This is a genomic window from Naumannella huperziae, from assembly GCF_054073625.1.
In genome coordinates, this window is sequence record NZ_JBSXPH010000001.1 from 341568 (window position 1) to 452782 (window position 111215).

The window sequence follows — 111215 nt, forward strand, 5'->3', positions numbered from 1 at the left end:
CACGATGATCTCCATCGTGGCCCAGCCGATGTTCTGGAAGATGTTCAGGGCCGTGGGCACGGTGGAGGCGCGGCGACCGAGCAGGCCACGCAGCGAGACCATCGACGGGGCGCCCGTGACGGCGCCGAAACAGGCAGATCCCGCGAGCAGCAGTCCCCCGATCAGGCAGCCGACGATGATCGCGCCGACGGCGCCCCACAGCGACCCGACGGTCATCGCGACCAGGGCGCCGGTGAGCGGACCGAAGAGCGACACCCCGAGGTTGCCCCACATCGCGAGCTGGCTCCACAGGCCGAGCGGGCGAGGTGGTTCGGTAGTGAGGACGAGCGGGGCCTCCGCGGCCCGCGTGACGGGAGAACTGGTGGCAGAACCACCTTGGGCAAGCTTCGACATGATGTCCTTCCTGCGCCGGCATTATCCGATCAGGTTCATCCGGTCGGCGGACCGGGCGGTGATCATCTCCCGCCACTCCGCCCTCTCAGCCCGCCACATCGGCGCGAGCTCCCGGGGTTTGGGGTGGACGCTACTACGCGGCGAGCCGCGTTCCAACCTGTCCGCCCGTCGAGCCGCTAGCCTGTTGGGCGAGCGGTGGTTCCGCAGAGAGGGGATCGCGATGGCCGGGCTGACCTTGGATCAGATCGTCAATGACGGCGCGCTGTGGGGGCTGCTGGCCCAACACAGCCTGAGCACCGAGATTGCCGGACGGCTCGGCGACCGTCGGGAGCACGACGTTGATCTTGCCGCCCCGAAGCTGACCATCAGCGGGGACGGCGCCAGCATCGAGGCCGTCCCGCACCTGATCGCCTCCGTCGCGCCCGGGCCGCGCACGGTCCGGTGGGCCTGGGCGCTGCCCGAGCTCGCCGAGCTGCCCGCGGCGGCGCTCGCCCGGCGCCTGCGCGACTTCGGCCAGAGCCAGGGGGTCGAGCCGTTGACCAGGGCCGAGGTGGGCTTCGACGAGTTCTCGCCGAGCCCGGAGGGATCGGACGAGACGGATTCCGTCGCCGGGCAGGTCGCCATGATCGCCAGTCAGGTGATCGGCGAGGTGCCGTGGTTCATCGCCCAGGCGGGCGAGACGAAGGTGGTGACGCTGCTGCAGGGCGGCCCTGCGCTGCCGCGGCCGGAGATCGGCGACCTGATGGCGGCGCTCCCGGAGGGGCTGATGGCCGGTCAGATCACCGACGCGCCGCGCGCGATCCGGAGCCTGTTGAACCGCATGCCCGCCTGGCGGGGCGAGTGGGGTCCGGCGGGGGTACGCATCTCCGACGGCCGCGGCAATGTCGACGTGCACCTCGACGGGGACGGCCAGGTGACCGAGATCGAGGCCAATTCCTGAGCCGGCTCAGCCGGCGCCGACAACGGGCCGGCCCTGCTCGACCCAGCCGGTGATCCCACCCTCGAGATTGATCACGTCGCGGCCCGCGGATCGCAGGTACGCCGTGGCGCGCGCCGACCGGCCGCCGCCCTTGCACATCGCGACCACCCGGTCGCCGACCTCGTCGGCGCGCTCGACCAACTGATCGAGCGGGATGTGCGTGGCGCCGTCGACGTGGGCCTCGTCCCACTCCTCCTGGGTACGCACATCGAGCAACTGGTAGCCCTCGTCGATCAGCCGCTGCGCGCCGGCCGGGTCGGTGCCGGGGATCTCGGTGTGGTTCATCGGGGGTCCTTTCGATTCCATGATCGGTGAGTAAGGGATCGGTGTGTACGGGATCGGACGATCATGATCGGGTCGACCATGATCACTTCAGCAGACGTGACATCCGCCGATCGGCCAGGGGTTTGCCGCCGGTCTGACAGGTCGGGCAGTACTGCAGCGAGGAGTCGGCGAAGCTCACCTCGGCGATCGTGTCACCGCAGGTCGCACACGCCTGCCCGGTACGCCCGTGCACCCGCATGCCCGACTTCTTCTCGCCCTTCAGGTCCTTGGCGGCGAGGCCGGCCGACCGGCGTACCGCCTCGGCGAGCTCGCCACGCAGGGCGGCGTACAGCCGATCGTGCTCGTCGTCGGTGAGCGCGCTCGCCGCCTTGAACGGCGACAGCCTCGCCGCGTGCAGGATCTCGTCGGAATAGGCATTGCCGACGCCGGCGAGCTGGCGCTGGTCGCGCAGCACGCCCTTGAGCTGGGCGCGGCCGGCCGCGTCGAGAATCTCGCGCAGGCGATCGGGCCCGAAGTCGTCGGCCAGCGGATCGGGGCCGAGCGTGGCGATCCCGGGCACCTGTTGCGGGTCGGTCACCACGTGGATGGCGAGCTTGCGCTGGGTACCGGCCTCGGTCAGGTCGAAGCCGGAGTCGTCGTCGAGCCGGACCCGCGCGGCCAGCGGCCCCTTGCCCGGCTTGGGCGGCGCGGCGGGCAGCTCGTCGGACCAGCGCAGCCAGCCCGCGCGGGCGAGGTGGAAGATCAGGTGTACGCCCTGGGCGTCGAGGTCGAGCCATTTGCCGTGCCGGCTGACCCCGGAGATCGCCAGACCCTGCAGCGCCGCCGGCGGCGGGTCATAGGTCTTCAGCGCCGAGAATGCGGCGAGGTCGAGGCGCGCGATCGAACGGCCGGCGGTCTTCTCGGCCAGGAAGCCGCGCAGCGACTCCACCTCGGGCAGCTCCGGCATGTCACACCTCCCAGTGCGGGCCCCATGCTAGTCGGCGCGATCCCCGGCCGGGGTCGCCGTCAGGGCCAGGCGGGGGCCGGCAGTTCGAGGGCGACGGCCAGCCGCTGCAGATACTCCGCCCGGGGGATCTCGATCACCCCGAGGCTGCCCAGGTGATCGGTACGCCATTGCACGTCGAGCAACCGGGGCCGGCCGTCGCCGCCGAGGATCCCGACCAGCGCCAGCAGCGCTGCCTTCGATGCGTCCCGGCCGTGCTCGGGGTCGTGGAACATCGACTCGCCGGCGAACAGGCCGCCGAGCCCGACGCCGTACAGCCCCCCGACCAGCCGGCCGCCCGGCCCCCAGGCCTCGACCGAGTGCGCCAGCCCGCGCCGGAACAGGGCGCGGTAGGTCCGCCGGATGTCGTCGTCGATCCAGCCCCCCTCGCGGCGCTCGTCGGCGCAGCCGTCCAGCACCTGCTCGAAGGCGGTGTCGGTGGTGATGGCGTACCGCTTCGCGCTCTTGCGCAAGGAGCGGGTGACCCGCATCCCGTCCAGCGGCAGGATGCCGCGGCGGACGGGCGAGTACCAGGCGATCAACGGCTCGCCGTCGTGCGGACCCACCCCGCCGAGCGGCATCGGAAAGGCGCCCGTGGCATAGCCCTCCACGACCAGCGACTCGTCGAGGCCGGTGGAGAAGGAGACGAGATCCTGGTCGGGCCAGGAGCTCGGGTGCAGAAAGACGCCCACCAGACCATTGTGCGTACCCGCTCCGACACGCCCGGACCTCAGGGTCCGCCCCGGGTCGCGCGCCGGCCGGGTGTGCCGTCGCCGCGCGTAAGCTGACCACCGAACCCCTCGCGCAGAGCCAGGAGGAGACATGGCATCAGTGGGCCGCACGCTCGCGCAGAACCTGACCGCCGAGCGGACCACCGAGGTCGCCGGAGGAGCGCTGCGGCGCGTCCTCGAACTGGCGATCGACGGCATCGGCGTGCTCCCGGGGGCGCGCACCGCCGCCGGCCGCCACCTCGAGCGGGTCGGCCAGGCCGAGGGCGCGATCGACGGGGTGATCTCCCAGCACGTCGCGCTCGCCGGCGCCCAGGGCTTCGCCACCAATGTCGGCGGCATGCTGACCCTGCCGATCTCCATCCCGACCAATCTCACCGGCCTTGCCGTGCTGCAGACGCGAATGGTTGCCGGTGTCGCGCACCTGCGTGGGTACGACCTGGAGAAGGGACAGGTACGCACGGCGCTGCTGATGTGTCTGCTCGGTGCCGACAGCCTGGAGCGGGCCGAGGAGTCGATCCCTCGGCGCCCGATGATCGTTGCGACCGCCCCGGTCTTCGACCCGCGCCTCGACCGCAAGATCGCCACGCTCGTCGTCGGCCACCTGAGCACCCGGGTGACGGGCAAGCAGGCGGCGCTGATGTTCACCAAGCGGGTGCCGGTGCTCGGCGGCGGGGTCGGTGCCGCGGTCGACGGCTGGGAGACGCGCGCGACCGGTCTGTTCGCCAAGCAGGAGCTGGTCGCCCGCCGCGCGATCCCGAGCTGACGCGCTGGCCAACTCGACAGCGGCGCGGATTCCGGTTTAGGTTAGGTTGTCCTTAACCTAGAAAGCGGTTCATGCTCGCCAACTACCTGATCGGTCTGCGCGAGGGCCTGGAGGCCTGCCTGATCGTCAGCATCCTGATCGCCTACCTGGTCAAGACCGGCCGGCGCGAACTGCTGTCCCGGATCTGGCTCGGCGTGGGCATCGCCGTCGTCATCTCGCTCGCCTTCGGCGCCGTACTGACCTTTGGCCCGCGCGGCCTGACCTTCGAGGCCCAGGAGGCCATCGGCGGCGCCCTGTCGATCATCGCGGTCGGCTTCGTCACCTGGATGATCTTGTGGATGGCCACCGCTGCCAAGTCGCTCGGGCGGGTGCTGCGCGAGAAGGTCGACCGGTCCGGCGGCGGCTGGTCGCTCGTGGTGATCGCGATGTTGGCGGTCGGTCGCGAGGGGCTGGAGACCGCGTTGATCCTGTGGGCGGCGACCCAGGGCGCCACTGGCGGCAGCGGCGCGATCCCGCTGCTCGGCGCCGTGCTCGGCATCGCCACCGCAATCGTGCTCGGCTTCTTGTTCTACTCAGGCGCCCTGCGAATCGACCTCGGCAAGTTCTTCGCGATCACCGGGGCGTTCCTGATCATCGTCGCCGCGGGCGTGCTGGCCTACGGGGTGCACGATCTGCAGGAGGCAGGCATCCTGCCCGGCCTGCACTCGCTGGCCTTCGACGTCAGCGCGATCATCCCGCCGGCATCGTGGTACGGCACGCTGCTGAAGGGCATCTTCAACTTCTCTCCCGCCACGACCTGGCTGGAGTTCGCCGCCTGGTGGGCCTATCTGCTCATCGTCGGTTTCCTGTTCCTGCGCGCGCTTCGGCGTACCTCCGCCGCGGCCGCGCCCGTCCCTACCGGAGAACCTGCATGATCAAGTCCCACCGCTGCGCGGGAGCTGCCTGCCTCGTCGCGGCTCTCGCCGTCGCGCTCGCCGGCTGCACCGACAACACCTCCGGCGCCGCGCCGGGCGATCCGCGCGCGCTGACCGTGCAGTCCACCGACGACGCCTGCACGGTCTCCGGCGGCGGCGCACCGGCCGGCACCCTGACCTTCTCGGTGACCAACGGCGGCAGCCAGGTGACCGAGTTCTACCTGCTCGGATCCGACGGGTTGCGGATCCTCGGCGAGGTGGAGAACATCGGGCCCGGCCTGTCCCGTGACCTGGTCGTCAACGCGCCGGCCGGCGACTACTTCACCGCCTGCAAGCCGGGCATGATCGGCGACGGCATCCGCAACCCGTTCTCGGTCGCGCCGTCCGATGATCAACCGGCGGTCTCGGCCGATGATCAGCAGCTCGCCGAGCAGGCCGACCAGCAGTACGGCTCCTACGTCAAGGACCAGACCGAGCAGCTTCTCGCACAGACCCGCGCCTTCGCCGAGGCCTACACCGCGGGCTCCGACGACGAGGCCCGCCGGCTCTACCCCCGCGCCCGGATGCACTGGGAGCGGATCGAGCCGGTCGCGGAGTCCTTCGGCGACCTCGACCCGAAGATGGACGCGCGCGAGGCCGACCTGCAGCCAGGCGAGGAGTGGACCGGCTGGCACGTGATGGAGAAGGACCTGTGGCCGCAGCGGGCCGAGAACTACACCGCGCTGACCACGCAGGAGCGCAAGCGGTACGCCGACGACCTGGTCGCCAACACCGAGGACCTCTACAACCGCACCCGCGACCTGACCTTCAGCACCGACCAGATCGGCAACGGTGCGACCGGGCTGATGGAGGAGGTGGCCTCGGGCAAGGTCACCGGCGAGGAGGAGTACTGGTCGCGCACCGACCTGTGGGACTTCCAGGGCAATCTCGAGGGCGCGCGGATCGCCTGGCAGGGGCTGCGGCCGATCCTGCAGAAGAAGGATCCCGATCTGGACGCCACCTTGGAAGAAGAGTTCGCCGCCACCCAGGCCGAGCTGGACTCCCACCGCAGCGGGGACGGCTGGAAGAGCTACGACAAGCTCACCGAGGACGACATCAAGGCCCTCTCCGACCGGGTCAATGCGCTCGGCGAGCCGCTCTCCCGGCTGACCGCGGCCGTCTTGTCCTGACCCGGGGACGACATGACATCGAGCACGACGGGCGCACCGGCATGACCCTGTCGCGGCGCGGCCTGATCGGCGCCGCCGGGGGCGCTGCGGCCGTGGGCGCCGCCGGCCTGGCGGGCGGCCTGGCGCTCGGTCGCACCGCCGAGCCGCCGCCCGACCCGCTTGCCCGGACGTATCCGTTCCACGGCGCCCACCAGGCGGGCATCGCCACGCCCGCCCAGGATCGACTGCACTTCGCCGCCTTCGACGTGCTGACCGACGACCGGGCCAAGCTGGCGCGGCTGCTGCGCGCCTGGACCACCGCGGCCGCCCGGCTCACCCAGGGCCTGGCAGCCGGCGAACAGGGCCCGACCGGTGGTTCCTACCAGGCCCCGCCGGATGACACCGGCGAGGCCATCGGCCTGCCCCCGTCGGGCCTGACGCTGACCTTCGGCGTCGGACCGGCGCTGTTCGACCGGTTCGGCCTGGGACAGCGGCGACCGGAGGCGCTGACGCCGCTGCCCGCGTTTCCCGGCGACGCCCTCGATCCCGATCGCTCCGACGGCGAGCTGTGCGTCCAGGCCTGCGCGGACGACCCGCAGGTCGCCGTGCACGCGATCCGCAATCTCGCCCGGATCGGCATGGGCACGGTGTCGGTACGCTGGAGCCAGCTCGGCTTCGGGCGTACCTCCTCCACGTCGACGGCGCAGCCGACCCCGCGGAACATGTTCGGCTTCAAGGACGGCACCGCCAACCTGAAGGCAGAGGAGCCCGACCTGCTCGACCGGCACGTCTGGGTGCCCGCCGGCCGCGATCCCCGGGAGGACTGGCTGGTCGGCGGCAGCTACCTCGTGGCGCGCCGGATCAACATGACGATCGAGACCTGGGACCGGACCTCGCTCGCCGAACAGGAGCGGGTGATCGGCCGCAGCAAGGCCGAAGGGGCACCGCTCAGCGGCGGCGACGAATTCGCGGCGCCGGACTTCGCGGCCGCGGGTCGCGGCGGGCTCCCGCTGATCGATCCGCGAAGCCATGTCGCGCTCGCCCACCCCGATGCCAATGACGGCGTGCAGTTGCTGCGCCGCGGCTACAACTTCGTGGACGGCAGCACGCGGCTCGGCCGACTCGATGCCGGGCTGTTCTTCCTCGCCTTCGTGACCGACCCGCGGACCCACTTCATCCCGATGCAGACCCGGCTGGCGAGCCGGGATGCACTGCAGGAGTACCTGCGCCACACCGGCTCCGGCCTGTGGGCCGTGCTGCCCGGGGTCAACGAGGGCGGCTGGCTCGGCGAGACCCTGCTCGCCTGACCGGCCGATCAGCCTCGGGCGTAGGCCGCGACCAATGTCCGCTCGGAGCGGGTGAAGTAGGCATCGAGGGCATCGGCCGCCTCGGCCATCCGCCCCTCGGCGAGCAGCGCGGCAATCGATGCATTGGCGTCCACGAAGGGCGCGTGCAGGTACTCGGCATCGGCAATCGTGCGAAACGCCAGCCGCAGCTCAGCGGCCAGGCGCGCGAACCACTGGTCGAGCCGCTCGCTGTCGGCCAGGGCGACCAGGCCCGCGTGGAAGGCCATGTTCATCGACCCGACCTGGCGCCAGCGGCCCGCGCGGCGATGCTCCTGCGCGGCGGCGACCGCCTCGCGGACGGCGCCGAGCGCGGGGTGCCGGGGCACGGCATGGCGTACCGCCTGTTCCTCGATCATCCGCCGCACCCGGTAGATGTCGAGCAGCGAGGCGAGGCTCGGCACCCGGACGAAGACGCCGCGATGGTTGTGCCGCTCCAGCAGGCCGTCGTGGATTCCGATCCGGTACGCCTCCCGCAGCGAGTTGCGCGAGACCCCCAGGCTCTGGGCGAGCGCCGCCTCGTGCAACTGCTGGCCCGGCGCGAGCGCACCATCGATGATCATCGAACGCAGCTCGGCGGCGGTGCGCTCGGCCAGATCTAGTCGCGCACCGGGCACCCGGCTCGGCGCGTCATTGGTCCGCACCGACTCATCGTAGGGGCGGCCGCGGCCGGATCCGGCCAGTTTCCTCAACGATCTGGTCATTTTGTTCAACAACTTCTAGGGTGACGCCCATTCGTCGGCGCGTTGCGCCGCCCGGGCCCGAGGAGCGTGCGCGATGGCAGCCACTGGTGAGGAATCCACCGCCGAACAGGCGAAGTCCTTCGCATCGGCCCGCCGGATCTCGCTGATCGGGGCGATCTTCATGATGGCGACCAGCGCCATCGGACCCGGCTTCATCACCCAGACGGCCACCTTCACCGCCCAGCTCGGCGCAGCGTTCGCCTTTGGCATCTTGTTGTCGATCCTGATCGACTTCGCGATCCAGTTGAACGTCTGGCGAATGGTCACCGTGTCCGGGATGTTCGCACCGCAACTGGCGAACCGGGCGATCCCCGGGTCGGGGTACCTGCTCGCCGTGTTGATCATCATCGGCGGCCTGGCCTTCAACATCGGCAACATCGCCGGCGCAGGCCTGGGCCTGAAGGTGCTGTTCGGGCTCGACCCCAAGATCGGCGGTGCGATCAGCGCCGCCATCGCGATCGCGATCTTCCTCTCCCGGCGCGCGTTGGCCGCGGTCGATCGGGTGCTGATCGTGCTCGGGCTGGTGATGATCGCGCTGACGGTCTATGTCGCCGTGGTCTCGGGCCCACCCGTCGCCGACGCCCTGCGCCAGACGGTGCTGCCGGATACGCTCAACTTCGCCGCGATCACCACCATCGTCGGCGGCACCGTCGGCGGCTACATCACCTACTCCGGCGCGCACAAGCTGCTCGACTCCGGCACCACCGGCCCCGAGCACGTCAAGGAGGTGAACCGGGCGGCCGTCAACGGCATCCTGGTCACCGGCGTGATGCGCTACGTGCTCTTCCTGGCCATCCTCGGCGTGGTGGCCAGCGGCGTCGTGCTCGACACCTCGGGCAATCCCGGCGCACAGGCCTTCCAGGCCGCCGCCGGCGAGGTCGGTTTCAAGGTCTTCGGCGTGGTGTTCTGGGCGGCGGCAATCTCGTCGGTGATCGGCGCCGCGTACACCTCGAGCTCGTTCTTCTCCGCATTCAGCGACCGGCTCACCCAGCGCACCCGCAGCTTCATCACGATCGGCTTCATCGCGGTCTCGCTGGTGCTGTTCCTGCTCTGGGGCGCGGCCCCCGCGGCGATCCTCGTCTTCGTCGGCGGATTCAACGGCCTGGTGCTGCCGATCGGCCTGACCATCTTCATGATCATCGGCTGGTTCCGGCCCGGCCTGCTCGGCGACTACCGCTATCCCCGGTGGCTGCTGGTCGTCGGCACCGCGGCCACGGCCCTGAGCTACTACATGGGCGCGGTGTCGATCGGCCCGATCTTCGCCATGGTGTCGGGATCGTGATCATTCCCGACGCCGACAGCACTCCGGCCCGCGCCCGGTCGGCGTACCGCGCCGGCCTGGTCGCACCGACCGCCGGCATCGCCCGCGGGTACGCCCAGGCCAACCTGATCGCCCTGCCCGCGGACCAGGCCGATGACTTCCGCGCCTTCGCCCGGGCCAATCCCCGGCCGTGCCCGCTGCTCGACGAGACCGCGCCCGGGGCCGTGACCAGCGCCCTGGCGGGTGATGATCTCGACCTGCGCACCGACCTGCCCGGCTATCGGATCTGGCGCGACGGCGAGCTGGTGGCCGAGATGGGCGACGCCAGCGCGGCGTGGTCGGAACGCGATGATCTTGTCGCTTTCCTGATCGGCTGCTCGTTCACCTTCGAGTTCGCGCTGCTGGCGGCCGGCGTACCCGTCCGACACATCACCGCGGGCCGGAACGTGCCGATGTATGCGACGACCGTGCCCTGCAGACCGGCCGGCCGGTTCCACGGCCCGCTGGTGGTTTCGCTGCGCGGCATCCCGGCCGATCGGGTCGATGACGCGATCGCGATCAGCGGCCGCTATCCGGCGGTGCACGGCGCCCCGATGCATGTCGGCGACCCGGGGGCGCTCGGCATCGCCGACCTGGATCATCCCGATTTCGGCGATGCCCCGATCCTCGAGCCCGGGGACGTTCCGGTGTTCTGGGGCTGCGGGGTGACGCCGCAGGCGGCGGTGCTGGCCAGCCGCCCGGCGTTCGCGATCACCCACTCCCCCGGTCACATGCTGATCACCGACACCCCCGACTCCGCCTACCTCGAACCGCCCCTGCAGCAGGAGGTCCGATGACCGCGATCGATCTGAACAGCGACATCGGCGAGGGCTTCGGCCGATGGAACCTCGGCGACGACGAGGCCGTCCTCGGCATCGTCTCCAGCGCCAACATCGCCTGCGGCTTCCATGCCGGCGACCCGCGCGTGATGGCGAAGACCTGCCGGATCGCCGTCGACAACGACGTCGCGATCGGCGCACATGTCGCCTATCGCGATCTGGCGGGTTTCGGCCGCCGCGCGATGGATGTGGCGAGCGAGGACCTGGTCCCGGAGATCATCTACCAGATCGGTGCGCTGTCCGCGCTGGCCGGCGCGGCGGGCGGGCGGGTGAGCTATGTGAAACCGCACGGCGCGCTCTACAACACCATCGCGGTCGACGAGCGACAGGCGCGCGACGCGGTCGCGGCGATCCGCGAGGCCGACGACTCGCTGGTGCTGCTCGGACTGGCCGGCAGCGTCGTGCTGCGGATCGCCGAGGAGGCGGGACTGACGACGGCGAGCGAGGCCTTCGCCGACCGTGCGTACCACGCCGACGGCACGCTGGTCTCGCGCCGCGAGCCCGACGCGGTGTTGCACGATCCGGCGGAGGTGGCCGAGCGGATGGCGCGGCTGGTCGCGGAGGGCGAGTTGATCTCCGTGGAGGGTACGCCGGTGCGGCTGCGCGCCGATTCGATCTGCGTGCACGGCGACAGCGCGGGCGCGGTCGAGATGGCCCGCGCGGTCCGCGATCGACTGCTCACGGACGATATCTCGGTGCGGCCGTTCGTCGGCCGATGAGCGAGCGGCGCCACCTGTCCGCCGGGGACCGGGCCGTACTGGTCGAGCTGGTCGACCTCGAACACACCCTCGGGCTGCTCGCGAGCCTCCGGCAACGCCAGCGCGTCGATCCCATCCCGGGGCTGGGCGAGCCGCTGCCCGCGGCCCGGACCATCATGATCGATTTCTGTCCCGAGGTGATCACTCGCGCCGAGTTGATCACCGAGCTGGCCGCACTGTCGGATGAGCCGCGGCCGGCCGGCGACGGCCCGCCGATCGAGATCGATGTCGTCTACGACGGCGAGGATCTCGACGAGGTCGCCGGGCTGCTCGGTCTGACTCGTGACGACTTGATCGCCCGGCACACCGGCGGCGAATGGGTGGCGGCCTTCGCCGGTTTCGCGCCGGGATTCGCCTACCTGGCCGGCGGAGACCCGATCTTCGACGTCCCGCGCCGGTCCTCGCCGCGGACCCGCATCCCCGCCGGCTCGGTCGGACTCGCCGGCCGTTTCTCCGGCGTCTACCCGCGGGAGAGCCCGGGCGGCTGGCAATTGATCGGGCGTACCGCGGCCACCATGTGGGAGGCCGACCGCGACCCGCCGGCGCTGCTCGCACCCGGCACCCGGGTCCGCTTCCGGGCGGTCGCGCAGCTCGCGACGACAGCCCCGGCTCCGGATCCGGCCGCCGAACCCGATCATGACCGGGGCCTCGAGGTGATCATCCCCGGGTTGCAGAGCACGCTGCAGGATGCGGGACGGCCGGGCAACCTGGCGATGGGCGTCGCCGTTTCCGGCGCGTTGGACATCCGGGCGATGCGACTGGCGAACGGACTGGTCGGGAACGTCCCCGACGAGGCGATCCTGGAGATTCCCTACGGCGCGTTGACGTTGCGGGCGCGCGGTCGCTGCGTCGTCGCCGTCACCGGGGCCCGCGTCGGTGTGATCATCACCCGGTCGGGCGGCGAACAGGTCGTCGTCGATGATCAACGCCCGTTGGCGCTGGACGACGGCGACGAGCTGGCGCTGGGCGTTCCGGCCGGCGGTGTCCGGGCGATGCTCGCCGCGCGCGGCGGATTCGCCGTCGATGCCGTGCTGGGCAGCCGTTCCACCGACACCCTGGGCGGGATCGGCCCGCCTCCGCTGCGCGCCGGGCAGGTACTGGGTCTGCGAGACATCGTGCCCCCGGCCCGCGCGGTCGGCGACCCGGTGCCGTGGCCGGACGAGCCCTCGGGATCGCTCGAGGTGCCGATCATGCTCGGCCCGCGCGACGACTGGTTCGACGCCGATTCCGTGCAGCGGCTGGTCACCGAGCCGTGGCTGGTGACCGAGCGCTCCGACCGAGTCGGGCTCCGGCTCGGCGGCGGACGCCCGCTCGTGCGTACCGAGCAACGCGAGCTGCCGAGCGAGGGCGTGGCCACCGGATCGCTGCAGGTGCCCCCGTCGGGCGAGCCGATCCTGTTCCTCGCCGACCACCCGATCACCGGCGGATACCCGGTGATCGCGGTCGTCGACTCCACCGCGCTGGGCGCGCTCGGCCAGGCGCCACCGGGGACCGAGCTGCGGTTCCGGCTGTCCGACCGGGAAGGATGATCGGGTGCGACGAGTCCTGATCGCCGACCGGGGCCCGATCGCGGCCCGGATCGCTCGCGCCTGCGCCGACTCCGGTCTCACCTCGATCGCGGTGTACGCCGATGCCGACTTCGACGCCCGGCACGTCCGGCTCGCCGACGAGGCGTACGCCGTGCCGGGCGCGACCCCCGCCCGGAGCTACCTGTCCGGGGACGGGATCATCGCCGCGGCAGGTGCCGCACGCGCCGATGCCGTGCATCCGGGGTCGGGCGGCCTGGCCGACAGCGCGGACTTCGCCCGCGCCGTGCGGGCCGCGGGGTTCACCTGGCTCGGCCGCCCCCCGGAGTTCGTCGACCGCGCACCGACGCCCGGCCGCGGATCGCCGCGGTCGCGCCGGATCGAGGTGCCCGTGCTCGCCGACGCCTACGGCACGGTCGTCGCGCTCGGCACCCGGGACGCTTCGGTGCAGCGTCGCGGCGGGTCGCTGATCGACGAGGCGCCGGCTCCCGCGCTCGGCGCGGAGCTGGAGCGCGAGCTGCGGGCCGCCGCCGTCGCGGCGTACACCGCCCGCGGCCCGGTCGGCCGGGGCCTGAGCGGCCCGGGTTTGATCAACGGGGCGAGCGTCGCGTTCCGGCTGGACGCGGACGGTACGCCGTCCCTGCTCGACGTCAGCTTCCGGCTGACGCCGGCGCACGCCGCGACCGAGGAGACCACGGACATCGATCTGGTCGTGGCCGGATTGCGGGTGGGCTCCGGAGCGCGGCTCGACCCCGCACTGGCCGAGCAGCGACCGCGCGGGCACGCCATCGCCTTCCGGATCAGCGCCGAGGACCCGGGACGAGGGTTCCTCCCCGCCGCCGGTGTCGTCCGGGGGGTGGCGCCGGCCGGCGGGCCCGGCGTCCGGCTCGACTCCGGGATCGAGGCCGGGTCGGCCGTCCCCGGCGGGTTCGACCCGCTGCTCGCCACGCTGACCGTCTGGGGCCCGGATCGGCCGGCCGCGCTGGCCCGGGCCCGGCGTGCGCTCGGCGAGTTCGATGTGGCCGGCGTACCCACCGTGTTGTCGTTCCATCGCGCCGTGCTCGACCAGCCCGCCTTCGCCGAATCCGAGCGGTATCGGGTGCACGAGAGCTGGCTGGAGACCGAGTTCGCGGCGCCACTGCCCGACTTCCCGGCCGGGCGCGAGCCCGACGCCGACATCGGGCGTACCCCGATCCTGATCGACAGGCGGCCGGGAACTCTCGGGTTGCCGGGCCCACGGTGAATGCATGCGACGCGGCCGCCGGAGCCGGGCTGCTGCGCCGACGCCGCGGGTGACAGGCGACGCGGGCGGTCACTTTTTCCCCAGATGCGTTCGCGCAGCGCCACTGACTTGTGTATGGTGCCGAGGGTCTGCACGCCCCGCGCTTTGACGCCGGGTGTGGGATCACAATCGAGAAACTCGATATCGGGGGATATTGATGAAGACACGGTCTTCCGTGCGCGCTGTTTTGGCCGCACTCACCACAGCTCTGCTCGCGCTGGGCGCGCTCGTCCTGACGAGCCCCGGCACCGCCAAGGCCGACGAGATCTCCGGCGCCATCACGCAGGTGACGACCGAGCGGACCAGCGGGTTCGACGGACCACTTCGCCAGTGGGAGAACTTCGACGTTCGAGCCAACTGGGCGGTGGACAGCACGGCCAAGGCCGGGGACACCTTCCGCTTGACGATCCCCGAGGGCGGCCCGGAGATCCAACTCTTCGCCAAGGATTTCCCGCTGAAGACGGCGGACGGGCAAACGGTCGGCAATTGCGCCGCGACCCCGAAGGAGATCGTCTGCACCCTGACCGATTTCGTCGAGAGCCACGACAATGTCGAGGGCACCTTGTGGTTCACCGCGCGGGCGACCAAGGCCTACGACGGTTCGGAGACGGTGTGGACGTCCGGTGATCACGAGGTCACCATCCAACTGCCGGGCAGCGGCGGTGTGATCGGCGAGCCCTGGCCGCGACCGACCGAGCCGCAGAAGGCCGGCTGGCAGGTCCTGGAGAACGGTGACCTCGTCGAGTACCGGATCGCCGTGCCCGCCAGCTACATCCAGGCCGGGACCCGGGTGACCGACCAATATGACTCGCGGCTCAAGTTCCTGCCCGACGAGTTCAACGTCGCGGAGTTCCCCGAAGGCGCCTGGAACGAGAGCGGTCCCGACTGGGAGGCCGGTGGTCGTAGCCTCGAGCCCAACGTCGACTACGTCCTCACCGAGGGCCCCGACAACAGCTTCACGGTGACCTTCGCCAACGCCGGACTGGCCGGCGCAACCTACCTGATCCAGTATCGGATGGACTCGACCGGCGTCCCGGTCGGCACCGAGTTCAGCAACACCGCCGGCATCGATGACGTCGAGGTCACCACGCGGGTACGCAAGGTCGACGCCGGCGGCGACGGCTCCGGCGACCTCCCGCCGACGCCGACCCCGTCGGAGACGCCTACCCCCAGCCCGTCGGAGACCCCCACCCCGACCCCGTCGGAGACGCCGACCCCGTCGGAGACGCCTACCCCCACCCCGTCGGAGACCCCCACCCCGTCGGAGACGCCTACCCCCACCCCGTCGGAGACCCCCACCCCGACCCCGTCGGAGACCCCCACCCCGACCCCGTCGGAGACGGCGACGCCTTCTCCCACCCCGTCGGAGACGCCCACCCCGAGCCCGTCGGAGACCCCGTGCGTCCCGCCGACCGGCCCGAGTGGCTCGCCGAGCCAGGGTCCCGGCCCGTCGGAATCGCCCTGTGTGCCGCAGCCTCCGGCGCCGAGCGACACGCCCGACACGCCGACCGGTCCTGACACGCCGAGCAGCCCGAACACGCCGCTGGCTGACACCGGTGGCCAGGTCGGCCCGCTGGCCGTCGGCGCCGCGGCGCTGGCCGCGCTCGCCGGAGCCGGTCTGCTGACCCGGCGTCGCCGGGGCTGACCTGCAACGACAAAAGCCCCCGCACCCACCTCGGGTGCGGGGGCTTTTGCGCGTCAGGTTCCACTCAAGTCACCGCACCCGCGGCCGAACCGCGGCGCCGCGGGGTCAGGTGCCCGACGCGCCCGATCGAGTGGCACACCAGTCGCGCGCTGCCCCGGCTTCCTCGCCCGCCCGGCATTCCGTGCCCGAGTTGCGTGCGCCTCACCGAGCCCGGCCGCTAGGTCGCGTGCCGCTCCCGCTCCAGGTTCACCGGCACCGGATCGGGCCGCTTCGGCTCGCGCCCCTGCCGATACTGCGGGCCGCGGATCCCCGAGACCACCCAGGGGCCGAGGTGCCGCATCGTCCAGTGCAGATGATCACCGATCCGGGGCCGGGGATGCGCGGCCAGTCGCAGGTCCAGGTCCGTCGCCCAGTCCCGGTCGCTGCCCGGCAGCCCGACCAGCCAGGCGAGCGCCGCCCCGACCAGCGTGTGGCCGAGGGTGTTGATGTGCAACCGGTCCTCGCCCCACAGGCGGGGATCCGATGCCATCGCGACATACTCGAAGTCGATCATGGAGACGTCGTGCAACAAGGCGGCCTCCCGGACGATCCGGTTCAGCGCCAGCAACCGCTCGCGGACCACGGTGGCGAGCGGGTTGGCGCGGGCCAGGTCCGGATTGGTGAAGGTCAGCACGCGGATGCCGGCGGCCCGGGAGCGCGCGAACATGTCGTTCAGGTCGTCGGCGATGGCGCCGAAATCGGGTCGCAGGCCGATCACATCGTTGATCCCGCCCACGATCGTCATCACATCGGGGCGCAGCGCAAGTGCCGCGTCGAACTGCCGTGCCCGGATGTCGGCCAGCCGCAGCCCGCTGACGGCGAGATTGGCGTACTCCAGTCCGGGCGAACCGTTGCTCGCCAGGTGGGCGGCGAACCGGTCCGCCCAGCCGCGCCAACCGCCCGTGCCGTCGCCATCGACGAGACCCTCCGTGCTGGAGTCCCCGATCGCGACATAGCGGCGAAACCTCGGGGCATCGGGCCCCGGCAGTTCGACCGTCGGGTCGACCAGGAGCGCGATCTCGTTGCCGTCCGGATCGGCCACCCCCTCGCCGATCAGGTGGCCGCCGAGCCGCAGCACATGATCCGCGCCCCGCTCGACGGACGGTACGCGAAGAGCCAGGCGCGAGGAGGCTCCGGGGCCGGACTCGAAGGCCAGCCGCTGACCGCCGGGTGCCAGCACCATCGCGCGATCGGCAGCGGGCTCGGCGATCCGTCCGCCCAGCAGCCGCGCCCAGAAGAAGGCCAGCGGCAGCGGGCCCGGGCTGCGTACCACCACGTGGTCCAGCACACCCGACATGCGCTCATTCTGCCCGCCCGAGCCGCCGCCCGGCACGCGGGTCAGCGCCGGTCGATGCTCGCGATGCCGGGCACGACGGCCATCAGCGCGATGATCGCGACTCCGAGAATGCTGCCGGCGGTGATCAGTAGGTTCATCATGTGCCAACCGTGCCGCGCAGACCCCGGGCTCACCATCCGCTCGGGGTCTGCGGGCACCCCGACCACGGGCCCGCCGGCCGCCATCGGCAACCCGACCCCGGGCGCAGCGGCGTACCCGCGATATCGCCCTATCGCTTGGGCCTGGACCCGATTTCGGGCAGGATTCGCCTGTGGAATTCACCCCCGACCTGATCGTCGTGTTCCTGACGCTGTTCGTCCTCGAACTCGTCCTCGGCATCGACAACGTCATCTTCATCTCGATCCTGGCCGGCCGACTTCCGGCCGAGCAGCGCACCCGCGCCCGGATCATCGGGCTCGCGCTGGCGATGGTGCTGCGGATCATCCTGCTGTTCTTCGCGGCCTGGATCGTCAGCCTGACCCAACCGCTGTTCTCGATCGGCACCTGGGAGGCGTTGCAGTTCAGCGGCCGAGACCTGATCCTGATAGCCGGCGGCGCATTCCTGATCTACAAGGCCGTCACCGAGATCCACCACAAGCTCGAGGGCCACGACGGCGAGCGCGATGCCGGCAAGGGCAAGACGTCGTCCTTCGGCGCCGTGCTGGTGCAGATCGTGCTGGTCGACATGGTCTTCTCCCTGGATTCGGTGATCACGGCCGTCGGCATGACCAACAACCTGCCGGTGATGATCGCCGCGGTCGTGTTGTCGATCGGCCTGATGATGATCTTCTCCGGCCCGATCAGCGCCTTCGTCAACAAGCACCCGACGGTGAAGATGCTGGCGCTCACCTTCTTGGTGCTGATCGGCGCCACCCTGCTCGCCGAGGGCTTCAACGTCCATGTCGAGAAGGCAATGATCTACGGCCCGATCGCCTTCGCCATCGCCGTGGAGGTGCTCAACCTGATCTACCGGTCCCGGCAGGAGAAGCGCCGCAACCAGCAGCCCGAGCCGGTCCGCCTGCACACGCAGTACGTCGAGGACACCGGCGTACCTGGAACCGACGTCAAGGAGCGCTGACCCGGTCGTTATCGTCGGGGTCATGAATCTCGAACGACCGACCGCACCGGATCCCTACGAGCTGCTGCCGCAGGTCCCCGCCTTCGAGGTAACCAGCTCGACCTTCGCCGACGGCGACACCCTCGCCGCCGAGCAGACCGCCGCGGGCGGCAGTGTTGCGCCGCAACTGGCCTGGTCCGGCGCGCCCGAGGGAACGGCGTCGTATGTGGTCAGTTGCTTCGATCCCGATGCCCCGACCCCGAGCGGGTTCTGGCACTGGACCGTGGTCGGCGTACCCGCAACCGTCACCGAACTGCCCGAGGGCGGGGCGCTGCCGGACGGGGCCTTCGCGGTACGCAATGACGCCGGCAGCGACAGTTTCGCCGGCGCCGCCCCGCCGCCCGGCGACCGGCCCCACCGCTACATCTTTGCGGTCAACGCGCTGGACACCGACGACCTCGGCGTCGATGCCTCGGCGTCGCCGGCGGTGGTGCACTTCAAGATGCTCGGACACGTCCTCGGCCGGGGTACGCTCACCGGGCGCTACGCCACCCCCGCGCAGTGAGCTCGGCCGAGCCGCTGAGCGCGCGGCTGTGGCGCTCGGGCGAGCACGCCTACGCGCGGATCCTGCAGCATCCGTTCCTCATCGGGCTGGCCGACGGCAGCCTGCCGCGCGAACAGTTCGCCCACTACATCGTGCAGGATGCCCACTATCTGCGGGCCTACTCGCGCGCGCTGTCGACGCTGTCCGCCCGGGCTCCCACCGAGGATGCGGTGCGGATGTTCGCGCTGCACTCGGCCGAGGCGATCGACGTCGAGCGGGCCCTGCACGAGAGCCTGCTCGGTGACCTCGGGCTGACCCCCGCCGATCTCGACCGGATAGGCCCCGGCCCGACCACCACGGCGTACATGTCCTACCTACTCGCGACCACCGCGAGCGGATCGTTCGCCGAGGGCGTGGCCGCCGTCCTGCCGTGTTACTGGATCTATCGCGAGGTCGGCCGGGTGCTGGTCCGCGACGGCAGCCCCGACGAGCTGTATGCGCGCTGGATCGCGACCTACGGCGGGGACGAGTTCGACGCCGTCGTGGACCAGGTGCTCGCGCTCACCGACACCCTGCAGGTCAGCCCTGCAGAGTTCGCTGCCTGCGAGCGGCACTTCGCGATGGCCGCGCGCTATGAGTGGATGTTCTGGGACGCCGCGTGGCAACGCCTCCAGTGGCCGTTCTGAGCTGAGCCGGCTCGCGCGGTGGTCGGTCCGGGGCCGATCGGCCATGATGGGACGATGGTGATCGGAGAGCCGGCCCCGCAGCAGGCGCAGCGCCAGCCGCACCCGCCGCTGCCAAAGGCACCTCCGCACAAGGAACTGCCGGTCTACCAGCACCCGCCGACCAAGGTCACCTCCGACCAGGTACGCCCGCGCTACTTCTCCACGATGCTGGACATCGGCTTCTTCGTCCTCGCCGGCATCGCCTCGCTGTATCTGGCCTGGATCCTGGCGGCCGACGGGTTGAACGTCGACCGCCTGTGGTACTGGATCCCGTTCTGGGGCGTGCTCGCCTACCTCGCGCTGCCGCGGCTGCACCGGGTGCTGACCTGGATCTATGTGCCGGACTACTTCATCGGGCGGACCCGGACCAGCGACGGCCTGCTCGGCGACCCGGTCAATCTCGGCTTCCTCGGCCGTGAGAAACAGTTGCACCAGGTGATGGAGGACTCCGGCTGGACGCTGGCGCAGCCGATCACCGCGCGTACCGCATGGAAGATGATCGTCTCGTCGTTGTTCAAGCGGTCCTATCCGCAGGCCCCGGTCAGCCCGCTGTTCCTGTTCGGCCACCAGCAGGATTTCGCCTATCAGCAAGAGGTCGACGGGAATCCGCACAAGCGCCACCATGTGCGGTTCTGGAAGACACCGGAAGGCTGGCTGCTGCCCGGTGGGCATCGGGCCGACTGGTTGGCCGCCGGCACCTATGACCGGTCGGTCGGCCTCTCCCTGTTCACGTTGCAGGTCACCCACAAGATCGACGCGAACATCGACATCGAACGCAACTACATCGTGTCCACGATCGAGCACCATCATCCGGAGGTGCCGGTCGGCATCATCGAGGACTTCTCCACGGGCTATCACAGCCGCAACGGCGGCGGCGACGTGATCCAGACCGACGGCGACCTGCCGATCGTCGACGTGTCCGTCGTGCCGACCTCCGGATCGCAGCCGGTGCCGAAGAAGCCGCGGCGCCCGTCCTCGCTGATCCTCGGCTGCGTCCTGATCCTGCTGATGAGCATCTTCCCGACCGCCACGACGGTGCTCAACCTGCTGCGGCCGGACCTGTTCGCCGACGTCCCCGAACTGGGCGAATCGGAGGCCGGCGTCGCTCGCGCGGTGTCGATCGGCTTCGTCGTCCTGGTCGTGGCCCTGCTCACCGTGCTGGCGATTGCCACCGCGGCCGGGGTGGTGTGGACCCGCACGATCACGCTGTTGCTGCTCAGCGGTTTGATCATCGCGATCGCCTTCGCCGGGCCGGCGATGGGCTTCGGCCAGCCCGGCCGGTCGTTGAGCTTCGGTGACCTCAGCACGCTGTCGTTCGCGATCCTCGCGCTGCTGGCACTGTCGTCGACCTCGGTCCGCAATTTCGTCGAGGCCAAGCGACAGTTGCGTCGCGAGAACCGCAAGCGTCCCGCGCCGGAGTGACCGGCGGCCAGGACTGGGGATCCCCCCAGTGCGGGGCCGGGTTCGGCGCAGTAGCGTGATTGCGCGTCGCGGGTCCGCGGCGCCCGTTCGAGGGAAGGAACCCGACCATGGCGAAACCGACCGTGATCCTGGTACACGGCTTCTGGGGTGGCGCGGCCCACTGGGCCGGCGTGATCACCGAGCTGGACAAGCGTGGCTACGACTCGATCAAGGCGGTGGAGAATCCACTCACGTCGCTGGCCGACGACGCGGAGCGTACCCGCAAGATGATCAAGCAGGTGGACGGCCCGGTGCTGCTCGTCGGACACTCCTACGGCGGCGCAGTGATCACCGAGGCCGGCAATGAGGACAATGTCGTCGGGCTGGTCTATGTGGCGGCCTTCGCGCCGGATGCCGGCGAGAGCCCGGGCGCGATCAGCGAGCAGGCACCGCCGGAGGCCTTCCCCAACCTGGAGCCGGATTCCGACGGCTACCTGTGGGTGAAGGCCGACAAGTTCGGGGAGAGCTTCGCCCAGGACCTGCCCGCCGACCAGCAGCTCGTGATGGCCGTGACGCAGAAGGCGCCGTTGGCCTCGACCTTCGGCGACCCGATCACCGATCCGGCCTGGAAGTACAAGCCGAGCTGGTACCAGGTCTCGACCGCCGACCGCATGATCAACCCGGACAACGAACGCCGGATGGCCGAGCGGATGGGCCCGCGGAAGACGATCGAGCTGGACGCCAGCCACGCCTCCCTCGCCTCCCACCCGAGCGAGATCGCCGACCTGATCGACGAGGCGGTCGCCGACCTCGATCGCTAGGCCCGGCCGGCGATCTCGACAAGCCGTTCGAAGTCCTCGGCACGCGCCGCGCCTCGACCGACGAACAGTCCGTCGCAGCCGGGTACGCCGAGGAGTTCGGCGGCATTGTCGACGTCGACCGAGCCTCCGTAGAGCACGCCGGCGATCGCCTCGCCGACCGGCCACCGGCGTGCCACGGCATCGAACACGTCGACCAGCTCGCCCGGTTCCGGCCTCCGGCCCTCGGCACCGATGGCCCACACCGGCTCATAGGCGATCACCGCCTCGGCCGGTGTGGGCGCATCGGCGAGGGCCGCGGCGATCTGGTCGATGACGAAATCGGTCGACCGGCCCGCCGCGCGCACCTCGGCGGGCTCGCCCACGCAGATCACCGGGATCAGGCCGTGCCGCTGCGCACTCGTCACCTTCAACGCCACCGTGTGATCGGTCTCGCCGAACCATGCCCGGCGCTCGGCGTGGCCGATCTCGACCATCGACACGCCCGCCTCGACAAGCATGGGCATCGCGACCTCACCGGTCCACGGACCGGCATCGGCCCAGTGCCCGTTCTGGGCGCCGAGGCGTACCGCGGTACCGGTCCCCAGGGCGTCGCGAACCAGGTCGAGCATCGTGAAGCCCGGCATCACGAAGGGGACCACCCCGACTGGCGGCTCGACCGGGCCGACCCGCCGGGCCCAGGCCTCGGCCTCCGCCCGGGACTTGGTCATCTTCCACGAGGTGCCGACCCAGCGGCGCGTGGGTCCGGACACGGGCCGCTCAGTCCTCCAGCTTCTTGATCGCCTCGACCTTCGGCGCCGAACGCGACGTCGGGTCGAAGGTGTAGCCGAGCCACTCCTTGGCCAGACGCCGGGCCAGTTCGAGGCCGATCACGCGCTCGCCCATCGCGAGCACCTGCGCGTCATTGGACAGCACCGATCGCTCCACGGAGAAGGAGTCATGTGCGGTCGCTGCCCGGATGCCCTTGATCTTGTTCGCGGCGATGGCCATCCCCAGACCGGTACCGCAGACCAGGATGGCGCGGTCGGCCTCGCCGTCGCTGATCATGGTCGCGGCCTGTGCGGCGACGCCCGGGTAGTCCTCGGCCCGGCCATCCTGCGGCCCGAGCACGACGACCTCGTCCACCCGATCATCCGCGCGCAGGTCCTCGGCCAGCCGGTCGCGGTAGCGTACGCCGGCATCGTCGGCTCCGATGATGATCTTCACTGTTGCTCCTCGCTGTCGTCGCTGCTGGTCGGCTCGCCCGGCAGGTGCGGCGCCAGTGTCGCCACCACCAGGGCGAAGGAGACGGCGCCGGGGTCGGGGGTGCCGACCGAGCGTTCGCCGTGGGTACGCGATCGCCCGCGCCGGGCGACCAGATCGGAGGTGGCGACTGCCGCGTCCCGGGCCGCGTCCGCGGCGACGTTCCAGCGCCCGCGTGGCGTACCCGTGGCTGCGGCGAAGGCCTCGGCGAACGGGACCACGGCGTCGAGCATGGTCTTGTCGCCGGGTCGCGCACCACCGATCCGCCCGAGCGCGTCGGCCGCGGCCGCGACCGCGGCGTCGAGCGCCCCGGGATCCGCGCCGACCTCGTCGTCGAGCCGCGCTGCGGCGGCGCCGAGCATCGCGCCCCAGAGCGCGCCCGACGTCCCGCCGGCCTCCCTGGCCCACCCGGCGGCGGCGAGCCGCGCCAGCGTTTGCGCGCCGGCCCCGGCGTCCGCGGCGTCCTCGGCGGCAGTGAGGGCGGCCCGCACGCCGCGCCGCATCCCGATGCCGTGGTCCCCGTCGCCCGCGACGGCGTCGAGCTCGCCCAGCCGGGATTCGGCGTCCGCGAGCGCGCGCTCGGCGTCGCGCAGCGCGTCCAGCAGCCGCGCGGCCAGGGCCCGCGACTCCTGCCCGCCGCGCTCGATGGCGGGGCGGGTCGGGACCCGACGGGCGGAGGGCCGGTGGTCGGGATGGGATTCGCCGGAACGGGTGAACGCGGCACTGGTGCAGGGGGCGAACCAACCGGCCTCGAGCTCGTCGTCCAGCCAGAGCACGGTGATCGAGAACCCGCTCATGTCGAGCGAGGTGCACTGCTCACCCACCACCAGGTCGCGGACGGTGAGGCCGGCCGCGGCCAGCGGCGAGCCGAGCGCGCGCGCCGCGACGAACAGTTCCTCGTGCGTCGTGGCACCGAGCCCGTTGACCATGATCACCACGCGGCCGTCGGCGTCGGCGGGCCGCTCGGCGGCGAGTCGGTCCCACATCAGCGCGACCAGCTCGTCGGCGCTCGGCGTGGGCAGCTCCTCCAACCCGGGTTCGCCGTGGATGCCGAGCCCGAGCGCGACCGTGCCGTCGGCAACGGTGAAGAGCGGTTCGGCGGCGCCCGGCAGGGTGCACCCGGAGAAGGCGGCACCGATCGTGAAGGTGCGCGCATTCGCCGCGCGGGCGGCAGCGGCGACGCCATCGAGATCGGCACCGGCTGCCGCCGCCGCAGCGGCGATCTTGATCACGGCCAGGTCGCCCGCGATCCCGCGGCGGCGTGCCTCCTCCGCGGGTGGCGCCGAGGCGATGTCGTCGGTGACGGCGACGATCGCCGTGTCGCTGCCCTCCGCGCGCAGCAGCTCGCCGGCCAGGCCGAAGTTCAACACATCGCCGGCGTAGTTGCCGAAGCAGAGCAGGGCGCCGGCGCCGGAGTCGGCGGCACGGACCACGTCGGCGACCTCTTCGGCAGACGGTGAGGCGAAGATGTTGCCGCAGACCGCACCGTGGGCCAGGCCGGGGCCGACCCACCCGGCGAAGGCCGGATAGTGGCCGCTGCCGCCGCCGGTGATCACGGCGACCTGGCCGGGCGGCGTGGCACCACAGCGGACCACGCCGCCCGGCACCGGGCGCACCAGGTGCGGGTGCGCGTCGGCGAAGCCGGCAACGGCCTGCGCGGCGAAGTCCGCCGGATCGTTCAGCAGTTGACTCACGGTTGTCCCACCTTGTCGCGTTCGGGGTCCTCGGCCGGTGCCCGGGTGCCGCGCCGCGGCAGCAGGTGCCGCAGCGCCGGCAGCAGCGCGAGCAGTGCCGCGACGACGAGGACCCCCGTCGCGATCGGCGAGCCCAGCACGATCCCGAAGTTACCCTGCCCGAGCGCCGAGGTCTGCACCATCGCGCGCTCCAGCAACGGCCCGAGCACCAGGCCCAGCACGAGCGGCGCGATGGGCAGGTCGAGCTCCTTCATCACCAGGCCGATCAGGCCGAAGACCAGCACGATCCAGACGCTGAAGATGTTGTTGCTGATCGAGTAGGCGCCGACGAGCGAGGTGATCAGGATGATGGGATACAGGTAGCGGTAGGGAATCCGCAGCATCTGGGCGAAGACCGGCGCGAGCGGCAGGTTCAGCACCAACAGGACCAGGTTGCCGATGAAGAACGACACCAGCAGGCCCCAAACCAGATCGGGCTGCTGCTCGAAGAGCAGCGGTCCCGGCTGCAGACCGTAGATGGTGAAGGCGCCCAACAGCACCGCGGTCGTGGCGCCGCCGGGGATGCCGAGCGCCAGCGTCGGGATGAAGTTCGCATTCGCGGCGGCATTGTTCGCCGACTCGGGGGCCGCGACGCCCTGGATCGCCCCCTTGCCGAACTGCCGGCGATTCGGGTTGATCTTGGACTCCAACCCGTAGGCCATGAAGGAGGCGAGAGTGGATCCGGCGCCGGGCAGCGTACCGAGCGCGAAGCCGATTCCCGTTCCGCGCGCGATGGCCGGGCCCGAGGAGAGCAGGTCCTTGCGGGAGATCATCATGTCGCGGAAGCGCGCGCGGATCGGTTCGGCCGCGCCGATCCGCAGTTGCCGGAGCACCTCGCCGACGGCGAAGAGGCCGATCATCACCTCCACGAACGGGATGCCGCCGAGCAGATCGACCGAGCCGAAGGTGAAGCGGGCGGTACTGAATCCGGAGGCGACGCCCACCGTGGAGATCAGCACGCCGAGGATCGCCATCGCCGCGCCGCGCAGGAACGCTCCGCCCTGGAAGGTCACGACGATCACCAGACCGAGCAGCATGATCGCGAGATTCTCAACGGGCCCGAAGTTCAGCGCGGCCTTGGCCAGCGCCGGCGCGACGGTGAGCAGGGCGAGCAGCGAGACGATGGCGGCGAAGAAGCTGCCGATCGCGGCGATCGCCAGTGCCGGGCCGGCGCGGCCCTGGCGGGCCATCTGGTACCCGTCGATCGTCGTCACCACACTGGATGCCTCGCCCGGGGTGGAGATCAACACCGAGGTGATCGTGCCGCCGTACTGGGCACCGTAGTAGATGCCGGCGAGCATGATCAGTGCGGTCACCGGGTCGAGCGCGAAGGTGAGCGGCAACAACACGGCGACACCGGTCGAGGAGCCGAGTCCCGGCAGCAGGCCGATCACGGTGCCCAACAAGACACCGATCACGCACCAGAGCAGATTCTGCGGCGTCAGGGCCGTCGACAGGCCCAACATCAGATTGTCGAGCATCTCAGCTCCCCCACAAGATTCCGGTCGGGAACGGCACCCCGAGGAACTTCTCGAAGACCGCCCAGACGGCGGCCATCACCACGACGGCGACCAGCGCTGCCTGCCACCAGCGACGCCGCTCGACGAGCAGCAGTACGGCGAAGATGAACAGCGTGAAGGCGATCATGAAACCGATGAAGTAGCCGACGATCACCGTGCCGAAGAGCAGTCCGACGACCGCGGCGAGCTGGCGGTTGCGTCGGGCCTGGCTGCGCCCTTCGGAGTCGATGTCGGGTACGCCGCCGCCGGCCGCGGCGCCGGCGCGGCTCGTGACGACGAAGTCGGCGACGGCGAGCACGGCCACCAGGGCGCCGGCGAGCGCCGGCAGCAGGCCGGGACCCACGCGCCCCTCGTCGTCGGTCAGGCCGTAACCGAGCCCGGCGATCACTGCGTACCCGCCGATGATCACCAGCAGTGCGGTCACCGCGCCGCGGGCGCGGTGCTGGATCGCGTTCATCGGGCCAACACCTCGCTCAGCGTGGCGTTGGAATCGTCGAGGAAGGCGCGGAAGTCGTCGCCGTAGGAGACATTCGGCTGCATCAGGTTCTCGTCGATGTAGGCCCGGTAGCCCGGGGTCTGTTCGTACTTGCGTGCCGCGTCGATCCAGTAGGTGCGGGCCTCCTCGGAGATGCCGCCGGGAGCGATCACGCTGCGGAACTGGGCGAATGCCACGTCGATGCCCTGCTCCTTCGCGGTCGGCACGTCCTTCAGCCGGTCGTCGGTGTAGCGCTCCTCCGAGGTCGCGCAGAGCGCCTTCAGGTCGCCGGACTCGAGTTGTCCGATCACCTCGCTGGGGCTGAGATTGGCGATCTGGATCTGGCCGCCGAGCAGCGCCGCGATCAGCTCGCCGCCGGACTCGAACGGCACCCGGTCGAACGTGACACCCTGGTCCTGTTCGATCAGCCGGAAGATCACCTCGTCGTGGCTGGTCGCGCCCGAGACACCGGCGAACATGTCCCGCTGGCGTACCGCATCGATCACGTCCGGACAGGTCTGGTACGGCGCATCGGCGGGGACGACGAGAAGGGTGTAGTCATCGCCGAGCTTCATGATCGGTGTGAACTTGGTGTAGTCGAACTGCACGTCCTGGGTCAGCGGCAGCGCCAGCAGCGCGGTCTCCGCGGGTAGCAGGACATTGCCGTTTCCGCGCTTGCCGAGGAAATAGGAGTACCCGACCGCGCCGGAGCCGCCCTCGCGATTCTCGACGGTGATCGTCGAGCCGGTGATCTCCTCCAGTCCGGAGGCGATCGCGCGGCCGGACGCGTCGCTGCCGCCGCCCGCGCCGAAGGGGACGAGCATGGTCACCGGTCCGCCGGGTATGAAGCGGCCGGTGGCGCCGCCGGCGCTGCCGCTGCAGGCGGCCAGCGCGATGGTCGTCAGTGCTGCCGCGGCCGCGACCGCCAGACGTCGTGCGATGGTGGACATCGTTGTCTCCCTGAGGCTTCTGCGGAGGTGTGGGTCAGGTGCGGGCGGCGGCGCGGGGGCGGCTGGCAACCGCGCGGGCGACCTCAAGGGCCCGCAGGTAGGCGCCGGGGTTCGCCTCGCCGCGACCGACGATGTTGAACGCCGTGCCGTGCGCGGGGGTGCAGACCGGGACGCTGAGCCCGCCGGCCATGGTCACACCGCGGTCGAAGCCGGTCAGCTTCATCGCGATCTGGCCCTGATCGTGATACATGGTCAGGACACCGTCGAACTCGCGGTGCTGCAGGGCCCGGATGAAGATGGTGTCGCTCGGGATGGGCCCTTCGACACGGATTCCGGCCTCTCGCAGCGCGGCGACGGCGGGCGCGATCAGGTCGCCCTCCTCGCTACCGTAGTTGCCGTTGTCGCCGGCGTGCGGGTTCAGGGCGCACACGCCGATCCGCGGGTCCGCGGTGCCGTCCGCGACCAGGACGTCACGCAGCAGCGTGGCCCGCTCGATGATCAACTGCTCGGTGATCGCGGCGGCCACCTTCGAGAGCGGGATGTGCGAGGTGACCCGGGCGGTGGTCAGCTCGGGCAGGATGTTCAGCTCGGTCGCGCGCGTGCCGTCGTCGAGAACGGTCTCGAACCAGTCCATCTCGTCGCGGCCGGGCATCTCGGCCAGGTGCAGCGAGGTCTTGTTCAGCGGCGCGAAGACCACGGCATCCGCGAGACCCTCCCGGACGAGCTCGAAGGCACGACGGAAGTTGGCGAGCACCCACTCGCCACCCTCCCGGCTCGCCTGCGCCCGGGGAAACCCCTGCTCGGGACGGGACGCGCCGTTGTCGATGAGCAGTGGGACCCCGGGCTGCGGTGAACGCGACCACGGGAACTCGACACCGGCGTCGGCCTGGGCCTGGGCAAGCTCGGCCTCGTCGGAGACCAGCAGATGGTCGGCGGCGCCCCGGACCCGCTCGTCGGCGAGCGCCTTGGCGACCAGTTCGGGGCCGACGCCGGCGGGGTCGCCGAGGATCAGCGCGATGCGCGGCTTGGTGGTGGTCATGCGTCCTCCCGGGTCGTGGGCAACGTGGCGATCAGGGATGCCAGGTATTCGCGATTGGCGGCCGCGACGCCGAGGCTGTCGCCGCCGTAGTGTTCGCAGGCGATCGGCCCTCGGTAGCCGGCCGCGTCGGCCATCGCGATCACGTCGCGGTAGTTGATCAGGCCGTCGCGCAGGGTGCTGGGCATCGAGGTGGCCCACGAGCCGTCACCGGCCTCGTCGCGCTGGTAGTTCTTGGCGTGCCAGTAGACGGCGTGCGGCAGGGTACGCCGGTAGGCCTCCCGCCAGTCCTCCACCGGCCGGTGCAGCCGGATCAGGTTGCCGACATCGGGATTCAGGCCGATCCCGTCGTGGTCCAGATCCTCGATCAGGCGTACCGCGTCCTCGGCGGTGCCGAGCAGGGTGTCCTCGTACAGCTCGAGCGCGAGTTTCATCCCCAGCTCGACGCAGTGATCGGCCAGCTCGCGCAGCCGCCGCACGGCGAGCGCCCGGGTCTGCGGGTCGGTCGGGTCCACCGGTCCCGGAGCGGTCCAGAACCACAGGGCGCGCTGCTGCGCGGGGGTCAGCGGGCGGTGCAGGCCGGTGGAGTAGATCGGCACCCCGAGCGCGGCCGCCGCGTCGATCGCGCGGTGGTGGTAGGCGAGATTGTCGGCCGAGCTCTCGGGATCGATGACGCTGCGACGCTGGATGTGCACCGCGCAGGCGTCGAGATGAGCCTCCTTGACCGCTTGGCCGAGCGCCGTGACCGCAGCGGGGTCGAGGTCGCCGATCGGCAACCAGATGTCGCCGAGTTCGAGGTGGTCGAAGCCGAGACCGCGGACCTTGGCCAGCTCGGCGAGCCAGAAGTCGGGGCCCGCATCGGCGACCGGGCGGCCGTGCCCGTCGACGGTCGCGAGCCCGAGCGAGCAGGCGGCCAGTGGCCACGGTGGCGTCTTCGGCATCGCGTTGGTCCCTTCGTCGGAATACACCGAGCATATTTCCTATAGGATCTGTGATTGTCAAGAGGCCGTGATCCCGATCCGCCGACTCAGTCGCTCTCCCGCCGCGCCCGCCGGCGTACCCCTTCCATGTGTGCACGCATCGCGTCGGCGGCGCCATCGCCACCGGCCTCGAATGCCGCCAGGATCGCGGCGTGCTCGGCAAGCGCCTCGGCGAGGTCGTAGTGCTCGGTGATGATCGTCTGCCGCATCCGGTGTACGTGGGCACCCAGATCGTCGGCCATCTGGGAGAGGAACCGGTTGGCCGCATGATCGAGAATCACCCGGTGGAATGCCCAATCGGCCTCGAAGATCTTGCGATGACCGGAATGATCATCCGCGACCGGTTCGGCGAGCAGCGCCGCGTGCTGCTCGTGGACCTCGCGCAGGGCTGGGGCGAGATCGACGGCTCCGCGCGCGGCCCGCTCAGCCGCGGCCACCTCCAGCAGCTCGCGCATCTCCAGCAGTTCGTCCATCTGGGCGCGGGTCAGTTGCTCCGCGACGCGATAGCCCTTCAGCGCGACGCGCTCGACGAGCCCCGTCCGCTCCAGCAGCACGAGGGCCTCGCGGACCGGTGTCTGCGAGACGTCGAGGTCTCGCGCCAGGCCGTCGATGCTCAGTCGCATACCGGGCGCCAACCGGGTCTCCAGCAGCATCGTCAGCAGACGCTCGTGCACCGCATCGCGCAATCCGCGCCGCTCGATCCCCGGCTCAGCCATGCCCGGAACGATAGCGAGCCGACCGGGCCGACGCCGGGTCCATGATCGAAACACCGACCCGGCGCCGTGCTCGGTCAGCGATTCGCGCCGCCCCGGCGACGGCCGTCGTCGGCGCCAGGATTCCAGTTGAGCACGCTGGCGCGCTCCAGGAACTCGTCGGACGAGATGTCGCCGCGGGCGAACCGCTCGGCGAGGATGGTGCGGGCATCGGCCTCCGGGCGGGCGGCCCAGGGCGGCGCCCCGAGCTTGCCGTTGCGGGCCAGGAAGAAGATCACCAGCGCGGCGGCGATCAGCAGCAGACAGAACATGAGTCCTCCAACGATGGGAAAGATGGGCGGGCCGGGAAAGTGACCCAGGCCGTCGAAACCGTGCGGTGTGTGTCGCATGCCAGAAGCGTCGCGCGGCGCGGGCGAGGAATCGTCAGCCCGGCGACGACACCTGCGCTACGTCCGGTGACGTAGCCGCGGCTACGCCCCTGCTCCGACGCGCGGCCCGGCGTGGCGAAATAGGCTCGGCGACGTGCACAGCGACCCAGCGGCCATGTCCGCCCCGGCCGGGCCGCGCGAGAACCGGGCCGTCCTCGTCGATGTCGCGCTCGCGCTGGTCATCGGCTGGATCCTCGGCGCCGCCGCCCAGGTGGCCCACTGGTCCGGACAGCTCGCGCCCGGGCGGCGCCACGGGCCAGACCAGACAGGGCCGGGTCCCACCGGCAACGAGGCTGGCCACGACTGGCCGCGCTGGGCCGAGGGCATGGGCCAACCGCCGCCCGGGGTGCCCTGGCCCGCGTTGATCGCCGCGGTGGTGATCCTGCTGGCCGTGGCGCTGCGCCGGGCGTACCCGCGTGCCGCGTTCGCCGGTGCGCTGGTCGGCGCGATCGGCTATGTCGCCGCCGGCGCCCCGTTCCCGGTGACCTTGATCCCGCTGGCGCTGTGCGGGTACGCCGTCGCGGGGCGCGAGCCGTTGCTGCGTTGGCTGCCGATCGGGGTGCTGGTGCTGCCGCTGGCAGTCGCCGGCTGGTGGCAGGAGGCGGCGGTCGGGCTCACCGAGCCCGGTCCGTACGGGGTGTTGTTGATCACCGCCGCCGTGCTCGCCAGCGCGACGATGCTGGCGCTGCTCCGGCGAGCGCGACGCGATGCGCACGACCGCGAGCGCCGCGAGGAGCTTCGCCAGGCGGCCCTCGGCGAGCGGCTGCGAGTCGCCCGCGAGGTGCACGACATCGTCGGGCACAGCCTGTCGGTGATCTCGCTGCAGGCGGGCGTCGCGCTGCGAGTGCTGGAGCGCCGGCCCGACGAGGCGGCCGCGGCGCTGCGCGCCATCCGCGGATCCAGCACCAGCGCGCTGACCGAGCTGCGGCAGACGATCGCCGCCTTCCGCGACGACCCCGGCCGCGGGCCGACCGCGCCGCCGCCCGGCCTGGACCGGGTGGACGAGCTGGCCGCCGCGCTGCGGGCCGCCGGCCGCGAGGTGACCGTCGAGCGGTGGCCGGACCCACTCGGTCCGCTGCCTGCCAGCATCGAACTGGCCGCCTTCCGGATCGTGCAGGAGTCGCTGACCAATGTGGTCCGGCACACCGACCGGGCCGGGGCGGCGGTGCTGCTGCGGCGTACCGGCGACGAACTGCTTGTCGAGGTGGCCGATGACGGGCCGCCGTTGGCCGCCGAACCGACGCCGGGCGGCGGCCTGCACGGGATGCGCGAGCGCGCCGAGGGCGCCGGCGGGACGTTCGCGGCGCGCCGCGGCGAGCGCGGCGGCTGGGTGGTCTCCGCGCGGCTGCCGATCGGGGAGGCCCCATGATCCAGATCGTGGTGGTCGATGATCAGCCGCTGATCCGGATGGGCCTGCGGGTACTGATCGACAGCGAGGACGACCTGGCACTCGCCGGCGAGGCCGGGGACGGCCGCGCGGCACTGGAAGTCGTCCGCCGGGTACGCCCGGATGTGATCTTGATGGACATCCGGATGCCCGGGATGGACGGTCTCGCCGCGCTCCGCGAGATCACGGCCGACCCCGCGCTGGCCACCACCCGGGTGATCATCCTGACCACCTTCGAGCTGGACGAGTACGTCTTCGCCGCCCTGCAGGCCGGGGCCGCGGGATTCTGCATCAAGGACGACGATCCCGAGGAACTGCTGCGCGCGGTACGCACGGTCGCCGCGGGCGAGTCGCTGCTCTCGCCGTCGGTGACCCGCCGGGTGATCGCCACCTTCGCGGGCCGGCCGAGCGCGCCGGTCGCGCGGAGTCCTCAGCTCGCCGAACTGACCGATCGCGAGCGGGAGGTGCTCGGACTGATCGGCGAGGGCTGCAACAACGACGAGATCGCCGAACGGCTCGTGATCAGCAAGGCGACGGCCCGCACGCATGTCAGCCGGGCCATGATCAAGCTCGGCGCGCGCGACCGGGCCCAGATGGTGATCATTGCCTACCAGGCGGGGCTGGTCGGCTAGAGCTCACGCCCGCCCGGCGACCAGTCCAGCGAGGTGCCGGCCGATCTGCACGCTCGCGGTGGCCGCGGGCGAGGGGGCATTGACGACGTGGGTGATCCGGGGGCGGGAGATGATCACGAAGTCATCGCTCGGCGTACCGTCGCGCAGCACGAGCTGTGCCCGGACCCCGGCCGGGCTGCGAACGAGGTCCCCCGGCGCGACCTCGGGCAGCATTCGGCGTACCCCGGCCAGGAACGCGGGCGGGACCAGCGAGCGGGTGGTCTCGGCGATGCCGTAGCGCAGGTGCCGGCGGGCGAGCCGCCAGAACCCGGGGAAGCGCAACGTGTCGGCGAGCTCGCGCGGCGCCAGATCACGCCGGCGATAGCCCTCGCGGGCCAGGGCGAGCACGGCGTTCGGACCGACGTGGACGTGCCCGTCGAAGCCGCGGGTCAGGTGGATGCCGAGGAACGGCAGATCCGGATCGGGCACCGGATAGACGAGGCCGTTGACGAGTTCTGGCCGGCGCAGCGTCCAGTACTCGCCCCGGAACGGCACGATCCGCAGCCGGCGGCGCTCGTCGTCGGGCAGCAGGCGGTCGCTGTACAGGCCGGAGCAGTTGATCACGTGATCGACGGCGATCTCGCCGCGGGTGGTCTGCAGCATCACGCCGCGGTCGGTCTCCAGCAGGCCGGTGACGGTTTCACCGAGGCGCAGGGTCGCGCCGCGATCGGTCAGTTCGGCGGCGAAGGCGCGGGCCAGGCCGGCGAAGTCGGCGACGCCGGTGGAGTCGACCAGCAGTGCACCGACGCAGACCAGGTGGGGTTCTCGCTCCCGGGCCTCGCCCGGGGTGATCTCGCGGACGGGTACGCCGTTGGCTCGCCCGCGTTCGGCCAATGCGCGCATCCGGGGCAGCTCGTCCGGGCGGGTGGCGACGACGAGCTTGCCGGTACGCCGGGCGGTCACCCCGAGCTCGGCGCAGAGCTCGAGCAGTGTCTGCGCGGCCTCGGTCGCGAAGCGGGCCTTCAGGCTGCCGGGTCGGTAGTACAGGCCGCTGTGGATGACCCCGGAGTTGTGGCCGGTCTGGTGCCGGGCCCAGCCGTCCTCCTTCTCCACGAGCACCACGCGATGGCCGCGGTCGGCGAGGGCCCGGGCGGTGCTCAGGCCGACGATGCCGCCGCCGATGATGCCGATCCTCGACGATTCCGGTTGCGCCACGGGGGCAAGAATAGGGCCCGGAATCAGCGGGGCAGGTGCCGCTTCGCGATGCGGGCCAGGGTGACGGCGCCGACCGCGCGCAACGGGTGCAGCGGATCCGGGTCGGCGGACCCGGTCGGACCCCCGAGCTCGGTGTGGGCGAGCGCGCTCATGATCACGTAGGCGTCGTTCCGGTCGAGCCCGTGCTCGGTGGTCAGCACGTCGAACAGCGACTCATAGGCCATCGTGATCGAGTCCTGGACCGGATCGCCCAGGCCAACGCAGACGATCTCGTCGCCGGTGTCCACCCGGGCCGCGCGGAGCGGAGCGAGACCGGCCCCGTCCTTGATCAGGTCGATCGTCACGCTGGCCCGGCCGGCGGCCTCGATGGCGATGAAGGACGACTCGCCCCTGCTCATCACCGCGTGCAGGTCGCCGATCGACAGCAGCGCGCCCGGCACCTGCACCGGCAGGTAGACCGTCGAGCCCGGGCGGGCGTCGGTGAGGTCCATGTTGCCCCCGGACGGGTAGCTCGGCATCACCGTCGACATCTCGCCATCGGCCGGCGCCACGCCGATGCAGCCGATCATCGGCGCGAACTCACAGGCCACCGCGTCGGTCAGTTGGACCCGGCCGTCGACGAGCGGCACCCGGCGTACCATCCACTCCTCGCCCATCGGGCCGGCCAGGGCGCCCACCCCCGGGATGTAGATCGACCAGCCGTATTCACCGAAGGTGATCTCCTCGATCTTCACGGCCAGCACGTCGCCGGGCTCGGCACCGGTCACGAACACGGGGCCGGTCACCGGATTCAGCGGCGCGTCGACCGCGGCGAGGTCGCGACGCTCCTCCATCTGGGCATATGCCGCATCATCGGTCTCGAAGGTGACGGTCTCGCCGGTCCCGGGCGCCACGGTCAGCACCGGTTCGCGGTCGGCGCGGAAGCCGGGGTAGGAACGGTCGCGGGTGATCAACAGGTCAGGCACTGGAGTCCTCCGTGGTTGCGGCGTGCTCGGGCAGGATCGAGGTTCCGTTGCGACGGTAGTAGAACATCACGACGACGCCGATCGCGAGCCAGACCAGGCCGCCGATCTTGGCCATCGGATCGGCGTTGATCAACACGAACCCGATGATGCAGAAGCCGACGATCGGCACCAACCAGTGCAACACGACGTTGCGCGAGTGCTTCCGCACGCCGTAGTAGGCGATCACCGAGACGTGCAGCAGCAAGAAGGCGGTCAGCGCGCCGAAGTTGACCAGCGCGGAGATCAGGTCGATCTGGCCGACGAAGAACAACCCGGCCACCAGGGTGATCCCGGCGATCAGGAAAATCGCTCGTTGGGGCACCTTGGTACGCGGGTTCACCTTGGCCAGGCCGGAGGGGAGCTGGCCGTCGCGGGCCATCGAGAACAGCAGTCGCGAGGTCGCGCTCTGGGCGGCGATGCAGTTGGCGATGCCGACCGCGAGCGCGTTCATGGCCAGGAAGGCGATCTCCCAGCCGGGGCTGGAGATGGACCCGACGATGCCGAAGAACGCGTTGTTGGTCTCGTCCTCGCTGAACTGGGTACGCCCGGGCACCAGAAGCGCCGCCAGCCAGGTCTGGGTGACGAAGAAGGTCGCGACGAGGATCAGGCCGCTGATCATGGCGATGCCGGCGGAGCGGCGCCCGCCCTTGGCCTCCTCGGAGAGGGTGGCGATCCCGTCGAAGCCGAGGAAACTGAGGACGGCGATGGACAGTGCGGCCGCGGCGAGCGCCGGGCTGAACTCGGCCGGGTTGAACAGCGGGGTGGTGGTGAAGCTGGCCCCGTTGACGCCGCGAGAGATGGCGGCGACGGCCATCACGACGAAGATCACCACGAAGATCAGTTCGGCGGCGAGGAAGATCCGGTTCACCACGGCGGTGAACGAGATGCCGAGATAGTTGATCACGGTGTTGATGCCCAGGAAGACGACGATCCACAGCGGCTTGGGCACTGCCGGGAAGATGCCCGACATCGACTCGGCGGCGAAGACGTAGAGCAGGGTCGGCACCAGCAGGTAGTCGAGCAGGATCGTCCAGCCGGCCAGGAATCCCAGCCGTGGGTCGAGGCCGCGGCCGACATAGGAGTAGACGGAGCCGGCGATCGGGAAGGCCCGAGACATCTGGGCGTACGAGATCGCGGTGAAGATCATCGCCGCCAGGCCGATCAGATAGACCAGCGGGACCATGCCCCTGGACTCGTTGAAGACGACGCCGAAGATGGCCCACGGCGCGATCGGCACCATGAAGACGAGGCCGTAGACGATCAGGTCCGCGGTCGACAGCGTGCGGTTCAGTTCCTGTCGATAGCCGAACTCGGCCAGTTCGGAGCCGTTCCTGCTCATTCCGCCTCCATCGAAAATGGTCTGCCAAGTAGTCCTATTGCGCGTAAAGGTATGGCATCTGGGCCATTTTGAGAAGAGCGACTAGAGTCACCGCGTGATGGAGCTCGGGAAGCCGGCCGTGTCGGGCGAGATCGCGCGCCGGTTGATCACGGCGATCAGCGTGGGCGCCTACTCGCCGGGCGAGCGGTTGCCGGCCGAGCGGGAGTTCGCCCAGCGGCTGGGGATCGCCCGGGACACCCTGCGCCAGGCGTTGCGCGAGGTCGCGGCGCTCGGGCTGGTCGAGGTACGCCGGGGTCGCGCGGGCGGCACCTATGTGACGATGCTCGACTGGGCCACGATCGCACCCCAGGTCGCCAAACACACCCTGGAGAACGAGTTGCCGACGATGCGGCAACTGTTCGACTTCCGTTGCCTGATCGAGGGCACCATCGCCCGGGCCGCGGCGCAGCGGCGCACGGCCCGCGACCTGACCAAGATCAATCGACTGTTGGCAGAGTTCCGCGCGTCGGATTCGATGATCACCGCGCGCACCCTGGACCGCCGACTGCACGGCGCGATCACCGCCGCGGCGCGCAATGAGCACCTGACCGACCTCAGCGCCCGACTGACGGCCCGCGTGACCCTTGGATTCGGCGCGGAACCCTACGAGCAGGGGTTCTTCGACCGGGCGCTGGCCGATCACGTGCGGCTGGTGGAGCTGATCAGCGCCGGCGACGCCGATGCGGCCGATCGCTGCGCGACCGAGCACTTCCGGATCACGTTGGAAACCATGCAGGCCGCGTTGCGCCGGGCGGTCCGCGCGTCGAACACCGGATCGTGAGACCGGTGCCGCCCGTGCGAGTCTGGGAGGGTGGCGTACCGGTACCAGAACCTGACGTCGGCGATCGCCGACCGGTCCTCGCCCCTGCGCCAGTATCTGGACGCGGAGTTCCCGCATGTGGCGCCGGTGCAGCGGGCGTACCGGGAATCCTCGGGCCCATTGCTCGTGGACGGTACGCCGGGCGTCGACCCCGCAACGCTCGGCGCGGCATTCGACCTGCGGCTGCGCTTCGTGCTGGCGCCCGATCAGGTGCCGGTCCAGGCGATGCAGGCCTTCCAGCGCAGCGCCGCGGCCGTCGAGGTGATCGGCGAGGTGGCCGACGCGGCCGCCGCCGCGCGCTCGGGCGATGAGGAGCTGCTGAGCCGCGCGACCTGGGCGCTGGCGCTGTGCGTGGAGGTGTACCGGTCGGGGCTGCGGCGCGGGTCGGTGCTGGAGCGGGTGATCGCGGGCGGCCGGTTCACCCCCGAGGTCCTGCTGGAGCTGGCGCCGCCGGGAGCGCTGCGGCAGCAGGCGAGGCTCGGTGAGGTCGCCGGGCAGGAACTGCTGCCGCAGCTGTCCGGGCGGGTGGCGGTTGGCCCGACCTTCGACGGGTCGGCGTACTGCCCCGCCGATGCCGACCTGATCAGCGGCGACCTGCTGCTCGAGATCAAGACGCGGCTTGGCGTACCGGACCGCAGGAGCGGGCAGCGCCACGACCGGCTGAGCGCGGCGGACCTGTATCAACTGCTGGGGTACGCGCTGTTCGATCACTCCGATGCCTACGCGATCCGGCGGCTCGGGCTCTACTCCGCGCGCTACGGGCACCTGGCCGAGTGGGGGCTCGGCGCGCTGGCGAACGAGTTGGCCGGGCGACCGGTGGACCTCGCCGCCGAGCGGGCCCGGGTCTGGGAAATGCTGGGGTCCCCGCAGGGCGGCGCATCGGAGCCTCGCGGCCGTGGCGCCTGATGTTCCACTCGGGAGGGCCCGTTCCGCGGCCGACGGCGCAATCGCGCGGCGCGGACCGGCCGGTCCGCGCCGAGTGGAGCATCTCAGGCGCCGCCGGGATGCCCGGGGAGCTCCACCCCGGCCCGCAGCAGGACGCCCCGCCCGTCGCGACGCCACTGCCGCTCGCTCGCGTCGGTGTAGGTCATCGCAGACACCTGCCAGGTGGGCTTCTTCATGATCGGGCGGATGAGCCAGTCCTGTCGCAACTGCTCGATGTCATCGGGAAATCCCCAGTGATAGCGGTCGGCTTCGCGGCGCTCCACGTAGAAGGTGCCCGGAGGCAGGATCGTCAGGCGCAACCGCGGTTCGGGCTGTCCGTCCTGACGCGTGGCGAAAATCTCCACCGAGTAGACCGGGGCATCGGACAGGTTGACGATGACCATCCCGCGGCCGACCACCTCCCCGGAGGCGGGATCCACCGCAACGGCCACCCAGCCGAAGACACGGGTGGCCTGCGCGCGCTCGGCCTGCTCCCTGGCCTTGTCATCCCGGGCCTGCTCGATCCGGTAGACACCGCGCGCCGTCAACGCCGCCCAGAAGGCCGCGCCGAGCGCGAACACGGACGTCACCGCGGTCAGCCACTCCATCAATCGCCCCAATCGATTCCGATTCGAGCCCCTGCGTCAGGATGCCAGAGCGGCCGGAGACAGAACGCAAAACTCCCGACCGGATCGTTCCCGGTCGGGAGTGACTGAAGCCCCGTTGTTGCTTCTTTGTCTGCTTGTTTGTTTGTGCGCGAGAGAGGATTTGAACCTCCACGCCCTTTCGGACACTGCCACCTGAAGACAGCGCGTCTGCCGTTCCGCCACTCGCGCGTGCTCATCCCTGAGCGAGGACACACGTTAGCAGACCGCGCGCGCCTCCCCAATTCTCGCCGGGGATCTCACACCCCGCGGTAGGCGCAGCCGAGCAGTTCGGCGGCCGCGCGCAGCGTTGCCGCGTGGTGCCCGGTGGTCAGCACCCAGTGGTGTCCCGTGCCCGTGGCCGACCAGTCGTCGACCCACTCACCCGGGTCGCGGCCGAAGTGGACCCGCGAGGTGGTGTTGCCGATCCGCATCAGCGGCCCGGGAACCACCTCGCCCTGCGCCGCAATGAAGGTCAGCGAGCCGTCGCGCTCCTGGCCGAGGGAGAAGGTGGTCACGGGCCCGGCCGTCACGTCGAACTCGACCGAGACCCCGTAGCCGCGCTTGCCGTGGTAGACGCCGAGCCCGCGCAGCAGCGGCTGCCGCGAGGCGACCCGCAGGTGTGCCGGACCGTCGTGGCCCATCTCGACGACATCGTCGTCGAAGTTCAGCGCCTGCAGCTCGGTGAAGGAGCCACCGGCGCCGAGAGCCTCGGCGATCAGCATGGCGACGCTGGTCCGCAGTTCGTACTCCCCCGCTGCCGGTACGCCGCGCGCGGTGAGCAGCGATGCACCAAGAATCATCCCCGCCCCGAGCCGCTCGTGCAGCTCGCCGGCCAGGCCGCGGTGGTAGTAGGCCAGCGAGTCCAGCGAGAAGTCGTCGACCAGCCGGTCGAGGCCCAGCGAGACACGCGCCGCCCAGTCCAGATCGCCCGGGTCGACCGAGCCGTCCAGCTCGAAGATCGACGAGGCCGCGGCAACCCGCTCGGCGGCGGCCGCGTCGTCGACCTCCGCGACCCGTTCGCGTAGGTCGTCGAACTCCAGCACCTCGACATGGCTGCCGAAGGTCGCCGGGAGCCGGGTCAGATCGGTCGACACGTCGAGCATCCCCGGATACAGGTGCCCCATCAGGCCGTGCCGGGCCCGGCGCAGCGCGGCGCGCGCCTTCGCTGCCCGCAGCCAGGCGTCGATCCGGGCCCACGCCCGATCCGACCCGAGGTGGCCGGTGACCGAGCGGAAGTCGATGCCGGCCCGCCGGAAGACGCTCGCCACCTCGGGCACCGAGCACTGACCGCAGTAGGCCAGCCACTCCCCCGTGCCGAACCGCGCGTGATCCATCCGCGGCCCGGGCTGCAGGTCGATGATCAACACCGGCGCGCCCGCCTGCTGCGCGATCGGCAGGACCATGTCGCTGGTCAGGTAGGTGGCGAGATTGATCACCACCAGATCGCAGTCCGCGGCCCGCAGGCGCGCGGCCGCCGCCCGGCCCTCGGTCGCGTCGGAGATGAACCCCGCGTCCACGACGCGGGCATCGGCCTCGGTGAACCGGCGGACGATCTCGGTCTGGGCACGCTGCAGCTCGGGCAGCAACTCCGGGAACTGCGGCCAGTACGCCCCGAGCCCGCCGCCGACGATGCCGATCACCGGCTGCGGGAAGTCGCGGCGGCGTACCAGCGGATCGCCCGATTCCGGCACGTCGAGCCGCTCGGTGGCCGTCATCGGGCCGCACCCGCGGTGTTGCCCCGAGCCTCGAGATTCTCCCCGTACCGTTCGAACTCGATCTGCTCCAGGCTCTTGCCTTGAGTGTTCGGCGCGAACAGCACGCCGATCAGCAACGCCACGACGAGCAGCGCGATCATGATCACACCGACGAACGGTACGCCGCGGGTGGCGAGCAGCGTCGGGAACCAGTAGCTCAACAGGCCGACCACGATGCGGGCCAGGCAGAACAGCACGCCCTGCGCGCTGGCCCGGTAGCGGGTGGCGAACAGCTCGGCCGTCCACAGGCCGTAGAACGCCTGCGCGCCGATGCCCGCGGAGACGCCCCAGAGCACGGCGAAGGCGATCAGCATCGGGCCGGTGACGTGGGCGAAGACGAGGATCAACCAGGCCGCAACACCGAGTGCCGCGCCGATGCCGTAGAGCAGGCGGCGGCTCATCCGGTCGGCGAGCAGCATGAAGCCGAAGTAGGTCGCGGCGACGGTGCAGCCCCACAGCAGCACCTGCAACAGATTCTGGGTGGTGGGGCTCTCCACTCCCGCGGTCTCGTAGACCCGAGGCATGAAGATGCCCATCTGGCCCGCCACCGCGCCCCAGATGGCGTACACGCCGAACAGGAAGATCAACGCGGTGATGTTCTGTTTGCGGCTGAGCAGCGCCTTCAGGCCGGCGAGCGGCGACATGGACACGCCGGGCCGGCGGCTCTCGGACCAGATCCGCGATTCCGCAAGCCCGCGGCGCACCCACCAGGTGATGAACGCGACCACGAACAGGTGCGCGAAGATCAACCGGCTGCCGAACAGACCGAGCGGAACCAGCACGGTCGCGATGGCGAAGACCAGGAACGGTCCGAGCGACCAGGCGAGCTGGGCCATCCCGACATGACGAGCGCGCTGCTCGGCCGGCGCTTCCTCGGCGATGTAGGTCCACGCGACCGGTACGCCGGCGCCGACCGCGATGCCGGTCAGCAGCACGCCGACGATCAGCATCCATGGCGCAACCGCGAAGATCACAAAGGCCGTGCCGATCATGTAGAGCACAAGATCATAGGTGTAGATGAACTTACGTCCGAACCGATCGCCGAGCGGCCCGCCGATCAGCGCGCCGATCGCCGAACCGAACGCGTTCGCGCTGATCGCCGCGATGAATCCCACCGCGAGGTTGTCGAAGCCGAAGTACTCCTGCCAGAAGGTCAGGCTGGTCGCCAACGCGATGATCGAACCGGCCTCGATGTAGTTCGACATCGCGACCGCGATCGTCGCGCGCCAGCCGCGCAGCCTGGCCTTCGCAGGTTGGTTTGTGCTCATCTCGACACGTCCTTGTGTTTCGACCAGAGGTTCTGGTGTTGGGGCTGATTCAGGCGAGGTGGAAGTAGATCGGCAAGAACTCGGGACCGGTGCCCGGCACGAAGTACCTACCCATCGACTCCTGCCATCGGGCATTGATCTGTGAGCCGGCCATCGCCGCGACCGCGGCCTCGGCGTCGTCGGCCTCGAAGTAGCCGACGACGAGACCGTCGGCCTCGCGGATGAACAACGAGTAGTTGCGCCAGCCGGCCGCGCTGAGCGCCTCGAGCATCTCCGGCCAGACCCGTTGGTGCTCGGCGACGTAGTCCTCGATGGCCTCCGGGCGGATCCGCAACAGCAGGCAGGCCCGCCCCCGAGCGGTCTCCGACGAGACGGCCGTCCGCGCGTTCGCCACGGTCCAGGACCGCGTCATCGCAGCCTCCCTCCCTCGGATGCGCCGACGCTAACGGAAATATTGAGTCGTTTCAATAGGCGATCCGGAGCCGCCGTCCGCGGCGGTGGTGAGACCCCTCAGCCGGGCGGTGCGGCCGAGGCGCGCACCACGAGCTCGGGGGTGAACAGGATCTGCCGGGGACGCCCGCGCTCCAGCAACAGGCCGGCCGCCTCGGCTCCCATCCGGTAAGTCGGTTGGCGTACCGAGGTGAGCGGCACGGCGAGCTCGCCGGCGAAGGCGACGTCGTCGTAGCCGACCACCGAGAGGTCCGCGGGAACGGACACCGCCCGCTCGCGGGCGGCTCGCATCACGCCCAACGCGAGCAGGTCGTTGACACAGAACACGGCGGTCAGCTCGGGATGATCATCGAACAACTGGAGCATCGCGCCGTAGCCGTTGGCGGCATCCATCGCGGCCACCTCGATCTCGACCAGGTCGGCATCAGGGTCGCCGCCGGCCGCCGCGATCGCCTCCCGCGCGCCGTCGTGGCGATCGCGGCACTGCTTGATGTCGAGCGAGCCGTTGAGGAAGCCGATCCGCCGATGCCCGAGCCCCAGCAGGTGATCCAGCGCGATACGCCCGCCCGCGACGTCGTCGGAGGCGACCGCGTCCAGGCCCAGACCGGACGGCCGATGATCAAGGAGGACAACCCGCGTCCCCTGGTCGAGCAGGATGCCCAGATTGTCACCGGTGCCGCGCGACGGCGTGACCAGTACGCCCCGCAGGCGCTGCTGCGCGAACTGCTCCAGGACCCGGCGCTCGCGATCGGGATCGGCATCGGAGGAGCTCAGCGCCATCGTCAGTCCGGCCTCGATCAACCGGTCCTCCACGCCCCGAGCCATCTCGGTGAAGAAGGGGTTCGCGATGTCCAGTACGAGCATGCCGGCCGTCCTCGACGCTCCCTCGCGCAGTTGTCGGGCCGACGCATTCGGCACGAAGCCGAGCTCGACGATCGCCTCGTGCACCCGCTCCCGCGTTCCGGCGGAGACGATCTCGGGCCGGTTGAGCACATTGGAGACCGTGCCGACCGAGACGCCGGCAACGCGCGCCACGTCACCGATACGTGCCTTCGTCGCGTCGCCCATCACCCTCCGCTCCGGATCTTGCGGGGCCCAATCAAATCTGATTGAATCGTTTCACACCAAGTGGGCCACGCCCCACCGAGGACGACGAAGGAGCCGTCATGGCATACGCCGCCCCGGAGCTCGCCGACCTGGACCGCGCCGCGCGGGCCGCGCTGGACGCCCAGACCATCGAGCTGCCCTCGTGGGCGTTCGGCAATTCCGGTACGCGGTTCAAGGTCTTCACCAGCCCCGGCACGCCGCGCGACCCGTTCGAGAAGATCGCCGACGCCGGCCAGGTGCACGCCCACACCGGGATCGCGCCGCGGGTCTCCCTGCACATCCCGTGGGACCTGGTCGACGACTTCGGCGCGCTCGCCGCACACGCGACCGAGCACGGCGTCGCGATCGGTGCGATCAACTCCAATGTCTTCCAAGACGATGACTACAAGCTGGGTTCGCTGTGCAATCCGTCGGCCCGGGTACGCCGCAAGGCCGTCGATCACCACCTGCGCTGCATCGAGGTGATGCGGGCCACCGGCTCGACCGACCTGAAGATCTGGCTCGCCGACGGGCTCAACTACCCGGGCCAGGATGATCTTCGTCAGCGCCAGGACCGTCTCGCCGAGGGCCTCGCCGAGATCTATGCCGGGCTGGACGACGGGATGCGGCTGATCCTTGAGTACAAATTCTTCGAGCCGGCCTTCTATGCCACCGACATCCCGGACTGGGGCACCGCCCTGCTGCACTGCAGCGCGCTCGGCGAGCGCGCGAAGGTCGTGCTCGACACCGGCCACCACGCCCCCGGCACCAATATCGAGTTCATCGTCGCCCAGTTGCTGCGGGTCGACCGCCTCGGCGCCTTCGACTTCAACTCCCGCTTCTACGCCGACGACGACCTGATGGCCGGAGCCGCCGACCCGTTCCAGTTGTTCCGGATCATGCACGAGCTCGCCCGCGCCGGGGCCCTGGCGCCGGGCTCGATGATCAACTTCATGCTCGACGAGTGCCACAACATCGAGGACAAGATCCCCGGGCAGATCCGGTCCGTGCTGAACGTGCAGGAGGCCACGGCGAAGGCGCTCCTGGTCGACGCCGCCGCGCTCGCCGCCGCACAGCGCGACGGCGACGTGCTGGGCGCCAATGCCGTACTGATGGACGCCTACAACGCCGATGTGCGGGGACTGCTCGCCGACTGGCGCACCGACCGCGGGCTGCCCGCCGACCCCATGCGGGCCTTCGCCGAGTCCGGCCACCTCGCCAAGATCGCGGCCGAACGCACCGGCGGCACCCAGGCCGGCTGGGGCGCCTGAGCGCCCGGCGTACCCACCGATTCCTCCCACCGAACCGATCCGGAAGGACCCACCCGACCATGACCAACCAGGCCGTCACCGACCTGCTCGCGCGCTCCAACCGGCTCGGCTCCGACCCGCGCAACACCAACTATGCCGGCGGGAACGCGTCGGCCAAGGGCACCGAGACCGATCCCGCCACCGGCGCCGACGTCGAACTGATGTGGGTGAAGGGCTCCGGCGGCGACCTGGGTACGCTCACCGAGCCCGGCCTGGCGGTGCTGCGCCTGGACCGGCTCCGGGCCCTGACCGGCGTCTACTCCGGCGTCGAGCGCGAGGACGAGATGGTCGCCGCCTTCGACTACTGCCTGCACGGCAGGGGCGGCGCGGCGCCGTCGATCGACACGGCCATGCACGGGCTGGTGGACGCGGCCCATGTCGATCACCTGCACCCCGATGCCGGCATCGCGATCGCCACGGCCGCCGACGGTGAGCGGCTGACCGCCGAGATCTTCGGCGACAAGGTGGCGTGGGTGCCGTGGCGGCGGCCGGGATTCCAACTGGGGCTGGACATCGCCAAGATCAAGTCCGAGAATCCCCAGGCGGTCGGCGTGATCCTCGGCGGCCACGGGATCACCGCCTGGGGAGACACCTCCGCCGAGGCCGAGGCGAACTCCCTGTGGATCATCCGCACCGCCCAGGCCTATCTCGACGAGAACGGCTCCGATCAGCCCTTCGGCGCCCCCCGCGACGGGTTCGGCGCCCTGCCCGAGGATCGCCGCCGGGCCAAGGCCGCGGCCCTGGCTCCCCACCTGCGCGCGGTCGCGTCCGCCGATCGGCGGATGGTCGGCCACTTCACCGACAGCCCCGAGGTGTTGGACTTCCTCGCCGGGGAGAAGCTCGGGGCGCTGGCCGAGCTCGGCACCTCCTGCCCCGACCATTTCCTGCGGACCAAGATCAAACCGCTCGTCCTCGACCTGCCCGCCGATGCGCCGATCGAGGAATGCGTGGCGCGCCTGGCGGAGCTGCACGAGGCGTACCGGGCCGACTACCGCGCCTACTACGAGCGGCACGCGACGGCGGACTCCCCGGCCATGCGCGGCGCCGATCCGGCGATCATCCTCGTCCCCGGCGTCGGCATGTTCTCCTACGGCAAGGACAAGCAGACCGCGCGGGTGGCCGGCGAGTTCTATGTCAACGCGATCAACGTGATGCGCGGCGCCGAGTCGGTCTCGACCTACGCGCCGATCGACGAGGCGGAGAAGTTCCGGATCGAGTACTGGGCACTGGAGGAGGCCAAGCTCGCGCGGATGCCGAAGCCGCGCAGCCATGCCGGCCGGATCGCCCTGGTCACCGGAGCCGCGTCCGGGATCGGCAAGGCGATCGCCGCCCGGCTCGCCGCCGAGGGCGCATGTGTCGTGATCGCCGACCTCGATCCCGCGCAGGCGCGCGAGGCCGCTGCCGAGCTGGGCGGCCCCGACACCGCCGTCGGCGTGGCCGCCGACGTGGCCGACGCCGAGGCCGTCCGCGCCGCGGTCAACACCGCACTGCTCGCCTTCGGTGGGCTCGACCTGGTGATCAACAACGCCGGCCTGTCGATCTCCAAGCCGCTGCTGGAGACCACCGAGTCCGACTGGGACATCCAGCACGAGGTGATGGCCAAGGGCGCCTTCCTGGTCTCTCAGGCCGCGGCCCGGGCCATGATCGAACAGCGCCTCGGCGGCGACCTCGTCTACATCTCGTCGAAGAACTCGGTCTTCGCCGGCCCGAACAACATCGCCTACAGCGCCGTCAAGGCCGACCAGGCCCATCAGGTACGCCTGCTCGCCGCCGAGCTCGGCGAGCACGGCATCCGCGTCAACGGGATCAACCCCGATGGCGTCGTCCGCGGTTCGGGCATCTTCGCCGGGGGGTGGGGCGCCCAGCGCGCGGCCGTCTACGGCGTACCCGAGGACGAGCTCGGCGCGTTCTATGCCCAGCGCACGTTGCTCAAGCGAGAGGTGTTGCCCGAGCACGTGGCCAATGCCGCGGCCGCGCTCACCTCCGACGAGTTCAGCCACACCACGGGCCTGCACGTGCCGGTCGACGCCGGCGTCGCCGCGGCCTTCCTGCGCTGATCGGAGCCTGTGGTGATCAATCCCCGGGTCTTCGGCGCGATCGACATCGGGGCCTCCGGCGGCCGCGTGATGGCGGGGATCGTCGACGCCCGGCGGGTCGAGCTCGTCGCGGTGCACCGCTTCGCCAACGGGGCGGTACGCCGCGACGGCCACCTGCGCTGGGAGCTCGGCCGCCTGCTCACCGAGGTCGAGCGCGGATTGGCTGCGCTGGCCCGCGACTTCCCGCAGACCGAGTCGATCGGGATCGACACCTGGGCCGTCGACTACGGGCTGCTGGACGCGGCGGGCCGGCCGCTGGCCGATCCGATCGCCTATCGCGACGAGCGCACGGCGACCGCCGTGCCGCGCGTCGATGCCGCCGTGGACCGGGCCCGCCAGTACGCGATCAACGGCCTGCAGCACCTGCCGTTCACCACCCTCTACCAACTCGATGCCGAACGTGACGGGCCGCTGTGGGACCGCGCCGCGCACATCGTCCTGCTGCCCGATCTGATCGCCCACCACCTGACCGGGGCGCTGTCCACGGAGGCCACGAACGCCTCCACCACCGGCCTGGTCGACGTGCGCACCGGCGACTGGTCGGGCGAACTGCTCGCCGCGCTCGGGATCGATCCGGGATTGCTGCCGGCGATCGAGCAGCCCGGCACAGTGCGCGGGCGGTTGCGCCCGGAGCTGGCCCGCCGGCTGGGTCTGGGCGCCGCGGTGACCACCGTCGGCTCCCACGACACGGCCTCGGCCGTCGTGGGCGTACCGGCCGCGGATCACGATATCGCCTTCGTGTCGTCCGGTACCTGGTCGCTGGTGGGTGTCGAGTTGGACGCGCCGGTGCTGGACGAGGCCAGCCGCGCTGCCAACTTCACCAACGAGCGCGGCGTGGACGATCGGATCCGCTACCTGCGCAATGTCGGCGGGTTGTGGCTGCTGCAGGAATGCCTGCGCGCGTGGGGCGTCTCGGGTACGCCGGCCGCGCTGCTCGCCGAGGCCGGGGCGCTGCCCACGGGCGGCGGGGTGATCGACGTCGACGACGCGGAGTTCATCGCGCCGGGCGAGATGCCCGAGCGGATCGCCGCGGCGCTGCGACGCGATGGTTGGCCCGAGCCCCGCACGCGGGCCGAGACGGTGCGGGTGATCCTCGACTCCCTCGCCGGGGCCTATGCCCGGACCATCGAGCAGGCCTCGGCGCTGTCCGGGCGCCGCGTCGCGACCGTGCACGTGGTCGGCGGGGGCGCCCAGAACGAGGCGCTGTGCCGGCTCACCGCCGCGGCGACCGGCCGGGAGGTGGTGGCGGGCCCGACCGAGGCGACCGCGCTCGGCAATGTGCTCGTCCAGGCCCGCGCCCACGGCGCCGCGCCGGCGACCCTGGAGGAGATGCGCGCGGGCCTGGCGGCCGGCCAGGAGCTGCGCCGCTACGCGCCCGCCTGAGCCATCATCCCGACTGGGCCACGATCCCGACTGGCCCACGATGATGGTGGGCCACAATGATCCGGTGACCGAACTGCCCCAGCTCGACGCGGCGGAACAGCGCATCCTCGGCAGCCTGTTGGAGAAGGAGCTCACGGTCCCGGGCTCCTACCCGCTGACGCTGAACGCCGTGCGTACCGCCGCCAACCAGACCTCCAGCCGCGAACCCGTCACCGACTACGACGAGCGCACCGTCAACGAGACCCTGAAGCGGCTGCGCGATGCCGACCTCGTCACCACCACCTGGGCCGGCGCCGGCCAGCGGGCGGTGAAGTTCGCCCAGACCATCGCCCACCGTGCTGGCTGGACGCCGGCCCAGCGGGCGCTGCTGACCGTGCTGTTGCTCCGCGGCCCGCAGCCGGCAGGCGCGCTGAAGACCCGCACCGAGCGCCTGTACGCCTTCGACGACCGCGCCGCCGTCGAGACCGAGCTCGCCGCGATGGCCGCCGCCGAGCAGCCGCTGGTACGCCAACTGCCACGCCAGGCCGGGCAGCACGACCCCCGCTGGATCCACCTGCTCGGGCCGGTCGAGCACGCCGACGGCGCCGCCCCGGCCGAGCCCGCGGCCGACCTGGACACCGTGCTCGCCGCCGGCGGGCCGGCCCGCGATGACCGGGTCCGGGCCGCCTACGGCACGGTAGCCCGTTCCTATGCCGACAACTTCGACGACGAGCTCGCCGACGGCGAGCAGAGCCTGCCGTTCGAGCGTTGGCTGCTGGACCGGATCGCGGCCCTGGCCGGCGACGCGCCGATCGCCGACGCCGGCTGCGGACCGGGCCACGTCACGGCGTACCTGAATCGCCGCGGCGCGCACGCGACCGGCATCGACCTGACCGAGGAGATGGTCGAACAGGCCCGGGAGCGCCACCCCGAGGGCGACTATGCCGTCGGTGACCTGCGCCAACTGCTCCGCCCGACCGGCGCGGACGGCTGGGGCGCGGTACTCGCCTGGTACTCCCTGATCCACCTCGCCGGCTCCGAGCTCGCGCCCGCGATCGCCGCGCTGGCCCGCCCGCTGCGGCCGGGCGGTTGGCTGCTGGTCGCCCTGCACGCGGGCGCGGAGGTGATCGGCCTCGACCGCTGGTTCGGCCACGCCATCGACCTGGACTTCGTCCTGCACCCGCCGGATTCCGTCCGCGCCGCGGCCGAGGCGGCCGGGCTGACCGACATCGAGTGGTACCTGCGCGGCCCGCAGGCCGGCGAGACGACCACGCGCTACTACCTGCTCGGCCGCCGAGCGCCCGAACCCGGCGCCTGATCCGCCGCGCGGGTAGCGGCAACTGTGCCGTTCACTGCGGCCCCATTAGTATCGACGCCGGTGGGTACGCTCGTCGGGTGTCCGCGCGTCGCGCCGGCCGGCCGTAGCGCGGCCGACCCGGGGGTTTTCCGCAGCCATCGAGAAGGAGAGGAGGAGAGATGAGCGTGTTCGACCGCTTCGAGAAGCGGATCGAGGGAGCGGTCAACGGCGTCTTCGCGCGCGCCTTCAAGGGCGACGTGCAGCCCGTCGAGATCGCCGCCCGCCTGCAGAAAGAACTCGACTCCAAGGCCCAGATCCTCTCCCGCCACCGCCGGCTCGTGCCCAACGAGTTCGTCATCGAACTGTCCCAGCACGACTACGACCGGCTCACCCCCTACGGCAAGAAGCTGACCGCGGAGATCATCCCGGAGTTGCGCGGCCACGCCGGCAACATGGGCTATGAGTTCAACGGCCCGATCATGTTGCACTTCGATCTCGACGAGGACCTGCCGACGGGCCGGTTCAACGTCTCCTCCGAGGCCGTGGCCGAGGTGGACGGCAATGCCGGTGTCGCGGCCGAGCCGGTGACCACCGGCAGTCTGCGCCGCACCCGGCTGGTGCTCGAGGTGAACGGCATGCGGCACCCGCTGAACCCGCCCGGCTTCACGATCGGCCGCGGCTCGGATGCCGACCTGCGGATCAACGACCCGGGCATCTCGCGCCGCCATGCGCGGGTCCAGGTCGGCGGCTCCGGGCTGGACCTGACCTACACGATCACCGACCTCGGTTCGACCAACGGCATCAGCGTGAACGGCGAACGGGTGCGCTCCGCGGAGCTACGCGACGGCACCCGGATCGAGATCGGCAACACCCGGATGCTCGTTCACGCGCCCTCGGGGCAGTAGATGGGTTCGGCGATCGCCGTCACCGTGATCAAGGTGGCCTTCCTCGCGCTGCTGTGGATCTTCATCCTGATCTGCGCATCGATCATCCGGACCGACATCTTCGGCCGCAAGGTCGCCACCGCTGACCTGCCGCACGCCGACCTCGACGAGCCCCGCCGCGGCCGGCGCCGCCAGCGCGGTGCACCGCGCCGGGTGGTGATCACCAACGGCCCGCAGGCGGGCATCGAGGCCGACCTCGCGGGCGGCGTGGTACGCATCGGCCGCAGCTCGGACTGCCAACTGATCCTCGACGACGACTACGTCTCGACCCGGCACGGCCAGGTGACGGTACGCCCGGACGGCATCATCGTCGCCGAGGACCTCGGCTCCACCAATGGCACCTATGTCAACGGGCAGCGGATCACCCAGCCGACGCAGCTCACCCCCGCCGACACCTTGCGGATCGGGCGTACCCAACTGAAGCTGGACAGCTGATGAAGCTCAGTTTCATCGCGCACTCCGAGACGGGCCCAGTCCGCAAGAACAACCAGGACTCGGGGTACGCCTCACCGCGGCTGCTGGTGGTGGCCGACGGGATGGGCGGCGCGGCGGCGGGTGATCTTGCCTCCGCGGTCGCCATCGACCAGTTCCGCCGGGTGGACGAGCGTGCCGCCGCCGATCGTGATCACACCCTGCGCGGCGAGGACATGTTGGCGCTGCTGGCGGGCGCGATCACCCGCGCCAACGACAAGATCGCCGATCTGGTCGCCGACGACCCCGAGCTCGAAGGGATGGGCACGACCGTCTCGGCGTACCTCTTCGACGGCGACCGGCTGGCGCTCGCCCACATCGGCGACTCCCGCGCCTATCTGATGCGCGACGGCGAGCTGCGGCGTACCACTCATGATCATTCCTGGGTGCAGTCGCTGATCGACGAGGGCAAGATCACCGAGGAGGAGGCGGCCACCCATCCGCACCGGAATCTGTTGCTGAAGGTGCTGAACGGCCAGGCCGCGACCGAGCCCGACCTGGAGTTGGTCGACATCGAGCCCGGGGACCGGTTGCTGATCTGCTCCGACGGGCTGTCCGGGCTGACCGATGACGAGTCGATCACCCGCGCGATGCGCCGGCCGGAGCTGACCGACGCGCTGGACGAGCTGATCGACCTCGCCCACGCCGGCGGCGGCATCGACAACATCACCATCGTGCTCGCCGACGTCCAGGGCGATGAGGAGCGGCCAGCGGCGACCGGCACCGGCGAGGCCGCGGTAGCGCCGCTGGGCGAGCCCGTGACCAATGACGACGGCACCGAGGACACCCTGGTCCGCACGCCCCCCGCCGTGGGCGCCGGCTCCGACGCGCCCGCCGAGGCGCTCGAACCGATCGTGCTCGGCGCGGCGACCGAGCGCGCGATCCCGGCCGTCCGGCACCGCACGGCGGCCGAGCGCGCGGCTGCCGAGTCCGACGAACAGTTGCTGGTCGAGTCCGAGCGCGACGACGAACACGAGCGCTATGCACCGACCAGCCCCCCGCGGCGGCGCTGGCTGCGGATCGCCCTCGGCGTGCTCGCCGCGGTCGTCCTGCTCGGCATCGGCGCGCTGGCCGGCAATGCCTGGATCGGTACGCAGTACTACGTCGGGGTGGCCGGCGAGAACGTCGCCATCTACCGCGGCCTGCCCGATGACGTGGCCGGCGTACCGCTGTCCCAGGTCTCGGAGGTGACCGAGACCCGGGTCAGTGACCTGCCCCGCTACTTCCGCGACCGGGTCGCGGAGAACATCCGCGCGAGCGACCTGCCCGGTGCCCGGAACACGGTCGCGGAGCTGCGCGCGGCCGCCGAACTGTGCATCGCCCAGCGCAACACCGAACCACCGCTCAATCCGCAACCGACCCCGACCGCGCCGCCCGGCCCGACGCCCGGGACCGGCGAGTCGGTGGCGCCGGGCGCATCGCCGAGCGCCGGCGCGACGCCGGCCCCCCGGGACACGGGCAGCGCCAACCCGAGTCCGACCACCACCAGCCCGACCCCGGGCGTCACGCAGGAATGCGGATGAGCGCCGCGACCGCCGAGGCGGGCACCACCGTCGTCTACCACAAGCGCCGCAATGTCGAACTCGCGATGCTGCTGCTGGCCTGCGGGATCGGCATCGCCGGCTACTGGATCACCTCGGTGAACCTGCTCGAGGAGGCACCGCCGAACCTGCCGGTGGTCGCCGGCATCTGGGTCGGGCTGGCGCTCGCCGCCCATGCCGTGATCCGCTGGCGGCTGCCCTATGCCGACCCGCTGATCCTGCCCTGTGTCGTCGCGCTGAACGGGCTCGGACTGGTGATGATCCACCGCCTGGACCTCGCCACCCGGTTCAGCGACCGGCCGACCGATGACGCCACCACCCAACTGATGTGGAGCGTGCTCGCCGTCGCGGTGTTGATCTTCGGCATGATCGTGGTCCGCGACTATCGGCCGCTGCAGCGGTTCACCTATACGCTCGGCCTGGCCAGCATCGTGTTGTTGCTGTTACCGATGCTTCCCGGCATCGGCCGGGAGATCAACGGGGCCCGGATCTGGATCGGGGTCGGGCCGTTCTCCTTCCAGCCCTCGGAGATCGCCAAGATCGCGCTGTCGATCGCCTTTGCCGGCTATCTGGTCGAGAAGCGCGATGTGCTCGCCCTGGCCGGCGCCCGGGTGCTCGGCATCGACCTGCCCCGGCCGCGCGACCTCGGCCCGATCATGATCGTCTGGGGCGTCGCGATGGCGATCTTGGTCTTCCAGCGCGATCTCGGCACCTCGCTGCTGTTCTTCGGGCTGTTCGTGATGATGCTCTACGTCGCCACCGAACGGCCGGGCTGGCCGATCCTCGGCACCCTGCTGTTCGTGGGCGGCGCGATCGGCGGCTACTTCGCGTTCAGCCACGTGCGGGTGCGGGTGCAGGCCTGGCTCGACCCGTTCGCCAACTTCGATCGCAACTTCCAGATCATCCAGGGCCAGTTCGGGATGGCGTGGGGCGGGCTGTCGGGCACCGGTCTCGGCGAGGGGCAGCCCTGGCGTACCCCGCTGGCGAAGTCGGACTTCATCTCCGCCAGCATCGGCGAGGAGCTGGGTACCGCCGGCCTGATGGCCGTGATCATGATCTATGCGCTGCTGGTGGCGCGCGGTTTGCGTACCGCCCTCGCCTCCCGGGATCCGTTCGGCAAGCTGTTGGCCGCCGGCCTTTCCTTCGTGCTGGCGCTGCAGGTGTTCGCGATCATCGGCGGGGTGACGCGGCTGTTGCCGCTGACCGGTCTGACCACGCCGTTCATGTCGCAGGGCGGCTCCTCGCTGCTCGCCAACTGGACCGTCGCCGGCCTGCTGCTGATCATCTCCAACCAGGTACGCCGTCCCGTCGTGGCCCGTCCGGCGATCCCCGACGAGGAGCGCACCCAGGTCGTGTCCGGTGGTGGTGAGCGATGAACCGCCCGATCCGCCGCGTCTCCGTCGTCGCGATGATCATGTTCGCGCTGCTGCTGGCCAATGCCACCTACACCGTGCTGGTCCGCGAGGGCACGCTGAATGCCGACCCGGCGAATCGACGGGCCCGCGACTCCGAGTTCGGCCAGGACCGCGGACCGATCCTCGCTGTCGGCCCGACCGAGCTCGCGATCACCGAGCCGGTCGACGACCAGTACGGCTACCAGCGGGTCTATCCCGACGACCCCGAGATCTACGCGCCGGTCACCGGCTACTACTCCTACGACCATGCCCGCACCGCCCTGGAGAACTCCTACAACACCGAGCTGGCCGGCACCGACGACTCGCTGTTCATCCGTCGGCTGATGGACACCATCACCGGGCAGAAGCCGACCGGCGCCACCGTGGAGACCACGATCAACCCGGCCGCCCAGCGGGCCGCGTGGGAGGGCCTGGACGGCCGCAAGGGCGCCGTCGTGGCGATGAATCCGCAGACCGGGGAGGTGCTGGCGATGGTTTCCTCGCCGAGTTATGACCCGAACGAGATCGCCAGTCATGACATCGCCGACGCCAACGCGGCCTGGACCCGGCTGAACGACGATCCCGACCGTCCGCTGGCCAATCGCGGGGCCCGGGAGATCTACCCGCCCGGCTCGACGTTCAAGCTGGTCACCGCGGCCGCCGCCCTGGAGGACGGGATGAACCCCGACACGCAGGTCGACTCCCCCGACAAGCTGACGCTGCCGCAGACCAACACCCAGCTCGGCAACGACACCAACTGCGGCGGCACCAGGATCACCATCGACCAGGCGCTGCGGGTCTCGTGCAATACCGCGTTCGCCAATCTCGGGCTGCAGCTCGGCGACGACAAACTGCGCGACCAGGCCAGCCGGTTCGGCTTCGGCTCCCGGCCGCTGCCCGAGCTGGCGGCGGCGGCGAGCCGCTACCCCGACGACCCGAATGCGCCGCAGACCGCGCTCAGCGCGATCGGGCAGGGCGATGTGGCGGCCAGCCCGCTGCAGATGACGATGGTCACCGCCGGCATCGCGAACGGCGGCAAGGTGATGGACCCCTATCTGGTCAGCACCGTCCGCGGTGAGGACCTGTCGGTGATCAGTCAGAAGCGGCCGAGCGTGCGGTCCACCGCGATGAGCGAGGACAATGCCCGGGCCCTGCGCGAGATGATGGTCAATGTCGTGGAGGACGGCACGGGCTCCAATGCGCAGATCAGCGGGATCGGCGTGGGCGGCAAGACCGGTACGGCGCAGACCACGCCGGAGCGGCCGCCGTATGCCTGGTTCACCGCCTTCGCACCCGCCGACAACCCGACCGTTGCCGTGACGGTCTTCATCGAGGAGGCCGACATCCCGCGCAATGACATCGCCGGCGGACGCCTGGCGGCGCCGATCGCGAAGGACGTGATGGAGGCGGTACTGCGATGACCTCGAAGCTTTCCCGGGCGATGGGCCCATCCCCGGCGATGTCCCCCGGCTGTGCGGACTCAGTGGAGTGAACATGGACGAGACGAACAATTTCGACGAGCAACCGACCCGCCCGATCGGCGGCACGGGCCCGGACGATGCGACGACCCCGCGCCGGGCCGCCGCCTCCGGCCCGCTGCTCGGGGGTCGCTACGAGGTCGGCGGGTTGCTCGGTCGCGGAGGCATGGCGGAGGTACGCCAGGCCTACGACACCCGCCTCGGCCGGCCGGTGGCGGTGAAGCAGTTGCGCAGCGATCTCGCCACGGACCCGACCTTCCAGGCGCGGTTCCGGCGCGAGGCGCAGTCGGCGGCCGGGCTCAACCACCCCAACATCGTGTCGGTCTACGACACCGGGGAGGAGCTGAACGCCGACGGCGTCGCCGTGCCCTACATCGTGATGGAGCTGGTCGAGGGACAGACCCTGCGCGACATCCTGCGCGACGACCGCAAGATCTTGCCCGAGCGCGCGCTGGAGATCACCCAGGGCGTGCTGGATGCCTTGGCGTACTCCCACAAGAACGGGATCGTGCACCGCGACATCAAGCCGGCCAATGTGATGCTGACGCCGACCGGCCAGGTCAAGGTGATGGACTTCGGCATCGCGCGGGCGGTCGCCGACACCTCGGCGACGATGACGCAGACCGCGGCGGTGATCGGCACGGCGCAGTACCTGTCGCCGGAGCAGGCGCGCGGCGAGACCGTCGACAACCGCTCCGACATCTACTCGGCCGGCTGCGTGCTGTACGAGTTGTTGACCGGGCGGCCGCCGTTCATCGGTGACTCGCCGGTCTCCGTGGCGTACCAGCACGTGCGGGAGCAGCCGGTGCCGCCGAGCCAGTTCGATCCGCTGGTGACCCCCGATGTGGACACGATCACGCTGAAGGCGCTGTCGAAGGACCCGGCGGACCGCTACCAGGACGCGCGGGAGATGCGCGACGACATCAGCCGGGTGCTGGCCGGGGAGGGTGCGACGGCAGTGCTGCCGGCGCCGAGCCCGGCCCCCGACGCCGACGCGACCCGACTGAACCCGGCGGTTGTCGAGACCGAGACCGTGGAGGACGAGGAGGAGCCGAAGAAGTCGCGCCGGGTGCCGATCATCATCGGCATCCTCGCCGCCCTGGTCCTGGCCGGGCTGGTCGCTGGCTATTTCCTGCTGCGGCCGGCGCCGGCTCCGGCCCAGGTCGAAGTGCCCGCGCTGAACGACTTCACCCCGCAGGCCGCGGAGGCCCAACTGCGCAATGTCGGCCTGAACTCGCGGATCGAGACCGAACGAGGGGCCGATGACAACACCGTCGGCCGGGTGATCGGCCAGGATCCGCCCGAGGGCACGATGGTGAACCCGGGCAGCACCGTCACGCTGACCGTGAACGAGGGCCCGGAGAAGGCCGAGATCCCTGCCGGCCTGGTCGGCTCCAGCCGCGACGAGGCCCGCAAGGCGCTGGAGGACGCCGGTTTCAGCAACATCAGCGAGGAGGCCGACGACTCCAGCGATGCCCCGGAGAACGAGGTGCTCAGCGTCTCCCCGGCCTCCGGCCAGTCGGTACCGGTCTCGGACTCGGTCACGCTGCGCTACTCCAGCGGCTCGGTCGAGATCCCGAACTGGGTGGGCAGCACGCGCGAGCGGGTCGAGGCCGATGCTCGCGATCTCGACCTGCGGATCGATTGGCAGACGGAGACGACGAGTGATCAGCCCCCGGGCCTGGTCACCCGCAGCGACCCCGGGGCGGGCAAGTCCGCCAAGCGCGGGGACACCGTCACCGTCTGGCGGGCCGAGGCGCCGCAGCCGACCCAGCCGACCGACCAGGCCCCGGACCCCTCGCCCAGCGAGTCCGACGAACCGAGCGAGCCGCAACCGACCGGTTCCGCCGGCCCGCCCACCTCCGAGCCGACCGAGTAGTCGGAGCGAATAGCCGGCAGGGGATAGGCCGGGGAAAGGTGCGTCGGGAGGGGTACGCCGGAAGCGGATTCCCGTCCGGTGCCCTGACCTACCCCCAATCGCCCTGACCCACCCCCAACCGCGAACCCAACTGGCACCCGCGAGCGGAGCAACGCCCGCGGCTGCCGGTTCACCTCGCGGCTGCCCCGAGGAACCCTGATCCGCGAACCCAATCGGCACCCGCGAACCGAGTAACCTTCGCGGCTGCCGGTTCACCTCGCGGCTGTGCGTCCGGTTGTCAAAGTTGCTTGACACTAAGACAAGGACGCTTTACGTTAGCCGTATGTCAAGCAGCCTTTCCATCGGTCCTCGCACCACCGCCCGGCACGCCGGCCCCCTCTCGGCGCTGGACCACTTGCCCCTGTGGCCGCTCGGCCTGATTGCCGCGCTGCTGTTCGTGCGTACGGCACTCTTCCTGCTCCTCGACGTCGGCCTGTTCGCGGCACTGCCGCAGGCCTGGCCGGGCAGCCAGATCTACCTGAACGCGCTGTTGATCATTCCGGACCTGGTGACCATCGGCGCGGTGGCGTACCTGCTGCACCGGCGCGGCGGGTCGATCCGCGAGGTACTCGGCCGGTTCCGGCCAGCCGATCTGGGTTGGGGCCTGCTGCTCGGGCTGATCATGTTGGCGGGCTTCCTCGCGGCAACCTTCGCCGGCAACCTGATCGTCTACGGCGGAGCACCGCCCGCACCGACCGGCGGGCTGCCCCAGGTCCCGCTGTGGGTCGGAATCGGCGCCATGATCGCGCCGCTGACCATCGCCACCGCCGAGCGCCTGACCTATGGAATCGGTCAGGACCAGCTCACGCGTCGATTCGGTACGCCGGCCGCGCTGATCGTCGTGGCGGCCTTCTTCGCCCTGCAGCATGCTCCGCTCGTGCTGGGCGGCGGCGCGGACGCGGTCGCGTCGAAGTTGATCGCCACCTTCGGCGCCGGCCTGCTGTTCGGGGGCCTGCTGTTGTGGCGGCGCCGGGTGTGGCCGTTGATCATCGCGCACTGGTTGCTGGACATCCTCGGCCTGGGTCTGCCGACGCTGGCGTTGGCGCTGTCCTGAGCCGGTAGCCTCGGCGATCATGACACGGCGCTACGTTCGGCATCTGGTCCTGGGCCTGCTGGCCTATGCCGTCCTGCTGGCAACGGCGATGGCGCTGCTCGGCCAGACCTCCGGCGTCCTGCGCTGGGTCGTGATGCTGCTCCCGCTGCCGGCGCTGGTCGCCGTCGCCTGGGCTGTCATCCGTTGGATCCGCGAGGCCGACGAACTTCAGGGCCGGATCGCGGTGGAGGGGATGGCGATCGGGTTCGCGATCGGATCGCTGGTCACCTTCGGCTACGGGTTGTTGCAGATCGCCGGAGCCCCGCAGGTCTCGTGGCTTCTCGTCTGGCCGGTCTATGCCGCTGGCTGGCTGATCGGTCGGTTCGTCGCTGGCCGGCGCTACTAGGCCGCCACGATGGAAAATTCGATCAAGGACCTGCGGGCCGAACGCGGCTGGACCCAGGCCGATCTGGCCGCCGCCCTCGGCGTCTCGCGGCAGACGGTCAACTCCCTGGAGAAGGGCCGCTATGACCCCAGCCTGCCGCTCGCTTTCGCCATCAGCCGCGTCTTCGCCCGACCCATCGAGCAGATATTCACCGATCCCGGCGCCGCCGGTTGAGCCGACCCGGCTCCCGGCGCCGCCCAATCCGCGAACCCAACCGGCACCCGCGAACCAAGTAACGCCCGCGGCTGCCGATTCAGCCCGCGGCTGAACCCAGCCACCCCAATCCGCGAACGCAACCGGCACCCGCGAACCAAGTAACGCCCGCGGCTGCCGGTTCAGCTTGCGGGTGCCGACTGACCTCGCGGGTGCCGATTGACCTCGCGGGTGCCGGTTCGGCTCGCGGCTGGAGGGGGACGCGGCACCCGCATGTCGGCACCGGGTGCGAAGCTGACGGGCATGGAGCAATACATCACCGTGATCACCCTCGCGGTCGAGGATCGCGCGGCGATGCGCCGATTCTTCGTCGACGGGCTCGGCTGGGCGGCGGCCCTGGACGTGGAGGATGTCCTCTTCCTGCGCGTCGGGCCGTCGCTCGTGCTGTCGCTGTGGGACCGGGAGTCCTTCGTCGCCGAGGTCGGCGAACCCGCCCGCGGCCTCGCGCCGATCACGCTCGCCCACAATGTCAGCAGCGACGCCGAGGTGGATGCCGTGCTCGACCGCGCCCGGGCCGCCGGTGCCCTGACGGTGCAGCCCGGACAGCGCCGGGACTGGGGCGGCTACTCGGGCTATTTCGTCGATCCGGCGGGCTATCACTGGGAGGTCGCCCATGCCCCGGGCGGCGGCGTGCTCGGCGAGGCGCTGGCCGCCGGCCGGGCCTTCGCGCAGGGCTGATCGCCGTCGGCCGCGATTCAGCCGGCGGCGATCAGCGGCCGCAGATCGCGGGCCCGCTCGGGCGCGCCGGGGTCGCCGCAGGCCGCCAGCCAGTTGGCGAGCACCTGGTAGCCGCCCTCGGTGAGCACCGACTCGGGGTGGTACTGCACGGCCTCGACGGGCAACTCGCGGTGGCGGATCGCCATGATCACGCCGGAGTCGGTACGCGCGCTGACCTCCAGCACCGGCGGCAGGGTCGGCGGCAGCAGCGCCAACGAGTGATAACGCGTCACCGTCAGACCCTGCGGCAGCCCGGCGAACACCCCGCGTCCGTCGTGATTGATCACCGACGTCTTGCCGTGCAGCAGCTCGGGCGCCCGGTCGACGGTGCCGCCGTGGGCCACCGCGATCGCCTGCAGGCCGAGGCAGACCCCGAAGATCGGCAGCCGGTCGCCCCAGCCCTTGATCAACTCGATGGACGCGCCGGCCCGCTCGGGCGTACCGGGCCCGGGCGAGAGCAGGATCCCGTCGAACTCCGCCGCGAGGTCACCGGCCAACCGCTCGTCGTCATTGCGCCAGACCGTGGCCCGGGCGCCGAGCTGGCCGAGGTACTGGACGAGGTTGTAGACGAACGAGTCATAGTTGTCCACGACGAGGATGCGGGCGGGCATGGGCCAATCCTGCCACTGCGTCCGTCGGTCAGCGGGGCTGGCGGGCGTAGGCCAGGTCGGCCGAGCCCTCGTGGCCGGGCATCCGGACCTGGCCGTCGGTGCGCTCGGCGTAGCCCAGTTGGTACGCATCCACGTACTGCCGATAGATCCGGATCGCGTCGCTGTCGGCCAGCGCCGCCCGCAGGCGCTCGGGATCGCCGATGGCGGTGATCACATACGGCGGCGCATAGGGCCGTCCGTGCAGGACGACGGTATTGCCGACGCATTTGATCCCGGTGGTGGAGATGACGCGTACTCCCTGGATGGTCATCGCCTCAGCGCCGCCGGACCACAGCGCGTTCGCGACCGCCTGGATGTCTTGTTGGTGGACGACCAGCGCGTCGTCGGAGACCCCGGGCGGCTTGAGCTCGCGCGGAGCATCGGTCAGCGTGACCGTCACCGCGGGGCCCTCGACCGGCGTCATCGCCGCCGCCAACTCCAGCGCGGCCAGCCGCTCGCCGCGCGCGGGATCCTCCCCGCTGCGGGCGGCGAGCTGGTCGACCTCCGCGCGGGTGGCGGCGACCCGGCTGCGCAGTTCGTCGTTGCGCGCCGACTGCTCGGTGATCAGGCCGATCAGGTCGGTCTGCCGGTCGGGCCGCAGATCCGTGCCCCGGGCATTCACCGCCGATACCGAGATCATCAGCCCGCAGACCGCGAAGACCACCGCCGTGACCGCCACCGCGCGCCGGGAGCGCGGAACGGCCGGGTCCGGGCCCGGGCCGCTCCAGTCCTGCGCTGCCACGGCGGCCTCCTGTTTCCTCGGCGTGGGCTCCCCGCGTGCGGGCCGGCGTCGATCGCTCGCGGTGTGACCGCGAAGCAGTGTTCAACTACGCTACAGCGCAGCACAAGGAGGAGCGTTGCCCGAACCCAAGGTACGCAAGGCCGCGGCGGAGAAGAAGAAGGTCGCGGAGAACAAGAAGACGGTCGCCGCGCGCAAGGACCGGCAGGCCAAGGCGCCCGGCGCCGGCCGACGGTGGGTGCCGCCCACCTTCATCGCGACCGGCCTGCTCGGTGTGGCGTGGATCGTGGTGTTCAACCTGGCGCGGGACTACATCCCGTTCATGCGGGACCTGGGCAACTGGAACTACCTGATCGGGATCGGCCTGATGGCGGTCTCGCTGGGCATCGCCACGCAGTGGAAGTGAATCGCCGCGCAGCGGAAGTGAGCTGACCCCGCTCAGTTCGCGTCCAGCTCGCCCGGATCGGGCGCCATCAACTGCTCGATCAGCGGCACCACCTCGGCGATCGAATCGACCACCCGGGTGGGCTGGTAGGGGTAGCGCTCGATCTGGTCCCGGCGGGTCGATCCGGTGAGCACCAGGATGCTGCGCAGCCCCGCCTCGATTCCGGACAGGATGTCGGTGTCCATCCGGTCCCCGATCATCACCGTGCTCTCCGAATGGGCATCGATCGTGTTCATTGCCGAACGCATCATCAGCGGATTGGGTTTGCCGACGTAATAGGGTTCCACACCCGTCGCGCGGGTGATCAGCGCCGCGACCGACCCCGTCGCGGGCAGCGGTCCGTCCTTGCTCGGCCCGGTCGCGTCGGGATTGGTGGCGATGAACCGGGCGCCCGCGTCGACCAGCCGGATCGCGTGGGTGATGGTGTTGAACGAATAGGTACGCGTCTCGCCCAGCACCACATAGTCGGGGTCACGCTCGGCGAGGACGAAGCCCGCCTCGTGCAGCGCGGAGGTGAGGCCGAACTCGCCGATCACATAGACCGAGCCACGGGTCGCGCTGCCCCGATCGGCCGCGGACCGCGACTGCTCGGCCAGGAACTGGGCGGTGGCCAGCGCCGAGGTCCAGATCCGGTCCTCGGGCAGGTCGATCCCGGAGGCGTGCAACCGTGCGCGCAGGTCGCGCGGGGAATAGATCGAGTTGTTGGTCAGCACCATGTACTCGCGCTCGCAGCGCTGCAGCTCGCCGATGAACTCGGCCGCGCCGGGGATGGCGTGCTGCTCGTGCACCAGCACCCCGTCCATGTCGGTCAGCCAGCATCGCACCCATCGGTCGTCCATCGGCCCTCCCGGGTTCACGGATCTGGCGGGCGCGCGGCCCGCGGCACCACGCTACCCCCGGGACCGTGGCCGGAACCACGCCCGGCTGCCTACTGCTGGGGCTTGAGCAGCGGGAAGAGGATCGTCTCGCGGATCCCGACGCCGGTGAACAGCATCACCAGCCGGTCGATGCCGACGCCCACCCCGCCCATCGGCGGGGCGCCGAACTCCAGCGCGGCGAGGAAGTCCTCGTCGAGCTGCATGGCTTCGGGGTCGCCGGCGGCCGCGGCCAGCGACTGCTCGGTCAGCCGCTGGCGCTGGATCACCGGGTCGATCAGCTCGGAGAAGCCGCCCGCGCGTTCGGTGCCGCCGATGATCAGGTCCCACGCCTCGATCAGGCGGTCGTCGGTGCGGTGCGGCCGGGCCAGCGGCTGCGCGGACGGCGGATAGTCGTGCACGAAGGTCGGCTGCACCAGATCGGGCTCGACCAGCTCGCCGAACAGTTCCACCACCAGCTTCTCCGCGCCCCATGCCGGATCCACCTCGACGTCATGATCATCGGCGATCCGGCGCAGCTCCTCGGCCGTGGTGTCGGGGGTGATCTCCACCCCGACCCGCTCCGACAGCCCGGGGTAGACGCCCAGCCAGCGCCACTCCCCGTCAAGATCGATCACACCGTCGGCGGTCTCGATCTGTCGCCGGCCGACCACATCGGCGGCGTCGAGAATGATCTTCTTCGTGAGTTCGGCGATGCTCGTCTGATCACCCCAGGCCTGATAGGCCTCGAGCATCGTGAACTCCGGCGCGTGAGTGGAATCGACGCCCTCGTTGCGGAAGATCCGGCCGATCTCATAGACCCGGTCCGCCCCGCCGACCATCGCCCGCTTGAGATAGAGCTCCAGCGCGATCCGCAAGGTCATCGGCACGTCGAAGGCGTTCAGATGGGTACGGAACGGCCGGGCGGCCGCGCCTCCGTGGATCGCCTGCAATACGGGCGTTTCGATCTCCAGGAAGCGCTCGGCATGCAGCGTCTCCCGGACGCTGCGGGTGATCGCCGCCCGAGTCTGCAACAGCTCGCGCGCCGTATCGCGTACCGCAAGATCAACATAACGCTGCCGGACCCGCGTCTCCTCGGAGAGCTCCTTGTGCAGCACCGGCATCGGTCGCAGCGCCTTCGACGCCATCTGCCAACTGCGCGCCATCACCGACAACTCGCCGCGCCGGGAACTGATCACCCGGCCCGTCACCGCGACATGATCACCGAGATCGACCAGGCTCTTCCAGGCGTCGAGGCTTTCCTGCCCGACCTCGGCCAGCGACAACATCACCTGCAGCCGCTCGGCCGGATACTCGGCGTCGAAACCGTCCTGCAGCGTGCCGAAGCACAGCTTGCCGGTATTGCGGATGAACACCACCCGGCCGGCGACGGTCACCTCGTCGTCGGTCTCCTCCCCGGCGGCCAGGTGGCCCCACTTCTGGCGTACCTCTCGCAGGGCGTGGGTACGCGAGATGTCGACCGGATAGGCCTCGGCACCGTCGGCCAGCAGCCGCTCGCGCTTGTCCGCCCGGATCCGGAGCTGCTCGGGGAGATCGGTCTCGGCCGCCACGGGTTCTGCCGCGGACGGGGGACGGGCATCACTCACCCGACCAACCCTAGCGGCCGGGCCGCCCGCCGCCCGCCGCAGCGGGCCGCGCCCTACGCTGAGCCCATGAGCTACGGCCAGAACCCCTACGGGCACAACCCCCCGGGCCAGCAGCCCGGCCCCAACCAGCCGGGCCCCCATCCGTATGGGCAGCCGCCCTACGGGCAGCAGCCCTACGGCCAGCCGCCGGCCCAGGACCCCTATGGGCGGCCCGGCGGCTTCGGCCCCGGCCCGAACCAGGGCGGCCCGGGTCAGGGCGGCCCGGGTCAGGGCGGCCCGGGTCAGGGCGGGTTCGGTCCTGGCCCGGGGGGCCCGCCGCCGGGTTACGGCCAGCCGCCGGCCGCTCCGCGCGGACCGCACCAGCCGCCTGCCGAGCAGCGCGGGACCTCGGAACTGCCGATCGCCAGCCATGCCGTACCCGTGCACACCCTCGACGACGAGCCGTTGCTCTTCGTCACCGAGGCCCTCGGCGAGGTGATCGGCGTCGCGCTACGCCCGACCGGCGGCGACCCGACCGCCCATGCGCGGGCCCGCCAGCAGGCTGTCTCGGCGATGGCCACGATGGCGCAGGCCGCGGGCGCCGACGGCGTGATCGGGCTCCGCTTCGACACCGGGCCGGACGAGGTCGTGGCGTACGGCACCGCGGTACGCACCGAGGTCGACGAGGCCGAGGACGACGGCAGCGCGGCGCCCTCGGTGGTTGCCCGCGAGCCGGAGCCGAACCCGGCGAACTCCGATGACGACACCTCGCCGAGCGCGGCGGACTCGCTCGGCGCCGGCTCGGGCAGCCCGACCTCCTTCGGCGGCGGGTACGCCCGCCCGGACCGGCCCGGCGACCAGGGCTCGCCCTACTCGGGCTGATCCACGGCCGCCAGCGCGACCCGGCCCCCGTCGCGGGGCTGCCAGCGCACCGCGCCGAGATCCGGCACGATCGCATCGGCGGAGAGCTCGTCGCGCGCGGTGGTGGTGATCACGGCAAGGGTGGTGCAGCCGGCGGCGCGGGCGGCGACCAGGCCCTGCGGGGCGTCCTCGACGACGAGGCAGTCGCCGGGATCGACGCCGAGGCGCCGCGCGGCCAGCAGGAAGGGGTCGGGCGCGGGCTTGCCGCGCTCGACATCGTCGGCGGTGACCAGCACGTCGGGCGGGGCGAGCTCACTGGCCGCCAGCCGGGCGGCCGCCAGGGGCGCGGTGCTGGAGGTGGCGATCGCATGCGGTACGCCCGCCAGCTCCGCCATCGCCCGCACGGCGCCCGGCAGCGGGACCACGCCTTCCACATCGGCCAGTTCCAGGGCCGCGATGCGGGCGACCGCCTCGGCCACCCGGTCGGCCGGAAGCACCTTCGCGGCGATCGCGGCCGCCGGTACGCCGTGATTGCCGTCGAGCTGTTCGCGGGTGACCCCGAACTCGGTGGCCCACGTCGTCCACGAGCGGTTCACCGCGGGAGTCGAGTCGATCAGCGTACCGTCCATGTCGAAGATCACGGCGGCAAAGTCGCGGCCGCCGAACAACGCATCCCCACTGCTCACGGGGCAAGCGTGCCAGACCGGTGGGGGGACGCGCGCGGCCCGGTGAACCGCCGCAATGACTGCGGCGGAGGACCGGGCCGCGATGCGATCGCTCCCCCCCGTAATTCACGGAGCAATCAGACCTCAGACTCGCAGAAACGTCGCGGGGAAGGCAGCGTCGCGGGGTGACAAAATCCACGCCGTTGGGTGATTCTCACCGGTAGCTGGCCCGACTCCGGCCTAAGGTGCTGGGAAGCCGGCACAGCACGGTCCAGCAGAGGAGCCGCATTGACGCAGACTTCGGCACGTACCCGCCTGAACGAGACACTCGACGCGGCCGGTTCGCGACAGTTGATCATGGTCATTGCTCCGGCCGCCTTCGGCAAGACCGCCATGATCGAGGGATGGTTGGCAGCCCGTCCCGAGGTCGCGGAGCGGGTCGTGCGGTGGGAGCGCGGCGCCGAACTGCGGGCCGGCGCAGCGGCAGTCGGCAACGGCGACCGCCCGCCGCCGCTGGTCGTCGCCGATGGCACGATCGGCCCGGACCCCGACGAGATCGCCGGCCTGATCGCGGCGGTCGCGGACGGCGGCGGGCAGCTGCTGATTACCTTGCGCGGGCGCCCGCAGCTCGATCTCGGCACGCTGGTGGTGCGCAACGACGCGATCGAGATCGGCGCCGGGGAGCTGGCGCTGACCCTGGCCGAGGCGGGCGAGCTGCTGCGCGGACCGAACCCGGAGATCGCCGACGAGGCGGTTGCGGGGCTGTGGGCGCACACCTTCGGCTGGCCGGGGCTGCTCGGCATCGTCCGCGGCCACCGGCACTGGGACTCCCGCAGCCAGTTGCACGCGCTGTTCGACGACTTCGTGCACAGCGAGGTGCTGGCCGGACTGCCCGCCGACGTGGACCGGACGCTGACCGCGGTGTGCACGCTGGACGAGGTGTCGCCGGATGTGGCCCGTGCCTTCACCGAGGATCCGGCGGCGTTCGCGATCTTGTCGACGCTGCCGAGGCACGGCGTACCGATCACCATCGAGGCCTCCGGCGCCCTGCGCGTCGCGCCGGTCGTGCTGGCCGCGCTGCGGCGACGCCTGGCGGCCGAGGAACCGGAGCGGCTGGCCGAGCTGCAGCGGCGCTCCGCGCGCCGGCTGGCCAAGTTGCGCCGCCCGGAGGCGGCAGTCGGGATGGCGATCGACGCCGGCGAGCACGAGTTGGCGGCCGATCTGATGCGCTCGGCATCGGTCCGCCAGTTGTACCGGCTGGGCGCGGAGCACTCGCCGATGCTGGAACGCCTCGAGGGCTCCGGGGTGATGTCGGCCGGTGAGGCCACGCTGCTCCGCTCGCTGGTGCTCGCGCGGCGGCGGCCGGTCGACCCGGACGCGCTGCGCCGCACCATCGAGCGGCACGGCGTCGATGCCGCGTGGGAGCCGCTGCTCGTGGCGCTGCGCTGGCTGCTGCTGCGCCGCACCGGCTACGGCGACGACGGGTCGACGGTCGAGTTGGAGGACCAGACGACGCGGCTGTTGCGCGAGGAGGGGATACGCCCGGAGCACCTGGCCTTCCTGCAACTGGAGTACGGCGCGTTCCTGACCGCGGTCGGCCGGCTGCGGGCGGCACGCGGCATGCTGCGGCTGGCGGTGACCACGGCGCGGCTGGAGTCGCTGCCGTGGGCGGTGGTGCGGGCGACGGCGTCGCTGGCCTGGGTGGACGCGGTGCGGTTCGGCAGCAATGCCGCCCGGGTGACGGCCGAGCGGGCCGAACAGGCGGCCGGCGCGGATCCCGTGTTGCGCGAGCTGCTGGCACCGGCCCACGGCGCGCGCGCGCTGCTGGCGATCGACCGCCTGGACGCCACGGAGGCGCGGCACTGGCTGGCCCGGGCCGAGCGCCTCGAGCTGCGCGAGGATCCCGCCAACCGTGCACACATCGCGGGCTGGGTCGAGATGATCGACGGGCGACTGGATACGGCGCTGACGCTGATCGACGAGGCCCGCACTGCCGGGCTGGGGCGCGCGACCGCCTATCAGCGCGCCCGGCTGGCGATGACCGCGCTGCTGGCCGCGGCCGGTGCGGGCGATCTGGACCGCGCCGATCGCGAGCTGGAGACGCTGCGCGAGCTCGACCCGGAGCCGGAGGCCATGTCGGTGGACGGACTGGCGGCCGGGCTGTTGATGTTGCGGGGCGAGGTCGAGCAGGCGCACGCGATCTTCCTGCGGGCCGCGGAGATCGCTGCGCCGGCGAAGGACAAGCTGGCGCTGTGGCTGCTCTCGGCGCTGGTGCAGTCGGCCGACGCGATGCAGGACTACCGATTGGCGGTGGACACCTTCGACCGGGCCCAACAGCTCGCCGAGCAGCTCGGGCTGGAGGCCGCGCCCGGCCGGCATCGCGCGGTCACCAGCTTCACCCACCGGATCCGGCTGACGCCCGCCGAGACCCACGTACTGGCCAATCTGGCCGACGGCGAGACGCTGACCCGCGCCGCGGAGCGGTTGTTCATCTCCCCGAACACCCTGAAGACGCATCTGAAGCGGATCTATCGCAAGCTGGACGTCACCGGTCGCGATGAGGCGGTACGCCGGGCCCGGCTGATGCGGTTGATCTGAGTCCGGCGTACCGGCTCAGCGGGCGCGCTGCCAGCGGGCGAAGAGCTGATCGTCGGCGAGCAGCAGCCTGGCCAGCTCGAAGCGCCGGTCCGAGACGGGTACGCCGGACGTCAGGCGGGCCCCGTCGCCGGCCACGATCTGTGGTGTGGTGGTGACGCAGACCTCGTCGACCAGATCGGCGGCGAGCAGCCGGCCGAGCGTGCTGGGCCCGCCCTCGCTGAGGATCTGCCGCAGGCCCAGCTCCCGCAGGCCGCGGACGGCGTCGGCGAGATCGAGCTCGCCGTCGCCGGCGACCAGGATGTCGGCGCTGTCCCGGATGGCCGTCGGCACGGCCGCGCCACCGGGGATGATCAGGATCGGCCTGGTGGCGGCGTCGGTGAAGATCGGCGAGCCGGGGTCCAGGCGCGCGGTGCGGGTGATGATCGCCAGCGGCGGCTCGGCCGGCCGGCCCGCCGCGGTTCGCAACTCGGCGAGCCGGGGTGGCAGGGCCAGCGGCCCGTAGCCCTCCACGCGTACCGTCTGCGCCCCGACCAGGACGACATCGGCGAGCGCCCGCAGGGCGGTCAGCACGGCCTGGTCGGCGTCGCCGGTCAGGCCGCCGACCCGGCCGTCGATCTGGGCGGCGCCGTCGATGCTGGTCACCATGTTGGACCGCAGCCAGTCCCGCCCGGCGGGCAGGGCGTAGGCATCGAGAGGGCCGAGATCGGCCGGTTCGGGGTACAACTGGCGCATGGTCCGGACCCTAGAGGGACCGGTCCGAGCGCCCGCGCCGGGGTCGGGCCGCGCCGGTCAGCTCAGAGCTTGTCCCACTTGACCGTGATCACGCCCGCGCTGGTGCCGCCGATCGCCTCCATGGCGGCCTTCGACAGGTCGAGGCAGCGGCCCGAGACGTAGGGGCCACGGTCGTTGATCCGGACCACGACGGTCTTGCCGTTGCTCGGATTGGTGACCTTGATCCGGGTGCCGAGCGGCAGGGTCTTGTGCGCGGCCGTCATCGCGTTCGGGTTGAACCGCTCGCCGGACGCGGTCGGCTGGGGCTCCCAGTAGTAGGAGGCCTTGCAGGAGTTGCCGCTGGCCGGGCTCTGGGAGGTATCGGCCTCTTCCGAGTCACCCGAGCCGCCCGAACCCGAGCCGCCGGAGCCGCCGGAGCCCGAACCGCCCGAACCGGAGCCGCCCGAACTCGAGGAGTCGGAATCGGAGTCGCCGGTGCCGACGAGAACGATCTTGTTCACCGGCTCCTTCTCCGTCTTCGCCTTGCCCTTCGGCTTCTTCTCCACGCTCTTGCCGTTGACGAACTTCTCGCGGATCGTCTCGACCCGAACGCCCTTCTTGCCCTCGGTCTTGACCTTCGTCTCGCCCTCGTCCAGCTCGCTGGTCCGGCGACGCTCGGTCTCGAAGTCGATGTCGGACTTCTTCTCCGACTCCTTGTACTCGACGACGTTGACGGTGATGCCCTTGGCGTCGAGATCGTCCAGCTTGGCGTCCTTGGCGGGCAGGATCTCGTCGTCGCCGTCGAACTTGATCTTGGCCTCGGTGAGCGCGTCGGAGACGGTGAGGCCGGTGGTGACGACCGTGGTGGCGGGCTTGCCGCCGACCGAGACCGGGACGTCGCGGGCCGGGGCGATGTCCAGGCTCAGGCCCTGGCGGCCGATCGGGGTGGAGCGCGACGCGCTGACCCGCGACTCCTCGCGGTAACGCAGGGCGTCGAGCAGGTCACCGACGGTGAGCGCGGTGGTCGGCACGACCTTCTGGTCGCCACCGGCGATGTTCAGCGTGACATTGCGGGAGTAGCGGACGACGATCTGGGTGCCGCTGGTCACGGGCGTCTGGGGCGCCGGCGCGACCTCGTCGCGGGCGCCGTAGCTGATGCCGCGCTCGGCCAGGACATCGGCGACGGTCGCGTCGTGGGTGGTCAGCGTCGTCGGTACGCCGTCGACGGTCAGGTCGACGGTCTTGGCCGTCGCCGTCCACGCGCCGAAGACGCCGCCGCTCGCCGCGAGCACGCCTGCCGCGATGGACATCGGAACGATCTTGCGCATCTTTCTCCACCAGAGGTCTTGCCGAGCCGGAATGTTGCCGTGGGTGCCGGTCCGCGTGCGGCGGGCCGGGCGGCCGCCCGACCATGGGCGACCTCAGCATCGTAACGGCCGCCCCGGACGATTCCAAACGAAACCTGAGAATCCTGAGGGCGGCCCCGCGGCAGGTAGGCAGGTGCCCACTCGCGACGTGCCGGTACGCCGGCCGATCGACCGCCAACCCCTGGGCCGACGGCCGCTCCCCGCGCGGCTTCGTCGACATCCACAAGCGTTGGGGAAAACCTTGCGCAACGCCCCACATCCCACGTCGACAGCGCGCCTGTCAAGCCGGCGACCGCGGGCCTCGCCCAGCCTCAGAAAAACTTCTTCCCACACCTCGGGGAGGAGCGTTTGCGCAGGTCAGGGGGCATTTCGGGTCGTCGTGGCGAGGGTTGTCCCCAGGTTCATGAACAGGCGGTGCACAGCGCGCCGGAGTGTCTCCACACCAAATCCGGCGTTGTCCACAGGGGCTGTGGACAACGCGCTTTGCCGGGGAGCCCCGCGGCCCTACCGTTGGCCGGGCGTCGCCTCGCGTGCCGGCGGCCGCCGCGCCTCGCGGCGAGTTGCGCCGGCCCCTGTCGGAGGCGGCGTTTAGCGTACGAACCAGGCGGACAGGAAGGCGTCGGCGGGAGCCGGCGGGAGGGGAGGTCGTGGCGTGAGCGTTGCCGAGGTCCGATCGATCGATGCACCGCCACCGCCACCCGACCGCACCCCGCCGCAGGATCTGGCCGCCGAGCAGAGCGTTCTCGGCGCGATGATGCTGTCCAAGGATGCGATTGCCGACGTGGTCGAGATCGTCAGGGGCACGGACTTCTACCGGCCGGCGCACGAGTTCGTCTACGAGGCGATCCTCGACCTGTACGGGCGGGGTGAGCCGGCGGATGCGATCACCGTCGCCGCCGAGCTGACCAAGCGCGGCACGCTCGGCAAGATCGGCGGCCACCCCTACCTGCACGACCTGGTCGCCGCCGTCTCGATCGCGGCGAATGCCGGCTACTACGCCCAGATCGTGCGGGACAAGGCGATCCTGCGCCGGCTGATCGAGGCGTCGATGAAGATCGCCCAGATGGGGTACGCCGGTGCGGGCGACGTCGCCGACCTGGTCGACGAGGCCCAGGCGACCGTCTACGCGGTGGCCGACGGGAAGACGAGCGAGGACTACGAGCCGCTCAGCGCGTTGATGGAGTCCACCCTCGACGAGATCGAGTCGATTGCCAACCGCACCGGCGAGATGGCCGGCGTACCCACCGGTTTCATCGAGCTCGACGAGCTGACCAACGGGCTGCACCCAGGGCAGATGGTGATCCTGGCCGCCAGGCCCGCCGTCGGGAAGTCGACCCTGGGGCTTGACTTCGCCCGCGCGTGCTCGATCAAGAACGGGCTGACGTCGGCGATCTTCAGCCTGGAGATGAGCAAGACCGAGATCACGATGCGCCTGCTCAGCGCCGAGGCCCAGATCCCGCTCAATCACATCCGCAAGGGCACGATGAGCAATGACGACTGGGACCGGATGGCGGCCAAGATGAGCGAGGTGTCGGGGGCGCCGCTGTTCATCGACGATTCGCCGAACCTGACCATGATGGAGATCCGGGCCAAGGCGCGCCGGCTGAAGCAGCGCCACGACCTGAAGTTGATCATCATCGACTACATGCAGTTGATGACCTCGGGCAAGAAGGTCGAGTCCCGCCAGTTGGAGGTCTCGGAGTTCTCCCGCCAGATCAAGCTGCTGGCCAAGGAGCTCGAGGTCCCCGTGGTCGCGATGTCCCAGCTCAACCGTGGCCCGGAGCAGCGTACCGACAAGAAGCCGATGCTTTCCGATCTTCGCGAATCCGGTTCGCTCGAGCAGGATGCCGACATGGTGATCCTGCTCCATCGCGACGACATCTACGACAAGGAGTCCCCCCGCCTCGGCGAGGCGGACTTCATCGTCGCCAAGCACCGCAACGGCCCGACCAAGACCGTCGTCACCGCCTTCCAGGGGCATTACTCCCGGTTCGTGGACATGCAGCACTGAGCCGGGCGAGCTGCCCGGTCGCGTCGGCCCGAGCGGCGGACTCGTGGAATGTGGAATACTGTGAGCAGAGTCTCGGCCCGCGACAGCGGCCGAGACTCTTGTCATGACACACCAATGGCAAGGACAGCATCCCCTGATCGTCCGTCCGGCCCGCGAGGGCGATCGAGTCCCGCTGGAGCGACTGTGGCTGATCTTTCGGCACGAGATGTCCCGGTGGACCGGAGCGCTACCCGATCCTGACGGCTCCTACCGTTCCGAACGACTTCTGCTGTCACTGAGCTCTCCGTCATGGGCGGCGTGGCTGCTCACGGCCGGCGATCACCCGATCGGGTTCTGCCTGACCCGCGCCATGGACACGCCGGTACGTATCGTGACCAGCTTCTTCGTCGTCGTCCCGGCGCGCCGAGCCGGTGCCGGAACCGCCCTCCTGCGCGGCGTGGTCACCGCGGATCCGGGAACCTGGTCGGTTGCCTACCAGGATGCCAACGCGGCCGCGGCGAGATTCTGGACCAAGGTTGCGTCGGCCTACGATCCACACCACTCGCTGGAGCGCAGGCGAGTGCCCGGAAAACCTGACCTGCCGCCCGACTGCTGGGTGACCTTCCGCGTACCGCGCGGCGCCGATCAATGATCGCGACCCCTGGATCCGCACTTTCCCGGCCGGGAGCACTCGGTCCCGATTCCAGAACCGCTTGCCGGCGGGATTCTGCGGTAAGGACGCAGAGGTCCCAGCCAGAAAGGTGCGGGAGATCGACCGGACACCCGGGCCCGGTCGGTGCCGGGTGACACAGTGGGGCCATGACCGACCCGAAGCAGCGACTCTCCCACGACGACGTGCTGGCTGCGGACCTGCCGGATTGGCGCCAGGTGCTCAACGTGTTGCGCGCCCGGTTCCGGACCGGCGATTTCGCGACCGGCCTGGCGCTGGTGGACCGGATCGGTGCGGCGGCCGAGGCGGCCGATCATCACCCGGACATCTCGCTGACCTATCCCGAGGTGATCGTCACGCTGGTCAGCCACGATGTCGGCGCGATCACCTCCCGCGACATCGACCTGGCCCGCACGATCAGCGGCTTTGCCGCCGAGGTGGGGATCGAGGCAGACACCAGCGGCCTGAGCCAGTTCGAGCCCGGCCTGGACACCGCCGACGGCGAGCGGTTGGCGCCGTTCTACGCAGCGCTGTTGCGGGGCGAGGTACGCGACGGCGAGCCGTTCGACCCGAGCGGGCAGTCGCCGGCGATCTGGTTCCAGCCGGCCGACGCCGGCGGGCCCGAGCTGCCCGACCACGATCACGAACAGCGCTGGCATCTCGACGTCTGGGTCCCGCACGACGACGGCGAGCGGCGCCTGCAGGCGGTGCTGGACGCGGGCGGGACGCTGGTCAGCGACGCGGCCGCCCCCGCGTACTGGGTGGTCGCCGACGCCGACGGCAACCGCTCCTGCATCTGTACGCCGCTGCAGCGCTGAGCCGCAGTCACCCGAAGAAGGCGAGCGAACGCAGCACAGCAGGGTCGCCACGGGCCACCACGGAGTCGATGACATCGTGGCGCCGCCCGAACAGCGCGCGAAACAGTTCGTAGTCGCTCACCGCGGCCAACTCGGCGCCGTCACCGAACGACCCCGACTCACCGACCACCGTGCACTGAAGTCGCCCCGCCCGCTCGAGAAAGGTCAGCGCCGAGATCAACGTCGGCGCCCACAGGGCGGCACCGAGGGCCGGCCGGCCCCATACCTCGAAGACATCCGCAAGGTGCACGGCCAGATCCCATTCCGGGGACGGTCCGGCCGGCGCCGAGGGCACCGCGTGGGTGACGTCTCGCCACCGCTGGACGAGCTGAGCCACGGAGGCATCCTGCAAAGCCTCGACGGCTTCATTGGCCTCATCCGCACTCGGCGGTCCCGTCACGCCTGAGATCGCGCGTTCCGCGTTGTCGACCAGGTGCGAGAGCACGTCGCGGGTGGTCCACATCGGAGTCCACGGCACCACCAGGCCCAGCTCCTGGGCACCTGTGGCCGCGAAAGCGCGTTGCCCGGCCGTCGCGAGTTCAACGTAGGACAATTCGCGTCCTAGCCTTCGCGGATCGTCATCGAGACGATCTTGTCGCCGTCGGTCACGAACGCGAAGCTCGACAGGCCGTTGGCGTGGCTGCTGCGCCAGTCGGCGATCACGGTGACGGTGTCACCGTCGACATCGACGCGCTGCGGGGTCATCGTGCCGCGGGCGCCGATGAACTCCACATCACTCCAGCCCCGGATCGCCTCGCGCCCGGCGAATGTCCGACCCCAGTCGTCGACGTAGCCGGTCTCGGTGAACGCGTCGAGGAACGCATCCGGGTCGTGGCGGTTGACCACCTCGACGAACGAGGCGACGGGCTCCGGAATCCTGATCTCGGTCATGGGCGTCCTCCCGGCCGATCGGCGCTGTGACCACCATCCTGACAGTGTCGACGCTCACCGGTCGGACGCGGCCCGGACTAGGCTGAACAGATGCCGGCGACGACCTTCGACGACGAGATCCGCGCCGCGCTGGCCGAGCGGCGAGCCGCGCTACGGGCACTGCTGGAATCGCATGCCGACGAGACCGAGCGGATCCGCTCCGACCGCGACGCCGAGTATGACGACGAGCACGATCCCGAGGGCTCCACCCTGTCCGCCGGCTGGCAACTTCTGGACGGCCTGCAGCGCAAGGAACTCCGCGAGATCGCGGAGGTCGATGCCGCGCTGGCCCGGCTCGCCGACGGCAGCTACGGGATCTGCGCCGGTTGCGGCGAGCCCATCCCCCGCGACCGGCTGCGCGCCCGCCCGGCGGCGACCCGCTGTGTCGCCTGCGCCTCGCGTACCCGCTGAGAATCAGGCTGCGAGCGCCGGGACGACCGGCCCCGCACCGGCACCGGTCAACCCGAACTCGCCCAGCAGCGCGCGCACCGCCCCGCGACGATCCACCACGCGCACCGCCCGCCACGGCTCATCGGCCAGGACCCCCGCGACCGCGCCGACCCGCAGCCCGGACCAGGTCGCCCAGTGTCGATCGAATGCGCCCGCCCGGACCATCCGCTGCCGCGCCACCTGGCCCGCCAGCGCGTCGGAGCGCGCCACGTCGATGAACACCACCGACGGTGTCCAGCCCCGCCACCGGGCGACCCGCAGCAGCAACCGCCGGGTCCATCCGCGCGTACCCGGATCGTGCACGACGAGCCGCGCGCGGGGTCCGATCAGCACCCGGGCCAGCACCGCCAGGTGGTGCAACAGATGCACCAGCGGCCGGTAGTAGCGGTACGCCAGGCCGTGCGGGAGCCCGGCCGCCAACCGGGCGCGGGTCTGCTCGCTGTCGAGGATCCGCAGATCACCGCGCCGCGCGGCGAGCGCCCGCAACGCGGTCGACTTCCCGGCACCGGGTACGCCGCCGAGGAGCACCAGGTCGGCCGGAGCCCGGCTGGAAGGGATCATCCTCCAAGAATGCGCGTGCGCCGGGGAGGACCCAAGGCCGAACCCGTACCCAACCGCCCCGACAGGTCAGTTGCGCACGCCCGCGGCGTCAGGACTCGTCGTCGCGCCCGCGGCGGCCGGTGAACCGCTCGGCGATGCCGCGGGCCCGGTCGAAGAGCTGCTGTTGCTCCTCGCTCAGCGCCGGCTGGGCGTGCCGCGGGGCGTCCGGGAGCTGGGGGCGCGGGGCGGGCCGCGGTGGCGGCGGGGGCGCGGGCCGCCCGACGGCGGTACTACCACCCTCGGGCCCCTCGTCCGGGCGGCGTCCCTCGCGTACCGCATCCTCGAAGGCCGGCTCCGCGCCCTTGGACTGCAGCAGCGCGTTGCGGATCTCCTCGAACATGCCGCCGACCGCACCCGGATTGGACGGAAGATAGAGCACATTCGACCGGCCGTTGCGGGCGACGTCCTGCATGGTGTCGAAGTACTGCGTCATCAACAACAACTGCTCCGCGGTCGCCTCGATGCCGACGCGGCGCAGCATCTCGTACTGCTCGGCGATGCCCTCGGCGATCGCCTTGCGCTGCGCGGCGACACCGACGCCCTGCAGCCGCTTGGCCTCCGCCTCGGCCTCGGCCTGGGTGACCCGCTTGATCTTGTCCGCCTCCGCCAGCGACTGCGCCGCGACCCGGTCGCGCTGCGCCGCGTTGATCGAGTTCATCGAGTCGCGCACCCGCTGATCGGGCGAGATGTCGGTGACCAGGGTGTTGGCGATCTCGAAGCCGTACTCGCGCATCTGCGCCGACAGGGTCCGCTCGACCGATGTCGCGATGTCGTCCTTGGACTCGAAGGCCTGATCGAGATTCAGCCCGGACAGCGCCGAGCGGACGACATCGAAGACATAGGACCGGATCTGCGCGGTCGGATCGGACAGCCGGTAGTACGCATCGCGCACGTTCGACTCGGGGATGACGTACTGCACCGCGACCGGCACCGTGACGAACACATTGTCCTTGGTCTTGGACTCGATGTTGACCTCGAGCTGTTGCACCCGCAGCGAGATCGGCTTGGTGGTCGACTCGATGAAGGGGACCTTGAAGTTCAGGCCCGGCCGGGCGACCCGGACGAACTTGCCGAACCGTTCGACGATCACGTTCTCCTGGGTGCGCACGGTGAAGAATGCCGTTGCCCGGAGCAAGATCAACGCCACCAGCACGATGATGATGATCAGCCCGACACCGGACAGTGCGAATGGATCCACGGCCACCTCCTCGCGCCTGCGGACCGGCCCGGCCCGCACGCCCCAGTCTGCCCGATGGCGCTCAGCGGTCGCGGGCGGGCGGTGGTTCGGCGTACCGGTCCAGCGCCCGCTGCAGGAATCCCGTCAGGTCGCCGGTCTGGCCGTCGCGGGCACCGGCCGAGATGACCAGCGGCGGGTCGGTCGGCAGCAGGCGTACCCCGCGCAGCCGTTCGCGCCACCCGCCCGGCACGGTCAGCACGTAGAACTGTCCGCCGGCGCCGATGGCCAGCGATTCGTCGGTCTTCAGGTACCAGCCACGCGCGTCGGTACGCACCCGCGTACCGTCCAGCAGCCGAGCCCGCAGGGGCTCCGGCGCAATCGTGGCGGCGCGCAGTCGCGCCACGAACGCGTCGATCAACTGTTGCGCGCGCTCGGCCTCCCGCGCCCGGGCGGCGGCGGCCAGCCGGGCACGGGACTCTGCGTCGCTGCTCACCCGGCCGACGATAGGGCGGCCGAGAGTCCGCGGGCGAGTGTCGGCCCGGCATGCGAGGCTGGGCCGGTGGCGACCGAACTGCACACGGCCCGACTGCGGCTGCGGCTGCACCGGCTGAGCGACACCGACGCGCTGCTCGCCTACTACGGCGAGCCGGGGGTCGCTCGCTACCTGCTCGAGGGCCCCTGGACCGTGCGCACCGCGCCGAAGAAGGTGGCCCAGCGGGTCGAACGCACCGGGTTCGCCGACGACGGGACGGCACTGGCGCTGGTCGCGGAGACCGACGGCACGGTGGTCGGCGACATCGCGCTCTGGCTGACCGACGACACCCGGCGCAAGGCGGAGATCGGCTGGGCGTTCAACCCACGATTCGCCGGCCGCGGGTACGCCACGGAGGCGGCCCGGGCCGTGCTCGACCACGCCTTCGACGACCTCGGCCTGCTCCGGGTGGTGGCCCAGATGGACGCGCGCAACGCCGCGTCGGCGCGGCTGTGCAAGCGGCTCGGGATGACCCGCGAGGCGCATCTGCGCCACGACTGGTTCGCCAAGGGCGAGTGGACCGACACGTTCGTCTACGGGCTGCTCGCCACCGACCGGGGCTAGTCGGACCGCCGGGCGCGTGCAAGGCTGGGCCACGGCACGCGAGGAGGCACCGATGAGCCCGACATCCTGGCCCGCACTGCGGGTGGACGACTGGACCGACACCCGCGAGACGCTGCACATGTGGCTACAGATCATCGGCAAGGTGCAGATGGTCTCCACCCCGTTGATCAACCACTGGTGGAATGTCACCTTCGAGGTGTCGGCGCGCGGGCTGCGGACCCGGATCGCGCGCGGGCCCGGCCAGGACTTCGACACCGAGTTCGACTTCGTGGACCACCAGTTGATCATCCGGGACACCAGCGGTGGGCAGCGTTCGATCAAGCTCGAGCCGAAGTCGGTGGCACAGTTCTTCGCCGAGGTGCAGCAGGCGATGGGCGACCTCGGCATCGGCTGCGACATCGACCCGCGCCCGAACGAAGTGAGCCCGGCGATCCCGTTTGCCCAGGACACCGAGCACCACAGCTACGACGCACAGGCGGTCAACCTGTGGTGGCGGCAACTGCTCGCCGCGGACCGGGTGTTCAGCCTGTGGCGGGCCGGGTTCGCCGGCAAGGACAGCCCGGTGCAGGTGTTCTGGGGCTCGATGGATCTCTCCTGCACGCGCTACTCCGGGCGTACCGCACCGCCGCACACCTCGCCCGGCCCGCCGAACTGCCCGCCGTGGGTGATGGCCGAGGCCGAGTCGCGGGAGAATGCGGCCGCCGGTTTCTGGCCGGGCGGGTCGGCGGAGGGCTCCTTCTATGCCTACTCCTATCCGACGCCGGACGGGTACGCCGAGGCCGCGGTGGCGCCCGGCTACTTCGATGATCAACTCGGGGAGTGGATCCTGCCCTATGACGAGGTACGCCGCAGCGCCGACCCCGACGCCGCGCTGCTCGCCTTCCTGAACACCAGCTATCAGGCCGAGGCGACGCTGGCCAAGTGGGATCGCAAGCTGCTCGACGTCAACCCGTTCCGGCTGGACAACAAGATCCTCGGCGGCTGAGTCAGTCGCGGACGGCCAGCTCGCCGAGCTCGGACCAGTCCGTGCCGTCGACCTCGGCGTTGATGATCTTGGGCGTCGCGGCGAGGTAGCGTGGCAGGTCCTCGGTGGCCCGCCTGAAGTGTTCGGAGTTGACGTGCGCGGCGCCGGCATCGCCGTCCCGGAACGCCTCGACCAGCACATAGGAGTGCGGATCGTCGACCTCGCGCGACCAGAAGAACCACAGACAGCCATCCTCGGCGCGGGTGGCCTCGGTGAAGGCGCGCGACAGGTCGGGCCAGTCGTCGGCGTACTTGGGCTGCACCGGGAATCGTGCGGTGATGAAGATCATCTCGGGAACTCCTTCGGTCGACTCGGGTCAGGACGCCAGGCTCTGGTGATCAAGTGTTCGCAGTGTAGGCGCTGACCGCCCGATCCGGGCGTTCCTCGGGGCGGATACCGTGGGAACGCACCGACCGCACACCCGTCCCGGAGGTCATCGGATGAAGCCCACCGCCCTGCTCGCGCTCGGCCTCGCGGCCGGGGCGATCGGCCGTTACGCCAGCCGCCGTCGCCGCGAGATCGACGCCGTCGACCCCGAGCTGCGCGGGCCCGGCCTGTGGCCGCCGCTCGCCGTCGGCGACCGCGCCACCCTGACCCTGCTGCGGAACCTGCCGCTGCCCCGCCCGGCCGGGCCGGACCTCGGCGTTCGCCGCGACCGTCGGACGGCCCCGCGATCCGACGGCGGGTCGCCGATCGAGCTGGTGGCCTTCGAGCCGGCCGAACGGGACCGCCGGTCCCCCGCGGTGCTGTGGCTGCACGGCGGCGGCACGATCATGGGTACGCCGGAGCAGTCGGCGCCGATCTGTGAGCGGATCGCCGCCGAGGTCGGGGCGCTGGTCGTCGCGCCCGACTATCGGCTCGCACCGGACCACCCGTTCCCCGCGGGGCTCGACGACTGCTTCGCGACGCTGCAGTGGCTGCACACCAATGCCGACTCCCTTGGCATCGATCCGGACCGGATCGCGGTCGGCGGAGAAAGCGCCGGGGGCGGGTTGGCGGCCGCGCTGGCCCAGCGCGCCCACGATGCCGGCGGGCCACCGATCGCCTACCAGGCCCTGATCTACCCGATGATCGACGACCGCACCGTGCTGGTCGATGATCACTCCGGGCGCGGCAATTTCGTCTGGACCCCGACCTCGAACGCCTACGCCTGGACCAGCTATCTGGGCCGGCCACCGCGAGCCGACGAGGCCCCGGAGTATGCCGCGGCGGCCCGGCGTACCGATCTGACCGGGCTGCCGCCGGCCTGGATCGGCGTCGGCGACCTGGACCTGTTCTTCGACGAGGACGTCGACTATGCCCGCCGCCTCCAGGACGCCGGCGTGCCGGTGGAGTTGATCATCGAGGCCGGGATGTACCACGGCGCCGATGACTTCGTGCCCAACGCGCCCACCATGATCGACTTCCGGCAGAGCATGATCGCCGGGCTGCGCACCGCACTGACCGGACGGATCGAGACCGACCCAGGATCGACAGGAGAAGCGCGATGACGAATGTGATGATCATCGGCGGCCACGGCAAGGTCGCCCTACTGGCGGCGCCGCTGCTGGTCGAGGCCGGCTACCGGGTCACCGCGGTGATCCGCAATCCCGACCAGGCCGAGGCGGTGGCGGCGACCGGCGCGGCGCCCGAGGTCGCCGACATCGAGACGCTGGACACCGCAGGACTGACCACGCTGCTGGACGGCCAGGATGCGGTCGTCTGGTCCGCGGGCGCGGGTGGCGGTGACCCGAAGCGCACCATCGCGATCGACCAGGATGCCGCGGAGCGGTCGATGGACGCCGCGGAGGCGGCGGGCGCGCTGCGTTATGTGATGGTGTCCTATTTCGGCTCCGGGATAGACGACATTCCGGCCGACAATCCGTTCAGCTTCTATGCCGAGGCCAAGGCCCGCGCCGACAATCACCTGCGGGCCAGCGGGCTGGACTGGACGGTGCTCGGGCCGAGCCGGCTGACCACCCAGGAGCCGACCGGCCGGATCGAGCTGGGGGACGCGGCGGGCGAGGTCTCGCGCGGCAATGTGGCCCGGGTGATCGTCGCCGCGCTGGGCGATCGGGGGACCATCCGGCGTACCATCCGGTTCAACGACGGCGACGTCCCGATCGCCGAGGCGCTGGCGGGGCTGCCCGAGGAGGCCTGAGTCAGGAGCGGACCAGCCGGGCGATGGCGTCGGAGGCCTCGCGCACCTTGGCCTCGGCCGCCTCGTCACCCTCCTTGGCTGCGTCCACCACGCAGTGCCGAAGATGGTCGTCGAGCAGTCCGAGGGAGACCGCCTGCAGCGCCTTGGTCATGGCGCTGACCTGGGTCAGGATGTCGATGCAGTACTCGTCGTTCTCCACCATCCGCTGCAAGCCACGCGCCTGCCCCTCGATCCGGCGCAGCCGCTTCAGGTAGGCATCCTTGTCGCCGATGTAGCCGTGGCCCTGCTCGCTCATGCCCTGCTCGTTCATGACCGTCATGATACCCCCGCGGGGTAATCGGACCCGCCAGCCGTTCGCCGCCCCGACCCCCTCCCACGACGCTGACCCAACACCTGTTCGCTCACCCAACGCCTATAGCTGTTGGGTGAGCGAACAGGTGTTGGGTCAGCATCCCGGGGAGGTGGCGAGAAGGGCGCCCGCTGCCCCGCAGGATCTCAGCGGGTACGCCGCGGCTCAGGCGAGGCGATATCCGCCCGCCTCGTCGACGGCCTCGCGTACCGCATCGACGTCCAGCTCGGCATCGGAGGTGACGAGCAGTCGCCCGGTCTCCAGCTCGACGTCGACGCCGGTCACACCCGGCAGCTCGGTGACCTCGTCGGTGACGGCGCGCACGCAGTGCTCGCAGGTCATCCCGCTCACGGTGTACTCGGTGATCACGAGCGCACCAACCTGGCGATGGCGTCGGCGGCCTCGCGTACCTTCGCGTCCGCCGCCTCGTCGCTCTCGCGGGCGGCATTCACCACGCAGTGACCCATGTGCTCCTCCAACAGGCCCAACGAGACCGCCTGCAGGGCCTTCGTCACGGCGCTGACCTGGGTCAGGATGTCGATGCAGTACTGCTCCTCGTCGACCATCCGATGCAGGCCGCGGACCTGCCCCTCGATCCGGCGCAACCGCTTGAGGTAGTCGTCCTTGTCGCCGATGTAGCCGTGCTGATGCGTGCCCATGCGTCCTCCGTACTGTCTGGGACAAGCATGCAGCACGGGGCAAGCTGCTCGCGAACCGTCGCGGCCGGGCGAGCCGGTGACGGACCACGCCACCCGTGCGATGCTGTGGCGATGAGCCAGCTGTCGGCGAGCGTCTCCCTCAAGTCCTCGACCGGGCGCTGGGTGCTCGCCGCCGCCACGCTGGGCTCGGGGATGGCGTTGCTGGACAGCACGGTCGTCAATGTCGCCCTGCGCCGGATCGGTGAGGACCTCGGCGCCAGTCTGTCGGACCTGCAGTGGATCTCGAACGGCTACCTGCTCAGCCTCGCCTCCCTGATCCTGCTCGGCGGATCCCTCGGCGACCACTTCGGTCGGCGGCGGATCTTCGTGATCGGGGTCGCGGGCTTCGCCATCGCCTCGCTGGCCTGTGGGCTCGCCCCGACCCCTGCTGTGTTGATCATCGCCCGGATCGCCCAGGGCGTCGCCGCGGCGCTGCTCACCCCGGGCAGCCTGGCCATGATCCAGGGCGCCTTCGCGCAGCGCGACCGCGCCCGGGCGATCGGCACCTGGTCGGGCCTGGGCAGCGTCGCCACCGCGATCGGCCCGTTTCTCGGCGGTTGGCTGGTGCAGTACGCGAGCTGGCGCTGGGTGTTCCTGATCAATCTGCCGATCGCGGCGATCACGCTGTACGCCGCCCGGCACGTGCCGGAGACCCGGGACCCCGAGGCGGTCAAGGGCTTCGACATCCCGGGCGCGATCCTCGGCAGCCTGGGGCTGGCGGGCATCACCTACGCGCTGATCGAGTGGACCGCACTGCCCTCGATCGCGGTGCCCGCGCTGATCATCGGTCTACTCGCCGGGCTCGCGTTCGTGATCAACGAGCGCCGCTCGCGAAACCCGATGATGCCCACCGGCTTGTTCGCCTCGCGCCAGTTCTCCGCCGCCAACGCGATGACGCTGCTCACCTATGCCGCGCTCGGCGCGGTGATGTTCTTCCTGGTCCTGCAACTCCAGGTGGTGTCGGGATTCGACGCGCTGGCGGCCGGACTGTCCACCCTGCCGGTGACGATCATGATGATCCTGCTGGCCGGCCGGGGCGGGGCGCTGGCCGCGAAGATCGGCCCGCGGCTGCCGATGACGATCGGACCCCTGCTCTGCGCGGTGGGTACGCTGCTGCTGGCCCGGGTCGGCCCGCAGGTCAACTACTGGCTCGACGTCGCGGCGCCGCTGACCATCTTCGGCCTCGGGCTGGCCACCCTGGTCGCCCCGCTGACGGCCACCGTCCTGGCCGCCGCGCCGGATCACCATGCCGGCATCGCCTCGGGGATCAACAATGCCGTCGCGCGCGCCGGCTCGCTGCTGGCGGTAGCCGCGCTGCCGCTGATGGTCGGTCTGTCCGGCGGCGACTACGCCGACCCGGTGGTCTTCGACCGCGGCTACCGCGCGGCGATGCTGTGGAGCGCCGCCCTGCTGGCCGCCGGCGGGGTGGTGTCGTGGTTCACCATCCGCAACCCGGAGCAGCCGACTGCGCGGACCGACTGATCAGGATCCGCCGCGCGCCGCCACCCAGGGCAGGAAGCCCGAGGCAAGCACGGCCTTGGTGAAGGGCCGGAGCCGCTCCAGCAACTCGCGGGCCTCCGCCTCGCGCCACGGGTACGCCGCGGCGTCGTCGGTGGCCGCCTCCAGCTCGTCGATCAGCTCCACCCCGGCCTCGCTGAGCCGGCCGCCCGCGGGTTCGATCAGGCCACGCTCGACCAGCGCCGCGACGGCATCTTGCCAATCGCTCTCCGACCAGTCGCGCAGCTTCAGCGCCTGCTCGCGCGGCGGGCCGCCGACATGGCCCTTCGGCGGGTCGGGATGCTCCGCGAGGTGCAGGGCGATCGCCTCGACGCGCCCCAGCCCGGCATGGTTCAGCACCGCGATGTGTCCGTCGCCTCGCCACTCCCGCAGGATCGTCAGCTCCTGCCACAGGTCGACATGATCGATCCCGGTCGCCGGCGCCTCCGCCCAGGCCGCACCGAGCGGCCGGCCGCCGAGCGGCAGCGTGGCGTTCAGGTCGCTGATCGCGTCGACCAGCGCGGGCAGGTCCGGGGAGTCGACGAGCTCGCCGAATGCCGTGCGCAGCGCGCGATCCAGCATCTCGGTGCGGGCCCCGGCCAGAGTCTCCAGACCCACCTTGAGCACCCGCGGCCAGACCCGGTCCACCATCACCGGGTTGAAGCTGTGGAAGGCGGCCGCGACCACGGCCGGCGCCGCCTCGCCCATCGGCTGGGCGCGAACCCCGAAGTACCACGCACGCGGATCGGCCTGGACGCCCTCCGAGGCGGCCTGGGCCTCGGGATTGAAATAGGCGACCACGTGCAGCGGTTCGATCCGGGTGTACGCCGTGCGCGCCGCCGCTCGCGCCTCGTCCGGGTACCGTCGCGCCATGATGCCTCCCTGCGTCTGGTCCGATCAGGCTAGCGGGGGCCGCGGCTTGCGGCGTACCCGGCTTCGTGCGATCAGCGCGCGGTCTCGCGCTTGCGCAACGGACCCGTGATCAGCCCGATCAGCGCCGCCGCGATACCCATCACGATCGCCCCGCCGACGCCCCACCAGAACCCGTCGACGCGCAGCCCGAAGCCGAGCTGGTCGGAGATCACCGACACCAGCCAGAACAGGAATCCGTTCACCAGCAGGCCGAACAGGCCGAGCGTGATCACATAGAACAGGAACGTCACGAACTTGATCACCGGCGCGATGATCCCGTTGACCAGCCCGAAGATCAGCGCGACGGCGAGATAGGTCAGGACGGCCGGGAGGGTCCCGGAGGCGTAGGGAATCAGCGCGACCCCCGGCAGCAGTGCCACCGTGACCCACAGCGCGAGGGCACTGGTGACGGTGCCGATTACGAAGTTCCGCATCCACCCATGATGCCCGCCGCGCTAACTTGCGACCATGATGATCCGGCCGGACACGCTCGCCGCCATCCGCGACGGCCGCGTGGATCTTGCCTTCCGGCGCTGGGACCGACCGCGGGTGAACGCCGGGACGCGGCTGCGGACCGCCGTCGGCCTGGTCGAGGTGGTGGCGGTGGACCGCGTTCCCGCCTCCCGGATCACCGCCGCGGAGGCGCGCCGCGCGGGAGCGGGCTCCCTGGCCGAGCTGCGCGCGCAGCTCGACCACCATCCCGAGCGCCCGGTCTGGCGGATCGAGCTGCGCCACGCCGGGCCGGACCCGCGCGAGGCCCTGCGCTCCACGCTGCCCGACGCGGCCGAGATCGCGACGATCATCGCCCGGCTGGACCGGCTGGATGCCGCCTCCCCGATCGGGCCCTGGACCCGGGCGACGCTGGCGATCATCGATGCCCGGCCGACCGTCCGCGCGCCCGACCTGGCCGCCGACCTCGGCCGGGAGACCGCCGATTTCAAGATCGATGTCCGCAAGCTGAAGGAGCTCGGGCTGACCGAGTCGCTCGACATCGGCTATCGACTGTCGCCGCGCGGGATCGCGGTCGTCGACCACGAGGCCGGCGGACCGCGGGCAGGTCGGGCGGCGCCGCCGGAGGGTACGCCGATGCCGCGGATCGGCGCCCCGGCCACCCGCGCGCTGCGCCAGCAGGGCATCTGGACCCTCGATGCCGTCCGCGGCTGGACCGAACGCGACCTGCTCGCCCTGCACGGCGTCGGCCCGAAGGCCATCCGGATCCTCGCCGCCGCCCTCGCCGAGCGCGGCTGGGCCTTCGGCGACCGCCCCCGCTCCTGACCCGCTCCCGAAACGTGTCGTCAGTTATCGCCGCCCGCCGGGGCCGGCGGGCGGCGACAACTGACGACACGCTTGGGGAGCGGCGGGTGCACGCTCACAGCGCCCGCTGGCACCAGTACACGTCGTGCCAGGCGTCGAACTTCCACCCGATCCGGCGAAACACCCCGACGGGCTCGAACCCGAGGGCGGCGTGCAGGCCCTCGCTGGCGGGGTTCGGCAGGGTGATCCCGGCGACGGTCATCGCGTACCCGCGCTCGCGGAGCACCGCGAACAGCGCCTCGTACAGCGCCCGGCCCGCGCCGGTGCGCCGCAGCCCGGGCGCGAGGTAGACGCTCACCTCGCACGACCAGTCATAGGCCGCGCGGGCCTTGTGCGGGCCGGCGTAGGCGTACCCGACGACGCGATCATCGCGCTCGGCCACCAGCCAGGCGTGCGCCGCCTCGATCCGGGCCGCCATCTCGTCGCTGGTCGGCACCTCGTACTCGAACGTGATCACCGTGTCGGTGACGTAATGCGCATAGATCTCGCGGCAGGCCGCCGCATCGGCCGCGGTCGCCTCGCGGATGGCCACAGGACTCACGGCGATCACGCTAGTCCTCGGGTGATCGACGGCGCGTACCGCGCACGTAACGACATGTCGGCGTGCCAAGCTGAGCGCATGAGCACCGTGCTGCTGTTGCACTCTGCGCTGGGGCTGCGTCCCGCCGTCGGCGACTTCGCGGACGCGCTCCGCGGAGCCGGTCACGAGGTGATCACCCCCGATTTCTACGACGGCCAGGTCTTCGACGACACCGCGGGCGGGATCGGCTACCGCGACCAGGTGGGCGGGCGCGAGCTCTTCGAGCGGGTACGCCCGACGCTGGCAGATCTGCCGCCCGACACCGTCCTCGCCGGTTTCTCCCTGGGCGCCGCGTTCGCCCAGCGGCTGGCCACCGAACGGCCCGGGGCCGCGGCGGTGATCTTGTTGCACTACGCCGCCGCGCCGCGCGGGCGATGGCCCGGACAACCCGTCCAGGTGCACCGGTACGCCGATGACAGTTGGATCGCCCCGGCCGACGTGGCGGCCCTCGGTCGAGCGGTCACCGACTCCGGCGCCTCGTTCGCCGATCATGTGCTGCCGGGCTCCGGCCACCTGTTCACCGACCCGGCCACGCCGGACGGCGACGCCGCGGCCACCGCGCGCACGATCGAGAGAATCACCACCCTGCTGGCCAGTGATGGGGGAGGATGAGACATGGGTTCGGAGGTCGAAGGGGCCGACTACACCGACGAGGACCGCGCCCGGTTCACCGAACGGGTCGAGGACTGTCTCGGGGTGCTGGACGAGATGCTCGCCACCGACACCTTCGAGCACGCCCATCCGCGCGCCGGGATGGAGGTCGAGATCTATCTCGTCGGCGCCGACGGCCGGCCGTCGATGTCGAATGTCGACGTGCTCGCGGCGATCGACGACAAGGCCTTCGTCTCCGAGCTGTGCCGGTTCAACATCGAACTCAATCTGACCCCGCGCCACCTCGGGCCGGGCGGCATCCTGACCTTCGAGCATGTCGTCCGGTCGTCGCTGAACGATGCGGCGGCGCGGGCCGAGCCGCTCGATGTCGGGCTGGCCGCGATCGGCGTACTGCCCACGGCGACCCCCGCCGACGTGACCAGCGAGACGCTGACGCCCAATCCGCGCTACGCCATGCTCGACACCTACATGCGGTGGCTGCGCGGCGCGCCGTTCGAGATCGTGATCGACGGGCCGGAGCCGCTGCGGGTGAGCAGCGACTCGATCGCCCCGGAGGCGCTGTGCACGTCGATGCAGATCCATCTGCAGGTCTCCCCCGCCGACTTTCCCGGCTACTGGAACGCCAGCCAGGCGATCGCCGGCGTGCAACTCGCGCTGGGCGCGAACTCGCCCTACGTCTTCGGACATCGCTGGTACGCCGAGTCGCGGATCCCGCTGTTCGGGCAGGCGACCGACACCCGGACGCCGGACGAGCGCGCCGCCGACGTCACCCCGCGGGTGTTCTTCGGCGACGACTGGATCGGGTCGCCGATGGACCTGTTCCGGGCGAACATGCGCTACTCGCCGCTGCTGCCGGAGGTCTCCGCGCAGGATCCGCGGGCCGCCCGCGCCGCCGGCGAGGTGCCGGATCTAGCGGAACTGACGCTGCACAACGGCACCATCTACCGCTGGAATCGGCCCGTCTACGACCACACCCCGCCCGGCCCACATCTGCGGATCGAGAACCGGGTCCTGCCGGCCGGCCCGACCGCGGTCGACATGATGGCCAATGTCGCGCTCTATGCCGGGCTGACCCGCGAGCTGGCCGAGCGGGCCGCGGAACTGTGGCCGGACGAGCCGTTCGACTGGGCGCGCCGCAACTTCGAGGCGGGGGTACGCGACGGCATTGACGCCACCCTGAGCTGGCCGGGGGTGGGCGAACGGCCGGCGCGCGAGCTGGTTCCGGAGGTGCTGTTGCCGCGCGCGGCCGCGGGGCTGGCGGCCTATGGCGTGGATGCGGAGAACATCGCGCACTACCTCGGGGTGATCGAGGGCAGGTGCGCGACCGGGCAGAACGGCGCGGCATGGCAGACTGCCGAGGTAGCTGCCCGCGAGGACGCTGGCATGAGTCGCGACGAGGCGCTGGCAGGCATGGTCCGTGCGTACCTCCTGCGGATGCATCGCAACCAGCCCGTGCACACCTGGCCGGTATTCCCGGCAAGTGAGGAGGAACCGGTCTGATGTCGGTGGTAGTGGGATATTCGACGAAACCCGAGGGACAGGCCGCGCTGACGGCCGCCATCGCGGAGGCACGGCTGCGCTCCACATCGGTGCTCGTCGTCCCGAACACCGACGCCGACGACCCGGGCGCGCATGCCGCCGAGTTCGAGGGGGCCGGAGTGGCGTGGGAGACCCGGCCGTCCTCGCCCGAGGGCGCCATCGCGGAGAACCTGATGGAGATCGCCGATGCCGAGGGCGCCGAGCTGATCGTGATCGGCCTGCGCCGACGCTCCCCCACGGGCAAGCTGTTGCTGGGCATGCACGCCCAGCGGGTGCTGCTCGATGCCGGCGTACCCGTGCTCGCGGTGAAGGGCGACTGACCTCCGGGCGCCCGGGGACCTGATTGTCGACATGGAGGAGCCAGACCTCCGACCCCTGGCTTCTCGTTTGGGTAGTCGCTCCGCGCGTGCCAGAATGGCGCAGCGGAGCACCATTGACTTCCGGCTGGTGGTGTGCGCCCGAAAATCGAACAGCACGAGTCGAGCATTTTTCGAGAGGTTCTCTGTGACACCCGCCCCCAGCGAACAGCCCACCAGCGACGCGACCCCGGTCGCGGCCGCGGCGGCCCGGTCAGCCAAGGTCTCGGCTCCCGCGTCGGGATCGCGTACCGCCAAGAAGACAGGCACCGCGGCGAAGTCCGGGACCACGCGCAAGACCGCGGCGGCGAAGTCGGGCGAGTCCGGGTCGGCGTCGAAGAAGACGACCGCGGCGAAGCCTGCCGCCAAGTCGGCCCAGGCCAAGGGCGCCCCGGCGAAGAAGGCGCCGGCGAAGAAGGCGGCCGCCAAGAAGGCCCCGGCCAAGAAGGCGAGCACCAAGAAGGCCCCGGCGAAGAAGGCCGCCGGCGAGGCGGAATCCAACGGGACGAGCCCCGCGACGACCAAGGGCGATCTGGTGAACAAGATCGGTACGCCGGACGTGCAGGTCGAGATCGACGGCGACGAGGTGGTGCTGCGGGTCGGCAAGAAGGCCGGCCTGGACGATGTCGACGATGCGAGCTTCGACCAGGCCAAGGAGGCCAAGGACGAGAAGGAGCTCACCGAGGACCAGGGCTTCAGCCTCTCCGATGCCGACGATGCCGACGAGCCCGAGCAGCAGGTGATGGTCGCGGGCGCCACCGCCGACCCGGTCAAGGACTACCTGAAGCAGATCGGCAAGGTCGCGCTGCTGAACGCCGAGCAGGAGGTCGAGCTCGCCAAGCGGATCGAGGCCGGCCTGTTCGCCGACGAGCGGCTCGCCGACGACTCCAAGAAGGTCAAGGCGAACGACGTCGAGGAGTACTCCTGGATCGCCGACGACGGCCGCCGCGCGAAGAACCACCTGCTCGAGGCCAACCTGCGCCTGGTGGTCTCGCTGGCCAAGCGCTACACCGGCCGCGGGATGTTGTTCCTGGACCTGATCCAGGAGGGCAACCTGGGCCTGATCCGGGCCGTGGAGAAGTTCGACTACACCAAGGGCTACAAGTTCTCGACGTATGCGACCTGGTGGATCAAGCAGGCGATCACCCGTGCGATGGCCGACCAGGCGCGCACCATCCGCATCCCGGTGCACATGGTCGAGGTGATCAACAAGCTGGCCCGCGTGCAGCGGCAGATGCTGCAGGACCTCGGCCGCGAGCCCACCCCGGACGAGTTGGCCGAGCAGTTGGACATGACGGCGGAGAAGGTCGTCGAGGTGCAGAAGTACGGCCGCGAGCCGATCTCGCTGCACACCCCGCTGGGCGAGGACGGCGACTCGGAGTTCGGCGACCTGATCGAGGACTCCGAGGCGGTCGTGCCGGCCGACGCCGTCAGCTTCACGCTGCTGCAGGAGCAGTTGCACGACGTCTTGGACACGCTGAGCGAGCGCGAGGCGGGCGTGGTCTCGATGCGTTTCGGCCTGACCGACGGCCAGCCGAAGACGCTCGATGAGATCGGCAAGGTCTACGGCGTCACCCGCGAGCGGATCCGCCAGATCGAGTCCAAGACCATGAGCAAGCTGCGGCACCCGTCGCGCTCGCAGGTGCTCCGGGACTACCTCGACTGAGCCGTCTGGTCACTTGTGGTCACTTGTAGGTGACAGGGCGAGCAGTTACAGTTGATCATCGCGAGATCCTGGAAGCGAGCCTGACAAGGACCCGGACATGACCACCACCAGCCGTCAATCGCTGCTCGCGACCTTCGAGGATCGGGCACAGGCAGACCAGTTCGCTGCCTGGATTGAGCAGCACCGGCAGCCGAACAGGTCGGTCTCGGGCGACCTGGACCTCGGGCCCGAGCTCGCCAATCTGCTCCTGCGCGCGCTGCGCACCGTCGCCGACGGTGGGAGCGTCGTGTTGAGTTCGTTCCCGGAACTCCTGTCGACCACGGTGGCCGCCGACGTCATTGGCGTGTCCCGGAGCACCGTCATGCGGATGGTTCGCGATGGCGAGCTGCCGCACGTGAAGGTCGGCTCGCACACCCGGTTGCGCACCGATGACGTCTTCGCCGCTCGCGATCGCCGCCTGCAGCGCAAGCGCGAAGCGCTGCAGGAACTGATCGAGCTGGAGGACTCACTCGGGCTGTGACCGCGGGCGGAAGGCAACGCTCGATAAGGTCGTGACATGGCTGTCACGCGGACCCTGCCGGACGCCAACGTGCTCCACGGCAGAGTCCTCCGTGACTGGCTGTTCCTGCTGAATGACGAGACGGGCGGGCGAGCGTTTCGCCTGTGCTACACCGTGGACATCCTCGCCGAGACGATCAAGGGCATCCGCAGGGCGCGCCCTGACCTCACCGGCGACCAGATCACCGGCATCCACGACAAGATCGTTACCTTGATGGACGAGCGCATTGATCAGTACTCAGCCGGGACAGACGCTCCCGTGAAGGATCCATTCGACCGGCACGTCCACGCGGCCGCCGTCGCCGGTGCCATCGACGCCGTCATCACCAGCGACACAGGATTCCTGGGCCTGCCCGAGAGCGAGAAGGACGCACTGCGGTATGAGATCTATTCTCCGGACGAGTTCTTCCTGCTTGTCGATGACTCCATGCCAGCGCATGTGATGGCGGTGACCGGCCGTCAGCTCGCGCACTTCAGGTCGTCGGGCGACTCTTCAACGCTCTCGGCAAAGCTGCGGGCTGCGGGATGCCCTGGCTTTGCACAACGCGTTCAGCGCCATTGCATCGACCTCGCCTCGCACTGACAGACACACCTCGCCCATGATGCCCACCAGCTATTCGATCATCGGCGCCGACGCCTCGGCGGAGCTGATCGAACGGAAGTCCCGTTTCCTGGCGACGGTACGCCGGGTCGGGGAGGAGGATGCGGCCCGCCGGGTGATCGAGGAGTGCCGGCGTACCCACCGCGATGCCGGGCACCACTGCTCGGCGTTCGCGCTCGGGGTGCAGGCAGAGATCACGCGCAGCTCCGACGACGGCGAACCCGCGGGAACCGCCGGAATGCCCATCCTGGAGGCGATCCGGGCCCGCGGGCTGAGCGATGTCGTGGTCGTGGTGAGCCGCTGGTTCGGCGGGATCAAGCTCGGCACGGGCGGCCTGGCGCGGGCCTACGGCGAGGCGGCCGCCGCCGGCCTGGCCGCGGCGGGTGGTCGCGAACGCGAACTCGTCCGGCACGCCGAGGCGAGCGTCGCCCTCGACCGGATCGGCCGGCTGGACAACGACTTGCGGACCCGCGCCCCCACGCTCGGGCTGAGCGTGGACGGGGTCGACTACGGCGAGCGGGCGCGGATCGCGCTCAGCGTGCCCGCCGCCCACTGGTCTCGCGCGCAGGCGCTGTTCGCCGAGCTCGGACTCGACCCCGCGATCACCGGGGAGGGCTGGCGCGACCGCTGAGGCGCGCGATGGCAATCTGGGCGCCATGTCCGATCCTGCTCGGCCCGATGCCGACCTGCTCGCCACCGTCTCCGATCATGCTGACCGATGGTTCGCCGGCGGCTCCGCCCCGGGTTTTGCCTGGGGGTTGTTCCGCGACGGCAAGCTGATCGGCACCGGAATGCTCGGGCACGCGGGCGCCGACGGCGCTCCGCCGACCGAGCACACCGCGTTCCGGATCGCCTCGATCACCAAGTCCTTCACCGCCGCCACCGCGCTCGCCCTGCGCGATCGCGGCCAGCTCGACCTCGACGCCCCGATCACCGACCTGCTCGACTGGCTGGTCGGCCTCGACGTTCCCGACGGCGCCGCACCACCGACCGTCCGGATGCTGCTGTCGATGTCGGGCGGCCTGACCAAGGACGATCCGTGGGCCGACCGGTTGGAGGCGCTCGGCGACGACGAGTTCCGGGCCATGATCAACAGCGGCGTCCGGTTCGGCGCCTGGCCGGGGACGCGCTATGCGTACTCCAATCTCGGCTACGCCCTGGTCGGGCAGGTCATCGAGGCCGCGGCCGGCCGGCCGTTCACTGCCATGGTGCGCGAACTGATCATCGACCCGCTGGGGCTGGACCGGACCGGTTTCGACGTGCGGATGGGCGATCCGATCGCGACCGGGTACGCCCGGACCGGGCGGCAGTGGGAACCGCAGCCGCACACCGCGCCCGGCGCGTTCTCCCCGATCGGCGGCCTGTTCTCCACCGTTGTCGATCTTGCCGCCTGGGCGGGCTGGCTGACCGCCGCCTGGCGCCCGGACCGGTTCGACGACGACGCGCCGCTGTCGGCCGCCACCCGCCGGGAGATGCAACAGATCGTCCGGGCGTACCCGCCGGAGCCCTACGAGGAACACCTGTGGGGAAAGGGATACGGCTACGGGCTGGTGATCGAGGAGTCCGGGCGCGGGCGGACGGTGTCCCACTCGGGCGGCTACCCCGGCTTCGGTTCGCACCTGCGCTGGGACCCGGCCTCGGGGCTCGGCATCGTCGGCTTCGGCAATGCCAGGTACGCCAGCCCGGCGCGGTTCTGCGCCGAGGCCCTGGCGGCCGTGGTTCCGGACGCGCCGGAGGTCGTCCCCTGGCCGGAGACGCTGGCGGCGGCCGACCGCGTGATCGCGGCGATCGGGGCGGGCGATCTCGGCGCACTGGCCGTCGACCGCGACGCGCTGTCGCCGAATCTGGTCCAGGACGGCACCCTCGCCGAGCGGCAGGCCGAGCTCGTCTCGGCGATCGACTTCCTCGGAGGCCTGCTCGGCGGCGAACCGGTCGGCGCGGCCAGCGACGACCCGTCGAAGCGGTCCTGGGACCTGCCCGCCGGGCGCGGGGTGCTGCGCTGCTCCGTGAGCATGAACCCACGGTCGCCGGCCCAGTTGCAGCAGTTGGTGATCAAGCCGGTGCTGCGCGCCGACCTATAGGCTGCGGCGCGTGCAGATCGTCGAGACGACCCGGCTGTCGCGCGTGACCGGGGTGGGCGAGCCCAACGACACCGCCACCCGATTCGGGATCCACGGCACCGACCTGGGCTTCATCTGGGATGCCGGGCCCGGCGCCGGAGGCGACCCGCGGGTGTTCGTGATGTTCGGCGACACCTACGGTGAGGGCTGGGCCGGGCCGGGCGCGGGACCGGCAACAGCGCAGTGGCGCAAGAACACGCTCGCCGTCTCGACCGATCGTGATCTTGGTTCGGGGCTGCGGTTGGACGCCGCCGTCAGCTGGCCCGAACGCGGGATCGCCGCCCAGGTGATCAGATCCCTCCCCCGCTGGATCGAGCACACCGTCATTCCGTGCTCGGGGATCACGGTCGGCGGGGTGCACTACGTGCACTGGATGTCGATCCTCAGGTGGCTCGGGCCCGGTCGTTGGCGTACCAGCCATGCGGGGATCGCCGTCTCGGTCGACGACGGGCTGAGCTGGCGCAAGCTCGCGCGCTGGTGGAACCCGACCGGTCGCGAGCGCTTCCAGGTCGGCTGCTTCGCCCGCGACGACGAGTGGATCTACCTCTACGGCACGACCAACGGACGGTTCGGCCCGGCCTTCGTGGCCCGGACCCGGCCGGCTGACATCGGCCAGCGGCGGGCGTACCGCTATTTCGACGGGCGGAACTGGGTACGCGGTGCGCACCGCGCGGCGCCGGTGCTGCCGGGCAATGTCGGCGAGCTGTCGGTGGCCCGTCATGATCAACACGGCTGGCTCGCGATGCACCTGGACGAGCGACGGGCGGCGATCCTGGTGCGCCGCGCGCCGGAACCGACCGGGCCCTGGACCGACGGCGAGCCGGTCGCGGACGCCGCGGCGTACCCGGGGCTGTACGGGGGTTTCATCCATCCGTGGTGCCTGGCCGGCGGGCCGCTGTACTGGACGATGTCGCAGTGGGACGACTACGACGTGTTCTGGATGCGGACCGAGCTGGGCTGATCGGTGTCGTCCAGCGCCTCGGCGATCGCGGCGAGGGCGTCGCGGCCGAGGGAGGCGTCCAACACGATCTGATCGGCGCCGGCGGCCCTGAGCTCGGTGACGCGGGCCGCAATGTCGTCCGCGCCGCCCCAGGCGGTCACCGCGTCGATCAGCTCGTCGCCGAGCCCGTCGATCGCGGCCTGCGACAGGCCCGCCCGACGCAGGCTGGCGGCGTACCCGGGCAGGCGCGCGAGGAAGCCGACCGTCGCGTCGATCTGCTCACGGGTCCGCGCGCGATCGGGCGCGAGCGCCGCGACCTGGTGGACGATCAGCAACGCGTCCGACCCGAGCACGGTGCGCGTCGCGGCGACCTGGCCGGGCGTGACCAGGAGCTGGAGCGCGCCGGCCGTCGCGCGGGCGGCGAGCGCGAGCTTGCGCGGGCCGAGGGCGGCGAGCATCGTCCGCTCCCGCGGTACGCCCGGAATCAGCTCGCCGAGGTAGCGCTCGGTGGCGGCGAGCCCGAAGCCGGCGTCGCCCGTGCCGATGATCAACCGGTCGGGGTATGCCTCGTCCAGCACCCGGAATCGGCGTACCAGCTCATCGGCGGGGTGCACGCTCATGGGCGCGACCGCCGTGCCGACGCCGATCTCGTGGGTGGCGGCGAGCACCCGCTGGACGGGATCGAGGGTCGCCAGGGCCCCGCCGGCGAGCCAGATGGTGGAGTAGCCGAGCCCGGGGAGCTGGGCCAGCCAGGCGGGAGGGTCGGCCGCATCTGGCCCGGAGAGGCTGACGCCGAGGCAGCCACTGGGCCACAGTTCTGTCGAGGAGTGGCCGATCACCTGTGCGTGCATGTCGTCGACGCTAGCCGCTCAACCGCGCTTGAGCTCAAGGCCGAACACGGGCCTCATCGGGCGCGACGCACGCGCTCGGCGGCCCAGACCGGTTCCGCCGACTCGCGGACCTCCCCGTCGCCACCGAAGACCAGGAAGCGGTCGAAATCGCGGGCGAACCAGCGGTCGTGGGTGACCGCCAGCACCGTCCCGTCGAAGCCGGCCAGTCCCTCCTCCAGCGCCTCCGCCGATTCCACGTCGAGATTGTCGGTCGGCTCGTCGAGCAACAGCAGCGTGGCGCCGGACAGCTCCAGCAACAGGATCTGGAACCGCGCCTGCTGCCCGCCGGACAGCGACTCGAACGGCTGCTCCGCACTGCCGGCGAGCTCGTAGCGATCGAGCTTGCGGGAGGCCTCCTCCCGCGGCAGGCCCGTGCGGTGATCATCACCGCGGTGCAAGATCTCCAGCAGGGTACGCCCGATCAGCTCCGGATGATCATGGGTCTGGACGAACCAGCCGGGCCGGACGCGGGCGCCGAGCCGGGCGCGGCCGGTGTGACCTACCGGTTCGATGATCAACTCGCCGACCGGCCGGTGTTCGGTGTCGGGGTCGGAACCGCCGGCCGCCAGCAGCCGCAGGAAGTGCGACTTGCCCGAGCCGTTGGATCCCAGCACGGCCACGCGTTCGCCGTACCAGACCTCGAGGTCGAACGGGCGCATCAGGCCGGTCAGTTCCAGATCTTCGATGATCACCGCCCGCTTGGCGGTACGCCCGCCGCGCAGCCGCATCCGGACCTGCTGCTCGCGCGGGATGGCCTGCGGCGGCCCGGCGTCGACGAACCGCTTCAGCCGGGTCTGCGCCGCGCGGTAGCGCGAGGCCATGTCGGCGTTGTAGGCGGCCTTGTTCTTGTACATCAACATCAGCTCGCGCAGCTTGTGATGTTCCTCGTCCCAGCGCCGGCGCAGCTCCTCCAGCCGCGCGAACCGCTCGCGGCGCGCCGCGTGATAGCTGCCGAAGCCGGCCGGATGGACCCAGGCCGTGTTGCCCGCGGCACCGAGCTCCAGGGTGACCACCCGGGTGGCGGTCCGCGCCATCAGCTCGCGGTCGTGGCTGACGAAGAGCACCGTCTTCGGCGACTCGGCCAGCCGACCCTCCAGCCATTCCTTGGCCGGCACGTCGAGGTAGTTGTCGGGCTCGTCCAGGATCAGCACCTCGTCGGGTCCACGCAGCAGTGCCTCCAGGACCAGCCGCTTCTGCTCCCCGCCCGACAGCGTGGTCAGCTCGCGCCAGCGGACCCGGTCGAAACCGACCCCGAGCGCGGCGGTGCAGCAGGCGTCCCAGACGACCTCCAGCTCGTAGCCGCCCGCATCGGCGTACTCCGCCAGTGCCGCGGCGTACCGCAACTGGGTGGGTTCGTCGTCGGCCTCCATCAGCGCGAGTTCGAGCCGGTCCACGTCGGCGGCGGCCGCGCGTACCCGCGGCGGTGCGACCGACAACAGCAACTCGCGCACGTCGTCGGAGCCCTTGCCCACGGCCTGGCGCATGATGCCGAGCCCGCCCGAACGCGAGATCGTGCCCCGGTGCGGGTCCAGCTCGCCGGCGATCATTCGCAGCAGGGTGGACTTGCCGGCGCCGTTCGCACCCACGAGCGCGACCTTGGCCCCCTCGCCGACACGGAAGCTCACGTCGTCCAGCAGCCGCCGGCCGTCCGGCAGGTCATGGCCGATCCCGGACAGGTCCACGTGTCCCACGTCGGCCGATCCTGCCAAGCCGCGCGCGTTCCCGCGAACCGTTATCGGGGCCGGGTCGGCGTACGCCATCGGCCAACCTCGGGAAATACCTCCGGGGGGTTATGCGTTGCAGAGGGCGATCGCGAAGGAGATCCCATGACACAGAACACGGAGAACCGGCCGCACATCGTGTTGGTGGTCGGCAGCACCCGCCCGGTCCGGGTCGGCGACCAGCTCGCCGCGCAGATCGCGCCCGTGCTGGCCGAGACGACCGGCCTGGAGGTACGCACGGTCGACCTGACCGACCTGGCACTGCCGCTGCTCGACGAGCCGGTGATGGCCGCCGCTACCGACGACTACGCCAACGCCCACACCCGCGAGTGGAGCCGGATCGTGCGCGACGCCGCGGCGATCGTCTTCCTGACGCCGCAGTACAACTTCGGCTACCCCGGCGGGCTGAAGAACGCCATCGACTACCTGTACGCCGAATGGCAGGGCAAGCCCGCACTGATCATCAGCTACGGCGGCCGCGGCGGCGGTGCCGGGGCTGCGCAACTGCGCGCGGTGCTCGAGTTCATCGGCCTGCGGCTGACCGACGACGATGTGGCGATCACGCTCGCCCGCGACGCCTACGGCCCGGACGGGCGGCTGGTCGACCCGGCCACGGCCCTCGGCGACACCGCCGAGATCGCCGACGCCGGACGTGCGCTCGGGGCCCTGGTCTCGGCGCCCGCCGTCGGCTGACCCCGCCGCCGGTTGACCGGGCGTACCGACATGACGAGGGCCGGCACCCCGATCGGGGTGCCGGCCCTCGCCGTAGGTCTGTGGGACTGCTCTCAGGCGTGCAGCCGCGCGGTCTCGTCCTGGATCTTGAGCGCTACCTGCTTGAGCTTGGCCTCGTGGGCCTTGTTGTGGTGTGCGCAGAACAGCAGCTCGGCGCCACCCTCCAGGGTGACGCGGACATATGCCTGAGCGCCGCAACGGTCGCAGCGGTCAGCAGCGGTCAGGGCGTCGTCGACGATCGTGTTGCTCACTTGTGGCCCTCCTTCACTCTCGCCAGTCCAACGCCCTCGCGACCGGCGCTATTCCGGTCGGCGCCCATGCCTGGCTGTCGTGATTCGAGGGTACTCGGCGTTGCGGGCAATTCCACCGACATCCACGAGCCGGTGTGTGGCGTATCTCACGTCGGACGTCGGGGGGCGCGGTGAGCCCACCGCGTGGGTACGCCGTCGCGGCGGCCCCCGCGGGTAGCCTCGGCGGGTGCCCAGCAAGCCCGCATCGAAGAAGCCCTCCGCCCGCACCTCCGCGGCGGCGCGCCCGCGCAGCGCCGCGACCAAGCAGGTCGACGGCGGCCGCGACTACGAGGCCCGTCACCTGCTGGTGCTGGAGGGTCTGGAGGCGGTGCGCAAGCGCCCGGCGATGTACATCGGTTCGACCGACACGCGCGGCCTGATGCACTGCCTGTGGGAGATCATCGACAACGCCGTGGACGAGGCGCTGATGGGCTTCGGCGACAAGATCACGGTTTCGCTGAACGCGAACGGCTCCCTCACGGTCGCCGACACCGCGCGCGGCATGCCGGTCGACATCGAGCCGCGCACCGGCCTGTCCGGCGTCGAGGTGATCTTCACCAAGCTGCATGCCGGCGGCAAGTTCGGCAGCGGCTCCTACAACGCCGCGGGCGGCCTGCACGGCGTCGGCGCCTCGGTGGTGAATGCGCTGTCGGTGCGCCTCGATGTCGAGGTGGACCGCAATTCCGCGACCTGGGGGATGTCGTTCTCCCGGGGTACGCCGGGCACCTTCGCCGGCGAGGGGCCGGACGCGAAGTTCACCCCCGGCGGGGGGCTGAGCAAGCTCCGGCGCGCCAAGAAGGGGCTCACCGGGTCCCGGATCACCTGGTGGCCGGACCCGCTGATCTTCGGTGCGGAGATGAAGTTGGCGCCGGATGAGTTGGTCAACCGCGCGCGGCAGACCAGTTTCCTGGTGCCGGGCCTGCAGCTCGACATCACCGACGCGCGGGGCCCCGAGCCGGTTGCCGAGTCCTTCCGGCACGACGGCGGGATCTCGGAGTTCTGCGAGTTCCTGGCCCCGGACCAGGGCGTGACCGAGGTGCTGCGGCTGCGCGGGGAGGACACCTTCACCGAGACGGTACCGATGCTGGACGATGCCACCGGGGCCATGGTCCCGACCGACGTCGAGCGCGACGTGGAGATCGACATCGCGCTGCGCTGGGGGACCGGCTACGACACGGTCACCCGTTCGTTCGTCAACATCATCGCCACCCCCAAGGGCGGCACCCACGTCGCCGGCTACGAGCGCGCACTGACCAAGATCATCGCCAAGACGCTGGACGGCACCCGCCTGCTGAAGAACGGCGAGGAGATCACCAAGGACGACGCGCTGGAGGGGTTGACCTCGGTGGTCACCGTGCGGCTCGCGGAGCCGCAGTTCGAGGGGCAGACCAAGGAGGTGCTCGGTACGCCGGCCGTCTCGCGGCTGGTGGCCAAGGTGGTCGAGGCCGAGCTCGGGTCCTTCCTGACCTCGACCAGGGCCGCGGACAAGCAGCAGTCGCGGACGGTGCTCGAGAAGGTCACCGCCGCCATGCGGACCCGGGTGGCCGCCCGCGCGCAGAAGGAGGCGCAGCGCCGCAAGACCGCGCTCGAGTCGTCGTCCCTGCCGTCCAAGCTGCGCGACTGCCGCTCCTCCGACGTGGACCGGACCGAGCTGTTCATCGTCGAGGGCGAGTCCGCGATGGGCACCGCCCAGGCCGCGCGGCGCAGCGAGTTCCAGGCGCTGTTCCCGATCAAGGGCAAGATCCTGAACACCCAGCGCGCCTCGATCGGCGAGATGCTCAAGAACGCCGAGTGCGCGCAACTGATCCAGGTGGTGGGGGCCGGCTCCGGGCGTACCTTCGATCTTGACGCCGCCCGCTACGGCAAGATCATCTTCATGGCCGACGCCGACGCCGACGGCGCGCACATCCGGTGCCTGCTGGCCACGCTGTTCTTCCGCTACATGCGACCGCTGCTGGACGCCGGGCGGGTCTACACCGCCGTGCCTCCGCTGCACCGCTTCGAGCTGAAGAACCCGCGCAAGGGCCAGGAGAAGTACCTCTACACGTTCACCGAGCACGAGTACCAGCGCAAGCTCGCCGAGCTGACCAAGAAGGGGGTCCGGTTCGACGATCCGCAGCGCTACAAGGGCCTCGGCGAGATGAATGCCGACCAGCTCGCCGAGACCACGATGGATCCGCGGCAGCGGACGCTGCGCCGGATCACCGTCGACGACGGCGCCGCGGCCGAGACCACCTTCGAGATGCTGATGGGCAACGAGGTCGGGCCGCGCAAGGAGTTCCTGGTCGACGGCGCGTACCAATTGGATGCGGAGCGGATCGACGCCTGATCATTCCCGGCCGTCTCAGATCGCGTGACCGATCAGCGTGCCGACGCCGTAGCTGATCGCCATCGCCAGGCAGCCACCGCCGATATTGCGTGCGATCGCGCGGGCGCGCGGCGCCTGGCCGAGCCGGGCGCTGATCCAGCCGGTGAGCAGCAGCGCCAGCACGACCGAGCCGACCGTGACCGCGATCCGCCAGCTCGGCGGCGGCAGCAAGATCGCCAGCAGCGGCAGCAGCGCGCCGACGGTGAAGCTGATCAAGGACGCGAAGGCCGCCTGCCAGGGGCGCGCCAGCTCGTCGGGATCGATCCCGAGCTCGGCCTCGGCGTGCGCGCCGAGCGCATCGTGTGCGGTGAGTTGCACCGCGACCTCCCGCGCCAGCTTCTCGCTCAGCCCCTTGTCCCGGTAGATCGCGGCCAGCTCGTCGAGCTCCGCCTCCGGCAGCTCGGCCAGCTCACGGCGCTCCTTGCGCAACAGGGCCCGTTCGCTGTCGCGCTGCGTGCTGACCGACACGTACTCGCCGACCGCCATGCTCAACGCACCGGCCACCAACCCCGCCCCGCCCGCGATGGCGATCGGCGCGGTATCGGTCGTCGCGCCCGCGGCGGCCATCACGATGCCCGCCACCGACACGATCCCGTCGTTGGCGCCGAGCACCCCGGCCCGTAGCCAGTTCAGCCGCGACGACCAGCCCGAGACGTGCGGCTCGCCCGGATGGGTGGTACTCATCCCACCAGCCTGCCCACACTGGCGTGTCGTTCGCCACGGCGGGCAGGCTTGCCTATGCGATCGCCCCGATCGCCTGCCGTGGCGGCCGAGCCGCGCTAACGTCGGGGCGTCCCCATCGATGAGGAGCAACGATGACCCCCCAGATATTCGTCGCCGAGACCTTCGGCACGGCGATCTTGTTGATCTTCGGCTGCGGCGTGGTCGCCAATGCCATCCTCGCGAAGTCCAAGGGCAACGGCGGCGGCTGGCTGATGATCTCGTGGGGCTGGGCGCTCGGCGTCTTCTGCGGTGTCTTCGTCGCCGCGAAGTCCGGTGCCCACCTGAACCCGGCCGTCACCCTCGGCCTGCTGCTCAAGGGTGACGACTTCGCCGACGGCGTACCGGCCTCGGTCGGCACGGCATTCGCCTACTTCGCCGCCCAGATGCTCGGTGCGATCATCGGGGCCGTCGTCGTCTGGTTGGCGTACCGGATGCATTTCGACGCCGAGGAGGACCCGGCCAATGTGCTCGGCGTCTTCTCCACCGGGCCACAGTTGCGCAGCCCGCTGTGGAACCTGATCACCGAGATCATCGCGACCTTCGTGCTGGTCTTCGTGATCATGAGTTTGGCCGGTACGCCGAACGAGCTCGGCCCGCTGCCGGTCGCGTTGCTGGTGCTCGGCATCGGCATCGCCATCGGCGGACCGACCGGGTACGCCATCAATCCCGCCCGCGACCTCGGGCCGCGGATCGCCCACGCGCTGCTCCCGATCAAGCACAAGGGCTCCAGCGACTGGGGGTACGCCTGGATCCCGGTCGTCGGCCCGCTGATCGGCGGTGCGCTCGCCGGGGTGGCCGCCGCGGCGCTCTTCTGACAGCCTGAACCCGAACCCACCGCACAAGGAGGTGCCACCATGGCCGACTACGTGATTGCCATCGATCAGGGCACGACCAGCAGCCGCGCCATCGTCTTCGACTCCGCGGGCTCGATCGTCTCGTCCGGCCAGAAGGAGCACGAGCAGATCCTGCCCCGCGCCGGCTGGGTGGAACACGACCCGACCGAGATCTGGGCCAATACCCGTGAGGTGATCGGGCAGGCGTTGTCCCGGGCCAATCTGACCCGGCACGACATCGCCGCCGTCGGCATCACCAACCAGCGCGAGACCGCGGTGGTCTGGGACAAGAACACCGGCGAGCCGGTCTACAACGCGATCGTCTGGCAGGACACCCGGACCCAGAAGATCGTCGACGAGCTGGCCGCCGACGGCGGCGTCGAACGGTTCAAGGACACCGTCGGCCTACCGCTGGCCACCTATTTCTCCGGGACCAAGATCAAGTGGATCCTGGACAATGTCGACGGCGCGCGGGAGAAGGCCGAGGCCGGCGATCTGCTCTTCGGCACCACCGACTCCTGGTTGGTCTGGAATCTCACCGGCGGCACCGACGGCGGCGTGCACATCACCGACGTCACCAACGCGTCGCGGACGATGTTCATGGACCTGAAGACGCTCGCCTGGGATGACGACATCCTGGCCGCCTTCGGCGTACCGAAATCCATGCTTCCAGAGATCAAGTCCTCCTCCGAGGTCTACGGAACCGTCGCCGCGTCACAACTGCTCCGCGAGACGCCGGTCGCCGGCATCCTCGGCGATCAACAGGCGGCGACCTTCGGCCAGGTCGCATTCGAGCGCGGCGATGCGAAGAACACCTACGGCACCGGCAACTTCCTGATCGTCAACACCGGCACCGAGATCGTCCGCTCCGAGAACGGCCTGCTGACCACGGTCTGCTACCGGATCGGCGATGCCGAACCGGTCTATGCGCTGGAGGGATCGATCGCCGTCACCGGTTCGGCTATCCAGTGGCTGCGTGATCAACTCGGGATCATCTCCGCCGCACCCGAGGTCGAGCAGCTCGCCGAATCGGTCGAGGACAACGGCGGGGTCTACTTCGTGCCGGCGTTCTCGGGCCTGTTCGCGCCGTACTGGCGTGGCGATGCCCGGGGCGCGATCGTCGGCCTGACCCGGTTCGCCAACAAGGGCCACATCGCCCGTGCGGCACTGGAGGCAACGGCGTTCCAGACCGCCGAGGTGCTGGACGCCGCCGACAGCGATGCCGGGGTCCGGATGACCGAACTGAAGGTCGACGGCGGGATGACCGCCAACGACGCGCTGATGCAGTTCCAGGCCGACATCCTCGGCATCCCGGTGATCCGGCCCAAGGTGATCGAGACCACCGCACTCGGTGCCGCGTACGCCGCCGGGCTGGCGGTTGGCTTCTGGTCCTCCACCGACGAGCTGGTGAAGAACTGGCAGGAGGACAAGCGCTGGGAGCCGCAACTCGACCCGGCCGAGCGCGACCGGCTGCTGCGACAGTGGAAGAAGGCCGTCACCAAGACCTTCGACTGGGTGGACGACGACGTGCGCTGAGCCCGCGCCCCGCTGGCCACACACATCCCGCCTCTCCCCGGCAGCTCCATCCACCCCCGCTCCACTCACCCCTCTCTCCATCCACCACCCCGACTCCACCCACCCCTCTCCCCGAATTGTTTCCGTAGTTATGCCCGCCATTCGGCTCGAATGGCGGGCATAACTACGGAAACAATTCGGGGGTGGGGCGGGGGCGGGGGCGAGGATCTTCGGCGGCGCGGCTCACGACGCCGGCTGTTGCTGGGTGGCGCAGTGGATGCCCCCGCCACCGGCGGCGATGCCGTCGATCGCCACCGGCACGATCTCGCGCTCGGGGAAGAGCTGGCGCAGCTTCGCCGCCGCCGCCGTGTCTGCGCGGCGATCGCCGAACTCGGGCATGATCACCGCCCCGTTGCAGACGTAGTAGTTCACATAGCCCGCGGCGAAATCGTCGGTCAGGAAGTCCTCGCGAATCGCCCACGGCGCCGTCAGCGTCACGACCTCCAGCGGGCCGCCGTCGGCATCGGTCGCCTCGTTCAGCAGCGCCAGGTGCTCGCGGGTGACTTCATGATCGAACGACTGCGGATCCTCGTCCAACGCCGCCACCACCACGCCGGGTCGGACGAAGCGGGCATAGAAGTCGGTGTGCCCGTCGGTGATGTCGCGGCCGGCGATACCGGGCAGCCAGATCACCTTGCGGATGCCGAGCAGCCGGGCCAACTCGGCCTCGACGTCTTGTTGGGACCAGCCGGGGTTGCGGTTGTCGTTGAGCACGCAACTGCGCGTGATGATCGCCGTCCCCTTGCCATCGACCTCCAGCGCGCCGCCCTCCAGGACCAGCTCGGTGCCCAGCGCGGTGGCGCCGGCCTGCGCGATCACGGCCGCGGCAACCGTGGCATCGGCCGCGTGATCCTGCTTGCCACCCCAGCCGTTGAAGTTGAAGTCGACACCGGCGAGGCCGTCGCCACGCACGAAGACGGGGCCGGTGTCGCGTACCCAGAGATCGTCGATCTCATGTTCGACGATCCGCACCGTCGGGGCCAGCAGCTCGCGTGCCTCCGCGACGTCGCTCGGCCGGACCAGGACGCTGACCTCCTCGAACTCGGCGATGGTTCCGGCGAGATCGGCGAGGTTCTCCCAAACCTCATCGATCAGGTCGTCGCCCCAGATCGTCTCGGTCGCGCCGAGCGCCAGCCAGGTACGCGTGTGCGGCTCGCCCTCGTCGGGCATGGTCCACGCCATCTCGCCCCCCATCGCCCGCATGCGCCGCGGGTCGGCGTCGGCGTACCCATCGTCAGCCACGTACCGGTGAACGTCAACCGCCGAGCAGGAGCTTGATCGCGATGCCGATCATGATCGCGCCGATGACCACGTCCAGCACCCGCCAGGCGGCCGGGGTCGCCAGCAGCGGTCGCAGCGCTCGGGCACCGAAGCCGAGGGCGGTGAACCAGCCGATGCTCGCGACGACGGCACCGCCGGCGAACCACCAGCGACCGGGATCGCCCTGCTGGCTGGCGATCGAACCGAGCAGCAGCACGGTGTCCAGATAGACGTGCGGGTTCAGCCAGGTCAGGGCCATCACCTTGGCCGCCACCGACCAGGCGCTGCCCGCGGTCTCCCCGGCGGCCACCAGCCTCCCCGGGCGCAACGCACGGCGTATCGCCAACGCGCCGTAGCCGATCAGGAACGCCGCCCCGGCCCAGCGGATCACCGTCAGCAGCGCCGGCTGCGCGGTGACCAACGCGCCGAGGCCGGCGACGCCCGCGGTGATCAACACCGCATCGGAGGCGGCGCAGATCGCCACCACCAACCCGACGTGGGAACGGGCGAGTCCTTGCCGCAGCACGAAAGCGTTCTGCGCGCCGATCGCGATGATCAGCGTCAGCCCGGTCAACAGGCCCGTCAGCATGGGGATGATCACGGGCCGACCCTAGGCGCCCCACCCGCTGAAGGCCATCGCGTAATTCTGCATTACCTGTAGCAAAGCTTCATCTAGGCTGGACACCCATGAGCGACACCCGAGGCTGGGATCGCGCCCAACTGGAGGCGCTGGCGGCCGCGGTCGACCACGAGACCTTCGACGCGGCGGCCCGCGCCCTGCACATCACCCCGTCGGCCTTCAGCCAGCGCATCCGGGCGCTGGAGCGCAGCGTCGGACAGCTCGTGCTGCGGCGTACCAAGCCGTGCCGAACCACCCCCGCCGGTGCGGAACTGCTCCGCCTGGCGCGCCAGCTCGCGCTGCTGGAGGACGAGACGGCGGCGCGGCTCGAGGGTCCGGGCACCGTCACCACCCAGCTCCCGCTCGCGATCAATGCCGACTCCGTCGGCTCGTGGTTCACGCCGGTACTGGCCGAGATCGGCACCTGGCCGGGCGTCGCACTGCGCCTCCGGATCGAGGACCAGGATCATTCCGCGGACCTGCTGCGCTCCGGCGAGACACTGGCCGCCGTCACCTCCGATCCGCAACCGGTCCAGGGCTGTTCGATCGAACCGCTCGGCGCGATGCGATATCTGCCCGTGGCGACCCCGGAGCTGATCGAACGCACCGGAGCGGTGACCTCGCGCGGAACGATCTGGTCGCGGCTACCGCTGATCCGGTTCAACGCCAAGGACGACCTCCAACACGGGCTGCTGCGCAGGCTCGGTGCCGAACCGGGTACGCCGGTCCACCTCGTCCCCAGTTCCGCCGACTTCGCCGTCGCGGTCCGCGCGGGACTGGGCTGGGGTCTGGTACCCGAGCACCAGTTGGGCGGCGACCTGAAATCCGGGCGCCTGTTGCGGCTCGGCCGCCGCCACGTCGACATCGCCCTGCACTGGCAGCGCTGGCGGCTGGCCTCGGACCTGCTGGACCGGCTCACCACGGCGGTACGCTCCGCCGCCCGCGCGCATCTGCGTACCCCCTGAATCGCGGCCGTGGGGGACGGCGGGATTGCCACCGGACGCCGGACCGTGTAAACATCTGCACATGCGATCAGATGTCGAGATTACGACGGTCGGCGGCTGTGCGACCGATCATGTCGACCCCGAGAAGGTCGCGATGGTGCGATCCGCTGCGCTGAGCGAGCCGGAGCTGGCCGCCACGGCGACGCTGTTCAAGCTGCTCGGCGATCCCACCCGGACCCGACTGCTCTACGCGCTGCTCGAGGCCGGCGAGCTCTGCGTCTGCGATCTCGCCGCGGCGACGGGCGTCCAGGAGGCGACCGCCTCCCACGCGCTGCGGTTGCTCCGCATGTCGGGGGTTGTCACCGCCCGGCGCGAGGGCCGGCTCGTCTTCTACCGGCTGGCCGACGCCCACGTGCGAATGCTGCTCGATCTGACCCGCGAACACGTCTCCCACGCGGGCTCCGCGACCGATTCCAAGAAGGAGACCGCCTGATGGGTTCCGGACACTCCCACGCCCCCGCCGGGCACGCCGGCGGCCGCAATCGCTGGCGGCTCCAGCTCTCGTTCGGCCTGGTCCTGACGTTCTTCGTGGTGGAGCTGGTCTTCGGCATCATCTCCAACTCGCTGGCCCTGATCTCCGATGCCGGACACATGGCCGCGGATGTGGTGGCGCTGGGTGCCGCGCTCGTCGCCACCAAACTCGCGAGCACCCGCGACGAGACGGGCAAGCGGACCTACGGGTGGTATCGCGCCGAGATCTTCGCCTCCGGCCTCGCCGTGTTGTTGATGTTGATCGTCTCCATCTCCATCGGCTACGGGGCCGTCGACCGGATCGGCAAGCCCGAGGTCGAGGTCAACACGATGATCATGTTCGTCGTGGGTGGCATCGGTCTGCTGATCAACATCATCGCCCTGTTGTTGCTGCGCGGCGGATCGAAGGAATCCCTGAACGTCAAGGGCGCCTACCTCGAGGTGATGGCCGACACGCTCGGCTCGGTCGGCGTGATCGTCGCCGGTGTGTTGGTCCAGGCGACGGGTCAGGCGCTGTGGGACACCTTGATCGGTCTCGCCATCGCGATCTTCGTCGCCGTGCGGGCGATCATGCTCGGCCGCGAGGTGCTGCACGTCCTTTCGCAGGGTACGCCGGACGGCATCGATGTCGGCGAGGTGACGACGGCTCTGGAATCCTGCCCCGGCGTGCAGAGCGTGCACGACCTGCACCTGTGGACCCTGACCTCGGGAATGAACGTCGCCACCGCCCACCTGGTCACCGACGACGGCGCCGACGCGCACAGCGTGCTCGATGCGGCACGCGAGGTGATGCGGACCAGGTTCGCGATCGAGCACGCAACTCTGCAGGTCGAGCCCGCCAACCACCAGGGGTGCGACGAGCTGGCCTGGTAGGCCGTCTGTTCGGTCCTCAGCGGCGGGGACGAAACACCGGACGCTCGCCGGCCAGCCCGGCCTTGCGGGCAATGGCGAAGTTGGCACCGAACAGCAGCGGGAGCTGGGCGGCGCGTTCGAGTGCGAAGGTACGCCGGTCGCTGCCCGGCCAGGCCCGGTCGAACAACCGCTTGATCGTCGCGATGGCATCCGGGGAACGTCCGGCGATCGAGGCCAGCAGCTCCGTCGCAATCCCCTCGGGATCGTCGGCCAGCTCGGTGACCAGCCCGAGCTGGTGGGCCGCGGCGCCGTCGATCACCTCCGCGGTCATCGCCAGCCGCTTGGCGACGTCGATCCCGACGAGCTGGGCGAGGGTACGCACGCCGGTCATGTCCGGCACCAGCCCCCACTTCGCCTCCATCACCGACCAGCGCGCATCCGGCGTACCGATCCGGATGTCGGCCGCGAGCGCAAGCTGCAGCCCGCCGCCCAGGCAGTTGCCGTGAACCGCGGCGACGACCGGCACCGGGATCCGCCGCCACGCCCAGCAGGCCTCCTGGAACGTGTTCGTGCCGCGCCACGGGTTCGGCACGAACCTCGGCAGGAAATCGCGAGGCGCGAACGAGACCCCCTTGAAGTCCAGCCCCGCGCAGAAGCTCGGGCCGGCCCCGGACAGGAGCACGCCGCGCAGCTCGCGATCGCGGCGCAGCCGGTGCGCGGTGGCGATCAGGCCGGCGAGCATCGCGTCGTTCAGCCCGTTGTGCTTGTCCGGGCGGTTCAGGCGTACCCGCGCGATCGCGTCGTCGCCGAGCTCGCAGATCACGGCCGCTTCGTCGCTCATGGACCCGAAGTCAATCACGGGCCGGGGAGCGGGAGAATGCCGCCATGACCCTGCCCGACCCGCTGCGCGCCGTGATCGACCGCACCGACGGCTTCATGCCGACCGACGAGGGCGAGGCGCTGCACGCGGCGGCGCTCGCCGGGCTGGGTGACGGCGTGTTGATCGAGATCGGCAGCTACTGCGGCCGCTCGACGCTGTTCCTGGCCGCGGCGGCGATGATCACCGGCGGCCAGGTGGTGACGATTGATCATCATCGCGGCTCCGAGGAGCACCAGCCGGGCTGGGCGTACCACGACCCCGGCCTGGTCGACCCGGCCACTGGAAGCATCGACACCCTCCCCCGGCTACGGGACACCCTGAACCGGGCAGCCGTGGCCGTGCCCGGGATCGAGGAGCACGTGACGATCATGGTCGGCCGTTCGGAGGAGATCGCGCGCTGGTGGCGTACGCCCGTGCGCGCCGTGTTCATCGACGGCAGTCACACGTTGGAGGCGGCCCGGCGCGATCTCGACGGCTGGGCGCCGTGGATCGAGGCCGGCGGGTTGTTGATCATCCACGACGTGTTCCCGGACCCGGCCGACGGCGGCCGGCCGCCGTACGAGATCTATCGTCAGGCGCTGGAGTCGGGCGCCTTCACCGAGATCGGCGCCCGGGGCTCGTTGCGCGTGCTCCGCCGGGGATGAATACCGCTAATCGAGCCGAGTCAGGAGTACCCGTCCGTCGAGATGGGCGCTGATCAGCATCGAGTCGATCAGCGTCGGTGAGGAGATCACCGGCGAGGCGGAAAGCTGGCGCACCTTCCGGTACTCCCCGGTGGCCAGATCGAGCACGGCGAGATCACCCATGGTGCCGATCACATAGGCCGTCTCGCCGTCGATCACCGGCGCCGCATCCAGCGAGCGGGAGACCATCCGGTCGGTGGTCCACCGCACATTGCCGGTAGCCGCCTCGACCCGGCTGGCCGCACCCCACTCGTCAATCAGCAACAGGTCCCCGCCGGCCAGCGGCCGGGCCGCCGAATACAGATAGGACTGCTCGATCGCCCAGACCTGTTCGCCACTCGCCCGGTCCAGCGCGTACCCGCCGGAGACCGTCGCCACGAAGACCGCGCGATCGTCGATCACCGTCGCCTGGGTCGTCCATGGACCGTAGATCAGCCTCCGGTAGGCGTCCGGACGATCGGCCAGCAGCACCTCCCAGACCGGCGAGCCGTCCTCGATCCTGACCGCCCGCGCCTTGCCGTCGCCGGTGCCGAGGAAGATCAGTTCGTCATCGGCGGCGACCCGGCCGGCGCTGATGCCGGGCTGCGGACGGGACCAGATCACCTCGCCGGAGGCGTCCAGCAACACCAGCTCGGCGCCGACCATCACCGCGACCCGTTGCCGCCCGGACGCTTTGAAGATCGCCGGGTCGGCCATCACCGGCCCACCCAGGCCCGTGCGCCAGAGCTGCTTACCGCTGTCTGCTTCCAGACCGATCAGATAGCCGTCAGCCGATCCCGCCACCAGCAGAGATTCATCCTCGCTGACCGCCAGGTTCGTCAGCACCGGCCCGGTATCGGCCTCCCAGGCGCGCGTCAGCCGCCGGCCGACCTGCAGCGCGGTCACGCCGTTGACCGCGCCCGGAACCACCACTCGGTTTCCGACCCGAACCGTGCCACCGGTGATGATCGCGCCGAGCGCGACATCGTCGACGGGTCGGTACGCGTCGGAATCGATGCGGAACGTCTCGATCACCCGCCAGCGCGAGTCGCCGTCGACGAACTCGACATTCACGCGGTGCTCACCCGGCGGCAGGCCGGAGATGTCCAGGCTCCCCTCGATGCTGCGGCCGCGGCGGGTGAGCTGGGTCCACTTCTCCGCGATCGATCCGGCGTAGAGCTGTTGCTGGTAGATCCCGCACCGGGCCGTCAGACCTTCGGACGGCTGGCTCGTCACGGCGGTGATCAGCAGCTCGTCCCCGCGTACCCGCACCCGCAGACGATCGGGTTGCCGACGGCGTTGCCGTTCGCGATGGCCGCGATGATCATCGAGCTGCAGGGCGACCACCTCGGTGATACGGCGGTCCTCGGGGCGCTCCGGGTTGTCGATGCCGACGTGTTCCACCAGCAACCGCGACGGTCGCCGGGCCTCGCCGACGACTGTCAGCCGGTAGTACTGGGCGGCGTTCTTGACGGCCGCTCCCTCCAACTGGGTGAGGCCGTTGAACAGGTCGATCAGTTGTCGGTGGGTGTGCCCGGCGAGCACGAGTTGCACATTGCGGCCCTCGATCGTTCGCAGCAGGTCATCGGTATTGACAACGTAGTAGTGGCCCTCGGCCATCGGATAGTGCGTGACCAACACCGTGGGGGTCTTCGCCGACTTGTTCTGCAGCTTGCGCCGCAGCCAGGCGAGGTCCTGGTCGGTGTAGTAGCCAACCTCTTGTTGCCAGATTGTCGGATCCAGCAACAAGAACTGGATTCCCGCCAGGTGCACCTCCACATTGCGTTGATCA

At 70.8% G+C, this 111215-nt stretch carries 115 protein-coding genes and 1 tRNA gene (2 of these 116 cut by a window edge); 64 read left to right on the forward strand and 52 right to left on the reverse strand.

The genetic code is table 11. The annotated features are described in order from the left end of the window. A protein-coding gene (locus ACXDC7_RS01640) for a purine-cytosine permease family protein (protein ID WP_179445126.1) crosses the window boundary here: on the reverse strand, window positions 1-393 show its beginning. Its footprint begins 957 nt before the window's first position; 393 of the gene's 1350 nt are visible here — the first part of the coding sequence; the start codon lies at window positions 391-393; its stop codon lies beyond the left edge, outside the window. 220 nt (window positions 394-613) lie between these two features. On the opposite strand from ACXDC7_RS01640, the gene ACXDC7_RS01645 reads away from it, so the two are divergent. Beyond that, window positions 614-1333, forward strand: coding sequence for a DUF6882 domain-containing protein (locus ACXDC7_RS01645; RefSeq protein ID WP_459220962.1), 720 nt, complete (start codon window positions 614-616; stop codon window positions 1331-1333). A gap of 6 nt (window positions 1334-1339) precedes the next feature. Here ACXDC7_RS01645 and ACXDC7_RS01650 read toward each other — a convergent pair whose 3' ends face one another. The 3 genes from ACXDC7_RS01650 to aat all read right to left on the reverse strand — a co-directional run bounded on the left by ACXDC7_RS01650 (window position 1340) and on the right by aat (window position 3331). Further along, complete coding sequence (locus tag ACXDC7_RS01650; protein WP_179445124.1) at window positions 1340-1657, reverse strand: rhodanese-like domain-containing protein; 318 nt, start codon at window positions 1655-1657, stop codon at window positions 1340-1342. A gap of 82 nt (window positions 1658-1739) precedes the next feature. Next, window positions 1740-2603, reverse strand: coding sequence for an Fpg/Nei family DNA glycosylase (locus ACXDC7_RS01655; protein ID WP_179445123.1), 864 nt, complete (start codon window positions 2601-2603; stop codon window positions 1740-1742). 59 nt (window positions 2604-2662) lie between these two features. Then, window positions 2663-3331 (reverse strand): leucyl/phenylalanyl-tRNA--protein transferase, encoded by a 669-nt coding sequence (aat, locus tag ACXDC7_RS01660; RefSeq protein ID WP_459220963.1) that lies wholly within the window; start codon window positions 3329-3331, stop codon window positions 2663-2665. Between the two features lie 130 nt (window positions 3332-3461). Here aat and ACXDC7_RS01665 point away from each other — a divergent pair, with 130 nt between their 5' ends. The 4 genes from ACXDC7_RS01665 to efeB all read left to right on the forward strand — a co-directional run bounded on the left by ACXDC7_RS01665 (window position 3462) and on the right by efeB (window position 7502). Further along, window positions 3462-4133 carry an EcsC family protein gene (locus tag ACXDC7_RS01665; RefSeq protein ID WP_459220964.1) on the forward strand — a complete coding sequence of 224 codons (672 nt, stop codon included), beginning with the start codon at window positions 3462-3464 and terminating at the stop codon, window positions 4131-4133. A 71-nt stretch (window positions 4134-4204) separates the two neighbouring features. Further along, window positions 4205-5047, forward strand: a complete 843-nt coding sequence (gene efeU, locus ACXDC7_RS01670) for an iron uptake transporter permease EfeU (protein ID WP_179445120.1) — start codon at window positions 4205-4207, stop codon at window positions 5045-5047. Next, the gene (gene efeO / locus ACXDC7_RS01675) at window positions 5044-6216 is read left to right on the forward strand and encodes an iron uptake system protein EfeO (RefSeq protein ID WP_459220965.1); all 1173 of its coding nucleotides are present in this window, start codon (window positions 5044-5046) and stop codon (window positions 6214-6216) included. The genes efeU and efeO overlap by 4 nt, the downstream gene beginning before the upstream one ends. 41 nt (window positions 6217-6257) lie before the next feature. Beyond that, window positions 6258-7502 carry an iron uptake transporter deferrochelatase/peroxidase subunit gene (efeB, locus tag ACXDC7_RS01680; RefSeq protein WP_459220966.1) on the forward strand — a complete coding sequence of 415 codons (1245 nt, stop codon included), beginning with the start codon at window positions 6258-6260 and terminating at the stop codon, window positions 7500-7502. Between the two features lie 8 nt (window positions 7503-7510). Here efeB and ACXDC7_RS01685 read toward each other — a convergent pair whose 3' ends face one another. Then, on the reverse strand, window positions 7511-8182 hold the full coding sequence (locus tag ACXDC7_RS01685; protein WP_343045913.1) for a GntR family transcriptional regulator: 672 nt from the start codon (window positions 8180-8182) through the stop codon (window positions 7511-7513). A 133-nt stretch (window positions 8183-8315) separates the two neighbouring features. Here ACXDC7_RS01685 and ACXDC7_RS01690 point away from each other — a divergent pair, with 133 nt between their 5' ends. The 6 genes from ACXDC7_RS01690 (at window position 8316) to ACXDC7_RS01715 (ending at window position 15631) form a co-directional block, all read left to right on the forward strand. Further along, on the forward strand, window positions 8316-9563 hold the full coding sequence (locus tag ACXDC7_RS01690; protein ID WP_179445116.1) for an NRAMP family divalent metal transporter: 1248 nt from the start codon (window positions 8316-8318) through the stop codon (window positions 9561-9563). Next, on the forward strand, window positions 9560-10378 hold the full coding sequence (locus ACXDC7_RS01695; RefSeq protein WP_459220967.1) for a putative hydro-lyase: 819 nt from the start codon (window positions 9560-9562) through the stop codon (window positions 10376-10378). Before ACXDC7_RS01690 ends, ACXDC7_RS01695 begins: the two co-directional genes overlap by 4 nt. Then, a complete protein-coding gene (locus ACXDC7_RS01700; RefSeq protein ID WP_459220968.1) occupies window positions 10375-11139 on the forward strand; it encodes a LamB/YcsF family protein in 765 nt (254 codons plus the stop codon). Before ACXDC7_RS01695 ends, ACXDC7_RS01700 begins: the two co-directional genes overlap by 4 nt. Further along, entirely contained in the window at window positions 11136-12707 is a 1572-nt protein-coding gene (locus ACXDC7_RS01705; RefSeq protein ID WP_459220969.1) for a 5-oxoprolinase subunit B/C family protein, read from the forward strand. Before ACXDC7_RS01700 ends, ACXDC7_RS01705 begins: the two co-directional genes overlap by 4 nt. 4 nt (window positions 12708-12711) lie before the next feature. Then, on the forward strand, window positions 12712-13947 hold the full coding sequence (locus ACXDC7_RS01710; RefSeq protein WP_459220970.1) for a biotin carboxylase N-terminal domain-containing protein: 1236 nt from the start codon (window positions 12712-12714) through the stop codon (window positions 13945-13947). Window positions 13948-14161: 214 nt separating this feature from the next. Next, complete coding sequence (locus ACXDC7_RS01715; RefSeq protein ID WP_459220971.1) at window positions 14162-15631, forward strand: Ig-like domain-containing protein; 1470 nt, start codon at window positions 14162-14164, stop codon at window positions 15629-15631. Between the two features lie 217 nt (window positions 15632-15848). Here the strand turns inward: ACXDC7_RS01715 and ACXDC7_RS01720 are convergent, their stop codons facing one another. Next, window positions 15849-16967 (reverse strand): GDSL-type esterase/lipase family protein, encoded by a 1119-nt coding sequence (locus ACXDC7_RS01720; RefSeq protein WP_179445111.1) that lies wholly within the window; start codon window positions 16965-16967, stop codon window positions 15849-15851. Window positions 16968-17277: 310 nt separating this feature from the next. On the opposite strand from ACXDC7_RS01720, the gene ACXDC7_RS01725 reads away from it, so the two are divergent. From ACXDC7_RS01725 to ACXDC7_RS01745, 5 genes are all read left to right on the forward strand, one after another. Continuing rightward, complete coding sequence (locus ACXDC7_RS01725) at window positions 17278-18084, forward strand: TerC family protein (protein ID WP_179445110.1); 807 nt, start codon at window positions 17278-17280, stop codon at window positions 18082-18084. Between the two features lie 22 nt (window positions 18085-18106). Then, window positions 18107-18628, forward strand: coding sequence for a YbhB/YbcL family Raf kinase inhibitor-like protein (locus tag ACXDC7_RS01730; RefSeq protein ID WP_179445109.1), 522 nt, complete (start codon window positions 18107-18109; stop codon window positions 18626-18628). Next, window positions 18625-19293 carry a thiaminase II gene (gene tenA, locus ACXDC7_RS01735; RefSeq protein WP_459220972.1) on the forward strand — a complete coding sequence of 223 codons (669 nt, stop codon included), beginning with the start codon at window positions 18625-18627 and terminating at the stop codon, window positions 19291-19293. The genes ACXDC7_RS01730 and tenA overlap by 4 nt, the downstream gene beginning before the upstream one ends. A gap of 54 nt (window positions 19294-19347) precedes the next feature. Further along, window positions 19348-20754 (forward strand): LssY C-terminal domain-containing protein, encoded by a 1407-nt coding sequence (locus ACXDC7_RS01740; protein WP_246292591.1) that lies wholly within the window; start codon window positions 19348-19350, stop codon window positions 20752-20754. A gap of 107 nt (window positions 20755-20861) precedes the next feature. Continuing rightward, a complete protein-coding gene (locus ACXDC7_RS01745; protein WP_179445107.1) occupies window positions 20862-21554 on the forward strand; it encodes an alpha/beta hydrolase in 693 nt (230 codons plus the stop codon). Here ACXDC7_RS01745 and ACXDC7_RS01750 read toward each other — a convergent pair. The 10 genes from ACXDC7_RS01750 to ACXDC7_RS01795 all read right to left on the reverse strand — a co-directional run bounded on the left by ACXDC7_RS01750 (window position 21551) and on the right by ACXDC7_RS01795 (window position 30511). Further along, window positions 21551-22303: a triose-phosphate isomerase gene (locus tag ACXDC7_RS01750; RefSeq protein WP_218843802.1), complete on the reverse strand. Its 753-nt coding sequence runs from the start codon at window positions 22301-22303 to the stop codon at window positions 21551-21553. The genes ACXDC7_RS01745 and ACXDC7_RS01750 overlap by 4 nt on opposite strands. A 7-nt stretch (window positions 22304-22310) precedes the next feature. Next, a complete protein-coding gene (locus ACXDC7_RS01755) occupies window positions 22311-22757 on the reverse strand; it encodes a ribose-5-phosphate isomerase (RefSeq protein ID WP_179445106.1) in 447 nt (148 codons plus the stop codon). Next, window positions 22754-24487, reverse strand: a complete 1734-nt coding sequence (locus tag ACXDC7_RS01760) for a dihydroxyacetone kinase family protein (RefSeq protein WP_459220973.1) — start codon at window positions 24485-24487, stop codon at window positions 22754-22756. The genes ACXDC7_RS01755 and ACXDC7_RS01760 overlap by 4 nt, the downstream gene beginning before the upstream one ends. Next, window positions 24484-26007: a tripartite tricarboxylate transporter permease gene (locus tag ACXDC7_RS01765; RefSeq protein ID WP_179445104.1), complete on the reverse strand. Its 1524-nt coding sequence runs from the start codon at window positions 26005-26007 to the stop codon at window positions 24484-24486. The genes ACXDC7_RS01760 and ACXDC7_RS01765 overlap by 4 nt, the downstream gene beginning before the upstream one ends. Window position 26008: 1 nt before the next feature. After that, on the reverse strand, window positions 26009-26503 hold the full coding sequence (locus tag ACXDC7_RS01770; RefSeq protein WP_459220974.1) for a tripartite tricarboxylate transporter TctB family protein: 495 nt from the start codon (window positions 26501-26503) through the stop codon (window positions 26009-26011). Further along, window positions 26500-27471 carry a tripartite tricarboxylate transporter substrate binding protein gene (locus tag ACXDC7_RS01775; RefSeq protein WP_179445102.1) on the reverse strand — a complete coding sequence of 324 codons (972 nt, stop codon included), beginning with the start codon at window positions 27469-27471 and terminating at the stop codon, window positions 26500-26502. The genes ACXDC7_RS01770 and ACXDC7_RS01775 overlap by 4 nt, the downstream gene beginning before the upstream one ends. Before the next feature lie 34 nt (window positions 27472-27505). Next, window positions 27506-28510, reverse strand: coding sequence for a 4-hydroxythreonine-4-phosphate dehydrogenase PdxA (locus ACXDC7_RS01780; RefSeq protein WP_179445101.1), 1005 nt, complete (start codon window positions 28508-28510; stop codon window positions 27506-27508). Continuing rightward, window positions 28507-29475, reverse strand: a complete 969-nt coding sequence (locus tag ACXDC7_RS01785) for a TIM barrel protein (protein ID WP_218843801.1) — start codon at window positions 29473-29475, stop codon at window positions 28507-28509. Before ACXDC7_RS01785 ends, ACXDC7_RS01780 begins: the two co-directional genes overlap by 4 nt. A 59-nt stretch (window positions 29476-29534) precedes the next feature. After that, window positions 29535-30203 carry a GntR family transcriptional regulator gene (locus ACXDC7_RS01790; RefSeq protein WP_179445100.1) on the reverse strand — a complete coding sequence of 223 codons (669 nt, stop codon included), beginning with the start codon at window positions 30201-30203 and terminating at the stop codon, window positions 29535-29537. Window positions 30204-30277: 74 nt separating this feature from the next. Beyond that, on the reverse strand, window positions 30278-30511 hold the full coding sequence (locus tag ACXDC7_RS01795) for an SHOCT domain-containing protein (protein ID WP_218843800.1): 234 nt from the start codon (window positions 30509-30511) through the stop codon (window positions 30278-30280). Window positions 30512-30722: 211 nt separating this feature from the next. Here ACXDC7_RS01795 and ACXDC7_RS01800 point away from each other — a divergent pair, with 211 nt between their 5' ends. Further along, on the forward strand, window positions 30723-31997 hold the full coding sequence (locus ACXDC7_RS01800; RefSeq protein ID WP_459220975.1) for a sensor histidine kinase: 1275 nt from the start codon (window positions 30723-30725) through the stop codon (window positions 31995-31997). After that, complete coding sequence (locus tag ACXDC7_RS01805; RefSeq protein WP_179445097.1) at window positions 31994-32647, forward strand: response regulator; 654 nt, start codon at window positions 31994-31996, stop codon at window positions 32645-32647. The genes ACXDC7_RS01800 and ACXDC7_RS01805 overlap by 4 nt, the downstream gene beginning before the upstream one ends. A gap of 3 nt (window positions 32648-32650) precedes the next feature. On the opposite strand, the gene lhgO is transcribed toward ACXDC7_RS01805, so the two are convergent. Genes lhgO through ACXDC7_RS01820 form a run of 3 tightly spaced genes read right to left on the reverse strand, consistent with a single transcriptional unit; the run spans window position 32651 to window position 36184 of the window. Then, window positions 32651-33841: an L-2-hydroxyglutarate oxidase gene (lhgO, locus tag ACXDC7_RS01810; protein ID WP_459220976.1), complete on the reverse strand. Its 1191-nt coding sequence runs from the start codon at window positions 33839-33841 to the stop codon at window positions 32651-32653. A 23-nt stretch (window positions 33842-33864) separates the two neighbouring features. After that, window positions 33865-34806, reverse strand: a complete 942-nt coding sequence (locus ACXDC7_RS01815) for an acetamidase/formamidase family protein (protein WP_179445095.1) — start codon at window positions 34804-34806, stop codon at window positions 33865-33867. Further along, complete coding sequence (locus ACXDC7_RS01820) at window positions 34799-36184, reverse strand: APC family permease (protein ID WP_459220977.1); 1386 nt, start codon at window positions 36182-36184, stop codon at window positions 34799-34801. Before ACXDC7_RS01820 ends, ACXDC7_RS01815 begins: the two co-directional genes overlap by 8 nt. 97 nt (window positions 36185-36281) lie before the next feature. Here ACXDC7_RS01820 and ACXDC7_RS01825 point away from each other — a divergent pair, with 97 nt between their 5' ends. Together ACXDC7_RS01825 and ACXDC7_RS01830 are read left to right on the forward strand one after the other, a co-directional pair. After that, window positions 36282-37004, forward strand: coding sequence for a FadR/GntR family transcriptional regulator (locus tag ACXDC7_RS01825; RefSeq protein WP_459222791.1), 723 nt, complete (start codon window positions 36282-36284; stop codon window positions 37002-37004). Between the two features lie 30 nt (window positions 37005-37034). Next, the gene (locus tag ACXDC7_RS01830) at window positions 37035-37949 is read left to right on the forward strand and encodes a hypothetical protein (RefSeq protein ID WP_459220978.1); all 915 of its coding nucleotides are present in this window, start codon (window positions 37035-37037) and stop codon (window positions 37947-37949) included. Window positions 37950-38032: 83 nt separating this feature from the next. Here ACXDC7_RS01830 and ACXDC7_RS01835 read toward each other — a convergent pair whose 3' ends face one another. The 6 genes from ACXDC7_RS01835 to ACXDC7_RS01860 all read right to left on the reverse strand — a co-directional run bounded on the left by ACXDC7_RS01835 (window position 38033) and on the right by ACXDC7_RS01860 (window position 43154). After that, a complete protein-coding gene (locus tag ACXDC7_RS01835) occupies window positions 38033-38575 on the reverse strand; it encodes a hypothetical protein (RefSeq protein ID WP_459220979.1) in 543 nt (180 codons plus the stop codon). Between the two features lie 145 nt (window positions 38576-38720). Next, window positions 38721-38803, reverse strand: a tRNA-Leu gene (locus ACXDC7_RS01840). A gap of 68 nt (window positions 38804-38871) precedes the next feature. Beyond that, window positions 38872-40329, reverse strand: a complete 1458-nt coding sequence (locus ACXDC7_RS01845; protein ID WP_179445087.1) for an L-fucose/L-arabinose isomerase family protein — start codon at window positions 40327-40329, stop codon at window positions 38872-38874. After that, a complete protein-coding gene (locus ACXDC7_RS01850) occupies window positions 40326-41636 on the reverse strand; it encodes an MFS transporter (protein WP_459220980.1) in 1311 nt (436 codons plus the stop codon). The genes ACXDC7_RS01845 and ACXDC7_RS01850 overlap by 4 nt, the downstream gene beginning before the upstream one ends. 49 nt (window positions 41637-41685) lie before the next feature. Continuing rightward, the gene (locus tag ACXDC7_RS01855) at window positions 41686-42048 is read right to left on the reverse strand and encodes an L-rhamnose mutarotase (protein ID WP_459220981.1); all 363 of its coding nucleotides are present in this window, start codon (window positions 42046-42048) and stop codon (window positions 41686-41688) included. 98 nt (window positions 42049-42146) lie between these two features. Continuing rightward, entirely contained in the window at window positions 42147-43154 is a 1008-nt protein-coding gene (locus ACXDC7_RS01860) for a LacI family DNA-binding transcriptional regulator (protein WP_179445084.1), read from the reverse strand. Between the two features lie 98 nt (window positions 43155-43252). Here ACXDC7_RS01860 and rhaI point away from each other — a divergent pair, with 98 nt between their 5' ends. From rhaI to ACXDC7_RS01930, 14 genes are all read left to right on the forward strand, one after another. Next, window positions 43253-44443: an L-rhamnose isomerase gene (gene rhaI, locus ACXDC7_RS01865; protein WP_179445083.1), complete on the forward strand. Its 1191-nt coding sequence runs from the start codon at window positions 43253-43255 to the stop codon at window positions 44441-44443. 59 nt (window positions 44444-44502) lie between these two features. After that, window positions 44503-46539, forward strand: coding sequence for a bifunctional aldolase/short-chain dehydrogenase (locus ACXDC7_RS01870; RefSeq protein ID WP_459220982.1), 2037 nt, complete (start codon window positions 44503-44505; stop codon window positions 46537-46539). A 12-nt stretch (window positions 46540-46551) separates the two neighbouring features. Beyond that, entirely contained in the window at window positions 46552-47961 is a 1410-nt protein-coding gene (locus ACXDC7_RS01875; RefSeq protein ID WP_459220983.1) for a rhamnulokinase, read from the forward strand. A 64-nt stretch (window positions 47962-48025) separates the two neighbouring features. Next, window positions 48026-49258, forward strand: a complete 1233-nt coding sequence (locus ACXDC7_RS01880) for a DUF480 domain-containing protein (RefSeq protein ID WP_459220984.1) — start codon at window positions 48026-48028, stop codon at window positions 49256-49258. A gap of 158 nt (window positions 49259-49416) precedes the next feature. After that, complete coding sequence (locus ACXDC7_RS01885) at window positions 49417-50142, forward strand: FhaA domain-containing protein (RefSeq protein ID WP_459220985.1); 726 nt, start codon at window positions 49417-49419, stop codon at window positions 50140-50142. Beyond that, the gene (locus tag ACXDC7_RS01890; RefSeq protein WP_459220986.1) at window positions 50143-50616 is read left to right on the forward strand and encodes an FHA domain-containing protein FhaB/FipA; all 474 of its coding nucleotides are present in this window, start codon (window positions 50143-50145) and stop codon (window positions 50614-50616) included. Then, entirely contained in the window at window positions 50616-52175 is a 1560-nt protein-coding gene (locus ACXDC7_RS01895) for a PP2C family protein-serine/threonine phosphatase (protein ID WP_459220987.1), read from the forward strand. Before ACXDC7_RS01890 ends, ACXDC7_RS01895 begins: the two co-directional genes overlap by 1 nt. Then, window positions 52172-53569, forward strand: a complete 1398-nt coding sequence (locus ACXDC7_RS01900; RefSeq protein ID WP_459220988.1) for an FtsW/RodA/SpoVE family cell cycle protein — start codon at window positions 52172-52174, stop codon at window positions 53567-53569. Before ACXDC7_RS01895 ends, ACXDC7_RS01900 begins: the two co-directional genes overlap by 4 nt. Beyond that, entirely contained in the window at window positions 53566-55008 is a 1443-nt protein-coding gene (locus tag ACXDC7_RS01905) for a peptidoglycan D,D-transpeptidase FtsI family protein (protein ID WP_179445077.1), read from the forward strand. Before ACXDC7_RS01900 ends, ACXDC7_RS01905 begins: the two co-directional genes overlap by 4 nt. Before the next feature lie 73 nt (window positions 55009-55081). Next, window positions 55082-56944, forward strand: coding sequence for a Stk1 family PASTA domain-containing Ser/Thr kinase (gene pknB, locus ACXDC7_RS01910; RefSeq protein ID WP_459220989.1), 1863 nt, complete (start codon window positions 55082-55084; stop codon window positions 56942-56944). Window positions 56945-57266: 322 nt separating this feature from the next. Further along, window positions 57267-58037 carry a CPBP family glutamic-type intramembrane protease gene (locus tag ACXDC7_RS01915; protein WP_459220990.1) on the forward strand — a complete coding sequence of 257 codons (771 nt, stop codon included), beginning with the start codon at window positions 57267-57269 and terminating at the stop codon, window positions 58035-58037. A gap of 19 nt (window positions 58038-58056) precedes the next feature. After that, the gene (locus ACXDC7_RS01920; RefSeq protein ID WP_459220991.1) at window positions 58057-58422 is read left to right on the forward strand and encodes a hypothetical protein; all 366 of its coding nucleotides are present in this window, start codon (window positions 58057-58059) and stop codon (window positions 58420-58422) included. Between the two features lie 9 nt (window positions 58423-58431). After that, window positions 58432-58635 carry a helix-turn-helix transcriptional regulator gene (locus ACXDC7_RS01925; protein WP_459220992.1) on the forward strand — a complete coding sequence of 68 codons (204 nt, stop codon included), beginning with the start codon at window positions 58432-58434 and terminating at the stop codon, window positions 58633-58635. Window positions 58636-58917: 282 nt separating this feature from the next. Then, window positions 58918-59352, forward strand: a complete 435-nt coding sequence (locus tag ACXDC7_RS01930) for a VOC family protein (protein WP_459220993.1) — start codon at window positions 58918-58920, stop codon at window positions 59350-59352. A gap of 17 nt (window positions 59353-59369) precedes the next feature. Here ACXDC7_RS01930 and ACXDC7_RS01935 read toward each other — a convergent pair whose 3' ends face one another. Together ACXDC7_RS01935 and ACXDC7_RS01940 are read right to left on the reverse strand one after the other, a co-directional pair. Continuing rightward, window positions 59370-60002, reverse strand: a complete 633-nt coding sequence (locus ACXDC7_RS01935) for an aminodeoxychorismate/anthranilate synthase component II (protein WP_179445071.1) — start codon at window positions 60000-60002, stop codon at window positions 59370-59372. 28 nt (window positions 60003-60030) lie between these two features. Then, window positions 60031-60783 (reverse strand): DUF881 domain-containing protein, encoded by a 753-nt coding sequence (locus ACXDC7_RS01940; RefSeq protein ID WP_343045909.1) that lies wholly within the window; start codon window positions 60781-60783, stop codon window positions 60031-60033. 115 nt (window positions 60784-60898) lie between these two features. Between ACXDC7_RS01940 and ACXDC7_RS01945 the strand changes: the two genes are divergently transcribed. Continuing rightward, window positions 60899-61186 carry a cell division protein CrgA gene (locus tag ACXDC7_RS01945; protein ID WP_179445070.1) on the forward strand — a complete coding sequence of 96 codons (288 nt, stop codon included), beginning with the start codon at window positions 60899-60901 and terminating at the stop codon, window positions 61184-61186. A 32-nt stretch (window positions 61187-61218) separates the two neighbouring features. Here ACXDC7_RS01945 and ACXDC7_RS01950 read toward each other — a convergent pair whose 3' ends face one another. Both ACXDC7_RS01950 and lysS read right to left on the reverse strand, forming a co-directional pair. Further along, entirely contained in the window at window positions 61219-62064 is an 846-nt protein-coding gene (locus ACXDC7_RS01950; protein ID WP_218843799.1) for an HAD-IIA family hydrolase, read from the reverse strand. Between the two features lie 89 nt (window positions 62065-62153). Then, window positions 62154-63650, reverse strand: a complete 1497-nt coding sequence (gene lysS, locus ACXDC7_RS01955; protein ID WP_459222792.1) for a lysine--tRNA ligase — start codon at window positions 63648-63650, stop codon at window positions 62154-62156. Window positions 63651-63752: 102 nt separating this feature from the next. On the opposite strand from lysS, the gene ACXDC7_RS01960 reads away from it, so the two are divergent. Next, window positions 63753-64547: a heavy metal-binding domain-containing protein gene (locus tag ACXDC7_RS01960; RefSeq protein WP_459220994.1), complete on the forward strand. Its 795-nt coding sequence runs from the start codon at window positions 63753-63755 to the stop codon at window positions 64545-64547. Here the strand turns inward: ACXDC7_RS01960 and ACXDC7_RS01965 are convergent. Next, the gene (locus ACXDC7_RS01965) at window positions 64535-65212 is read right to left on the reverse strand and encodes an HAD family hydrolase (protein WP_343045908.1); all 678 of its coding nucleotides are present in this window, start codon (window positions 65210-65212) and stop codon (window positions 64535-64537) included. The genes ACXDC7_RS01960 and ACXDC7_RS01965 overlap by 13 nt on opposite strands. 267 nt (window positions 65213-65479) lie before the next feature. On the opposite strand from ACXDC7_RS01965, the gene ACXDC7_RS01970 reads away from it, so the two are divergent. Next, the gene (locus ACXDC7_RS01970; RefSeq protein WP_459220995.1) at window positions 65480-67789 is read left to right on the forward strand and encodes a LuxR C-terminal-related transcriptional regulator; all 2310 of its coding nucleotides are present in this window, start codon (window positions 65480-65482) and stop codon (window positions 67787-67789) included. Window positions 67790-67804: 15 nt separating this feature from the next. On the opposite strand, the gene ACXDC7_RS01975 is transcribed toward ACXDC7_RS01970, so the two are convergent. Next, window positions 67805-68521 carry a pyrimidine reductase family protein gene (locus ACXDC7_RS01975; protein WP_459220996.1) on the reverse strand — a complete coding sequence of 239 codons (717 nt, stop codon included), beginning with the start codon at window positions 68519-68521 and terminating at the stop codon, window positions 67805-67807. Window positions 68522-68583: 62 nt separating this feature from the next. Further along, window positions 68584-69810, reverse strand: coding sequence for a septal ring lytic transglycosylase RlpA family protein (locus tag ACXDC7_RS01980; RefSeq protein ID WP_459220997.1), 1227 nt, complete (start codon window positions 69808-69810; stop codon window positions 68584-68586). 709 nt (window positions 69811-70519) lie between these two features. On the opposite strand from ACXDC7_RS01980, the gene dnaB reads away from it, so the two are divergent. The 3 genes from dnaB (at window position 70520) to ACXDC7_RS01995 (ending at window position 73345) form a co-directional block, all read left to right on the forward strand. Continuing rightward, on the forward strand, window positions 70520-71878 hold the full coding sequence (gene dnaB / locus ACXDC7_RS01985) for a replicative DNA helicase (RefSeq protein WP_179445064.1): 1359 nt from the start codon (window positions 70520-70522) through the stop codon (window positions 71876-71878). Between the two features lie 103 nt (window positions 71879-71981). Next, window positions 71982-72509: a GNAT family N-acetyltransferase gene (locus tag ACXDC7_RS01990; RefSeq protein WP_459220998.1), complete on the forward strand. Its 528-nt coding sequence runs from the start codon at window positions 71982-71984 to the stop codon at window positions 72507-72509. 167 nt (window positions 72510-72676) lie between these two features. Beyond that, on the forward strand, window positions 72677-73345 hold the full coding sequence (locus ACXDC7_RS01995) for a 4a-hydroxytetrahydrobiopterin dehydratase (protein WP_459220999.1): 669 nt from the start codon (window positions 72677-72679) through the stop codon (window positions 73343-73345). A 7-nt stretch (window positions 73346-73352) separates the two neighbouring features. Here the strand turns inward: ACXDC7_RS01995 and ACXDC7_RS02000 are convergent, their stop codons facing one another. After that, window positions 73353-73847, reverse strand: a complete 495-nt coding sequence (locus tag ACXDC7_RS02000; protein WP_459221000.1) for a hypothetical protein — start codon at window positions 73845-73847, stop codon at window positions 73353-73355. Window positions 73848-73945: 98 nt separating this feature from the next. Next, window positions 73946-74275, reverse strand: coding sequence for a nuclear transport factor 2 family protein (locus ACXDC7_RS02005; protein WP_179445061.1), 330 nt, complete (start codon window positions 74273-74275; stop codon window positions 73946-73948). Window positions 74276-74365: 90 nt separating this feature from the next. On the opposite strand from ACXDC7_RS02005, the gene ACXDC7_RS02010 reads away from it, so the two are divergent. After that, window positions 74366-74725 (forward strand): TraR/DksA family transcriptional regulator, encoded by a 360-nt coding sequence (locus ACXDC7_RS02010; RefSeq protein WP_459221001.1) that lies wholly within the window; start codon window positions 74366-74368, stop codon window positions 74723-74725. Between the two features lie 3 nt (window positions 74726-74728). Here the strand turns inward: ACXDC7_RS02010 and ACXDC7_RS02015 are convergent, their stop codons facing one another. The 3 genes from ACXDC7_RS02015 to ACXDC7_RS02025 all read right to left on the reverse strand — a co-directional run bounded on the left by ACXDC7_RS02015 (window position 74729) and on the right by ACXDC7_RS02025 (window position 77034). Beyond that, entirely contained in the window at window positions 74729-75325 is a 597-nt protein-coding gene (locus tag ACXDC7_RS02015; RefSeq protein ID WP_459221002.1) for an AAA family ATPase, read from the reverse strand. An 88-nt stretch (window positions 75326-75413) separates the two neighbouring features. Then, on the reverse strand, window positions 75414-76562 hold the full coding sequence (locus ACXDC7_RS02020) for an SPFH domain-containing protein (protein WP_459221003.1): 1149 nt from the start codon (window positions 76560-76562) through the stop codon (window positions 75414-75416). A gap of 61 nt (window positions 76563-76623) precedes the next feature. Further along, on the reverse strand, window positions 76624-77034 hold the full coding sequence (locus tag ACXDC7_RS02025) for a hypothetical protein (protein ID WP_459221004.1): 411 nt from the start codon (window positions 77032-77034) through the stop codon (window positions 76624-76626). Between the two features lie 66 nt (window positions 77035-77100). Here ACXDC7_RS02025 and ACXDC7_RS02030 point away from each other — a divergent pair, with 66 nt between their 5' ends. Further along, window positions 77101-77637 carry a GNAT family N-acetyltransferase gene (locus ACXDC7_RS02030; protein WP_459221005.1) on the forward strand — a complete coding sequence of 179 codons (537 nt, stop codon included), beginning with the start codon at window positions 77101-77103 and terminating at the stop codon, window positions 77635-77637. Window positions 77638-77689: 52 nt separating this feature from the next. Then, window positions 77690-78622, forward strand: coding sequence for a DUF5996 family protein (locus tag ACXDC7_RS02035; RefSeq protein WP_459221006.1), 933 nt, complete (start codon window positions 77690-77692; stop codon window positions 78620-78622). 1 nt (window position 78623) lies between these two features. Here the strand turns inward: ACXDC7_RS02035 and ACXDC7_RS02040 are convergent, their stop codons facing one another. Beyond that, window positions 78624-78950, reverse strand: coding sequence for a putative quinol monooxygenase (locus tag ACXDC7_RS02040; protein ID WP_459221007.1), 327 nt, complete (start codon window positions 78948-78950; stop codon window positions 78624-78626). A 151-nt stretch (window positions 78951-79101) separates the two neighbouring features. Here ACXDC7_RS02040 and ACXDC7_RS02045 point away from each other — a divergent pair, with 151 nt between their 5' ends. Beyond that, window positions 79102-80151 (forward strand): alpha/beta hydrolase, encoded by a 1050-nt coding sequence (locus ACXDC7_RS02045; protein WP_459221008.1) that lies wholly within the window; start codon window positions 79102-79104, stop codon window positions 80149-80151. Next, window positions 80148-80801 (forward strand): SDR family oxidoreductase, encoded by a 654-nt coding sequence (locus ACXDC7_RS02050; protein WP_459221009.1) that lies wholly within the window; start codon window positions 80148-80150, stop codon window positions 80799-80801. Before ACXDC7_RS02045 ends, ACXDC7_RS02050 begins: the two co-directional genes overlap by 4 nt. Before the next feature lies 1 nt (window position 80802). Here ACXDC7_RS02050 and ACXDC7_RS02055 read toward each other — a convergent pair whose 3' ends face one another. The 3 genes from ACXDC7_RS02055 to ACXDC7_RS02065 form a co-directional block, all read right to left on the reverse strand. Beyond that, on the reverse strand, window positions 80803-81111 hold the full coding sequence (locus tag ACXDC7_RS02055; RefSeq protein ID WP_218843795.1) for a metal-sensitive transcriptional regulator: 309 nt from the start codon (window positions 81109-81111) through the stop codon (window positions 80803-80805). A gap of 204 nt (window positions 81112-81315) precedes the next feature. After that, a complete protein-coding gene (locus ACXDC7_RS02060; RefSeq protein ID WP_343045905.1) occupies window positions 81316-81519 on the reverse strand; it encodes a heavy-metal-associated domain-containing protein in 204 nt (67 codons plus the stop codon). After that, window positions 81516-81809 carry a metal-sensitive transcriptional regulator gene (locus ACXDC7_RS02065; RefSeq protein WP_179445054.1) on the reverse strand — a complete coding sequence of 98 codons (294 nt, stop codon included), beginning with the start codon at window positions 81807-81809 and terminating at the stop codon, window positions 81516-81518. The genes ACXDC7_RS02060 and ACXDC7_RS02065 overlap by 4 nt, the downstream gene beginning before the upstream one ends. Window positions 81810-81920: 111 nt before the next feature. Here ACXDC7_RS02065 and ACXDC7_RS02070 point away from each other — a divergent pair, with 111 nt between their 5' ends. After that, window positions 81921-83330 (forward strand): MFS transporter, encoded by a 1410-nt coding sequence (locus tag ACXDC7_RS02070; RefSeq protein ID WP_179445053.1) that lies wholly within the window; start codon window positions 81921-81923, stop codon window positions 83328-83330. Here ACXDC7_RS02070 and ACXDC7_RS02075 read toward each other — a convergent pair whose 3' ends face one another. Next, window positions 83331-84218 carry an SCO6745 family protein gene (locus ACXDC7_RS02075; RefSeq protein ID WP_179445052.1) on the reverse strand — a complete coding sequence of 296 codons (888 nt, stop codon included), beginning with the start codon at window positions 84216-84218 and terminating at the stop codon, window positions 83331-83333. It abuts the gene before it with no gap. A gap of 71 nt (window positions 84219-84289) precedes the next feature. Further along, window positions 84290-84691 carry a phage holin family protein gene (locus ACXDC7_RS02080; protein WP_179445051.1) on the reverse strand — a complete coding sequence of 134 codons (402 nt, stop codon included), beginning with the start codon at window positions 84689-84691 and terminating at the stop codon, window positions 84290-84292. Window positions 84692-84725: 34 nt separating this feature from the next. On the opposite strand from ACXDC7_RS02080, the gene ACXDC7_RS02085 reads away from it, so the two are divergent. Beyond that, window positions 84726-85532, forward strand: a complete 807-nt coding sequence (locus ACXDC7_RS02085) for a hypothetical protein (protein ID WP_459221010.1) — start codon at window positions 84726-84728, stop codon at window positions 85530-85532. Window positions 85533-85626: 94 nt separating this feature from the next. Here the strand turns inward: ACXDC7_RS02085 and ACXDC7_RS02090 are convergent, their stop codons facing one another. Next, window positions 85627-86112, reverse strand: coding sequence for an N-acetyltransferase family protein (locus ACXDC7_RS02090; protein ID WP_459221011.1), 486 nt, complete (start codon window positions 86110-86112; stop codon window positions 85627-85629). A gap of 78 nt (window positions 86113-86190) precedes the next feature. Here ACXDC7_RS02090 and ACXDC7_RS02095 point away from each other — a divergent pair, with 78 nt between their 5' ends. The 9 genes from ACXDC7_RS02095 (at window position 86191) to ACXDC7_RS02135 (ending at window position 94564) form a co-directional block, all read left to right on the forward strand. Next, window positions 86191-86763 (forward strand): dienelactone hydrolase family protein, encoded by a 573-nt coding sequence (locus ACXDC7_RS02095; RefSeq protein ID WP_459221012.1) that lies wholly within the window; start codon window positions 86191-86193, stop codon window positions 86761-86763. A gap of 3 nt (window positions 86764-86766) precedes the next feature. Beyond that, window positions 86767-88263: a glutamate--cysteine ligase gene (locus ACXDC7_RS02100; protein ID WP_179445047.1), complete on the forward strand. Its 1497-nt coding sequence runs from the start codon at window positions 86767-86769 to the stop codon at window positions 88261-88263. Next, window positions 88263-88622, forward strand: coding sequence for a universal stress protein (locus ACXDC7_RS02105; RefSeq protein ID WP_459221013.1), 360 nt, complete (start codon window positions 88263-88265; stop codon window positions 88620-88622). The genes ACXDC7_RS02100 and ACXDC7_RS02105 overlap by 1 nt, the downstream gene beginning before the upstream one ends. A gap of 184 nt (window positions 88623-88806) precedes the next feature. Beyond that, window positions 88807-90324, forward strand: a complete 1518-nt coding sequence (locus tag ACXDC7_RS02110; protein WP_179445045.1) for an RNA polymerase sigma factor — start codon at window positions 88807-88809, stop codon at window positions 90322-90324. A 97-nt stretch (window positions 90325-90421) separates the two neighbouring features. Continuing rightward, window positions 90422-90844: a helix-turn-helix domain-containing protein gene (locus ACXDC7_RS02115; protein WP_179445044.1), complete on the forward strand. Its 423-nt coding sequence runs from the start codon at window positions 90422-90424 to the stop codon at window positions 90842-90844. A 36-nt stretch (window positions 90845-90880) separates the two neighbouring features. Further along, window positions 90881-91465: a hypothetical protein gene (locus tag ACXDC7_RS02120; RefSeq protein WP_459221014.1), complete on the forward strand. Its 585-nt coding sequence runs from the start codon at window positions 90881-90883 to the stop codon at window positions 91463-91465. A 16-nt stretch (window positions 91466-91481) separates the two neighbouring features. Continuing rightward, window positions 91482-92114, forward strand: coding sequence for an IMPACT family protein (locus tag ACXDC7_RS02125; protein WP_459221015.1), 633 nt, complete (start codon window positions 91482-91484; stop codon window positions 92112-92114). Window positions 92115-92139: 25 nt separating this feature from the next. Next, window positions 92140-93564: a serine hydrolase domain-containing protein gene (locus ACXDC7_RS02130; RefSeq protein ID WP_459221016.1), complete on the forward strand. Its 1425-nt coding sequence runs from the start codon at window positions 92140-92142 to the stop codon at window positions 93562-93564. Window positions 93565-93574: 10 nt separating this feature from the next. Beyond that, on the forward strand, window positions 93575-94564 hold the full coding sequence (locus ACXDC7_RS02135; RefSeq protein WP_459221017.1) for a DUF4185 domain-containing protein: 990 nt from the start codon (window positions 93575-93577) through the stop codon (window positions 94562-94564). Here ACXDC7_RS02135 and ACXDC7_RS02140 read toward each other — a convergent pair. After that, complete coding sequence (locus ACXDC7_RS02140; RefSeq protein WP_459221018.1) at window positions 94528-95394, reverse strand: hypothetical protein; 867 nt, start codon at window positions 95392-95394, stop codon at window positions 94528-94530. The genes ACXDC7_RS02135 and ACXDC7_RS02140 overlap by 37 nt on opposite strands. A gap of 53 nt (window positions 95395-95447) precedes the next feature. Beyond that, window positions 95448-97124, reverse strand: a complete 1677-nt coding sequence (locus ACXDC7_RS02145) for an ABC-F family ATP-binding cassette domain-containing protein (RefSeq protein WP_459221019.1) — start codon at window positions 97122-97124, stop codon at window positions 95448-95450. A gap of 135 nt (window positions 97125-97259) precedes the next feature. On the opposite strand from ACXDC7_RS02145, the gene ACXDC7_RS02150 reads away from it, so the two are divergent. After that, window positions 97260-97847 (forward strand): NADPH-dependent FMN reductase, encoded by a 588-nt coding sequence (locus tag ACXDC7_RS02150; protein WP_179445038.1) that lies wholly within the window; start codon window positions 97260-97262, stop codon window positions 97845-97847. A 92-nt stretch (window positions 97848-97939) separates the two neighbouring features. Here the strand turns inward: ACXDC7_RS02150 and ACXDC7_RS02155 are convergent, their stop codons facing one another. Further along, window positions 97940-98137: a DUF7455 domain-containing protein gene (locus tag ACXDC7_RS02155; RefSeq protein ID WP_179445037.1), complete on the reverse strand. Its 198-nt coding sequence runs from the start codon at window positions 98135-98137 to the stop codon at window positions 97940-97942. Between the two features lie 226 nt (window positions 98138-98363). On the opposite strand from ACXDC7_RS02155, the gene ACXDC7_RS02160 reads away from it, so the two are divergent. After that, complete coding sequence (locus ACXDC7_RS02160) at window positions 98364-100505, forward strand: DNA gyrase/topoisomerase IV subunit B (protein WP_459221020.1); 2142 nt, start codon at window positions 98364-98366, stop codon at window positions 100503-100505. A gap of 15 nt (window positions 100506-100520) precedes the next feature. Here the strand turns inward: ACXDC7_RS02160 and ACXDC7_RS02165 are convergent, their stop codons facing one another. Continuing rightward, window positions 100521-101228 (reverse strand): VIT1/CCC1 transporter family protein, encoded by a 708-nt coding sequence (locus tag ACXDC7_RS02165; RefSeq protein ID WP_459221021.1) that lies wholly within the window; start codon window positions 101226-101228, stop codon window positions 100521-100523. Window positions 101229-101359: 131 nt separating this feature from the next. Here ACXDC7_RS02165 and ACXDC7_RS02170 point away from each other — a divergent pair, with 131 nt between their 5' ends. Both ACXDC7_RS02170 and glpK read left to right on the forward strand, forming a co-directional pair. Further along, window positions 101360-102082, forward strand: coding sequence for an MIP/aquaporin family protein (locus ACXDC7_RS02170; RefSeq protein ID WP_179445035.1), 723 nt, complete (start codon window positions 101360-101362; stop codon window positions 102080-102082). Window positions 102083-102121: 39 nt separating this feature from the next. Then, entirely contained in the window at window positions 102122-103636 is a 1515-nt protein-coding gene (gene glpK, locus ACXDC7_RS02175) for a glycerol kinase GlpK (protein ID WP_459221022.1), read from the forward strand. Window positions 103637-103858: 222 nt separating this feature from the next. On the opposite strand, the gene ACXDC7_RS02180 is transcribed toward glpK, so the two are convergent. Beyond that, window positions 103859-104917: an agmatine deiminase family protein gene (locus ACXDC7_RS02180; protein ID WP_459221023.1), complete on the reverse strand. Its 1059-nt coding sequence runs from the start codon at window positions 104915-104917 to the stop codon at window positions 103859-103861. A gap of 13 nt (window positions 104918-104930) precedes the next feature. Beyond that, window positions 104931-105536 carry a LysE/ArgO family amino acid transporter gene (locus ACXDC7_RS02185; RefSeq protein ID WP_459221024.1) on the reverse strand — a complete coding sequence of 202 codons (606 nt, stop codon included), beginning with the start codon at window positions 105534-105536 and terminating at the stop codon, window positions 104931-104933. A gap of 86 nt (window positions 105537-105622) precedes the next feature. Between ACXDC7_RS02185 and ACXDC7_RS02190 the strand changes: the two genes are divergently transcribed. The 3 genes from ACXDC7_RS02190 to ACXDC7_RS02200 all read left to right on the forward strand — a co-directional run bounded on the left by ACXDC7_RS02190 (window position 105623) and on the right by ACXDC7_RS02200 (window position 107902). Then, complete coding sequence (locus ACXDC7_RS02190; protein ID WP_459221025.1) at window positions 105623-106519, forward strand: LysR family transcriptional regulator ArgP; 897 nt, start codon at window positions 105623-105625, stop codon at window positions 106517-106519. A gap of 61 nt (window positions 106520-106580) precedes the next feature. Further along, the gene (locus ACXDC7_RS02195) at window positions 106581-106991 is read left to right on the forward strand and encodes an ArsR/SmtB family transcription factor (RefSeq protein WP_459221026.1); all 411 of its coding nucleotides are present in this window, start codon (window positions 106581-106583) and stop codon (window positions 106989-106991) included. Continuing rightward, window positions 106991-107902 carry a cation diffusion facilitator family transporter gene (locus ACXDC7_RS02200; RefSeq protein WP_179445031.1) on the forward strand — a complete coding sequence of 304 codons (912 nt, stop codon included), beginning with the start codon at window positions 106991-106993 and terminating at the stop codon, window positions 107900-107902. The genes ACXDC7_RS02195 and ACXDC7_RS02200 overlap by 1 nt, the downstream gene beginning before the upstream one ends. 16 nt (window positions 107903-107918) lie before the next feature. Here the strand turns inward: ACXDC7_RS02200 and ACXDC7_RS02205 are convergent, their stop codons facing one another. Next, entirely contained in the window at window positions 107919-108722 is an 804-nt protein-coding gene (locus ACXDC7_RS02205) for a crotonase/enoyl-CoA hydratase family protein (protein ID WP_459221027.1), read from the reverse strand. 44 nt (window positions 108723-108766) lie between these two features. On the opposite strand from ACXDC7_RS02205, the gene ACXDC7_RS02210 reads away from it, so the two are divergent. Further along, window positions 108767-109405: a class I SAM-dependent methyltransferase gene (locus tag ACXDC7_RS02210; RefSeq protein ID WP_459221028.1), complete on the forward strand. Its 639-nt coding sequence runs from the start codon at window positions 108767-108769 to the stop codon at window positions 109403-109405. A gap of 6 nt (window positions 109406-109411) precedes the next feature. Here ACXDC7_RS02210 and ACXDC7_RS02215 read toward each other — a convergent pair whose 3' ends face one another. Continuing rightward, on the reverse strand, window positions 109412-111215 hold the 3' portion of the coding sequence (locus tag ACXDC7_RS02215; protein WP_459221029.1) for an outer membrane protein assembly factor BamB family protein. The gene runs 425 nt beyond the window's last position; the window shows 1804 of its 2229 coding nt (coding positions 426-2229); its start codon lies beyond the right edge, outside the window; it ends in the stop codon at window positions 109412-109414.

Excerpts from the sequence above, each read along its gene's own strand:
- ACXDC7_RS01720 (WP_179445111.1), bottom strand. The coding sequence starts at position 16,967 with ATGTCGGGTGTGCTGGACCACGTGGTGGTACGCAGCCCGGGCCCGCTG.
- efeB (WP_459220966.1), top strand. The coding sequence starts at position 6,258 with ATGACCCTGTCGCGGCGCGGCCTGATCGGCGCCGCCGGGGGCGCTGCG.
- ACXDC7_RS01900 (WP_459220988.1), top strand. The coding sequence starts at position 52,172 with ATGAGCGCCGCGACCGCCGAGGCGGGCACCACCGTCGTCTACCACAAG.
- ACXDC7_RS01835 (WP_459220979.1), bottom strand. The coding sequence starts at position 38,575 with ATGGAGTGGCTGACCGCGGTGACGTCCGTGTTCGCGCTCGGCGCGGCC.
- ACXDC7_RS01655 (WP_179445123.1), bottom strand. The coding sequence starts at position 2,603 with ATGCCGGAGCTGCCCGAGGTGGAGTCGCTGCGCGGCTTCCTGGCCGAG.
- ACXDC7_RS01855 (WP_459220981.1), bottom strand. The coding sequence starts at position 42,048 with ATGACGCGGTCCTGGACCGTGGCGAACGCGCGGACGGCCGTCTCGTCG.
- ACXDC7_RS02105 (WP_459221013.1), top strand. The coding sequence starts at position 88,263 with ATGTCGGTGGTAGTGGGATATTCGACGAAACCCGAGGGACAGGCCGCG.
- ACXDC7_RS02010 (WP_459221001.1), top strand. The coding sequence starts at position 74,366 with ATGCCGGCGACGACCTTCGACGACGAGATCCGCGCCGCGCTGGCCGAG.
- ACXDC7_RS02085 (WP_459221010.1), top strand. The coding sequence starts at position 84,726 with ATGATGATCCGGCCGGACACGCTCGCCGCCATCCGCGACGGCCGCGTG.
- ACXDC7_RS01905 (WP_179445077.1), top strand. The coding sequence starts at position 53,566 with ATGAACCGCCCGATCCGCCGCGTCTCCGTCGTCGCGATGATCATGTTC.
- ACXDC7_RS02050 (WP_459221009.1), top strand. The coding sequence starts at position 80,148 with ATGACGAATGTGATGATCATCGGCGGCCACGGCAAGGTCGCCCTACTG.
- ACXDC7_RS01770 (WP_459220974.1), bottom strand. The coding sequence starts at position 26,503 with ATGAACGCGATCCAGCACCGCGCCCGCGGCGCGGTGACCGCACTGCTG.
- ACXDC7_RS01790 (WP_179445100.1), bottom strand. The coding sequence starts at position 30,203 with ATGGCTGAGCCGGGGATCGAGCGGCGCGGATTGCGCGATGCGGTGCAC.
- ACXDC7_RS02150 (WP_179445038.1), top strand. The coding sequence starts at position 97,260 with ATGACACAGAACACGGAGAACCGGCCGCACATCGTGTTGGTGGTCGGC.
- ACXDC7_RS01915 (WP_459220990.1), top strand. The coding sequence starts at position 57,267 with ATGTCAAGCAGCCTTTCCATCGGTCCTCGCACCACCGCCCGGCACGCC.
- ACXDC7_RS01925 (WP_459220992.1), top strand. The coding sequence starts at position 58,432 with ATGGAAAATTCGATCAAGGACCTGCGGGCCGAACGCGGCTGGACCCAG.
- ACXDC7_RS01960 (WP_459220994.1), top strand. The coding sequence starts at position 63,753 with ATGAGCTACGGCCAGAACCCCTACGGGCACAACCCCCCGGGCCAGCAG.
- ACXDC7_RS01935 (WP_179445071.1), bottom strand. The coding sequence starts at position 60,002 with ATGCCCGCCCGCATCCTCGTCGTGGACAACTATGACTCGTTCGTCTAC.
- ACXDC7_RS01825 (WP_459222791.1), top strand. The coding sequence starts at position 36,282 with ATGGAGCTCGGGAAGCCGGCCGTGTCGGGCGAGATCGCGCGCCGGTTG.
- ACXDC7_RS02210 (WP_459221028.1), top strand. The coding sequence starts at position 108,767 with ATGACCCTGCCCGACCCGCTGCGCGCCGTGATCGACCGCACCGACGGC.
- ACXDC7_RS01890 (WP_459220986.1), top strand. The coding sequence starts at position 50,143 with ATGGGTTCGGCGATCGCCGTCACCGTGATCAAGGTGGCCTTCCTCGCG.
- ACXDC7_RS02195 (WP_459221026.1), top strand. The coding sequence starts at position 106,581 with ATGCGATCAGATGTCGAGATTACGACGGTCGGCGGCTGTGCGACCGAT.
- rhaI (WP_179445083.1), top strand. The coding sequence starts at position 43,253 with ATGGCATACGCCGCCCCGGAGCTCGCCGACCTGGACCGCGCCGCGCGG.
- ACXDC7_RS01975 (WP_459220996.1), bottom strand. The coding sequence starts at position 68,521 with ATGCGCCAGTTGTACCCCGAACCGGCCGATCTCGGCCCTCTCGATGCC.
- ACXDC7_RS02045 (WP_459221008.1), top strand. The coding sequence starts at position 79,102 with ATGAAGCCCACCGCCCTGCTCGCGCTCGGCCTCGCGGCCGGGGCGATC.
- ACXDC7_RS02040 (WP_459221007.1), bottom strand. The coding sequence starts at position 78,950 with ATGATCTTCATCACCGCACGATTCCCGGTGCAGCCCAAGTACGCCGAC.
- ACXDC7_RS02000 (WP_459221000.1), bottom strand. The coding sequence starts at position 73,847 with ATGTGGACCACCCGCGACGTGCTCTCGCACCTGGTCGACAACGCGGAA.
- ACXDC7_RS01950 (WP_218843799.1), bottom strand. The coding sequence starts at position 62,064 with ATGGACGACCGATGGGTGCGATGCTGGCTGACCGACATGGACGGGGTG.
- ACXDC7_RS02205 (WP_459221027.1), bottom strand. The coding sequence starts at position 108,722 with ATGAGCGACGAAGCGGCCGTGATCTGCGAGCTCGGCGACGACGCGATC.
- ACXDC7_RS02140 (WP_459221018.1), bottom strand. The coding sequence starts at position 95,394 with ATGCACGCACAGGTGATCGGCCACTCCTCGACAGAACTGTGGCCCAGT.
- efeU (WP_179445120.1), top strand. The coding sequence starts at position 4,205 with ATGCTCGCCAACTACCTGATCGGTCTGCGCGAGGGCCTGGAGGCCTGC.
- ACXDC7_RS02035 (WP_459221006.1), top strand. The coding sequence starts at position 77,690 with ATGAGCCCGACATCCTGGCCCGCACTGCGGGTGGACGACTGGACCGAC.
- ACXDC7_RS01740 (WP_246292591.1), top strand. The coding sequence starts at position 19,348 with ATGGTGATCGGAGAGCCGGCCCCGCAGCAGGCGCAGCGCCAGCCGCAC.
- ACXDC7_RS01860 (WP_179445084.1), bottom strand. The coding sequence starts at position 43,154 with ATGGGCGACGCGACGAAGGCACGTATCGGTGACGTGGCGCGCGTTGCC.
- ACXDC7_RS02170 (WP_179445035.1), top strand. The coding sequence starts at position 101,360 with ATGACCCCCCAGATATTCGTCGCCGAGACCTTCGGCACGGCGATCTTG.
- ACXDC7_RS01850 (WP_459220980.1), bottom strand. The coding sequence starts at position 41,636 with ATGAGCACAAACCAACCTGCGAAGGCCAGGCTGCGCGGCTGGCGCGCG.
- ACXDC7_RS02115 (WP_179445044.1), top strand. The coding sequence starts at position 90,422 with ATGACCACCACCAGCCGTCAATCGCTGCTCGCGACCTTCGAGGATCGG.
- ACXDC7_RS01775 (WP_179445102.1), bottom strand. The coding sequence starts at position 27,471 with ATGTCCACCATCGCACGACGTCTGGCGGTCGCGGCCGCGGCAGCACTG.
- ACXDC7_RS02130 (WP_459221016.1), top strand. The coding sequence starts at position 92,140 with ATGTCCGATCCTGCTCGGCCCGATGCCGACCTGCTCGCCACCGTCTCC.
- ACXDC7_RS01980 (WP_459220997.1), bottom strand. The coding sequence starts at position 69,810 with ATGTCCATCGCGGCAGGCGTGCTCGCGGCGAGCGGCGGCGTCTTCGGC.
- ACXDC7_RS02190 (WP_459221025.1), top strand. The coding sequence starts at position 105,623 with ATGAGCGACACCCGAGGCTGGGATCGCGCCCAACTGGAGGCGCTGGCG.
- ACXDC7_RS01995 (WP_459220999.1), top strand. The coding sequence starts at position 72,677 with ATGACCGACCCGAAGCAGCGACTCTCCCACGACGACGTGCTGGCTGCG.
- ACXDC7_RS02065 (WP_179445054.1), bottom strand. The coding sequence starts at position 81,809 with ATGGGCACGCATCAGCACGGCTACATCGGCGACAAGGACGACTACCTC.
- ACXDC7_RS02080 (WP_179445051.1), bottom strand. The coding sequence starts at position 84,691 with ATGCGGAACTTCGTAATCGGCACCGTCACCAGTGCCCTCGCGCTGTGG.
- ACXDC7_RS01780 (WP_179445101.1), bottom strand. The coding sequence starts at position 28,510 with ATGACCACCACCAAGCCGCGCATCGCGCTGATCCTCGGCGACCCCGCC.
- ACXDC7_RS01730 (WP_179445109.1), top strand. The coding sequence starts at position 18,107 with ATGAATCTCGAACGACCGACCGCACCGGATCCCTACGAGCTGCTGCCG.
- ACXDC7_RS02075 (WP_179445052.1), bottom strand. The coding sequence starts at position 84,218 with ATGGCGCGACGGTACCCGGACGAGGCGCGAGCGGCGGCGCGCACGGCG.
- pknB (WP_459220989.1), top strand. The coding sequence starts at position 55,082 with ATGGACGAGACGAACAATTTCGACGAGCAACCGACCCGCCCGATCGGC.
- ACXDC7_RS01765 (WP_179445104.1), bottom strand. The coding sequence starts at position 26,007 with ATGCTCGACAATCTGATGTTGGGCCTGTCGACGGCCCTGACGCCGCAG.
- efeO (WP_459220965.1), top strand. The coding sequence starts at position 5,044 with ATGATCAAGTCCCACCGCTGCGCGGGAGCTGCCTGCCTCGTCGCGGCT.
- ACXDC7_RS01795 (WP_218843800.1), bottom strand. The coding sequence starts at position 30,511 with ATGTTCTGTCTGCTGCTGATCGCCGCCGCGCTGGTGATCTTCTTCCTG.
- ACXDC7_RS01990 (WP_459220998.1), top strand. The coding sequence starts at position 71,982 with ATGACACACCAATGGCAAGGACAGCATCCCCTGATCGTCCGTCCGGCC.
- glpK (WP_459221022.1), top strand. The coding sequence starts at position 102,122 with ATGGCCGACTACGTGATTGCCATCGATCAGGGCACGACCAGCAGCCGC.
- ACXDC7_RS01745 (WP_179445107.1), top strand. The coding sequence starts at position 20,862 with ATGGCGAAACCGACCGTGATCCTGGTACACGGCTTCTGGGGTGGCGCG.
- ACXDC7_RS01665 (WP_459220964.1), top strand. The coding sequence starts at position 3,462 with ATGGCATCAGTGGGCCGCACGCTCGCGCAGAACCTGACCGCCGAGCGG.
- ACXDC7_RS02055 (WP_218843795.1), bottom strand. The coding sequence starts at position 81,111 with ATGAACGAGCAGGGCATGAGCGAGCAGGGCCACGGCTACATCGGCGAC.
- ACXDC7_RS02095 (WP_459221012.1), top strand. The coding sequence starts at position 86,191 with ATGAGCACCGTGCTGCTGTTGCACTCTGCGCTGGGGCTGCGTCCCGCC.
- ACXDC7_RS01885 (WP_459220985.1), top strand. The coding sequence starts at position 49,417 with ATGAGCGTGTTCGACCGCTTCGAGAAGCGGATCGAGGGAGCGGTCAAC.
- ACXDC7_RS01645 (WP_459220962.1), top strand. The coding sequence starts at position 614 with ATGGCCGGGCTGACCTTGGATCAGATCGTCAATGACGGCGCGCTGTGG.
- ACXDC7_RS01930 (WP_459220993.1), top strand. The coding sequence starts at position 58,918 with ATGGAGCAATACATCACCGTGATCACCCTCGCGGTCGAGGATCGCGCG.
- ACXDC7_RS02100 (WP_179445047.1), top strand. The coding sequence starts at position 86,767 with ATGGGTTCGGAGGTCGAAGGGGCCGACTACACCGACGAGGACCGCGCC.
- ACXDC7_RS01920 (WP_459220991.1), top strand. The coding sequence starts at position 58,057 with ATGACACGGCGCTACGTTCGGCATCTGGTCCTGGGCCTGCTGGCCTAT.
- ACXDC7_RS02165 (WP_459221021.1), bottom strand. The coding sequence starts at position 101,228 with ATGAGTACCACCCATCCGGGCGAGCCGCACGTCTCGGGCTGGTCGTCG.
- ACXDC7_RS02200 (WP_179445031.1), top strand. The coding sequence starts at position 106,991 with ATGGGTTCCGGACACTCCCACGCCCCCGCCGGGCACGCCGGCGGCCGC.
- ACXDC7_RS01700 (WP_459220968.1), top strand. The coding sequence starts at position 10,375 with ATGACCGCGATCGATCTGAACAGCGACATCGGCGAGGGCTTCGGCCGA.
- ACXDC7_RS02120 (WP_459221014.1), top strand. The coding sequence starts at position 90,881 with ATGGCTGTCACGCGGACCCTGCCGGACGCCAACGTGCTCCACGGCAGA.
- ACXDC7_RS01705 (WP_459220969.1), top strand. The coding sequence starts at position 11,136 with ATGAGCGAGCGGCGCCACCTGTCCGCCGGGGACCGGGCCGTACTGGTC.
- ACXDC7_RS02125 (WP_459221015.1), top strand. The coding sequence starts at position 91,482 with ATGATGCCCACCAGCTATTCGATCATCGGCGCCGACGCCTCGGCGGAG.
- ACXDC7_RS01895 (WP_459220987.1), top strand. The coding sequence starts at position 50,616 with ATGAAGCTCAGTTTCATCGCGCACTCCGAGACGGGCCCAGTCCGCAAG.
- ACXDC7_RS01690 (WP_179445116.1), top strand. The coding sequence starts at position 8,316 with ATGGCAGCCACTGGTGAGGAATCCACCGCCGAACAGGCGAAGTCCTTC.
- ACXDC7_RS02005 (WP_179445061.1), bottom strand. The coding sequence starts at position 74,275 with ATGACCGAGATCAGGATTCCGGAGCCCGTCGCCTCGTTCGTCGAGGTG.
- ACXDC7_RS02015 (WP_459221002.1), bottom strand. The coding sequence starts at position 75,325 with ATGATCCCTTCCAGCCGGGCTCCGGCCGACCTGGTGCTCCTCGGCGGC.
- ACXDC7_RS02070 (WP_179445053.1), top strand. The coding sequence starts at position 81,921 with ATGAGCCAGCTGTCGGCGAGCGTCTCCCTCAAGTCCTCGACCGGGCGC.
- ACXDC7_RS01870 (WP_459220982.1), top strand. The coding sequence starts at position 44,503 with ATGACCAACCAGGCCGTCACCGACCTGCTCGCGCGCTCCAACCGGCTC.
- ACXDC7_RS01650 (WP_179445124.1), bottom strand. The coding sequence starts at position 1,657 with ATGAACCACACCGAGATCCCCGGCACCGACCCGGCCGGCGCGCAGCGG.
- ACXDC7_RS01805 (WP_179445097.1), top strand. The coding sequence starts at position 31,994 with ATGATCCAGATCGTGGTGGTCGATGATCAGCCGCTGATCCGGATGGGC.
- ACXDC7_RS01845 (WP_179445087.1), bottom strand. The coding sequence starts at position 40,329 with ATGACGGCCACCGAGCGGCTCGACGTGCCGGAATCGGGCGATCCGCTG.
- ACXDC7_RS01820 (WP_459220977.1), bottom strand. The coding sequence starts at position 36,184 with ATGAGCAGGAACGGCTCCGAACTGGCCGAGTTCGGCTATCGACAGGAA.